This window comes from Pseudomonas sp. SJZ080 (assembly GCF_007828295.1).
Taxonomy (GTDB): Bacteria; Pseudomonadota; Gammaproteobacteria; order Pseudomonadales; family Pseudomonadaceae; genus Aquipseudomonas; species Aquipseudomonas migulae_A.
Genome location: NZ_VIUK01000001.1, coordinates 343648 through 458990 on the forward strand (window position 1 = coordinate 343648; position 115343 = coordinate 458990).

General features: G+C 60.2%; 101 protein-coding genes, 2 tRNA genes and 1 pseudogene (2 of these 104 only partly in view). 51 read left to right on the forward strand and 53 right to left on the reverse strand.

The genetic code is table 11. The features are described from left to right. Positions 1-30, forward strand: the 3' portion of a protein-coding gene (locus FBY04_RS01590) for a membrane integrity-associated transporter subunit PqiC (protein WP_084320922.1). Its footprint begins 684 nt before the window's first position; 30 of the gene's 714 nt are visible here — the last part of the coding sequence; the start codon falls outside the window, past its left edge; the stop codon is at positions 28-30. 250 nt (positions 31-280) lie between these two features. On the opposite strand, the gene FBY04_RS01595 is transcribed toward FBY04_RS01590, so the two are convergent. Then, positions 281-1810 (reverse strand): AhpA/YtjB family protein, encoded by a 1530-nt coding sequence (locus tag FBY04_RS01595; protein ID WP_145314334.1) that lies wholly within the window; start codon positions 1808-1810, stop codon positions 281-283. A gap of 135 nt (positions 1811-1945) precedes the next feature. Here FBY04_RS01595 and serB point away from each other — a divergent pair, with 135 nt between their 5' ends. Next, positions 1946-3160 carry a phosphoserine phosphatase SerB gene (serB, locus tag FBY04_RS01600; RefSeq protein ID WP_084320920.1) on the forward strand — a complete coding sequence of 405 codons (1215 nt, stop codon included), beginning with the start codon at positions 1946-1948 and terminating at the stop codon, positions 3158-3160. Positions 3161-3297: 137 nt separating this feature from the next. Here the strand turns inward: serB and FBY04_RS01605 are convergent, their stop codons facing one another. Beyond that, positions 3298-5079: a molecular chaperone gene (locus tag FBY04_RS01605; protein ID WP_145314335.1), complete on the reverse strand. Its 1782-nt coding sequence runs from the start codon at positions 5077-5079 to the stop codon at positions 3298-3300. Positions 5080-5315: 236 nt separating this feature from the next. On the opposite strand from FBY04_RS01605, the gene FBY04_RS01610 reads away from it, so the two are divergent. Then, complete coding sequence (locus tag FBY04_RS01610; protein ID WP_084320918.1) at positions 5316-5717, forward strand: lectin OAA; 402 nt, start codon at positions 5316-5318, stop codon at positions 5715-5717. A 57-nt stretch (positions 5718-5774) separates the two neighbouring features. Here FBY04_RS01610 and asd read toward each other — a convergent pair whose 3' ends face one another. Genes asd through FBY04_RS01625 form a run of 3 tightly spaced genes read right to left on the reverse strand, consistent with a single transcriptional unit; the run spans position 5775 to position 9047 of the window. Beyond that, positions 5775-6635 carry an archaetidylserine decarboxylase gene (gene asd / locus FBY04_RS01615; RefSeq protein WP_008040415.1) on the reverse strand — a complete coding sequence of 287 codons (861 nt, stop codon included), beginning with the start codon at positions 6633-6635 and terminating at the stop codon, positions 5775-5777. 18 nt (positions 6636-6653) lie between these two features. Beyond that, positions 6654-7469 carry a rhodanese-like domain-containing protein gene (locus FBY04_RS01620; protein WP_084320917.1) on the reverse strand — a complete coding sequence of 272 codons (816 nt, stop codon included), beginning with the start codon at positions 7467-7469 and terminating at the stop codon, positions 6654-6656. Between the two features lie 39 nt (positions 7470-7508). After that, the gene (locus FBY04_RS01625; RefSeq protein ID WP_084320916.1) at positions 7509-9047 is read right to left on the reverse strand and encodes an HDOD domain-containing protein; all 1539 of its coding nucleotides are present in this window, start codon (positions 9045-9047) and stop codon (positions 7509-7511) included. Positions 9048-9213: 166 nt separating this feature from the next. On the opposite strand from FBY04_RS01625, the gene motA reads away from it, so the two are divergent. Next, the gene (gene motA, locus FBY04_RS01630; protein WP_008027935.1) at positions 9214-10065 is read left to right on the forward strand and encodes a flagellar motor stator protein MotA; all 852 of its coding nucleotides are present in this window, start codon (positions 9214-9216) and stop codon (positions 10063-10065) included. A gap of 3 nt (positions 10066-10068) precedes the next feature. Next, the gene (motB, locus tag FBY04_RS01635; RefSeq protein ID WP_145314336.1) at positions 10069-11097 is read left to right on the forward strand and encodes a flagellar motor protein MotB; all 1029 of its coding nucleotides are present in this window, start codon (positions 10069-10071) and stop codon (positions 11095-11097) included. Positions 11098-11361: 264 nt separating this feature from the next. Here motB and rsgA read toward each other — a convergent pair whose 3' ends face one another. Next, the gene (rsgA, locus tag FBY04_RS01640; RefSeq protein WP_145314337.1) at positions 11362-12393 is read right to left on the reverse strand and encodes a small ribosomal subunit biogenesis GTPase RsgA; all 1032 of its coding nucleotides are present in this window, start codon (positions 12391-12393) and stop codon (positions 11362-11364) included. A gap of 107 nt (positions 12394-12500) precedes the next feature. On the opposite strand from rsgA, the gene orn reads away from it, so the two are divergent. Further along, positions 12501-13043: an oligoribonuclease gene (gene orn / locus FBY04_RS01645; RefSeq protein WP_145314338.1), complete on the forward strand. Its 543-nt coding sequence runs from the start codon at positions 12501-12503 to the stop codon at positions 13041-13043. Positions 13044-13256: 213 nt separating this feature from the next. Further along, entirely contained in the window at positions 13257-13868 is a 612-nt protein-coding gene (locus tag FBY04_RS01650) for a trimeric intracellular cation channel family protein (RefSeq protein ID WP_084319351.1), read from the forward strand. A gap of 8 nt (positions 13869-13876) precedes the next feature. Here the strand turns inward: FBY04_RS01650 and queG are convergent, their stop codons facing one another. Continuing rightward, positions 13877-14941, reverse strand: a complete 1065-nt coding sequence (gene queG / locus FBY04_RS01655) for a tRNA epoxyqueuosine(34) reductase QueG (protein WP_084319349.1) — start codon at positions 14939-14941, stop codon at positions 13877-13879. A 63-nt stretch (positions 14942-15004) separates the two neighbouring features. Between queG and FBY04_RS01660 the strand changes: the two genes are divergently transcribed. From FBY04_RS01660 to FBY04_RS01715, 12 genes are all read left to right on the forward strand, one after another. After that, a complete protein-coding gene (locus FBY04_RS01660; protein WP_145314339.1) occupies positions 15005-16504 on the forward strand; it encodes an NAD(P)H-hydrate dehydratase in 1500 nt (499 codons plus the stop codon). Next, positions 16492-16962: a tRNA (adenosine(37)-N6)-threonylcarbamoyltransferase complex ATPase subunit type 1 TsaE gene (gene tsaE / locus FBY04_RS01665; protein ID WP_084319345.1), complete on the forward strand. Its 471-nt coding sequence runs from the start codon at positions 16492-16494 to the stop codon at positions 16960-16962. Before FBY04_RS01660 ends, tsaE begins: the two co-directional genes overlap by 13 nt. A gap of 48 nt (positions 16963-17010) precedes the next feature. Further along, entirely contained in the window at positions 17011-18390 is a 1380-nt protein-coding gene (locus tag FBY04_RS01670) for an N-acetylmuramoyl-L-alanine amidase (RefSeq protein ID WP_371850914.1), read from the forward strand. Then, positions 18387-20297 carry a DNA mismatch repair endonuclease MutL gene (gene mutL, locus FBY04_RS01675; RefSeq protein WP_084319342.1) on the forward strand — a complete coding sequence of 637 codons (1911 nt, stop codon included), beginning with the start codon at positions 18387-18389 and terminating at the stop codon, positions 20295-20297. The genes FBY04_RS01670 and mutL overlap by 4 nt, the downstream gene beginning before the upstream one ends. Then, a complete protein-coding gene (miaA, locus tag FBY04_RS01680) occupies positions 20297-21268 on the forward strand; it encodes a tRNA (adenosine(37)-N6)-dimethylallyltransferase MiaA (protein WP_084319340.1) in 972 nt (323 codons plus the stop codon). The genes mutL and miaA overlap by 1 nt, the downstream gene beginning before the upstream one ends. A gap of 93 nt (positions 21269-21361) precedes the next feature. After that, a complete protein-coding gene (gene hfq / locus FBY04_RS01685; protein WP_007902656.1) occupies positions 21362-21622 on the forward strand; it encodes an RNA chaperone Hfq in 261 nt (86 codons plus the stop codon). A 12-nt stretch (positions 21623-21634) separates the two neighbouring features. Beyond that, entirely contained in the window at positions 21635-22936 is a 1302-nt protein-coding gene (gene hflX, locus FBY04_RS01690; RefSeq protein WP_084319338.1) for a ribosome rescue GTPase HflX, read from the forward strand. Positions 22937-23032: 96 nt separating this feature from the next. Then, positions 23033-24202, forward strand: a complete 1170-nt coding sequence (gene hflK, locus FBY04_RS01695) for an FtsH protease activity modulator HflK (protein WP_145314340.1) — start codon at positions 23033-23035, stop codon at positions 24200-24202. Further along, entirely contained in the window at positions 24202-25071 is an 870-nt protein-coding gene (hflC, locus tag FBY04_RS01700) for a protease modulator HflC (RefSeq protein ID WP_059405812.1), read from the forward strand. Before hflK ends, hflC begins: the two co-directional genes overlap by 1 nt. A 316-nt stretch (positions 25072-25387) precedes the next feature. Beyond that, entirely contained in the window at positions 25388-26575 is a 1188-nt protein-coding gene (locus tag FBY04_RS01705; protein ID WP_007939588.1) for an ATP phosphoribosyltransferase regulatory subunit, read from the forward strand. A gap of 55 nt (positions 26576-26630) precedes the next feature. Continuing rightward, a complete protein-coding gene (locus FBY04_RS01710; protein WP_145314341.1) occupies positions 26631-27920 on the forward strand; it encodes an adenylosuccinate synthase in 1290 nt (429 codons plus the stop codon). A 150-nt stretch (positions 27921-28070) separates the two neighbouring features. Beyond that, positions 28071-30005: a methyl-accepting chemotaxis protein gene (locus FBY04_RS01715; protein ID WP_084319330.1), complete on the forward strand. Its 1935-nt coding sequence runs from the start codon at positions 28071-28073 to the stop codon at positions 30003-30005. A gap of 125 nt (positions 30006-30130) precedes the next feature. On the opposite strand, the gene FBY04_RS01720 is transcribed toward FBY04_RS01715, so the two are convergent. From FBY04_RS01720 to FBY04_RS01735, 4 genes are all read right to left on the reverse strand, one after another. After that, positions 30131-31696: an iron ABC transporter permease gene (locus FBY04_RS01720; RefSeq protein ID WP_145314342.1), complete on the reverse strand. Its 1566-nt coding sequence runs from the start codon at positions 31694-31696 to the stop codon at positions 30131-30133. Further along, positions 31696-32706, reverse strand: a complete 1011-nt coding sequence (locus tag FBY04_RS01725; protein WP_084319326.1) for an iron ABC transporter substrate-binding protein — start codon at positions 32704-32706, stop codon at positions 31696-31698. Before FBY04_RS01725 ends, FBY04_RS01720 begins: the two co-directional genes overlap by 1 nt. A 259-nt stretch (positions 32707-32965) precedes the next feature. Continuing rightward, a tRNA-Leu gene (locus tag FBY04_RS01730) sits at positions 32966-33052 on the reverse strand. Between the two features lie 166 nt (positions 33053-33218). Next, positions 33219-33305, reverse strand: a tRNA-Leu gene (locus tag FBY04_RS01735). 226 nt (positions 33306-33531) lie between these two features. Between FBY04_RS01735 and rnr the strand changes: the two genes are divergently transcribed. From rnr to FBY04_RS01790, 11 genes are all read left to right on the forward strand, one after another. Beyond that, complete coding sequence (gene rnr / locus FBY04_RS01740) at positions 33532-36150, forward strand: ribonuclease R (RefSeq protein WP_084319324.1); 2619 nt, start codon at positions 33532-33534, stop codon at positions 36148-36150. Further along, complete coding sequence (gene rlmB / locus FBY04_RS01745; protein ID WP_084319322.1) at positions 36147-36911, forward strand: 23S rRNA (guanosine(2251)-2'-O)-methyltransferase RlmB; 765 nt, start codon at positions 36147-36149, stop codon at positions 36909-36911. The genes rnr and rlmB overlap by 4 nt, the downstream gene beginning before the upstream one ends. Before the next feature lie 285 nt (positions 36912-37196). Next, a complete protein-coding gene (gene rpsF / locus FBY04_RS01750) occupies positions 37197-37619 on the forward strand; it encodes a 30S ribosomal protein S6 (protein WP_003236224.1) in 423 nt (140 codons plus the stop codon). Between the two features lie 28 nt (positions 37620-37647). Beyond that, positions 37648-37878 (forward strand): 30S ribosomal protein S18, encoded by a 231-nt coding sequence (rpsR, locus tag FBY04_RS01755; RefSeq protein ID WP_002551829.1) that lies wholly within the window; start codon positions 37648-37650, stop codon positions 37876-37878. A gap of 36 nt (positions 37879-37914) precedes the next feature. Further along, positions 37915-38808 (forward strand): hypothetical protein, encoded by an 894-nt coding sequence (locus FBY04_RS01760; protein WP_017336264.1) that lies wholly within the window; start codon positions 37915-37917, stop codon positions 38806-38808. 19 nt (positions 38809-38827) lie between these two features. Next, positions 38828-39274: a 50S ribosomal protein L9 gene (rplI, locus tag FBY04_RS01765; protein WP_007939577.1), complete on the forward strand. Its 447-nt coding sequence runs from the start codon at positions 38828-38830 to the stop codon at positions 39272-39274. Between the two features lie 121 nt (positions 39275-39395). Then, complete coding sequence (gene dnaB / locus FBY04_RS01770; RefSeq protein ID WP_017336265.1) at positions 39396-40790, forward strand: replicative DNA helicase; 1395 nt, start codon at positions 39396-39398, stop codon at positions 40788-40790. Between the two features lie 176 nt (positions 40791-40966). Next, on the forward strand, positions 40967-43270 hold the full coding sequence (locus tag FBY04_RS01775; RefSeq protein WP_008035358.1) for a YgiQ family radical SAM protein: 2304 nt from the start codon (positions 40967-40969) through the stop codon (positions 43268-43270). A gap of 303 nt (positions 43271-43573) precedes the next feature. Next, positions 43574-46849: a DUF2126 domain-containing protein gene (locus FBY04_RS01780; protein WP_145314343.1), complete on the forward strand. Its 3276-nt coding sequence runs from the start codon at positions 43574-43576 to the stop codon at positions 46847-46849. Between the two features lie 88 nt (positions 46850-46937). After that, positions 46938-49424, forward strand: coding sequence for a circularly permuted type 2 ATP-grasp protein (locus FBY04_RS01785; RefSeq protein ID WP_084319318.1), 2487 nt, complete (start codon positions 46938-46940; stop codon positions 49422-49424). After that, positions 49424-50314, forward strand: coding sequence for a transglutaminase family protein (locus tag FBY04_RS01790; RefSeq protein WP_145314344.1), 891 nt, complete (start codon positions 49424-49426; stop codon positions 50312-50314). The genes FBY04_RS01785 and FBY04_RS01790 overlap by 1 nt, the downstream gene beginning before the upstream one ends. A 224-nt stretch (positions 50315-50538) precedes the next feature. Here the strand turns inward: FBY04_RS01790 and FBY04_RS01795 are convergent, their stop codons facing one another. Both FBY04_RS01795 and FBY04_RS01800 read right to left on the reverse strand, forming a co-directional pair. Beyond that, positions 50539-50730 (reverse strand): hypothetical protein, encoded by a 192-nt coding sequence (locus FBY04_RS01795; RefSeq protein WP_084319314.1) that lies wholly within the window; start codon positions 50728-50730, stop codon positions 50539-50541. A 68-nt stretch (positions 50731-50798) separates the two neighbouring features. Further along, complete coding sequence (locus FBY04_RS01800; protein ID WP_145314345.1) at positions 50799-51386, reverse strand: TIGR00730 family Rossman fold protein; 588 nt, start codon at positions 51384-51386, stop codon at positions 50799-50801. 343 nt (positions 51387-51729) lie between these two features. Between FBY04_RS01800 and azu the strand changes: the two genes are divergently transcribed. After that, on the forward strand, positions 51730-52176 hold the full coding sequence (azu, locus tag FBY04_RS01805) for an azurin (protein ID WP_017336273.1): 447 nt from the start codon (positions 51730-51732) through the stop codon (positions 52174-52176). 188 nt (positions 52177-52364) lie between these two features. Here azu and nadE read toward each other — a convergent pair whose 3' ends face one another. From nadE to FBY04_RS01820, 3 genes are all read right to left on the reverse strand, one after another. Next, on the reverse strand, positions 52365-53192 hold the full coding sequence (nadE, locus tag FBY04_RS01810; protein ID WP_084319310.1) for an ammonia-dependent NAD(+) synthetase: 828 nt from the start codon (positions 53190-53192) through the stop codon (positions 52365-52367). Positions 53193-53196: 4 nt separating this feature from the next. After that, a complete protein-coding gene (pncB, locus tag FBY04_RS01815) occupies positions 53197-54423 on the reverse strand; it encodes a nicotinate phosphoribosyltransferase (RefSeq protein ID WP_084319308.1) in 1227 nt (408 codons plus the stop codon). A gap of 191 nt (positions 54424-54614) precedes the next feature. Further along, a complete protein-coding gene (locus tag FBY04_RS01820; RefSeq protein WP_084319306.1) occupies positions 54615-55526 on the reverse strand; it encodes a LysR family transcriptional regulator in 912 nt (303 codons plus the stop codon). Positions 55527-55700: 174 nt separating this feature from the next. Between FBY04_RS01820 and FBY04_RS01825 the strand changes: the two genes are divergently transcribed. The 8 genes from FBY04_RS01825 to FBY04_RS01865 all read left to right on the forward strand — a co-directional run bounded on the left by FBY04_RS01825 (position 55701) and on the right by FBY04_RS01865 (position 65668). Further along, entirely contained in the window at positions 55701-57191 is a 1491-nt protein-coding gene (locus FBY04_RS01825) for an aldehyde dehydrogenase family protein (protein WP_084319304.1), read from the forward strand. Between the two features lie 136 nt (positions 57192-57327). Further along, entirely contained in the window at positions 57328-58611 is a 1284-nt protein-coding gene (locus FBY04_RS01830; RefSeq protein ID WP_084319302.1) for an FAD-binding oxidoreductase, read from the forward strand. 364 nt (positions 58612-58975) lie between these two features. Beyond that, the gene (locus tag FBY04_RS01835) at positions 58976-60109 is read left to right on the forward strand and encodes a branched-chain amino acid ABC transporter substrate-binding protein (RefSeq protein WP_084319300.1); all 1134 of its coding nucleotides are present in this window, start codon (positions 58976-58978) and stop codon (positions 60107-60109) included. A 171-nt stretch (positions 60110-60280) separates the two neighbouring features. Further along, positions 60281-61195, forward strand: a complete 915-nt coding sequence (locus tag FBY04_RS01840; RefSeq protein WP_008035385.1) for a branched-chain amino acid ABC transporter permease — start codon at positions 60281-60283, stop codon at positions 61193-61195. A 3-nt stretch (positions 61196-61198) separates the two neighbouring features. Then, complete coding sequence (gene livM, locus FBY04_RS01845; protein WP_084319298.1) at positions 61199-62482, forward strand: high-affinity branched-chain amino acid ABC transporter permease LivM; 1284 nt, start codon at positions 61199-61201, stop codon at positions 62480-62482. Next, the gene (locus tag FBY04_RS01850; protein WP_084319296.1) at positions 62479-63354 is read left to right on the forward strand and encodes an ABC transporter ATP-binding protein; all 876 of its coding nucleotides are present in this window, start codon (positions 62479-62481) and stop codon (positions 63352-63354) included. The genes livM and FBY04_RS01850 overlap by 4 nt, the downstream gene beginning before the upstream one ends. Beyond that, a complete protein-coding gene (locus FBY04_RS01855; RefSeq protein ID WP_084319294.1) occupies positions 63351-64067 on the forward strand; it encodes an ABC transporter ATP-binding protein in 717 nt (238 codons plus the stop codon). The genes FBY04_RS01850 and FBY04_RS01855 overlap by 4 nt, the downstream gene beginning before the upstream one ends. A gap of 830 nt (positions 64068-64897) precedes the next feature. Further along, the gene (locus tag FBY04_RS01865; RefSeq protein WP_145314346.1) at positions 64898-65668 is read left to right on the forward strand and encodes an SDR family oxidoreductase; all 771 of its coding nucleotides are present in this window, start codon (positions 64898-64900) and stop codon (positions 65666-65668) included. Between the two features lie 107 nt (positions 65669-65775). Here the strand turns inward: FBY04_RS01865 and FBY04_RS01870 are convergent, their stop codons facing one another. From FBY04_RS01870 to FBY04_RS01900, 7 genes are all read right to left on the reverse strand, one after another. Further along, positions 65776-66903, reverse strand: a complete 1128-nt coding sequence (locus FBY04_RS01870; RefSeq protein WP_145314347.1) for an AGE family epimerase/isomerase — start codon at positions 66901-66903, stop codon at positions 65776-65778. Positions 66904-67076: 173 nt separating this feature from the next. Next, positions 67077-67649: a HupE/UreJ family protein gene (locus FBY04_RS01875; RefSeq protein ID WP_084319288.1), complete on the reverse strand. Its 573-nt coding sequence runs from the start codon at positions 67647-67649 to the stop codon at positions 67077-67079. Between the two features lie 34 nt (positions 67650-67683). After that, entirely contained in the window at positions 67684-68298 is a 615-nt protein-coding gene (gene ureG, locus FBY04_RS01880) for an urease accessory protein UreG (protein WP_084319286.1), read from the reverse strand. 23 nt (positions 68299-68321) lie between these two features. Then, entirely contained in the window at positions 68322-68996 is a 675-nt protein-coding gene (locus FBY04_RS01885; protein ID WP_084319285.1) for an urease accessory protein UreF, read from the reverse strand. Further along, complete coding sequence (gene ureE / locus FBY04_RS01890; RefSeq protein WP_084319283.1) at positions 68993-69493, reverse strand: urease accessory protein UreE; 501 nt, start codon at positions 69491-69493, stop codon at positions 68993-68995. The genes FBY04_RS01885 and ureE overlap by 4 nt, the downstream gene beginning before the upstream one ends. 389 nt (positions 69494-69882) lie before the next feature. Further along, positions 69883-70515, reverse strand: coding sequence for a TetR family transcriptional regulator (locus FBY04_RS01895; protein WP_084319281.1), 633 nt, complete (start codon positions 70513-70515; stop codon positions 69883-69885). 170 nt (positions 70516-70685) lie between these two features. After that, entirely contained in the window at positions 70686-71198 is a 513-nt protein-coding gene (locus FBY04_RS01900; protein ID WP_084319279.1) for a hypothetical protein, read from the reverse strand. A gap of 387 nt (positions 71199-71585) precedes the next feature. Here FBY04_RS01900 and FBY04_RS01905 point away from each other — a divergent pair, with 387 nt between their 5' ends. Further along, a complete protein-coding gene (locus FBY04_RS01905; protein ID WP_145314348.1) occupies positions 71586-73661 on the forward strand; it encodes an AsmA family protein in 2076 nt (691 codons plus the stop codon). A 120-nt stretch (positions 73662-73781) separates the two neighbouring features. Here the strand turns inward: FBY04_RS01905 and FBY04_RS01910 are convergent, their stop codons facing one another. Further along, positions 73782-74312 carry a bacterioferritin gene (locus FBY04_RS01910; protein WP_084319275.1) on the reverse strand — a complete coding sequence of 177 codons (531 nt, stop codon included), beginning with the start codon at positions 74310-74312 and terminating at the stop codon, positions 73782-73784. 136 nt (positions 74313-74448) lie between these two features. Then, entirely contained in the window at positions 74449-75405 is a 957-nt protein-coding gene (locus tag FBY04_RS01915) for a LysR substrate-binding domain-containing protein (protein WP_167362913.1), read from the reverse strand. 108 nt (positions 75406-75513) lie between these two features. Between FBY04_RS01915 and FBY04_RS01920 the strand changes: the two genes are divergently transcribed. The 3 genes from FBY04_RS01920 (at position 75514) to FBY04_RS01930 (ending at position 77457) form a co-directional block, all read left to right on the forward strand. Further along, on the forward strand, positions 75514-76152 hold the full coding sequence (locus tag FBY04_RS01920; protein WP_145314349.1) for an FMN-dependent NADH-azoreductase: 639 nt from the start codon (positions 75514-75516) through the stop codon (positions 76150-76152). Then, positions 76153-76458: a multidrug efflux SMR transporter gene (locus FBY04_RS01925; protein WP_084319269.1), complete on the forward strand. Its 306-nt coding sequence runs from the start codon at positions 76153-76155 to the stop codon at positions 76456-76458. It abuts the gene before it with no gap. A gap of 108 nt (positions 76459-76566) precedes the next feature. After that, complete coding sequence (locus FBY04_RS01930; RefSeq protein WP_145314350.1) at positions 76567-77457, forward strand: triacylglycerol lipase; 891 nt, start codon at positions 76567-76569, stop codon at positions 77455-77457. A gap of 121 nt (positions 77458-77578) precedes the next feature. On the opposite strand, the gene FBY04_RS01935 is transcribed toward FBY04_RS01930, so the two are convergent. Further along, positions 77579-78466 (reverse strand): DMT family transporter, encoded by an 888-nt coding sequence (locus FBY04_RS01935; RefSeq protein WP_084319266.1) that lies wholly within the window; start codon positions 78464-78466, stop codon positions 77579-77581. Positions 78467-78563: 97 nt separating this feature from the next. Between FBY04_RS01935 and FBY04_RS01940 the strand changes: the two genes are divergently transcribed. The 3 genes from FBY04_RS01940 to FBY04_RS01950 all read left to right on the forward strand — a co-directional run bounded on the left by FBY04_RS01940 (position 78564) and on the right by FBY04_RS01950 (position 80976). Beyond that, the gene (locus tag FBY04_RS01940; RefSeq protein ID WP_178118245.1) at positions 78564-79358 is read left to right on the forward strand and encodes a helix-turn-helix transcriptional regulator; all 795 of its coding nucleotides are present in this window, start codon (positions 78564-78566) and stop codon (positions 79356-79358) included. A 64-nt stretch (positions 79359-79422) separates the two neighbouring features. Next, positions 79423-79728, forward strand: coding sequence for a PsiF family protein (locus FBY04_RS01945; protein WP_084319263.1), 306 nt, complete (start codon positions 79423-79425; stop codon positions 79726-79728). Positions 79729-79962: 234 nt separating this feature from the next. Beyond that, positions 79963-80976, forward strand: coding sequence for an AI-2E family transporter (locus FBY04_RS01950; protein WP_084319261.1), 1014 nt, complete (start codon positions 79963-79965; stop codon positions 80974-80976). 114 nt (positions 80977-81090) lie between these two features. On the opposite strand, the gene FBY04_RS01955 is transcribed toward FBY04_RS01950, so the two are convergent. Beyond that, positions 81091-82365 carry an Hsp70 family protein gene (locus FBY04_RS01955; protein WP_084319259.1) on the reverse strand — a complete coding sequence of 425 codons (1275 nt, stop codon included), beginning with the start codon at positions 82363-82365 and terminating at the stop codon, positions 81091-81093. A gap of 297 nt (positions 82366-82662) precedes the next feature. On the opposite strand from FBY04_RS01955, the gene FBY04_RS01960 reads away from it, so the two are divergent. Beyond that, positions 82663-83610 (forward strand): DnaJ C-terminal domain-containing protein, encoded by a 948-nt coding sequence (locus FBY04_RS01960; RefSeq protein ID WP_084319361.1) that lies wholly within the window; start codon positions 82663-82665, stop codon positions 83608-83610. Positions 83611-83633: 23 nt separating this feature from the next. Beyond that, complete coding sequence (locus tag FBY04_RS01965) at positions 83634-83939, forward strand: chaperone modulator CbpM (protein WP_145314351.1); 306 nt, start codon at positions 83634-83636, stop codon at positions 83937-83939. A gap of 129 nt (positions 83940-84068) precedes the next feature. Here the strand turns inward: FBY04_RS01965 and FBY04_RS01970 are convergent, their stop codons facing one another. Then, positions 84069-85190 carry a sensor histidine kinase KdpD gene (locus FBY04_RS01970; protein ID WP_145314352.1) on the reverse strand — a complete coding sequence of 374 codons (1122 nt, stop codon included), beginning with the start codon at positions 85188-85190 and terminating at the stop codon, positions 84069-84071. Positions 85191-85431: 241 nt separating this feature from the next. Here FBY04_RS01970 and FBY04_RS01975 point away from each other — a divergent pair, with 241 nt between their 5' ends. Next, positions 85432-90342 carry a dermonecrotic toxin domain-containing protein gene (locus FBY04_RS01975; protein WP_256666716.1) on the forward strand — a complete coding sequence of 1637 codons (4911 nt, stop codon included), beginning with the start codon at positions 85432-85434 and terminating at the stop codon, positions 90340-90342. 73 nt (positions 90343-90415) lie between these two features. Here the strand turns inward: FBY04_RS01975 and ureC are convergent, their stop codons facing one another. From ureC to FBY04_RS02045, 14 genes are all read right to left on the reverse strand, one after another. Then, positions 90416-92116 carry an urease subunit alpha gene (gene ureC, locus FBY04_RS01980; protein WP_145314353.1) on the reverse strand — a complete coding sequence of 567 codons (1701 nt, stop codon included), beginning with the start codon at positions 92114-92116 and terminating at the stop codon, positions 90416-90418. A gap of 166 nt (positions 92117-92282) precedes the next feature. Beyond that, on the reverse strand, positions 92283-92588 hold the full coding sequence (locus FBY04_RS01985) for an urease subunit beta (RefSeq protein ID WP_084319252.1): 306 nt from the start codon (positions 92586-92588) through the stop codon (positions 92283-92285). After that, complete coding sequence (locus FBY04_RS01990; protein ID WP_084319250.1) at positions 92588-93121, reverse strand: GNAT family N-acetyltransferase; 534 nt, start codon at positions 93119-93121, stop codon at positions 92588-92590. The genes FBY04_RS01985 and FBY04_RS01990 overlap by 1 nt, the downstream gene beginning before the upstream one ends. 6 nt (positions 93122-93127) lie before the next feature. Beyond that, entirely contained in the window at positions 93128-93661 is a 534-nt protein-coding gene (locus FBY04_RS01995; RefSeq protein ID WP_145314354.1) for a GNAT family N-acetyltransferase, read from the reverse strand. A 9-nt stretch (positions 93662-93670) separates the two neighbouring features. After that, complete coding sequence (gene ureA, locus FBY04_RS02000) at positions 93671-93973, reverse strand: urease subunit gamma (protein ID WP_007907366.1); 303 nt, start codon at positions 93971-93973, stop codon at positions 93671-93673. 153 nt (positions 93974-94126) lie between these two features. Beyond that, complete coding sequence (locus FBY04_RS02005; RefSeq protein ID WP_145314355.1) at positions 94127-94966, reverse strand: urease accessory protein UreD; 840 nt, start codon at positions 94964-94966, stop codon at positions 94127-94129. A gap of 30 nt (positions 94967-94996) precedes the next feature. Then, complete coding sequence (gene urtE / locus FBY04_RS02010; protein WP_007950600.1) at positions 94997-95695, reverse strand: urea ABC transporter ATP-binding subunit UrtE; 699 nt, start codon at positions 95693-95695, stop codon at positions 94997-94999. A gap of 132 nt (positions 95696-95827) precedes the next feature. Continuing rightward, on the reverse strand, positions 95828-96697 hold the full coding sequence (urtD, locus tag FBY04_RS02015; RefSeq protein ID WP_084319244.1) for an urea ABC transporter ATP-binding protein UrtD: 870 nt from the start codon (positions 96695-96697) through the stop codon (positions 95828-95830). After that, a complete protein-coding gene (gene urtC / locus FBY04_RS02020) occupies positions 96694-97773 on the reverse strand; it encodes an urea ABC transporter permease subunit UrtC (protein WP_084319242.1) in 1080 nt (359 codons plus the stop codon). The genes urtD and urtC overlap by 4 nt, the downstream gene beginning before the upstream one ends. Beyond that, positions 97773-99275 (reverse strand): urea ABC transporter permease subunit UrtB, encoded by a 1503-nt coding sequence (urtB, locus tag FBY04_RS02025; RefSeq protein WP_145314356.1) that lies wholly within the window; start codon positions 99273-99275, stop codon positions 97773-97775. Before urtB ends, urtC begins: the two co-directional genes overlap by 1 nt. Positions 99276-99401: 126 nt before the next feature. Further along, a complete protein-coding gene (urtA, locus tag FBY04_RS02030) occupies positions 99402-100667 on the reverse strand; it encodes an urea ABC transporter substrate-binding protein (protein ID WP_084319238.1) in 1266 nt (421 codons plus the stop codon). A gap of 325 nt (positions 100668-100992) precedes the next feature. Then, the gene (locus tag FBY04_RS02035; RefSeq protein ID WP_084319236.1) at positions 100993-102003 is read right to left on the reverse strand and encodes an iron ABC transporter permease; all 1011 of its coding nucleotides are present in this window, start codon (positions 102001-102003) and stop codon (positions 100993-100995) included. Continuing rightward, positions 102000-102947: an ABC transporter substrate-binding protein gene (locus FBY04_RS02040; protein ID WP_145314357.1), complete on the reverse strand. Its 948-nt coding sequence runs from the start codon at positions 102945-102947 to the stop codon at positions 102000-102002. Before FBY04_RS02040 ends, FBY04_RS02035 begins: the two co-directional genes overlap by 4 nt. Then, complete coding sequence (locus FBY04_RS02045) at positions 102944-103732, reverse strand: ABC transporter ATP-binding protein (protein ID WP_084319232.1); 789 nt, start codon at positions 103730-103732, stop codon at positions 102944-102946. Before FBY04_RS02045 ends, FBY04_RS02040 begins: the two co-directional genes overlap by 4 nt. A 484-nt stretch (positions 103733-104216) precedes the next feature. Here FBY04_RS02045 and FBY04_RS02050 point away from each other — a divergent pair, with 484 nt between their 5' ends. After that, on the forward strand, positions 104217-104534 hold the full coding sequence (locus FBY04_RS02050) for a hypothetical protein (RefSeq protein ID WP_145314358.1): 318 nt from the start codon (positions 104217-104219) through the stop codon (positions 104532-104534). 55 nt (positions 104535-104589) lie between these two features. Here the strand turns inward: FBY04_RS02050 and FBY04_RS02055 are convergent, their stop codons facing one another. From FBY04_RS02055 to FBY04_RS02105, 11 genes and pseudogenes are all read right to left on the reverse strand, one after another. After that, positions 104590-105966 (reverse strand): PepSY domain-containing protein, encoded by a 1377-nt coding sequence (locus FBY04_RS02055; RefSeq protein ID WP_145314359.1) that lies wholly within the window; start codon positions 105964-105966, stop codon positions 104590-104592. A gap of 128 nt (positions 105967-106094) precedes the next feature. After that, on the reverse strand, positions 106095-108212 hold the full coding sequence (locus FBY04_RS02060) for a TonB-dependent copper receptor (RefSeq protein ID WP_145314360.1): 2118 nt from the start codon (positions 108210-108212) through the stop codon (positions 106095-106097). A gap of 102 nt (positions 108213-108314) precedes the next feature. Continuing rightward, on the reverse strand, positions 108315-108761 hold the full coding sequence (locus FBY04_RS02065; RefSeq protein ID WP_145314361.1) for a DUF2946 domain-containing protein: 447 nt from the start codon (positions 108759-108761) through the stop codon (positions 108315-108317). Between the two features lie 21 nt (positions 108762-108782). Continuing rightward, on the reverse strand, positions 108783-109262 hold the full coding sequence (locus FBY04_RS02070) for a copper chaperone PCu(A)C (protein WP_145314362.1): 480 nt from the start codon (positions 109260-109262) through the stop codon (positions 108783-108785). A gap of 48 nt (positions 109263-109310) precedes the next feature. After that, complete coding sequence (locus tag FBY04_RS02075) at positions 109311-109709, reverse strand: DUF2946 domain-containing protein (RefSeq protein WP_145314363.1); 399 nt, start codon at positions 109707-109709, stop codon at positions 109311-109313. Between the two features lie 99 nt (positions 109710-109808). Next, positions 109809-110099, reverse strand: coding sequence for an addiction module antidote protein (locus FBY04_RS02080; RefSeq protein ID WP_145314364.1), 291 nt, complete (start codon positions 110097-110099; stop codon positions 109809-109811). Positions 110100-110102: 3 nt separating this feature from the next. Next, positions 110103-110405, reverse strand: a pseudogene (locus tag FBY04_RS02085) (type II toxin-antitoxin system RelE/ParE family toxin). 190 nt (positions 110406-110595) lie between these two features. Continuing rightward, positions 110596-111324, reverse strand: coding sequence for a cobalt-precorrin-6A reductase (locus FBY04_RS02090; protein ID WP_084319218.1), 729 nt, complete (start codon positions 111322-111324; stop codon positions 110596-110598). Next, positions 111321-112418, reverse strand: a complete 1098-nt coding sequence (locus tag FBY04_RS02095) for a cobalt-precorrin-5B (C(1))-methyltransferase (RefSeq protein ID WP_145314365.1) — start codon at positions 112416-112418, stop codon at positions 111321-111323. Before FBY04_RS02095 ends, FBY04_RS02090 begins: the two co-directional genes overlap by 4 nt. After that, on the reverse strand, positions 112411-113622 hold the full coding sequence (cbiE, locus tag FBY04_RS02100; RefSeq protein ID WP_084319214.1) for a precorrin-6y C5,15-methyltransferase (decarboxylating) subunit CbiE: 1212 nt from the start codon (positions 113620-113622) through the stop codon (positions 112411-112413). The genes FBY04_RS02095 and cbiE overlap by 8 nt, the downstream gene beginning before the upstream one ends. 173 nt (positions 113623-113795) lie before the next feature. Continuing rightward, complete coding sequence (locus FBY04_RS02105; RefSeq protein ID WP_145314366.1) at positions 113796-114446, reverse strand: hypothetical protein; 651 nt, start codon at positions 114444-114446, stop codon at positions 113796-113798. Positions 114447-114729: 283 nt separating this feature from the next. On the opposite strand from FBY04_RS02105, the gene cobG reads away from it, so the two are divergent. Then, positions 114730-115343, forward strand: partial view of a precorrin-3B synthase gene (gene cobG / locus FBY04_RS02110; protein WP_256666721.1) — the 5' end (the start) only. It continues 715 nt past the right edge of the window; the window shows 614 of its 1329 coding nt (coding positions 1-614); the start codon lies at positions 114730-114732; its stop codon lies beyond the right edge, outside the window.

Sequence of the window (115343 nt, forward strand, 5' to 3'; positions counted from 1 at the left end):
CGCACCGATATGGAAGTGTTTCGCTTCTAAGCCCGCACCGATACAACATAAAGCCCGCGATGATGCGGGCTTTGTTGTTTCTGCAGGTTAGAGAGATCCAGTGCTACTGATGGCCCCTTCGCGGGCAAGCCCGCTCCCACAGATCCCGCGTCGTTCGCGCGATAGGTGTATGACACTAAAACTGTGGGAGCGGGCTTGCCCGCGATGGGGCCGCGACAGGCAACAAAAAAGCCCGCAGACGATCACTCATCTGCGGGCTTCTTCACATCAGGCTTAAGGCTTACGCCCGACGCTCATGCATCCGCGCCAGTTGCCGTTCCAGCATCGAGGGATAAGGCTCCATCAACCGCTCTACACAGCACGCACCCTCAGGGCTGGCAATCGGACGGATCCGCGCACGCTGGCGAATCAGCGCGTCGTCACTGATCTTGCGCTCCACCAGCAGCAGATTGCGGCTGTGTTGCGACAGGGCCAGGGCGTCCTGGGCGGTTTCGGTCAGCAGCAGGTCGATCTGGCTCAGGCCGAACAACTCGTCGCCCAGGGTCAGGCCCAGTTGCAATTGCAGGGTGATGCCGCTGTCCGCGACTTCGATCTGCAACTGATGGCCCAGCGCACGCAGCAACTCGCCGCAGCAGATGGCGTTGGTCAGGTAGTCGTCGCCACTGTCTTCGGTGTGGAACACCATCAGCGTGCTGCCATCGTTCAGGCTGTGCAGCTCGCCCTCATAGAGCGACGCGGCCTGGTCGAGGCAGTCGCGATAGCGTTTGAGCAGTTCTTCCAGGCGCGCCCGCGGCAGACGGCGCAGCTGATCCTGAGCACCCAGTTGCACGGCCAGCACCGCGCTGTGTTGCGGCACGTTCGATACCTGCGGTTTGACCGCTGGCTTCGGTGCACTCGTTACCGAATCGTCACGCAGGTCGGCAAACGCATCATCGTCATCCTCATCTTCTACGGTGCTGACGATGTGCCGTGGCGCAGGCTTGAGGCCAGCAACAGGCTTGGTTTCATCAAAACTCGGGTCCCGCAGATTGCGCACTTCGAAGGACGGCTCGTCGGCGGCGTCTTCGTAATCGCTTTCGTCGTACTCGGGTTCCGGCTCAGGTTCTGGCTCGGCCGGCTCCGGCGCAAAGTTGGCGTGCAGCTGGCGAGCCAGGTCGCCGATTTCGTCCTGACGTCCGGTTGCCGGGGTGTATTCATCGATATTGCGCAGCCACACACGCAATTGCAGCAGCGGCGTGGAGATGTGCCGACCCAGGCGCAGGCTCAAGGCCAGCGACAAGGCCAACAGAATCGCACTCAAAATGCCCATGCTCTGCAGGCTGATGGTCATCGGCTGCTGGAACTGATCCATGTCCAGGCTGATGCGCAGTTGCCCGGCGGTCACGTCCTGGAAGGTGATCTTGCTCTGGTACATGCCCTCGGCTTCGCCCAACAGGCTGTGCTTGGGACGCTGACCGGCTTCGGCGAGGATGCGGTTATCCACGCTGTAGATGGCGGCGTGGGCCACCAGCTTGTTCTTGGTCAGGTTGTTGAGCAACACGTTGAGGCTGAGGATGTCGTTGGACACCAACAGCTCCGTGGCGGACGTGGCGGTCTGCGTGGTCAGGCTTTCGCCCAGGGCATCCGCCTGTTCGTGCATGGCCTGCTTGAACTGCAAACCCATCACGCAGGCGTAGATCACCAGGGCCAGAGCGACCAGGATCACGTTATGGCTGGCGATGCGCAATGCAATCGGTACACGGCGGTGGCGCAGTGCACGGAAGATCAGCAGAAAGAAGTTATCGGTTTTAACTGGCGTGGGCCGGTTCACTTGAGCTCGGCTCTTTTGTCCGTGAAGTTGACGCGCAGTATAGCGACAGGCCCTAGACCGTCAAAGCGCTCACGGTGCCCGATGGTCACTGAAAGTGGGTAGAATGCGGTTTTTTTCCACCTGCGGGGGTGCGCCTTGCGCGAAATCGTCCTGATAAACATCACTGGTGAGGACCGTCCAGGTCTGACCGCGGCCATTACCGGCGTTCTGGCCCAGGGTGGTGTGAACATTCTCGACATCGGTCAGGCGGTGATCCACGACACCCTGTCGTTCGGCATCCTGGTTGAAATTCCTGACACCGAGCAAGGCAAGTCCGTGCTCAAGGACATTCTGTTCACGGCTTACAAACTCGACCAGCAGGTGCGTTTCACGCCGGTGTCCGAAGATGATTACCAGCAGTGGGTCGGCAATCAGGGCAAAAAACGCCACATCGTGACGCTATTGACCCGCAAAGTGACTGCCGGGCAATTGCAGGCCGTGAGCTCGATCACCGCCAAATATGGCCTGAACATCGACCACATCGATCGTCTGTCCGGGCGCATGCCACTGGACACGCCGGCCGACAAAGGCAAGGGCTGCATCGAGTTTTCCGTGCGTGGCGAAGCGGCTGATCCGCAAGCGCTGCGGGCCGAATTCCTCAGCGTCGCCCAGGAACTGAACGTCGATATCGCCTTCCAGGAAGATTCGCTGTTCCGCCGCAACCGCCGTCTGGCGGTGTTCGACATGGACTCGACGCTGATTGAAGCCGAAGTCATCGACGAACTGGCCAAGGCCGCGGGTGTGGGTGACCAGGTTTCGGAAATCACCGAGCGGGCGATGGCCGGTGAGCTCGACTTCCGCGCCAGCTTCAAGGAGCGTCTGGCCTTGCTCAAAGGTCTGGACGTCAGCGTGCTGGATTCGATCGGCGCTTCCCTGCGCCTGACCGAAGGCGCCGAAACCCTGTTCGCCGAACTCAAGCGCCTGGGCTACAAGACCGCGATTCTGTCGGGTGGCTTCACTTACTTCGCCAAGCAATTGCAGGCGAAATTGGGTATCGACTACGTGTTCGCCAATGAGCTGGAAGTGGTTGATGGCAAAGTGACTGGCGTGGCGGTCGAGCCGATCGTCGATGCGCAGCGCAAGGCGGATCTGTTGAAGGAGCTGGCGCACAAGGAAGGCTTGCGTCTGGAGCAGACCATTGCGGTCGGCGACGGTGCCAACGATTTGCCGATGCTGGCGATTGCCGGGCTGGGGGTGGCGTTCCGCGCCAAGCCGCTGGTCAAGCAGTCGGCGAAGCAGGCGATTTCCACTCTGGGGCTGGATGGCGTGCTGTACCTGCTGGGCTTTCGGGATCGTGACGGGCAGCTCTGAAATCCCGGTTGTTTGAGCAGGCCTCTTCGCGAGCAAGCCCGCTCCCACATTCGAGCGAGTTCTTCCAGAAGGATTACAGTCGAATGTGGGAGCGGGCTTGCTCGCGATGGGCGCGACACGGTCTTAAGGGGCCACCCTCAAAGCGTCTTCCACAACGAATCAAATTCCTCCTCGTTTCCGACCACGCCGCTCCCCGCGGCGTTTTCGTTTCTGGCAGCCTCCAGCGAGCGATAGGCAAACTGATTGAAACTGTTGGTGCTCGCCACCCGTCGATCCAGCCCGGCCCGGCGTTCCTCGCCGTTGGTGTTGATCAGCACCTTGTTGCCTTCCTCAAAGGGCAGGCGCGGCGCGAGCAAGGTGGCAGGCAGGTCTATCGCACTGATCGCGGGTAGTAGCAGGCCACGCAAGTATTGGCTGTGGTCGTCACGGGTGCGCACCAGTTGCAGGCCGCAAGGCTCAGCGTAGGGCGCGACTTGCTCGATACCCATTTGCGTACCGCCGCCGCGAACCTGGCGGATCCAGCGCACCACGGCGATGCTCCAGCCCGACCCCGCCGTATCCTCGATGCCGACCATCTCGCCAGCCTGCAACTCCGCGGGCACTGCACCGGGCCAGGCCAGGCAGTAACCGCCCGGGCTGTGATTGATCACCGGCAAGGCGTAGGTCGGGAAGTGACGGTTACGGTCGGAGTCTTTTTGACTGTCGTCGTTCTGAAGTTGCGGGTATTCGATTTCTTCGTAAGGCAGCAACGCGTCAGCGGTGCCGAGTGGCGCCGCGTCGAAGGCATGGTGCCATTGGTCTTTTTCCCGAAGGGAGATCGCCGTGAACTGCGCGCGGCCGGCACCGGGATGTTTCAGGATCTCGCTGAACGGGCGTTGCCCGCCCAGATAGAAGTGCAGCGCGCTCATGCCTACGCACAAGGTCAAGGTGCCTTGACTGGCCGTGCGCTGGAAACTGCGTTCGACCGCCTGGCCCCAGGCGGCACTCAGGTGTTGCAGCGTATCCAGACTCAATCCTGCCGGCACGGGCAGTGGCACCGGGCTGTCGGTTTTTTGCAGATGGGCTTCGATGGCTGCGACCAGTGGCAGCGGATCGAGCGCCAGCAGGTTCTTCTGCTGCTCAGGTCGGAATTTCGAGCGGTAACGCGGCCCGATGTCGAGCTCCGGTGCGACGCCAAACAGTCCGTCGGCCGCAGATACCGGCTGCAGCTTGATCAATTTGCTCCACGGCTCCAGCACTTCGGCGAGCCGCGCGATCTGGTTCTGGCGCAGTTGGTTGCATCGCGCAGCGCCCAGCAACAATGCGACCACGTACGTCTGTTCGATGCTCAGGGTTTGCGTCTGGCTGGCCAGCTCATCGCGCAGGTTCAGGTGCTGGAGCCGATGGGAGCAGGCGATCCGATACAGCAGATGCAGTTCCAGCCACACGCCTTCCGGCACCGGGCAATAGAGCTCGGTGGCGCGGATCAGTGATCCGTTGAGGCAATGGATCGCCCGCTGTAATGCCTGGGCCAGCAGCGGTGCGCGGTCTTTGCTGAAGCGCGGCGAGATGCGCGCGACGATCTGTTTATAGCCAATCGCCAAATGACTTTGCAGCGCCTGGCAGAGGTTGGCGATCTTGCGCGAGCGCTCGTCGAGGACAATCGATTGGTGCAGGAAATGCCGCTCCAGGTGCTTGCAGACGTAATACACCTCGGGCCGCAGTAACTCGAGCAGTTGCAGGCGATTGTCGCTGGGCGTCAGCAGTTGGTTCAGCTCGCTCAAGCCTTGATAGAGCTGGCGAGCGGTTTCGCCGATATTGGCTTTGGGCAGATCGGCGATCCAGCGCTTGAGGTCGCGCGGGGTGGCTTCGCAGAACGACAGGCGCAACTGTGCAGGGATCGGCGCGCGTAGCAAAAGGTGAGGACTGGTCTCATTCATGCCGTGAACAAACTCCAACCGGGAAAATGGGCAGTGAATGACCTGACTGTAGCAGCAATAGCCTGTCGAGGAACCCCTGTCGCCGGCAGCTCCTACGGAAATCTACCGTTTGTCTGTCAGCCGAGTGAGGTTCGGGCGTGCTACTAATCTGACAGACGTGCGACTGGATACGCACGGTCGTACGGCCTGCTGCCTGTGCCGGGCAGGTCTCTCGTAACTTCAAGGAGATGAAGTTTATGTCTAGATACGTAGTGGCAAATCAATGGGGCGGTAGTTCTGCACCCTGGCATCCGGGCGGAGACTGGACGCTAGGCGCGCGGGACAACCAGAAGGTTGTCGCGATCGAGATAAAGTCGAGCGATGGCGGCAAGAGCTTCACCGGCACCATGACGTACTCAGGTGAAGGTCCCATTGGCTTCAAGGCTCAGCGCACGGGCCAAAACCAGTACAACGTTGAAAATCAGTGGGGCGGCAACGACGCTCCATGGCATCCGGGTGGCAAATGGGTCATCGGAGGCCGGGACAATCAGAACGTTGTCGCGTTGAGCGTGACATCCAGTGATGGAGGGAAAAACCTCAGTGGCACCAATACCTACGCCAACGAAGGACCGATCGGCTTTCGCGGGCAGATAGAGTAGCGGCACCACCGAAATGTCCGACCCCACGAAGACGTTCGTGGGGTTCGGATCAGGGGATCAGGCTTTTGGCAGGCCCATGCCCTGGCCCATCTGCACCGGCGAACCGGCCGCCAGTTCTTCGGCCCACTGCACTTGATCAGGGCCGAACAGCACAACAGCCGTCGAACCCAGCTTGAAACGACCCAGTTCCGCACCTTTTTCCAGATGGATCGGCGCACGGGCCGCTTCGTCGTAGCGGAAGGTTTTCAGCTCGCGCTTCGGTGGCGTCACCAGGCCAGCCCAAACGGTTTCGATCGATGCGACGATCATCGCGCCCACCAGCACCACGGCCATCGGGCCGCGCTCGGTGTCGAAAATGCATGCCACTCGCTCGTTGCGGGCAAACAATTCTGGAACGTTTTCCGCGGTGGTCTGGTTGACCGAGAAAATCCGCCCCGGAATGTAGACCATCTCGCGCAATGTGCCGGCCAGCGGCATGTGCACGCGGTGGTAGTCCTTCGGCGACAGGTAAATGGTCGCGAAATCACCGCCCATGAACGGCGCTGCGTTGGCCGCGTCACCGCCCAGCAACTCCAGCACGCTGAAGCTGTGGCCCTTGGCCTGGAACACGCGACCGTGTTCGATCGGGCCGAGCTGGCTGACCGCGCCGTCGGCCGGGCTGAGGATCGCGCCCGGGGTTTCGTCCAGCGGACGAGCGCCGTCTTTCAACGCGCGGGTGAAGAATGCGTTGAAGTGCTCGTAGGCGGTCAGGTCTTCGACCAGGGCCTGGGACATGTCCACCTGATAACGCTTGGCGAACCACGCGGTGAACGCATTCTTGAACCAGCGCACGCGGCATTCGGCGATGCAGCCGGCCAGTCGCGAGAGCAAGTGGTGGGGCAGCAGGTATTGGCTGAGGATAAACAAACGCTTATTCATTAACTGTCCTTAAAAACCTTAAATCTCTACAGGCGTATCGGGGTGGTTGCCCCATTCGCCCCAGGAGCCGGCGTAGCCTTTGACCCGCGGATAACCGAGGGACTTGGCCACCAGATAGGTGAAGCCAGAACGGTGGTGAGTCTGGCAGTGGGTAATCACTTCTTTGTCTTTGCTGATCCCGAGTTTTTCCAGGATCTGCGGCATGTCGGTGCGGATGCGCAGGTTGCGAGCCGGGTCCATGCCTGCAGTCCATTCGAAATTGACCGCGCCGGGAATGTGCCCGCCCTTGGCTGCGAGGACTTTCTCGCCGGAGTACTCCAGCGGCCCGCGCGCGTCCCAGATCGCCAGGTCGGCGGCGCCGAGACGGCTTTGCAGGTATTCGCGGGTGGCGGTGGGCTCGTCATGCAGAGTCAGCGAAACCGGACCGCCAACCGCGGGCGGGACCTGGATCGACATGGGCGAGCCTTCTGCCAGCCACGCCGTCAGACCACCGTCGACGTAGTGGTACTTGCTGTGGCCGATGACGTCCAGCAACCAGATAAAGCGCCCGGCCCAACCGCCGCCTTCATCGTCATACACGACGTAGACCGCATCGGGGTTGTGTCCCAGCTCACCGAACAACGCTTCGAGTGCCGCGTGCGGCGGCATCAAGCCTGGTGCAGGCGGCTGTCCGAGTTGCGTGCGTTTCGGATCGACAAAACGCGCGCCGGGAATATGCCCTTCGGCATAGCGGGCGCTGCTGGTCAGGTCCACCAGAATCAGATCGCGGGCGTCGAGACGAGAGAGCAAGTCGCTCGGTTCGATCACCAGCGGCAAGCCAGAGAAGTCAGACATGTGAGGTCTCCAGAGCACAAAGGGGAGGATTGTAGCGGGTCATTGGCCGCGATGGCTAAAGCTGTGCAGGGCTTTCTCGATGCACTGCGCGGTTTTGCCAAAGGCCTGCACGGTGATTTCAGAGAACGGCCCGCCGCCCTGATCGGCCACCACGATCATGATCACGCGGCCGTTGTTGACCAGCGAGCGCAACAGCAGGTGTTCGCCACCGAACTGCGAGCGCAGGCTGGCCGGGAGCAGCGCCGAAAATTGCGCGTTGTTGGCCGGGGTCAGGCGCACCTGCGCCTGTTGCGAAAGCAGGCGTTGCAGCACGGTGCTTTGGCTGACCACGAAATTCAGGCCGGCGGCTTCTTTCGGCAGCCCGGCGATCTGGTGCACGCGCAGATTGGCGTGCGTGCGGTCGGCCATCAGGATCATCACTCGACGCATGCCGCACGCGACCAACGCGTCACGGGCCGAGTTGGTCAGGTGCATGGCATTGGTGAAGCGACTCGGCTCTACCAGCAGCTCGGCGCATTGTTTGCGCCATTTGGCCAGGTCCTCGGCGGTCGGCGCCGGGGCGGGCAGCAGACCGGCGTGAACGCGGTTCATGCCCCAAGGCCAGAGCAGTGCAACCGCCGGGTGCCAGAGGTCTGGCATGGCATGCTGACGCGCACTGTTGGCGGCCTGCTGGTGCAATTGCTGTTGCACCTCCTCCATCGGCATTTGCAGGTAAAGGCTGGTCAGGTACTGCCAGCGTTCACTGTGCGGACTGTCCCAGGCCTGTTGCGCCGACAGCGCCAGACCGTTGGCCAGCAACACGGTATTGGCCGGTTGATTGAGCCAGCGGCGCAATGTCGGATCGTCATCAAGACGGTTCTGCTGGCGCAATGGATGATCGCTGTCGCGCGCGATGCGCAGGACTTTCACCAGTTCCCGTTGCTCGTTGAGCAGCAGCTTGTAACCTTGCTGCACCCAGATCGGCAGGTGCCAGATCTCCACCAGCGCCTGAGCGATTTCCAGCAGGCGAGCGCCAAACAATTGTTTCTCGACGTTGCGCGCCGACTCGCCTTTATGGATGACCCGCAGTTCCCATTCTTCAAGCAACTGCGGATGGGTCAACGCCATGGGCCACAGCGGCGAAAGAAACAGCAGGCTGCCCCAGTGGATGTCCTGCCACAGCCGCGCCAGGCGCGCGGCGAAAAAGCCGTTGGCCTGTTGCGTCGCGTGCAGGCTGATCATCTGCAACTGTCGAAGGGCCACGGGGATTTGCGATTCAGGTACCGCGGGCAGTCGCGCAAGCAGTTCTTCCGTGCGTTTCAACCCGAGGCGATTGATCGCCACCTCAAGGTTTTCCGCAGGCTCGGTCATGCTGCCGTGGGTGTGCCGGTTGGCTTCGCGGATCACGCTCAAGGCCAGGGCGGGGCTGTCCTGCATCAACTCGGCGATATCGCGCAGGGAGCTGCGGTCGTCGCGGATGGCCTTGCAGACACGGTCATGACTGGCTTGCGGAACCGGCAGGCGCACACCATCGAGAAGCTTGACCCAGCCTTCGAGTGTGGTCGGTTTTGGAGTTGGGACGTTCGTTTCGTTAGCCATGTCTGGACGCGATCATCGTCTGCATTACCTATGCCTGGAGCGGGCCAAATTGGCTTTTCGCCTGAACTGGCTATAGTCTGGCGCAGTTTTGCCGATAAGTAGAAGAAGAGATTTTTTAACTTCCGAATATGACCTTGAACCCGACTCAGTAAGTGCTCTCCTACCTATGGCTAAAATAATCGGCATCATCGTCGTATTCGCGAGCGTGCTCGGCGGATACGTGCTCTCCCACGGCAAGATTGCCGCCCTGATTCAACCCTTCGAGGTGATGATCATCGGTGGTGCGGCCCTTGGCGCATTCCTCCAGGCCAACCCCGGTTACATGACACTGCACGTGCTCAAGAAGTCCTTGAGCATGTTCGGGTCGCGCTTCAATCACGGCTACTATCTTGAAGTGTTGGGGCTGATCTACGAGATCCTCAACAAGAGTCGCCGCGAAGGCATGATGGCCATCGAAGGCGACATCGAAGATGCCGCCGCGAGTCCCATCTTCGCCAAGTACCCATCGGTGCTCAAAGATGAGCGCATGACCGCGTTTATCTGCGATTACCTGCGCATCATGTCCTCCGGCAACATGGCTCCCCATGAGCTGGAAGGCCTGTTCGACATGGAACTCTACAACCTCAAGGAAGACCTTGAGCACCCGTCCCACGCGGTGAACGGCATCGCCGACGCCATGCCCGGTTTCGGTATCGTCGCGGCGGTATTGGGTATCGTGGTGACCATGGCGTCCCTGGGTGAAGGCGACCAGAAATCCATCGGTCTGCACGTGGGTGCGGCACTGGTCGGTACCTTCTTCGGTATTCTCGCGGCGTACGGTTTCTTTGGTCCGTTGGCCCACTCCCTGGCCCACGATGCCAAGGAAGAACTGAACGTCTACGAAGCCATCAAGGCCTCGCTGGTGGCTTCGGCTTCCGGCATGCCGCCATCGCTGGCGGTAGAGTTCGGGCGCAAGGTTCTGTACCCGGCGCACCGTCCTAGCTTCGCTGAGCTGGAACAAGCGGTTCGTGGTCGTTAAGTCATGGAAAACAACCAGCCGATAATCATCAAGCGCGTCAAGCGCATCGCCGGCGGGCATCACGGGGGCGCCTGGAAAATCGCCTTCGCCGACTTTGCGACGGCGATGATGGCGTTCTTTCTGGTGTTGTGGCTGCTGTCCACCGCAACACCGGAACAGAAACTCGCCATCGCCGGTTACTTCAAGGACCCGGTCGGCTTTTCCGAAAGTGGCACACCTTTCATCATCGACTTGGGCGGCACGCCGACCCTGGCGCCGGAAAACACCCTCAACCCCGAAGTGAAATCCCAGCCGCAGCCGGACAAGGTGACCGTCGACGTCGAGCAGGTCGAAGGCATGGCCGAAATGGTCGAGAAGGAACGCCTTGAACTGTTGCTGCAAGAATTGCAGAACAAGGTTGAAGAGAACCCGCAACTGAAGAAATTCAAGGACCAGATTCTGTTCGAAATCACCCCGGACGGCTTGCGCATCCAGATCGTGGACGCTGAAAACCGCCCGATGTTCGATTCCGGCAGCGCTCGTCTGAAACCGTATTTCGAAGACATCCTGTTGGCCATGGCCGACACCATCAAAGCGGTGCCGAACAAGATCAGCATCAGCGGTCACACCGATGCCAAGCCGTATTCGGGCACTGGCGACTTCGGTAACTGGGAGCTCTCGGCCAACCGTGCCAACGCCGCACGCCGTGCACTGGTGGCCGGCAGCTATCCGGAGCAGCAGATTGCACGAGTGGTCGGTTATGCCTCGTCGGCGTTGTTCGATCGCGAGAACCCGCTCAACCCGGTGAACCGTCGAATCGACATTGTCGTGCTGACCAAGAAAGCCCAGCGTGCCATCGAAGGTTCGCAAGGCGCGGAACCGACTCCGGAGCCGACGCAAGGGCAGGGCGGCCCGGGTGAAGTGCCTGCCACGCCAGCTGATCCGAACGCATTGCCAGCCGATAAAGAACCATTGCCGGCCCATGAGCTTCGCGAGCGTTTGAATCTCTTCGATGACCCGGCACCGAAACCGGCTGAACCGCCGAAGCAGTGACCCACAAAAAAGCCGACAGTGATGTCGGCTTTTTTGCTTTGGTTTGCACGGCCCCTTGTAGGAGCCGGCTTGCTGGCGATGGTCGTCAACGATAACGCGTGCTGTCTGAATCAACGCGACGCACTTGCGTCCATCGCCAGCAAGCCGGCTCCTACAGGTTTTGCGTTGTGTTGATCCAGGACGACTGTGATGCCTTGGACGTCCTGGGCGCTGAAAATGAAAAAGCCGCGAGATGATCGCGGCTTTTTTGTGTCTGCGGGCGGCCTAGTAACTGTTTTCCGGCAAACTCGCGATGATCGAGCGGTAGCTGTTCATCCGTTGCTGCTGCACACGGCCTTCTTCCAGCGCCTTGAGCAATGCGCAACCCGGTTCGCGGTCGTGCTTGCAGTCGCGGAAACGGCACGTGCCGATCAGGTCGTTGAACTCGATGAAGCCGGCTTCGACGTCGGAACGACTGACGTGGCCCAGGCCGAATTCGCGGATACCCGGGGAGTCGATCAACTCACCGCCACCGGGGAAGTGGAACAGTCGCGCGGTGGTGGTGGTGTGGGTGCCCTGGCCGGACAGCTCGGACAACGGGCCGACGCGGGTGTCGACCTCAGGCAGCAGGCTGTTGACCAACGAAGATTTGCCGACGCCGGACTGGCCGACGAACACGCTGATGCGCCCGTCCAGCAGTTTCTGAAGTTGCTCCATGCCATTGCCGTGGTGCGCCGACACTTCCAGCACCGGATAACCCAGTGTGCGGTAAACCGCGAGCAAGGCATTCAGCGCCGGGGCGTTCTGCTCATCGATCAGGTCGAATTTGTTAAGCAGCAGCAGCGGCCGAATCCCGGCGTGTTCCGCCGCGACCAGATAGCGGTCGATCAGGTTGGCGTGAGGCTCGGGCAGCGGCGCGAAGACGATGACGATCATGTCGACGTTGGCAGCTACAGGCTTGAGCTGGCCACGGCTGTCCGGACGGCAGAGTTCGGTTTTGCGCGGCAGTTGCGCCACGATCACCCCGATGCCCTGATTGCCGGCACGCCAGACCACCTGATCGCCGGTCACCAGCGCCGGCAGGTTGGCGCGCAAGTGGCAGCGGAACACCTGGCCGGCCAAATCGCCATCGAGGGCTTCGACTTCGACCTGCACACCGAAGTGCGCAATCACAAGGCCCGTCTGTTCCGGACCCAGGTCGCCACCCTCAAGTGCCTCGACAGCCGAGGACTCGCGTTTGGCGGCGCGGGCAGCGCGTTCGCCTTGGATCTTTTCGATGCGCCAGTTTTGACGACGATTGAGTTGGCGTTTGGCCATGGGTGTTCCGTATCAAGAATGCAGCGATTAGGTAAAACGGCCGCGAGTTTAGCACGCCCGGGCGCCGCCCTAGGCTAAACTGCGCAGCATTGCCTAGGAGCCGACACATGCAAAACCCGCAGAACCTGATCTGGATCGACCTGGAAATGACCGGTCTGAACCCTGACACCGACGTCATCATCGAGATGGCCACGATCGTCACCGACAGTGACCTGAACACCCTGGCCGAAGGGCCGGTGATCGCCATCCATCACAGCGACGAGATCCTCGCCGGCATGGACGAGTGGAACACCCGCCAACACGGCGGCTCGGGCCTGACCCAGCGCGTGCGCGACAGCCGTATCAGCATGGCCGAAGCGGAAGTCGAGACCATCGCCTTCCTGGAGAAATGGGTGCCGAAGGGCAAGTCGCCGATCTGCGGCAACAGCATCTGCCAGGACCGTCGCTTCCTTTATACGCACATGAAATCCCTGGAAAGCTACTTCCACTACCGCAACCTCGACGTCTCGACGCTCAAAGAACTGGCCGCTCGCTGGGCGCCGGATGTGCGCGACAGCTTCAAAAAAGGCAGCACCCACCTGGCTCTGGACGACATCCGCGAATCCATCGCCGAGTTGCAGCATTACCGCAAGCATTTCATCAAGTTCTGATTGGCAATACGGTCGCTGTAGGAGCCGGCTTGCTGGCGATGGCGTCCTCGAAGGCCCAATCGCCAGCAAGCCGGCTCCTACGGGATCTGCGTTGTGCCCGTCGGCGCGAGGCTTGCCCGCGAAGAAGGCGACTCGGTCTATCTGCGTAAATGCCCTCTTTTGGTGCCGGGACTAAATGGCTAGACTGCGCGCCTTCCTGCAAGGACCGCCACCATGTTGCTGATGCTTTACCTGATCGCCATTACTGCCGAAGCCATGACCGGCGCACTGTCTGCCGGCCGTCGCGGCATGGACTGGTTTGGTGTGGTGCTGATCGCCTGCATCACGGCGTTGGGCGGCGGTTCGGTGCGCGACGTGCTGCTCGGTCACTACCCGCTGACGTGGGTCAAACACCCGGAATACCTGGTGCTGACCTCGGTTGCGGCTATGTTCACGGTCTTCGCTGCACGCTGGATGCGTCACTTGCGCTCACTGTTTCTGGTGCTCGACGCCGTGGGGCTGGTGGCGTTTACCCTGATCGGCTGCATGACCGCTCTGGAAATGGGCCACGGCATGCTGGTGGCCTCGGTCAGTGGTGTGATCACCGGGGTATTCGGCGGCATCCTGCGCGACATCTTCTGCAACGACATCCCGCTGATCTTCCGCCGCGAGCTCTACGCCAGCGTCTCGTTCGCGGCGGCGTGGTGCTACATGCTGTGCCTTTATCTGAACGTGCCGGGAGAACAGGCGATTCTGATCACCCTGTTCGGTGGTTTCCTGCTGCGGTTGCTGGCGATCCGTTTTCACTGGGAAATGCCGAAGTTCGTTTATAACGACGAAGCCTGACATAGCTCCTACGCCAGGCCGTGTCGTTTCAGGGCCCATTCGACGTGTTCGCGGACCAGTTCCGACGGATACTCGCGCCGCGCCTTCAACGCTTCCAGCACCGGAATGCTCGACGGCGCATTCCCCAGGCCCACCGCCAGATTGCGCAACCAGCGCTCGTAACCCGCGCGTCGTAACGGCGAACCTTCAGTGCTGCTGAGAAATTTGTCCTCGTCCCACATGAACAGCTCCGCCAATTCGGCGTTGTCCAGGTTGTGCCTTGGCTTGAAGTCGCTTTCGCCGGACGGGCGAGCAAAGCGGTTCCACGGGCAGACGATCTGGCAGTCGTCACAGCCGAATACCCGATTGCCGATCAATGGCCGCAAGTCTTCGGGAATCGCGCTTTTCAGTTCGATGGTCAGGTAAGAGATGCAGCGCCGGGCATCCAGCACATAAGGGCCGACAAAGGCGTTGGTCGGGCAGATGTCGAGGCACGCGGTGCAGCGGCCGCAATGTTCGGTGCTGTGGGGCGGGTCAACCGGCAGCGGCAGGTCGACAAACAGTTCGCTAAGAAAGAAGTAACTGCCGGCCTTGCGATTCAAGACCAGCGTATTTTTGCCGATCCATCCAAGGCCGGCCTGTTCAGCGATGGCTTTTTCCAGGACCGGCGCACTGTCGACGAACGCGCGAAAACCAAATGGACCGATCTCGGCCTGAATTTTATCGGCGAGTTGTTGCACACGTTTACGGATCAATTTGTGGTAATCGCGGCCCAAGGCATAACGCGAGACGTAGGCTTTTTCCGGTTGGGCCAGGCGTTTGGCCATTTCGGTGTCGCCCGGCAGGTAATCCATGCGCAGGGAGACCACCCGAAGTGTGCCGGGCACCAGTTCTTCCGGATGTGAGCGTTTGCTGCCGTGGGCGCCCATGTAGTCCATTTCGCCGTGGTAGCCAGCCGCAAGCCAGCGCTCCAGGTGCTGTTCATGCTCGGCGAGGTCCAGGCCGCTGATGCCGACTTGCTGAAAGCCCAGCTCGCGGCCCCAGTCCTTGATGGATTGGGCGAGGGCGGGCAGGTCTGTGGTAATAGCGGGCATGAGGCGAGAGAAACCGGAGCTGAGGTGCGTATAATTCTGCCAGACAACGGAGCCCGAAGACGCATGTCGCATACTAAAGATGATTTACCCGACGCGCTGTACAGCGCCGCGCAAGTGCGAGCCCTCGATGCGAGCGTGATTGCGGCGGGTACGCCGGGCTTCGAATTGATGCAGCGAGCGGCGCGGGCGACCTGGCGTGCGTTGGTCCGGCAGTGGCCGACGGCTCACGAATTGACGGTGGTCGCCGGTCACGGCAACAACGCCGGCGATGGCTATCTGGTGGCGGTCTTGGCCCGACGTGCCGGCTGGCATGTGCGCGTGTTGGCGGCCGGGGATCCTCAGCGTTTGCAGGGCGATGCCGGGTCGGCCCACGCCGAGGCGCTGTCCGAAGGCGTTGCCATTCAAGCCTGGAGCGCGCATTCCGAGTTGCGCGGCATCGTGTTGGACGCCTTGCTTGGTACCGGTCTGACAGGCGAGGTGCGAGAGCCTTACGCCAGTGTCATCGCCGCGATCAATGCCAATGACCTGCCAGTGGCTGCGGTGGATATTCCTTCGGGACTGTGTGCCGATACAGGGCGTGTGCTCGGCGTGGCCGTTCGGGCGGACCTGACCGTGACCTTCATTGGCTTGAAGTTGGGTCTGTTCACGGGCGAAGCGGCGGACGTGGTGGGTGAATTGGTTTTCAACGATCTGCAGGCCTCTCCCGAGTCGTTCAACGGGGTTGCCATCAGTGCGCGTCGCCTGAAGGCCAGCAATTTGCCGCGTTTGGCGGATCGCGCGCCGACGGCCCATAAAGGCAGATTCGGCTATGTCTTGCTGATCGGCGGTGATCGCGGTTTCGGCGGTGCCATTCTGTTGAGTGCACAAAGCGCCCTGCGCAGTGGCGCTGGCATGGTGTCGGTGGCCACCCGCATTGAGCATGTGCCCGCTGCACTGGCCCGAATCCCCGAAGCCATGGTGTTGGGCACTTCGTCAGCCAATCAGTTGATGGGATTGCTGCAAAAGGTTTCCGTGCTGGTAGTGGGGCCGGGCCTGGGGCAGGCTTCGTGGGGCCGCAGTCTGTTGTCGGCGGCAGCCAATGCGCCACTGCCACAGGTTTGGGACGCCGATGCACTGAATATGCTGGCCGAAGAACGTGTGACCTTGCCCAAGGATTGTGTGATCACCCCGCATCCTGGGGAAGCGGCGCGGTTGCTCGGGATCAGTGCCGCTGAGGTTCAGGCCGACCGTCCGTCTGCCGCTCACGCATTGAGCAAAAAATACACAGCTGTAGTGGTTTTGAAAGGTGCCGGCAGCCTGGTCGCCAGTCCGGACGGGCGCCTGGCGGTGTGTCATCAAGGCCATCCGGCCATGGCCGCCGCCGGTCTGGGCGATGTGCTGGCTGGACTGGTTGGCGCGTTGCTGGCGCAAGGCATGAATGCGTTCGACGCAGCTTGCCTCGCGGTCTGGCTGCACGCCAATGCCGGTGCGCAACAAGGTAAATCGGGCCGTGGGCTGGCGGCCAGTGATCTGATTCCAGCCATTCGTCAGTTGTTGGAGGAGCAAGCACCGTGTCTGAAGTAACCCTGTACCTGGCTGATGAAGAGGCGATGACCGCCTTTGGCGAGCGCATCGCAAAAACCACTCAAGGGCACGGTCTGATTTTTCTGGAAGGGGATCTGGGGGCGGGGAAAACCACGCTGTCGCGGGGCATCATCCGGGGGCTGGGGCATGTCGGTGCAGTGAAAAGTCCGACGTTCACGTTGGTCGAGCCCTACGAGATCGGTGACATCCGCGCCTTCCATTTCGATCTCTATCGTTTGGTCGACCCCGAAGAACTGGAGTACCTCGGCATCCGCGACTACTTCGAAGACGACGCGTTATGCCTCATCGAATGGCCCCGAAAGGGTGCAGGCTTTTTGCCAAAGCCCGACCTGACCATTACCATTAGCCCGCAAGACAGCGGGCGTTCGCTGAAAATTTTGTCCCAGGGCTCGCGTGGCGAGTCGTGGTGTGCCGCTTTGGCATTGGAATCCAATTAAATGATGGGGTCAGGTATGCGCTTTCGCGCGATGGTAGCTGCCGTAGGGATGTTGTTTTTGGCGGTGACCGTCGACGCTGTGGCTGAAACAAAGGTCAACAGCGTTCGCCTGTGGCGGGCGCCGGACAACACACGGTTGGTGTTCGACCTGACCGGGCCGGTGCAGCACAGCGTTTTTACCCTGACATCTCCGGATCGACTGGTTATCGACATCAATGGCGCGACCCTCGGCGCACCACTGAACGTCAATGCTTCGAACACGCCAATCACTGCCATGCGCTCGGCACAACGTACGCCGACCGACTTGCGTGTGGTCATCGACCTGAAAAAAGCTGTCACACCCAAAAGCTTCACCCTGGCGCCTAACGCCCAGTACGGCAACCGCCTGGTGGTCGATCTGTTCGATAACGCCGCCGACGCTGCGCCGATTCCTCCGCCGACCAACGTTGCGACCGTCGCGCCGGTCCCGGTCACCCCGGTAGATCCACCGGTCAAACTGCCGCCCGCTCCGGCCGGCAAGCGCGACATCATTGTGGTCATCGATGCCGGCCACGGCGGTGAAGACCCGGGCGCCTCTGGCTCTCGCGGTCAACGTGAAAAAGACGTGGTGCTGGCCATCGCTCGCGAATTGCAGCGTCAGGTCAACGGCATGAAAGGTTTCCGCGCCGAACTGACCCGTACCGGCGACTACTTCATCCCGTTGCGCGGCCGTACCGAAATCGCCCGCAAGAAGGGCGCCGATCTGTTCGTCTCGATCCACGCCGACGCCGCGCCTTCGGCAGCTGCGTTCGGTGCGTCGGTGTTCGCCTTGTCTGATCGTGGTGCCACGTCTGAAACCGCCCGCTGGCTGGCCGACAGCGAAAACCGTTCCGACTTGATCGGCGGTGCCGGCAACGTCAGCCTCGACGACAAGGACCGCATGCTCGCGGGCGTGCTGCTCGACTTGTCGATGACGGCTTCCCTGACGTCCAGCCTGAACGTCGGCCAGAAGGTTTTGAGCAACATCGGTCGTGTGACCCCCCTGCACAAACAGCGCGTGGAGCAGGCCGGGTTCATGGTGTTGAAGTCGCCGGACATTCCGTCGATCCTGGTGGAAACCGGGTTCATCTCCAACGCCAACGAAGCCTCGAAACTCGCGGCGTCCAGCCACCAGCAAGCGCTGGCTCGCTCGATCAGCAGCGGCGTGCGTCAGTTCTTCCAGCAGAATCCACCGCCGGGCACTTACATTGCCTGGCTGCGTGATTCCGGCAAGATCGCCCAGGGACCACGGGATCACCGGGTCAACCCGGGCGAAACCCTGGCGATGATTGCCGTGCGTTATCAGGTGTCTCCGGCCACCTTGCGCAGCGCCAACAACCTTAAGAGTGACGAGCTGAAAATCGGTCAGACCCTGACCATTCCCGGCACTGAACTGGCGTCCAAAGAATGAACCAGGCCGTGATCAACAGCGCTCGCATCGAGCTGCTCAGCCCACGACTGGCGAACCAGATTGCCGCCGGCGAGGTGGTCGAGCGCCCCGCTTCGGTGATCAAGGAGTTGCTGGAAAACAGCCTCGACTCCGGCGCCAAGCGCATCGATGTCGACGTGGAGCAGGGCGGCGTCAAGCTGCTGCGGGTGCGCGACGACGGTAGCGGCATTTCTGCCGATGACCTGCCGTTGGCCCTGGCGCGACACGCCACCAGCAAGATCCGCAACCTGGAAGATCTCGAACAGGTCATGAGCCTCGGGTTTCGCGGTGAAGCACTCGCTTCGATCAGTTCCGTGGCGCGCCTGACCCTGACGTCCCGCACCCGCGATGCCGACCAGGCCTGGCAGGTTGAAACAGAAGGCCGGGACATGGCGCCTCGCGTGCAACCGGCCGCTCACCCGGTGGGCACTTCGGTGGAAGTGCGCGACCTGTTCTTCAACACCCCGGCGCGGCGTAAATTCCTCAAGACTGAAAAAACCGAATTCGATCACCTGCAAGAAGTGATCAAGCGTCTGGCCCTGGCGCGCTTCGACGTGGCGTTCCATTTGCGCCATAACGGCAAAACCATCCTCAGCCTGCACGAGGCCCGCGATGATGCGGCCCGCGCCCGGCGTGTGGCGGCGATTTGCGGTTCGGGTTTTCTCGAGCAAGCGCTACCGATCGAAATCGAGCGCAATGGCCTGCATTTGTGGGGGTGGGTTGGCCTGCCGACGTTCAACCGCAGCCAGGCGGACTTGCAGTATTTCTTCGTCAACGGCCGTGCCGTGCGCGACAAACTGGTGGCTCACGCGGTGCGCCAGGCGTATCGCGACGTGCTGTTCAATGGCCGGCATCCGACGTTCGTGCTGTTTTTCGAAGTCGATCCCGCGGGCGTCGACGTCAACGTGCACCCGACCAAACACGAAGTACGCTTCCGTGACGGGCGAATGGTTCACGATTTCCTTTATGGCACCCTGCACCGAGCTTTGGGCGATGTGCGGCCGGAAGACCATCTGGCGGCACCGGTGGCGACAGCCATTGTTCGACCGACCGGCATCGATGCGGGTGAATTCGGTCCCCAAGGCGAAATGCGCCTGGCGGCCAATGCGCTGCTGGAACAGCCTCAGGCACAACCGTCGTTCAACACCGCTGCGGGTTCCGGCGCTGGCGCCGGTTATCAGTATCAGTACACGCCGCGCCCTCAGTCGGGTGTACCTGCAGCTGAAGCCCAGGCGGCCTACCGTGAATTTTTTGCGCCGTTGCCTGAAGCCAACGCCGTCGCGCTTCCGGCTGGTCAGGACGATATTCCGCCGCTGGGTTACGCATTGGCGCAGCTCAAAGGCATCTACATTCTTTCGGAAAACGCCCAGGGCCTGGTGCTGGTGGACATGCACGCCGCGCACGAGCGGATCATGTACGAACGCCTGAAGGTCGCCATGGCCAGCGAAGGCCTGAGCGGTCAGCCACTGTTGGTGCCGGAATCCTTGGCCGTGAGCGAGCGCGAAGGTGATTGCGCCGAAGAAAACGCCGCATGGTTCCAGCGTCTGGGCTTTGAATTGCAGCGCCTGGGCCCGGAAACGCTGGCCATCCGGCAGATTCCAGCCTTGCTCAAGCAGGCGGAAGCCAATCGACTGGTCAGCGACGTGTTGTCGGATTTGATGGAATATGGCACCAGCGACCGGATTCAGGCGCACCTGAACGAATTGCTCGGCACCATGGCCTGCCACGGCGCGATTCGAGCGAATCGGCGTCTGGCCCTGCCGGAAATGAATGGTCTGCTGCGTGATATGGAAAACACCGAGCGCAGTGGTCAATGCAACCATGGCCGACCGACCTGGACCCAGTTGGGCCTGGACGATCTGGACAAACTGTTTTTGCGCGGTCGTTGATGAGCCAGCTCCCTCCTGCGATTTTCCTGATGGGCCCGACTGCAGCGGGCAAGACCGACCTGGCCATCGAGCTCACCAAAGTCCTGCCTTGCGAGTTGATCAGCGTCGATTCGGCGCTGGTCTATCGCGGCATGGACATCGGCACCGCCAAGCCCTCGAAAGAGATACTGGCCGAATTTCCCCACCGTCTGATCGACATTCTCGACCCGGCAGAGAGTTATTCCGCTGCGGATTTCCGCCGTGACGCCCTCGAGGCCATGGCTGACATCACCGCGCGCGGCAAAATTCCGCTGCTGGTGGGCGGCACAATGCTCTATTACAAGGCTTTGGTTGAAGGTCTGGCGGATATGCCCGCCGCCGATCCTGAAGTCCGCGCGCAAATCGAAGAAGAAGCCGCTCGCCTTGGCTGGCAAGCCCTGCACGACCAATTGGCGATCATCGATCCGCAATCTGCCGCGCGTATTCACCCGAACGATCCCCAGCGCCTCAGTCGAGCACTGGAAGTTTATCGCGTCAGCGGTCAGAGCATGACCGAGCTGCGACAGCGACAAAGTGCGCAAAGTACTGAAGCAGCCGCTTCGGGACTGCAACAATTGCCCTATACTGTCGCGAACTTGGCCATTGCTCCGGCAAATCGCCAGGTACTGCACGAGCGAATTAAACAAAGATTCACTTTAATGTTGGAACAGGGATTCATTGACGAGGTCGTAGCCCTGCGTGAGCGAAGTGACCTGCATTCAGGGTTGCCGTCTATACGTGCGGTAGGCTACCGACAAGTCTGGGACTACCTGGATGGCAAGCTGACACAAGCCGAGATGCAGGAGCGTGGAATCATTGCCACGCGCCAATTGGCGAAACGTCAGTTCACCTGGCTGCGCAGTTGGGCTGATTTACACTGGCTGGACAGCCTGGATTGCGACAATCTGCCGCGCGCCTTGAAATACCTGGGGACCATCTCCATATTGAGCTGAGTCCTTGCAATTGCCGTCTATCCTTGGGGGTGTGACGGCCACAAGCCATCTGTTTACCTATTTTTATATTGAATCCTTAAAGGAGTGCGGCACATGTCAAAAGGGCATTCGCTACAAGACCCTTACTTGAATACTTTACGTAAAGAGAAAGTTGGGGTGTCCATCTACCTGGTCAACGGGATCAAACTGCAAGGCACGATCGAGTCTTTCGACCAGTTCGTTATCCTGCTGAAGAACACCGTCAGCCAGATGGTTTACAAACACGCTATCTCTACAGTGGTGCCGGTTCGTCCAATTCGTCTGCCTAGCGCAACCGAATCCGAGGCAGGCGACGCTGAGCCAGGTAACGCCTGATAGGAGTCTCCTTTGTTCTTTGAGCGCCACGGTGGTGGTGAGCGAGTAATCCTCGTTCACTTGGATGGACAGGACCCTGAGGCGCGCGAAGATCCGCAGGAGTTTCAGGAGTTGGCTAATTCGGCTGGCGCCGAGACCGTTGCGTTTTTTAACGTGCCGCGTCATCGGCCAACCGCCAAATTCCTGATTGGCAGCGGCAAGGTCGAGGAACTACGCGACCTGGTCCATGCCGAAAAGGCCGATCTGGTGATCTTCAATCACATCCTCACGCCCAGTCAGGAACGTAACCTCGAACGTGTTTTCGAGTGTCGCGTGATCGACCGCACCGGCCTGATTCTCGATATTTTCGCCCAACGTGCCCGTACCCATGAAGGCAAGCTCCAGGTCGAACTGGCCCAGCTTGACCACATGAGCACCCGGCTGGTTCGTGGCTGGACTCACCTTGAGCGTCAAGGTGGCGGTATCGGCATGCGTGGCCCGGGTGAAACCCAGCTCGAGACCGACCGCCGCTTGCTGCGGGTTCGCCTGCGACAGATCAAGGGCCGGCTGGAAAAAGTGCGCAGCCAGCGTGAACAGTCGCGACGTGGCCGTACGCGCGCGGATATCCCTACCGTGTCTTTGGTGGGGTATACCAACGCCGGCAAATCCACGCTCTTCAATAACGTGACGAAATCCGACGTGTACGCGGCTGACCAGTTGTTTGCCACGCTGGACCCGACCTTGCGCCGACTGGAATTGGCCGACCTGGGGCCGATTGTCCTGGCTGATACCGTGGGGTTCATTCGCCACCTGCCCCACAAGCTGGTCGAGGCATTTCGGTCTACGCTCGAAGAATCGAGCAACTCCGACCTGCTGTTGCACGTGATCGATGCGGCCGAACCGGATCGCATGTTGCAGATCGAGCAGGTGATGGTGGTGCTGGGCGAGATTGGTGCCCAGGACTTGCCGATCCTCGAGGTCTATAACAAACTCGATTTGCTTGAAGGCGTTGAGCCACAAATCCAGCGCGACGAAAACGGCAAGCCTCAACGGGTCTGGCTGTCGGCACGTGATGGCAGTGGTCTGGAATTGCTTGAGCAGGCCATTGCCGAGTTGCTGGGCAGTGAGATGTTTATCGGTACCTTGCGCTTGCCGCAACGATTCGCTCGACTGCGTGCGCAGTTCTTCGAACTCGGAGCGGTGCAGAAAGAAGAACACGACGAAGAAGGTGTCAGCTTGCTGGCCGTTCGATTGCCGCGCTCGGAGCTCAATCGGCTGGTCAGCCGTGAAGGCGTTGTGCCGACAGAGTTCATCGAACAACACACTTTGCAATAAAAGCCTGAGAAAGCGGTTGTGCCGCGGTGACAGGCATTCTGTAGCATTGGTCGGCGCGCCGTGGGTGCGTCTTTGCTTTATCAGATGGAGAGCGCTATGGCTTGGAATGAGCCGGGTGGCAACTCGAATAATCAGGATCCTTGGGGTGGCAAACGTCGCAATAACGGCGACCGCAAGGGACCACCGGATCTCGACGAGGCCTTCCGAAAGCTGCAGGAAAGCCTGAATGGGTTGTTCGGTGGTGGTAAAAAACGCGGTGATGACGGCGGTGGTTCGGGCAAGAGTGGCGGCTTCGGCGGCCTGCTCGGCATCGGCCTTGTCGTATTGGCGGCCGTGTGGCTGTACAGCGCGGTCTACGTGGTCGACGAGCAGGAGCAAGCCGTGGTGCTGCGTTTCGGCAAGTACTACGAAACCGTCGGCCCGGGCCTGAACATCTATTTCCCGCCGCTCGATCGCAAGTACCTGGAAAACGTCACGCGTGAGCGTGCCTATACCAAGCAGGGTCAAATGCTGACTGAAGACGAAAACATCGTCGAAGTGCCGCTGACCGTGCAGTACAAGATCAGCAACCTGCAGGACTTCGTGCTGAGCGTTGATCAGCCGGAAATCAGCCTGCAGCACGCGACCGAAAGTGCCTTGCGCCATGTGGTGGGTTCCACCGCGATGGATCAGGTGCTGACTGAAGGTCGTGAGTTGATGGCGAGCGAGATCAAGGAGCGTCTGCAACGCTTCATGGATACTTATCGCACCGGTATCACTGTCACTCAGGTGAACGTACAGAGCGCAGCGGCACCGCGTGAAGTGCAGGAAGCCTTCGATGACGTGATCCGCGCCCGTGAAGACGAGCAACGTTCGCGCAACCAGGCTGAAACCTATGCCAACGGCGTCGTGCCGGAAGCCCGTGGTCAGGCCCAGCGCATCATCGAAGATGCCAACGGTTACCGTGATGAAACCGTCTCGCGCGCCAAGGGTGAGGCCGATCGCTTCACCAAACTGGTCGCCGAGTACCGCAAGGCACCTGAAGTCACCCGCCAGCGTCTGTACCTGGACACCATGCAGGAAGTCTTCAGCAGCACCAGCAAGGTTCTCGTGACCGGCAACAAGAATGGCCAGAGCAATCTGCTGTACTTGCCGCTGGACAAGATGGTCGAAAGTGGTCGCAACACCAGCACAGCAGTGACTGGCGCAGCAGCCACCAGCAATGAAGCGAATGTGCGTGCAGCCGATCTGCAGCAACAGCAAGCACGTACCAGGGAGAGTCGCTGATGAGCAATAAATCGCTGATCGCCCTTATTGTCGGCGTCGTCGTGGCGATCGCAGCCTGGAACTGCTTCTACATCGTGGCTCAGACCGAGCGTGCGGTGTTGCTGCAGTTCGGTCGCGTGGTTCAGGCCGATGTTCAGCCGGGCCTGCATGTGAAAGTGCCTTACGTTAACCAGGTGCGCAAATTCGACGCACGCCTGATGACGCTGGATGCACCGACACAACGCTTCCTGACGCTGGAAAAGAAAGCCGTCATGGTCGATGCCTACGCCAAATGGCGGGTGAAAGATGCCGAGCGCTTCTACACCGCGACCTCCGGCCTCAAGCAGATTGCTGACGAACGTCTTTCCCGTCGTCTGGAATCGGGCCTGCGTGACCAGTTCGGCAAGCGCACGCTGCACGAAGTGGTGTCCGGTGAGCGCGATGCGCTGATGACCGATATCACGGCGTCTCTGAACAAGATGGCGGAAAAAGAACTGGGCATCGAAGTCGTCGATGTTCGGGTCAAGGCCATCGATCTGCCGAAAGAAGTGAACCGCAGCGTTTTCGAACGCATGAGTTCCGAGCGTGAGCGTGAAGCTCGCGAGCACCGCGCCAAGGGTAACGAGCTGGCAGAAGGCATTCGTGCCGACGCTGATCGTCAACGCCGCGTGTTGCTGGCTGAAGCCTATCGTGAATCCGAAGAGGTTCGCGGTGATGGTGATGCCCAGGCCGCTGCGATCTACTCCAAGGCCTACGGCCAGGATCAGGAGTTCTACGGTTTCTACCGTAGCCTGCGCGCCTACCGTGAAAGCTTCGCGAACAAATCCGACGTCATGGTCCTCGACCCAAGCAGCGACTTCTTCCGTTACCTGGAAAAAGCCAAGCCTTGATACGACGTTGACCTGAATCATCCCCCGCCTGGCGGCTAAAGCCTCGGGCGGGGTGATCCTTTGGGAAAACGTGTGTATGATGCGGCAGCCGGGAAATTCCCGGCTTTTTTGCGTCTGCACGTTTGATTGCTGTTGTTTATGCAGGCGCCCGAGTTGAATGACTCGACAGGTTTTTCGAGGAGAGTGATTGGCGAAGCTTATTTTCAGGCTTTTCGCCGCGTTGTTTATGCGTGGCTTGTAAACAAAGCCGATCATTTTCTGCTTCACTCAAGGCTCGCCCAAAGGCTGGCCGCCCGGACCATAGGGGAATGGCGTAATGGCAACGGTAGACCGCTGGCTGCTGCCAGATGGCATCGAAGAAGTACTGCCACCGGAAGCGGCGCGCATTGAAGTCGCGCGTCGTCAGGTGTTGGATCTGTTCCAGAGCTGGGGTTACGAGTTTGTCGTGACTCCCCATATCGAGTACCTGGAATCCCTGCTGACCGGCGCCGGCCAGGACCTCGATCTGCGTACCTTCAAGGTCATCGACCCGCAATCGGGCCGGCAGATGGGCTTCCGTGCCGACATCACGCCGCAAGTGGCGCGCATCGATGCGCACACCCTGCGTCGCGAAGGTCCGAGCCGCCTGTGCTATGCCGGCAGCGTGCTACACGCTCAGCCTCGCGCCTTGTCGTCCTCGCGCAGCCCGATTCAACTGGGTGCCGAGTTGTACGGCGATGCCAGCCCGAGCAGCGACGTGGAAGTGATCAGCCTGATGCTGGCCATGCTGCAACTGGCCGATGTGCCGGATGTGCACATGGACCTCGGTCATGTTGGTATCTATCGCGGCCTGGCCCGCGCGGCCGGTTTGTCCGGTGAAGTTGAACAACAGTTGTTCGATGCGTTGCAACGCAAGGCCATCGACGAGGTCATTACCCTGACCGAAGGTTTGCCTGCCGATCTGTCGGGCATGCTGCGTGCGTTGGTCGATCTGTGTGGCGGCCGTGAGGTGTTGAGCGCTGCTCGCGAGCGTCTGGCGAATGCGCCGGCGCCGGTTTTGGCGGCGCTGGACGATTTGCTGGCGATTGCCGAGCGTTTGTCCACGCGTTTCCCGGAACTGCCGTTGTACTTCGATCTGGGCGAGTTGCGCGGCTATCACTACCACACCGGTGTGGTGTTCGCGGTATTCGTGCCGGGTGTTGGCCAGTCCATTGCCCAGGGCGGTCGTTACGACGACATCGGCGCCGACTTCGGTCGCGCCCGTCCGGCTACCGGCTTCTCTACCGATTTGAAAACCCTGGTGACCCTGGGGCGTGCTGAAATCGAGCTACCGTCTGGCGGTATCTGGATGCCTGACAGTACGGATGCGGCACTCTGGCAGCAGGTTTGCCAGTTGCGCAGTGAGGGTCAGCGTGTCGTTCAGGCCTTGCCTGGACAACCTTTGGCCGCCGCCCGTGAAGCGGACTGCGACCGGCAATTGATTCAGCAGAACGGGCTTTGGCAAGTATCGCCACTGGCTTCTTGAGTTTTCCTGTCGGCCCGTGGCCGACACCAAGTTTGCGCGAATGAGGACAAGTGTTATGGGTAAGAATGTCGTAGTCCTGGGCACCCAATGGGGTGATGAGGGCAAAGGCAAGATCGTTGATCTGCTGACCGAACATGCTGCCGCCGTAGTGCGCTACCAGGGTGGCCACAACGCAGGCCACACCCTGGTGATCGACGGCGAGAAAACCGTCTTGCACCTGATCCCGTCGGGCGTACTGCGCGAAGGCGTGCAGTGCCTGATCGGCAACGGCGTGGTGGTTGCACCGGACGCCTTGCTGCGCGAGATCGTCAAGCTGGAAGAGAAAGGCGTACCGGTGCGTGAGCGCCTGCGTATCAGTCCGTCCTGCCCGCTGATCCTGTCTTTCCACGTTGCACTGGACCAGGCCCGTGAAAAGGCCCGTGGCGAGCTGAAGATCGGTACGACCGGTCGCGGCATCGGCCCGGCCTACGAAGACAAAGTCGCGCGTCGTGGCCTGCGTGTTGGCGACCTGCTCAACATGCCGCGCTTTGAAGACAAGCTGCGTGAACTGGTGGATTACCACAACTTCATGCTGGTGGGTTACTACAAAGAGCCAGCCATCGAATTCGACAAGACCCTGGCTGAGTGCAAAGAATACGCTGAGCTGCTCAAGCCGCTGATGCTGGACGTGACGGCCGAGCTGCACGACCTGCGTCGCGCAGGCAAAGACATCATGTTCGAAGGCGCCCAAGGTTCGTTGCTGGACATCGACCACGGTACCTATCCGTACGTGACCAGCTCTAACACCACCGCTGGCGGCGTAGCTACCGGTTCGGGTGTTGGCCCGATGTTCCTGGACTACATCCTGGGTATCACCAAGGCTTACACCACGCGTGTAGGTTCGGGTCCATTCCCGACTGAACTGTTCGACGAAGTCGGTGCGCACCTGGCCAAACAAGGTCACGAGTTCGGCGCGACTACCGGCCGTGCCCGTCGTTGTGGCTGGTTCGACGCTGTGATCTTGCGTCGCGCCATCGATGTGAACAGCATCTCGGGCATCTGCCTGACCAAGCTGGATGTGCTCGATGGTCTGAAAACCATCAACATCTGCGTCGGCTACAAAGATGCAGAAGGTAAAAATGTCGCCCCGACGGACGCTGACAGCTACGTGGGTCTGCAGCCTGTGTACGAAGAGGTGCCGGGCTGGACCGAGTCGACCGTGGGCGCCAAAACCCTGGAAGAACTGCCAGCCAACGCACGTGCCTACATCAAGCGTATTGAAGCGCTGATCGGTGCGCCGATCGACATTATTTCGACGGGCCCGGATCGCAACGAAACCATCGTTCTGCGTCACCCGTTCGCTTAATAAGTCATTGATGTAAAAAGCAAAGGGCCCTTAATTGGGCCCTTTGTCGTATCTGTCCGCAGGACGGCATGACCTTTGCTGTGAACTTCATTAAGAGCACGTCTTCTGGCGTGCCATCAATTTAATGGCGTCATGGCAGAGGGATATCAAGTGTCGGCGGTTCTCTCATTGTTACAAAGCCGTCTATTGCGGCCGGTGTTCGTTACCCTTGGTATCGCCCTTTTGGTGCAGGTGCTGGTGGCTGTCGCTCTGACTCGGAGCACAGTGACTGCCCTGGAAGCCGATTTGGGTGTGCGCCTTGGTGCGGACAGTCAAAAACTTTCGGGCGAACTGGAGCAGGCGGGGCGTGAAGTCACGTCGAGCCTCGACAACCTCTCCACCAGCACACGTCAGCGCCTCACGGCCGGTTTGTCCTCGCGACTGAAGGACGAACAGGCTCAGCTGCGTGCCACGCTGGAAAAGGACCTGAAGGATTCCGCCAATGATATGGCGCAGCTCCTGGCTTCGGTTGCACCCCGCGCCATGTGGGACAGCGACGTGCCAACCCTCTCCGAATTCGCCCGTCGCGCCCAGCGCAATCCCAACGTGCTGTTCGTGATCTATGACGACGCAACGGGGCAGCACCTGACGCGCTATCTCAACCGCGAAAACCCGATCAACAAGGCCCTTCTGGAGAAAGGCCAGGGCGAGCGGGCGCTGGATAAAGTGCTGGATGCGGCGAAGAGCGATCCATCGGTCTACTACGTTGAAGCCTCGATCAACCCTAACGGCGTGGAAATCGGCAAAGTCTTGATGGGCGTCTCCACCGCCTCGGTGGAAACCGATCTGACGGCGCTGGACAAGCGCTTCTCGGCGCTGATTGCCAGCAGTGATCAACTGGTCGGCGACAGCCTCAAAGGCGCGGCAGCTGACAGTGCCACTGCGATGCGGGCGCGTTTGACCTCCGCTCAGTCGACCGCCTCTGAAATGAAAGCCAACACCACCAGCACCGTGCAGGAAGCCGCGGCGACCCTGCGCTGGCGCATCGGCATGGGCCTGGCGTTGGTCGGTTGCGGCGTGTTGCTGCTGCTGGCCGTGGTCCTGGGGCGTCGCGTGGTCAACCGCCTGAAGATGCTGATTTCGGCGATGGACGACCTGGCGGCGGGCGAGGGTGACCTGACCAAACGCGTGCAGATCAACAGCAAGGACGAGATCGGTGACATGGCCTCGGCGGTCAATCGCTTTGTGGATAAGTTGCAGCCAATCGTGCGTGAAGCAGGCGATGTGGCCCAGCGCACGGGCGTTGAAATCGGCGCTATGACCCTGCGTAACGCCGGTGCCGATGCGGCAGCGGGCATGCAGCGTGACGAGGTTGCCGAGAGCCTGCGCGCATTGTCGCAAATGGCTGACGAAGCCCAATCTGAAAGCCAGGCCATGCAGGCGGCCTTGCAGCAAGTGGTGGATATTCGTTCGGCCACCGATGAAAACACCCGGACCTCGGCGAAAGTCGGCAGCCTGATCGAGGCGTTGGCCGGGCAGGTTGATACCGGCGCGAAAGTCATCGAGCGACTGGCGCAGCAGAGTGAACAGATTGAAGTGGTGTTGACCGTGATTCACGGGATCGCCGAGCAGACCAACCTGCTGGCACTGAATGCGGCCATTGAAGCGGCGCGTGCCGGCGAGACCGGCCGCGGCTTTGCCGTGGTGGCGGACGAGGTGCGAGCGCTGGCGAGCAAGACCCAGAGCTCCACGGGCGACATTCAGGCGCACATCGTGGCGTTGCAGCAAGGTGCGCGTGAGGCGGTGGCAGCGATCGGTCAGGCCGGGCGTCAGGCCAGCGAGGGTCTGCTGGTATTGCGCGACAGTGCTCGGTTGCAGCAATCGGTGCAGGTGTCGGTCGAGCAGGTTCATGCGGCCATTGGCCTGGCGACGCAGGCAGCAGCGCATCAGGCGCAAGGCGCGCAGGCGGTGCGGGGACGGGTTGAAACCATTCATGCACAGGCTGAGAAAGCGGCTCAGGCGGTGGTGGAGACTACGGCGAGCGGCAAGGTGCTGGATGGCTTGGCGGCTCAGTTGAAGGCGAGCCTGGGGCAGTTCAGGGCTTAAAATTCATATTGGCTGGTCTGACGCTTTCGCGAGCAAGCCCGCTCCCACATTGGATCTCTGGAGCTCACCCATTGTGAGTTCACAGCAGATCCAGTGTGGGAGCGGGCTTGCTCGCGAAGGCATTCTCAGCGACTCAGATACATCCGCGTCGTCAGTAGATATACCGGCAACCCCGATACGACTATCAACAGCGCCGCATAAGGCGCCGCCGCTGCAAACTCCACATTCGCCGTATGCGCCCAAACCTCCGTCGCCAGTGTGTTGAGCCCGGTCGGACTCAGCAGCAACGTCGCCGTCAGCTCCTTCATGGCATCCAGAAACACCAACGCAAACGCCGCACCCAATGCCGGGAAAATAATCGGCAGGGTCACCCGGCAGAACGCACTGAAGGATGACGCCCCCAGCGTACGAGCCGCCTCTTCCAGTTGCGGCGCAGCCTTGTTCAGCGCCGTGCGAATCGGCGCCTGAGCCAGCGGCAGAAACAGCAGCGCATAGGCTATCAGCAGCAACGCCGATGTCTGGTACAGCACCGGCACGTAGTGGAGCGCGAAATACACCAGCGTCAGTGCAATCACCAATCCTGGCAGGGCATGCAGCAGATACGGCAAACGCTCCGCCCAGATCGCCAGTTGGCCTTTGTAGCGCACCACCAACAACCCCACCGGCACGGCCAGCACCAGACACAGCGCAGCACCGCCCAGCGACAGTGCCAGGGACGACAGCAATGCCTCGCTGATCGTCGCCACCGGAAACGCCGCCGACGAGCCGACCGCCAGCCAGTACGCCAACATACCCAAGGGAATCCCGCTGCCGATGATCGCCAGCGCCAGGCAGTAGACCTGTCCGGCGACAGCCCAAGGCCCTAATCGAACCTGTTCCGCCTGTCGTGCGGCGCCTTGGCCGGTGCGCACGTGTCGACCTTTGCCGCGTACTCGCAGTTCAAGCCACAGCAGCATCAGACACAGTGCGAGCAAAACAGCGGAAAGCATCGCCGCATTGGCGTTGCTGAATTCCAGTTCGAACTGCTGATAGATCGCCGTGGTGAATGTCTGCAGGCCGATGATCGACAGTGCACCGAATTCCACGAGCATGTGCAGGGCAATCAGCAACGAGCCGGCGAGCAGCGACGGCCAGAGCAGTGGCAGGGTGATTTTGAAGAACACGCCCCAGCGATTCTGTCCAAGGGTCCGTGCGGACTCTTCGAGAGAGGGGTCAAGATTGCGCAGGGTCGCCGCAACCGGCAAAAAAATCAGCGGATACTTCGACAGGGTCATCACCAGGATCGCCCCGCCCAAACCTTCGAAGTGCGCGCTCAACGAAACCCAGGTGAAGCTGCTGACAAACGCCGGCACCGCGAATGGCAAACACAGAATCACGCCCCACAAGCGCCGTCCGGGCAAGTTGCTGCGCTCAAGCAGCCAGGCCAGCGAGAGGCCGATCACGCCACAGGCAACCGTCACGCCCACCATCAATGCCAGCGTATTGCGCAACAGGCCGAACACATAAGGCCGCCACAACAGATGCAGCGCTTCGGCCCAGCCCGCCTGCCAGGTCTTGAGCCCGACATAGGCCAGCGGCAAAAGACTGAGCATCACCAGCAGCAAAACCGGCAACAACAGCCAGATCGAAGGCCGCTTGCGCCGTGGCACATAAGCCCCGCGAGGAGCAGGGGCTGATAACGATGCGCTCATCAGTTCAAGCCAACGTCACGTTCCAGGTCCAGGGCTTCTTCGGCGTTGCCGAGGTCGGCCGGCGTGACTTTCGGCGCTTGCAGTTCGCTGAACGGTTTGAGGCCGCGATCCGATTCCATGCCTTTGTGCAGCGGGTATTCGGCGGTGGTCTGGGTGATCACGCGCTGACCTTCTTCGCTGGCCATGTAGGCGAGGAACTGCTGGGCTTCTTTTGGATGTTTGCTGGATTTCAGTACGGCAGCGCTGGAAACGGTGATCAGCCCGCCGACGTCGCCGCCGGTGAAGTAATGCAGTTTCGAGTCGAGCTGGCCTTTTTCACGCTGCAAGGCGAACCAGTAGTAGTTGTTCACCAGCACGGTGGCGACTTCGCCATTTTCCACGGCTTTCAGCGCCACCATGTTGTTGCTGTAAGTCTTGCCGAATGCGCGCAGGCCGGTCAGCCATTCTTCGGCTGCGTCCATGCCGTGCACCTTGATGATCGCCACGGCTTGTTCCTGGAACGCGCCACTGGTGGGCACAAAGCCGACCTTGCCTTGCCATTTCGGGTCGGAGAATTCCATCACCGATTTCGGCAGGTCTTTTTCATCGATCAGCTTGGGGTTGAACGCAACGACGCGGACTCGCGCGGTGATTCCGATCCAGGTGCCATTGCCGGCGACGTAGTCTTTGGGCAGGACGGCGAGGGTGGCGGCATCGGTTTGTGCCAGCAGGCCCTGTTCGCCGAGTTTGTTCAGCGGCGGGGATTCTTCGGTGTAGATCACGTCGGCGGGAGAGCGATCGCCTTCTTCGACGATCTGGCTGGCGAGCTGGTTGCTGCTGCCTTTGCGCACATTGACGTGAATGCCGGTCTTGGCTTCAAAGGCCTTGGCGACGGCGTCGCCGACTTCTTTGTGTTGGCCGTTATAGAGTGTCAGGGAAACTGTGTCAGCAGCCTGGGTGAGGGGGGTGGCGAGTGCCAGGCCGAGCAGGGTGAAGGTCAGGCCGCGGCGCAGGGTATTTCGAAACATCATTCGCAGGGTTCCTCACTGTCGCATTGCAAAAACTTGCAACAATGATAAACGATATTGTTTCTCAAGTGCGTCTTGCGGGACGCAGAGGGTTTTGCTAGAGGGTTTGGTGCAGGCTCTGTGGCGAAGGGATAAATCCCCTCGCCACAAAAAGCACTTTGATTCGGTAAGGGGTAATGGCTGTTTTTTAGAAAGCCAGAAACGCAAAAACCCGCTTTCGCGGGTTTCTGTGAAATTCAAGATCGTGACCTTGAATTTGAATTGGTGCCCAGAAGAAGACTCGAACTTCCACGACCTTGCGGTCACCAGCACCTGAAGCTGGCGTGTCTACCAATTTCACCATCTGGGCATAATCTTCAGCGTTGCCGCTGTTGATGTGGCGCACTATACGGAGAGCATTTTGATCTGTAAACCCCTGATTTAGTTTTAATAAATCAGATGCTTAGAATGCAAAAAACCCGCTTTCGCGGGTTTTTGTGTGAGCCTTGAAATTGATCTAATCTCAAGCTCGAAATTGGTGCCCAGAAGAAGACTCGAACTTCCACGACCTTGCGGTCACCAGCACCTGAAGCTGGCGTGTCTACCAATTTCACCATCTGGGCAGTATCGGCAGCGCTAGTGCGTCGTCGATGGCGCGCACTATACGGAGCGTCTTTTTAACTGTAAACCCCCGGCATCAAAAAAACCTGAAAAATGTTACCAGTGGCATTCAAGTAAGCTTTTCGGTGTCGATAAAGGGCTTTAGATGGGCTCTCATAGCCTGAAATTTCCCGTTTCATTACGCCTATGCCAAACTAACCCGCATATAGACAAGGTGAAAACTCTCTAATGGCCGATTGGCAGTCCCTCGATCCCGAGGCCGCTCGTGAAGCGGAAAAATATGAAAACCCTATTCCTAGCCGCGAACTGATCCTTCAGCACCTTGCTGATCGGGGTTCGCCTGCTAACCGCGAGCAACTGGTCGAAGAGTTTGGTCTGACCACAGAAGACCAGATCGAAGCCCTGCGCCGCCGCCTGCGCGCCATGGAGCGCGACGCTCAACTCATCTATACCCGTCGCGGCACTTATGCGCCGGTGGACAAGCTCGACCTGATCCTGGGCCGCATCAGCGGTCACCGTGACGGCTTCGGTTTCCTGGTCCCGGACGACGGCAGTGACGATCTGTTCATGAGCCCGGCGCAAATGCGTCTGGTGTTCGATGGCGACCGTGCCCTGGCGCGTGTTTCCGGTCTGGACCGTCGTGGTCGCCGCGAAGGTATGATCGTCGAAGTGGTAACCCGTGCTCACGAGACCATCGTCGGCCGTTACTTCGAAGAAGGCGGTATCGGCTTCGTGGTTGCCGATAACCCGAAGATCCAGCAAGAAGTGCTGGTCACCCCGGGCCGCAACGCCAACGCGCAGATCGGTCAATTCGTCGAAGTGAAGATCACTCACTGGCCAACGCCACGCTTCCAGCCGCAAGGCGACGTGGTCGAAGTCGTGGGCAACTACATGGCGCCGGGCATGGAAATCGATGTCGCCCTGCGCACTTACGATATTCCGCACGTCTGGCCTGAAGCGGTCTTGAAAGAAGCCGCCAAGCTCAAGCCGGAAGTCGAAGAGAAAGACAAAGAGAAGCGCATCGACCTGCGTCATCTGCCGTTCGTGACCATCGACGGTGAAGATGCGCGCGACTTCGATGACGCGGTCTACTGCGAAGCCAAACCGGGCAAGCTGCGTCTGTTCTCCGGCGGCTGGAAGTTGTACGTGGCGATTGCCGACGTTTCCAGTTACGTGAAGATCGGTTCGGCGCTGGATAACGAATCCCAGGTTCGCGGCAACTCCGTTTACTTCCCTGAACGCGTAGTGCCGATGCTGCCCGAGCAGCTGTCCAACGGCCTGTGCTCGCTGAACCCGCACGTCGATCGCCTGGCCATGGTCTGCGAAATGACCATCTCCAAATCCGGCGAGATGACCGACTACTGCTTCTACGAAGCGGTGATTCACTCCCATGCTCGTCTGACCTATAACAAGGTCAGCGCGATGCTGGAAACGCCGAAACTCACCGAGGCGCGTCAGCTTCGTGGCGAGTACAACGACGTTCTGCCGCATCTGAAGCAGCTTTACGCACTGTACAAAGTGCTGCTGGCCGCTCGTCACGAACGTGGCGCGATCGATTTCGAAACGCAGGAAACCCGGATCATCTTCGGGACCGAGCGCAAGATTGCCGAAATCCGTCCGACCGTTCGTAACGACGCGCACAAGCTGATCGAGGAATGCATGCTGGCGGCCAACGTGGCCACGGCGGAATTCCTGAAGAAGCACGAAATTCCTGCGCTGTACCGCGTCCACGATGGTCCTCCACCGGAGCGTCTGGAAAAACTGCGCGCCTTCCTCGGTGAGCTCGGCCTGTCCCTGCACAAAGGCAAGGATGGCCCGTCGCCGAAGGATTACCAGGCCTTGTTGGCGAGCATCAAGGACCGTCCGGACTTCCATCTGATCCAGACCGTCATGCTGCGTTCGTTGAGCCAGGCGGTGTACAGCGCTGATAACCAGGGTCATTTCGGCCTGAATTACGAGGCTTACACCCACTTCACCTCACCGATCCGCCGCTACCCGGATTTGCTCACGCACCGGGCGATCCGCAGCGTCATCCATTCGAAAATGGACACCCCGCACGTTCGCCGTGCCGGCGCGATGACCATTCCGAAAGCGCGCATCTATCCGTACGACGAAGCGACGCTGGAGCAGCTCGGCGAGCAATGCTCGATGAGCGAACGCCGTGCCGACGAAGCGACCCGCGACGTGGTGAACTGGCTCAAGTGCGAGTTCATGAAAGACCGCGTGGGCGAATCGTTCCCGGGTGTGATCACTGCCGTGACCGGTTTTGGCCTGTTCGTCGAACTGACCGATATCTACGTCGAAGGCCTGGTGCACGTCACCGCGCTGCCGGGCGATTACTACCACTTCGATCCTGTGCATCACCGCCTCGCCGGTGAGCGTACCGGTCGCAGCTTCCGCCTTGGCGACACCGTTGAAGTGCGCGTGATGCGCGTCGACCTCGATGAGCGCAAGATCGACTTCGAGATGGCTGAAAAAACCATCAGCGCACCGATCGGCCGCAAGAAGCGCGGGACCGAAACCGCTGCACCTGCGACCAAGACGGCTGCTGAGCCGGCGTCGGCGAAAACCGGTCGTCGTCCTGCCAAGGAAAAGGCGGTCGAAGCCTATCGCCCGAGCGACGCTGCAGCGAAAAACGCTGAGTTGCGCAAAAGCCGCGAACTGAAGCAGGCGTTGCTGTCTGAAGCGAAAAGCGGTGGTAAAGCGGCGTCTGGGGGAAAGACCGGACGGTCGGCGCCTGACAAGGCTCCCGGCAGCAAGCCAAGCAAACATCGTAAAGGCCCGCCGAAAGCGGGTTCGGCTCCAGCCAAAAGCGGCGGGGCGCGTAAACCTAAGGCCAAGTCATGAGTCAGTTGGAAAAAATCTACGGCGTGCATGCGGTAGAAGCATTGCTGCGTCACCACCCGAAACGCGTCAAGCAGATCTGGCTGGCTGAAGGCCGCAGTGATCCGCGGGTTCAGACGCTGATCCAGCTCGCTGCGGAAAATCGCGTAGCCGTCGGCAATGCCGAACGTCGTGAGCTGGATGCGTGGGTTGAAGGCGTGCACCAGGGCGTGGTGGCGGACGTGAGTCCGAGCCAGGTCTGGGGTGAGGCGATGCTCGACGAGCTGCTCGATCGCACTGACGGCGCACCGCTGCTGCTGGTGCTCGACGGCGTGACCGATCCGCACAACCTTGGCGCTTGCCTGCGTTCGGCCGATGCGGCCGGCGCGCTGGCGGTGATCGTTCCGAAAGACAAGTCAGCCACGCTGACCCCGACGGTACGGAAAGTCGCCTGTGGCGCGGCGGAAGTGATTCCGCTGGTCGCCGTGACCAATCTGGCGCGCACCCTGGAAAAACTCAAGCAGCGCGGCTTGTGGGTCGTCGGTACGGCGGGCGAGGCTGAGCAGAGCCTGTATCAGCAAGACATGACCGGCCCGACCATCCTGATCATGGGTGCGGAAGGCAGCGGCATGCGTCGCCTGACTCGTGATCTTTGCGACTATCTGGTGCACCTGCCGATGACTGGCAGCGTCAGCAGTCTCAACGTTTCCGTGGCGACTGGCGTTTGCCTGTTCGAGGCTCAGCGCCAGCGCAGCGTAAAAGCCGCCACTGGCAAGAAGCCCTGACACTCCCTTGTAGGAGCCGGCTTGCTGGCGATCCAGGCGACGCGGTCCATCTGACAGACCGCGTCGCACGGATCGCCAGCAAGCCGGCTCCTACAGAAGCGGGGTTGTTGGTGGTTGTTCAAATAATCACCAATTGCCTTGCACCTCTTCTGTCCCTTCTCTACAATTGCGCCCCTTGCTGTGACGGCAGGCACGCATGTGTCTATCGCAAGCAAGTCCATAAGTGTCATTCACTCCTTGTCTGACCGCTTTTGAGCGGCAGGCTACAACCCGTAAGGAGCATTCATGCGTCATTACGAAATCATCTTTTTGGTCCACCCGGATCAAAGCGAGCAAGTCGGCGGCATGGTTGAGCGTTACACCAAGCTGATCGAAGAAGACGGCGGCAAAATCCACCGTCTGGAAGATTGGGGCCGTCGTCAACTGGCCTACGCAATCAACAATGTTCACAAGGCTCACTACGTGATGCTGAACGTTGAGTGCACTGGCAAGGCCCTGGCCGAGCTGGAAGACAACTTCCGCTACAACGATGCAGTGATCCGTAACCTGGTCATCCGTCGCGAAGAAGCCGTTACCGGCCAATCCGAGATGCTCAAGGCTGAAGAAAACCGCAGTGAGCGCCGTGAGCGTCGCGACCGTCCTGAGCACGAAGGCGCCGATAGCGCTGATAGTGATGACAGCGACAACAGCGATAACGCTGACGAGTAATCCACGGACCTTTTAAGGAGCCTATCAAATGGCACGTTTCTTCCGTCGTCGTAAATTCTGCCGCTTCACCGCTGAAGACGTGAAAGAGATCGATTACAAAGATCTCAACACTCTGAAAGCTTACGTATCCGAGACCGGCAAAATCGTTCCAAGCCGCATCACCGGTACCAAAGCACGTTATCAGCGTCAGCTGGCCACCGCTATCAAGCGCGCCCGCTTCCTGGCCCTGCTGGCCTACACCGACAGCCACGGCCGCTGAGACCGGGCAGTCGACACGTAGCAAAGGATTGAAAGCATGCGTGCCTTAGCTGAGTTCATCATGCGCGGCCGTATGCAGGCCACTCTGGTAGTGGCTGGATGCGCAACATTGCCGTTGTTGTATTGGTTGGGTGCTGCCGCCGGATGCCTTGTGCTCCTGCGGCGCGGATTGAAGGACGCCCTTGGCGTACTTGCTCTGGGACTGCTGCCGGCGTTGATCTGGTGGCTTTACTCCGACGACCCACGGGCACTTCTGGTGCTGCTGGGGTCTTCGAGCCTTGCGTTGGTTTTGCGCGCAAGCGAGTCCTGGAACCGCGTGCTGCTGGTCAGCATAGCGATGGGAGTGGTGTTTGCAGTGGTGCTGGGGACAGCTTTTGCTCCCCAAATCGAGATGCTGGCGCAGGCCTTGATAAAGGTCATGCCGTCGCTACTCGGTGATGTCTACCAGAAGTTGTCGGTAGACGAGCAAGCGCATTTTGCGTCCCTGATTGCACCGGTCCTGACCGGCCTGATTGCGGCCTTGTTGCAAATCGTCAGTGTGCTGAGCCTGATTGTCGGGCGCTACTGGCAGGCGTTGTTGTACAACCCGGGTGGTTTTGGTCGCGAGTTTCGCGCCATCCGATTCCCGCTTTTACCAGCGATGTTGCTGCTGGCGTGCATGCTTCTGGGGCCGAATATCGGTCCACAGATGGCCATGCTGACGCCGTTGTGCAGCGTACCGCTGGTGTTCGCCGGGCTGGCCCTGATTCACGGGCTGGTGGCGCAAAAGCGACTGGCCAGGTTCTGGCTGGTGGGGTTGTACGTCACGCTGTTGCTGTTCATGCAGCTGATCTATCCGTTGCTGGTGGTCCTGGCCATCGTCGACAGCCTGATTGATTTTCGCGGTCGTCTGGTGTCGAAAGACCCCGATAACGCGAACGGTGAAGGTTAAAAGTTAAGAGGATTTTCACATGCAACTGATCCTTCTGGAAAAAGTCACCAACCTGGGCAACCTGGGTGACAAAGTGAACGTTAAGGCTGGTTACGGTCGTAACTACCTGCTGCCATACGGCAAAGCTACCGCTGCGACCCCAGCCAACCTGGCTGCGTTCGAAGAGCGTCGCGCTGAGCTGGAAAAAGCCGCAGCAGACCGTAAAGCATCGGCTGAAAGCCGTGCCGCCCAACTGGCTGAGCTGGAAGTGACTATCACTGCCACCGCTGGTGACGAAGGCAAGCTGTTCGGTTCGATCGGTACTCACGACATCGCTGATGCACTGACCGCCTCTGGCGTTGAAGTTGCTAAAAGCGAAGTTCGTCTGCCGAACGGCACCATCCGCAACGTAGGCGAATTCGACGTAGCCGTGCACCTGCACGCCGAAGTTGAAGCCACCGTACGCGTTGTCGTGGTAGCAGCTTAAGCAGCACTTGTCGGCTGGCACCCTCGGGTGCTTGTCGGTAACATCGGGCACGATCCTGTTTACAGGTCGTGCCCTTTGTCTTTCTGAACCCCCCTGCTTTTCTTGAATAAACCTAGTGGCCATGAACGATATCTCCGCTCCCGAGCAATACGATCTGCAAACCGCTGCCCTGAAGGTGCCGCCGCATTCCATCGAGGCCGAACAGGCCGTGCTCGGTGGTCTGATGCTGGACAACAACGCCTGGGAACGCGTGCTCGATCAAGTCTCCGACGGCGATTTCTATCGGCATGACCACCGCCTGATCTTCCGCGCGATCGCCAAGCTCGCCGACCAGAACTCCCCGATCGACGTCGTGACCCTTGCCGAGCAATTGGACAAGGAAGGTCAGACCTCGCAGGTCGGCGGCCTCGGTTACCTCGGCGAGTTGGCAAAAAACACACCGTCCGTCGCCAACATCAAGGCGTATGCGCAGATCGTTCGCGCGCGCGCGACGTTGCGTCAGTTGATCGGCATCGCCACCGAGATTGCCGACAGCGCCTTCAACCCGGAAGGCCGCACCGCTGAAGAGATTCTCGACGAAGCCGAACGACAGATCTTCCAGATCGCCGAGGCCCGACCTAAAACCGGCGGCCCGGTGAGCGTGAATGACCTGCTGACCAAGGCCATCGACCGCATCGACACCCTGTTCAACACCGACAACGCCATCACTGGCCTGTCGACCGGCTACACCGACCTCGACGAGAAAACCAGCGGCCTGCAGCCAGCCGACCTGATCATCGTCGCCGGCCGTCCGTCCATGGGTAAAACCACCTTTGCGATGAACCTGGTGGAAAACGCCGTGTTGCGCAGCGACAAGTGCGTGCTGGTGTACTCGCTCGAGATGCCAGGCGAATCGCTGATCATGCGTATGCTCTCGTCCCTCGGCCGTATCGACCAGACCAAGGTCCGTGCCGGTCGCCTGGATGACGACGATTGGCCGCGCCTGACGTCGGCAGTCAACCTGCTTAACGATCGCAAGTTGTTCATCGACGATACGGCGGGTATCAGCCCTTCGGAAATGCGCGCGCGCACCCGGCGTCTGGTGCGCGAACACGGCGATGTCGCCCTGATCATGATCGACTACCTGCAGTTGATGCAGATTCCGGGTTCCGGTGGTGACAACCGGACCAACGAGATTTCCGAGATCTCCCGTTCCTTGAAAGCCCTGGCCAAGGAATTCAATTGCCCGGTGGTGGCGCTGTCACAGCTCAACCGCTCCCTGGAGCAACGACCGAACAAACGCCCGATCAACTCCGACCTCCGGGAATCAGGAGCGATCGAGCAGGATGCCGACGTCATCATGTTCGTGTACCGGGACGAGGTGTATCACCCGGAAACCGAGCACAAAGGCATCGCCGAAATCATTATCGGCAAGCAGCGGAACGGCCCGATCGGCACGTCGCGACTGGCGTTCATCGGCAAGTACACCCGCTTCGAAAACCTGGCGCCGGGTAGCTACAACTTCGACGACGAATAATTTATTCGACGTTTGTTCGGGCCTCATCGCCAGCAAGCCGGCTCCTGCAGAGATCGTGTAGGCGCCGGCTTGCTGGCGATGGGGCCTGATAATTTCCGACCATAGCCGTCGGAATTGGTTATTTTTTGTGCTATATTCCGCGCCCGCGATTTTTCATCTCAACACCGGTCATCGTCATGCAAACAGCCAAGCCGTTATTTGACTATCCCAAGTACTGGGCCGAATGTTTCGGTCCAGCGCCATTCCTGCCGATGAGCAGGGAGGAGATGGATCAGCTTGGCTGGGATTCCTGCGACATCATCATCGTCACCGGTGATGCCTACGTTGACCATCCGTCGTTCGGCATGGCGATCATCGGCCGGCTGCTGGAGTCGCAAGGCTTCCGCGTCGGGATCATTGCCCAGCCGAACTGGCAGTCCAAAGACGACTTCATGAAGCTCGGCGAGCCGAACCTGTTCTTCGGCGTCGCGGCCGGCAACATGGACTCGATGATCAACCGCTACACCGCCGACAAGAAAATCCGTTCCGACGATGCCTATACCCCCGGTGGCCTGGCGGGCAAACGTCCGGATCGCGCGAGCCTGGTTTACAGCCAGCGCTGCAAGGAAGCCTACAAGAACGTGCCAATCGTTCTTGGCGGCATCGAAGCTTCCCTGCGCCGTATCGCCCACTACGATTACTGGCAGGACCGGGTGCGCAACTCGATCCTGATCGACGCCTGCGCCGACATCCTGCTTTATGGTAACGCCGAGCGTGCGATCGTCGAAGTTGCCCAGCGTCTGTCCTACGGTCACAAGATCGAAGACATCACCGACGTGCGCGGCACCGCGTTCATCCGTCGCGATACGCCGAAAGACTGGTACGAAGTCGATTCCACGCGTATCGACCGTCCGGGCAAGATCGACAAGATCATCAACCCGTACGTCAACACGCAAGACACCCAGGCCTGTGCCATCGAACAGGAAAAAGGTCCGGTTGAAGACCCGAGCGAAGCCAAGGTCGTGCAGATCCTGGCCAGCCCGAAAATGACCCGTGACAAAACCGTGATTCGTCTGCCGTCGGTGGAAAAAGTCCGTGGCGACGCGGTGCTTTATGCCCACGCCAACCGCGTGCTTCACCTGGAAACCAACCCGGGCAACGCCCGTGCGCTGGTGCAGAAACACGGCGAAGTCGATGTCTGGTTCAACCCGCCGCCGATTCCGATGACCACTGAAGAAATGGACTACGTGTTCGGCATGCCTTACGCACGTATTCCGCACCCGGCGTACGGCAAGGAAAAGATCCCGGCCTACGACATGATTCGCTTCTCGGTGAACATCATGCGTGGCTGCTTCGGTGGCTGCACGTTCTGCTCGATCACCGAGCACGAAGGCCGGATCATCCAGAACCGTTCCGAAGAGTCGATCATTCGCGAAATCGAAGAGATCCGCGACAAGGTCCCAGGCTTCACCGGCGTCATTTCCGACCTTGGCGGCCCGACCGCGAACATGTACCGCATCGCCTGCAAGAGCCCGGAAATCGAATCCGCGTGCCGCAAGCCGTCGTGCGTGTTCCCTGGCATTTGCCCGAATCTGAATACCGACCACTCGTCGCTGATCCAGCTGTACCGCAGCGCCCGTGCGTTGCCGGGTGTGAAGAAGATTTTGATCGCTTCCGGCCTGCGCTACGACCTCGCGGTCGAGTCGCCGGAATACGTCAAGGAGCTGGTGACCCACCACGTCGGTGGTTACCTGAAGATCGCCCCGGAGCACACCGAGGAAGGTCCGCTCAACCAGATGATGAAACCGGGCATCGGCAGCTATGACAAGTTCAAGCGCATGTTCGAGAAGTACTCCAAGGAAGCCGGGAAAGAGCAGTACCTGATTCCGTACTTCATCGCCGCTCACCCGGGCACCACCGACGAAGACATGATGAACCTGGCCTTGTGGCTCAAGGGCAATGGCTTCCGCGCTGACCAGGTGCAGGCGTTCTACCCGTCGCCGATGGCCACCGCCACCGCGATGTACCACTCGGGCAAGAACCCGCTGCGTAAGGTCACTTACAAGAGCGACGCCGTGACCATCGTCAAGAGCGAAGAGCAGCGTCGTCTGCACAAGGCGTTCTTGCGTTATCACGACCCGAAAGGCTGGCCGATGCTGCGTGAAGCGTTGACCCGCATGGGTCGCGCCGACCTGATCGGGCCGGGCAAGAACCAGTTGATTCCGCTGCATCAGCCGGCAACCGACAGCTATCAGAGCGCCCGTCGCAAGAACTCGACGCCGGCCGGCAGCCATAAAGTGGCTGGGGAAAAGACCACCAAGATCCTGACCCAGCACACCGGTCTGCCACCGCGCGCCAGCGATGGCGGCAACCCGTGGGACAAGCGCGAACAGGCCAAGGCTGCGGCGTTTGCCCGTAACCAGCAGGCGGCCAAGGAGCGCAAGGATGCGGCCAAAGGCAAGGGGCCCAAGCCTGCACGCAAGCCGGTTGTACCGCGCTAACGCTCGCTTGAGCTGAACAGAACGCCAACCTTCGGGTTGGCGTTTTGCGTTTCTGCGTCAATCAAAACCTGTGGCGAGGGGGATAAATCCCCTCGCCACAGGTTTTGTGCTCGCAGTCCCTCCATTTATTGACCGTTTTTACTGCTTCGCCACATTTGCGTGCAACGCCCCCAAACCAATTTCCCGCATCGCCCGATTTTGGTGCTGTACTGCCCTAAGCAAATCCATGAAAGCGCCAGCACCACTGGATGGCATAAGTCTTGCGCGCTTTCGAATACGCTAAAGGCTCGCAGGAGGCACGCCGTGTCGATTCATGTCGCATTGCACCACGTCACGCATTACCGCTACGACCGCGCCGTCGAGCTCGGGCCGCAGATTGTTCGCCTGCGCCCGGCCGCCCACAGTCGCACGCGGATACTGTCGTACGCGTTGAAAGTCTCGCCCGAGCAGCATTTCATCAACTGGCAGCAAGACCCCCAGGGCAATTACCTGGCGCGTTTGGTGTTCCCCGAGAAAACCGAGGAACTGCGGATAGAAGTCGATCTGCTGGCCGAAATGGCGGTGTTCAATCCGTTCGACTTCTTCCTCGAGCCTTACGCCGAAAAGATCCCTTTCGCCTACGCCGCGGATGAGCGCAAGGAGCTGGCGCCGTACCTGGAAACCTTGCCCCTGACGCCGAAGTTCAAGGCGTATCTGGACGGCATCGACCGCTCGCCGCTGCCGAGCGTGGATTTCCTGGTGGCACTCAACCAGCGCCTGAGCGAAGACATTGGCTACCTGATCCGCATGGAACCGGGCGTGCAAACGCCCGAACACACCCTCGAACATGCCTCCGGTTCCTGCCGCGACTCGGCGTGGTTGCTGGTGCAATTGCTGCGTAACCTTGGGCTGGCGGCGCGTTTCGTCTCTGGCTACCTGATTCAGCTCACCGCCGATGTCAAAAGTCTCGATGGTCCTTCGGGCACTGAGGTTGATTTCACTGACCTGCACGCCTGGTGTGAAGTCTATTTGCCGGGTGCCGGCTGGATCGGCCTGGACGCGACGTCAGGGCTGTTCGCCGGTGAAGGACACATTCCGTTGGCGTGTAGTCCGGATCCGGGCTCTGCGGCACCCATCAGTGGCCTGGTGGAACCGTGCGAGTGCGAATTCACCCACGAAATGTCCGTGGAGCGGATTTGGGAGGCGCCGCGGGTCACCAAGCCCTACACCGAAGATCAATGGCTGGCGATCCAGGCACTGGGCCGGCAGATCGATGCCGACCTGCTGGAAGGTGACGTCCGCCTGACCATGGGCGGTGAGCCGACCTTCGTCTCCATTGACGATCCGGACGGCGCCGAATGGAACACTGCCGCGCTCGGGCCGGACAAGCGTCGCCTCTCCGCCGAACTGTTTCAGCGTATGCGCAAACGTTACGCGCCCAAGGGCCTGGTGCATTTCGGTCAAGGCAAGTGGTACCCCGGCGAACAACTGCCGCGCTGGTCGCTCAACTGCTACTGGCGCCGTGACGGCGTGCCGATCTGGCACAACGATGCGCTGATTGCCGATGAGCAGGAAGACTACGGCGCTGATGGCGAGTTGGCGGGGCGCTTTCTGGCGAGTGTCGCCGAGCGTCTGAAAATTCCGACACGATTTGTGTTTCCGGCCTACGAAGACAATTTCTATTACCTCTGGCGCGAAGGCATGTTGCCGCAGAACGTCAGCGCCGAAGACTCACGTTTGGAAGAACCGCTGGAGCGTGCGCGTCTGCGCAAAGTTTTCAGTCAGGGGCTGGATAAAGTGATCGGCCAGGTCCTGCCGCTGGCCCGCACTGCCAAGGGCGATCAGTGGCAAAGCGGTCGCTGGTACCTGCGCGACGAGCACTGTCGACTGGTCCCGGGGGATTCGCCGCTGGGCTATCGCTTGCCGCTGGGTTCGCAGCCGTGGGTAAAGGCCGCCGAGTATCCGTTCATCTATCCCAACGACCCCAACCAGGAATTCCCGGCGCTTCCAGACACTCAGCAGTTGAACGGCCACGGAGCACCGGCCGAAGCGGTCGAGCGGGATCTGGAGGTCGACGAATCCGCCGACTGGCTGACGCGCACCGCATTCTGCGCCGAGGCTCGCGAAGGGCGGTTGTACCTGTTCATGCCGCCGCTGGAGCGGGTCGAGGATTATCTGGAACTGGTCACGGCGATTGAGGCCACGGCGCAGGAGTTGCACTGCCCAGTGTTGCTGGAAGGCTATGAGCCACCGAGCGATCCGCGCCTGAGCAACTTCCGCATCACCCCGGACCCGGGCGTGATCGAGGTCAACGTGCAGCCGTCCGCGACCTGGGCCGAACTGGTCGAGCGCACCGAGTTTCTCTACGAAGAAGCGCGCCAGACGCGGCTGACCACCGAGAAATTCATGATCGACGGCCGACACACCGGCACGGGCGGCGGTAACCATTTCGTACTGGGCGGCGCGACACCGGCTGACTCACCGTTTCTGCGCCGTCCGGATTTGCTGCGCAGCCTGATCAGCTACTGGCATAACCACCCGTCGTTGTCCTACCTGTTTTCCGGATTGTTCATCGGTCCGACGTCCCAGGCACCGCGTGTTGATGAGGCGCGCAATGATGCGTTGTACGAACTGGAAATCGCTTTCGCCCAAATGCCCAAGCCTGGTGAGGAATGCGCGCCATGGCTGGTGGATCGGTTGTTGCGCAACCTGCTGATCGACGTGACGGGTAACACCCACCGCGCCGAGTTCTGCATCGACAAGCTTTATTCACCGGATGGCGCCACGGGACGCCTGGGCTTGCTGGAGTTGCGTGCCTTTGAAATGCCACCGCATGCGCGCATGAGCCTGGCGCAACAGTTGTTGCTGCGAGCGCTGGTTGCGCGATTCTGGCGCGAGCCTTATGCGCCGCCGAAACTGGCGCGCTGGGGTACTGAGTTGCATGACCGGTTTTTGTTGCCGCACTTTATCGAGCAGGATTTCGCCGATGTCATCGTGGACCTCAACGCCTCGGGTTATCCGGTGCGGGCCGAGTGGTTTGCTGCACATCTGGAGTTTCGCTTTCCCAAGGTCGGCGATTACGCGGTCAGCGGCATCGAACTGGAGGTCCGTCAGGCGCTCGAGCCGTGGCATGTGCTGGGCGAGGAGGGCGCCGTCGGTGGCACGGTGCGGTATGTGGATTCGTCCCTTGAGCGCTTGCAGGTCAAGCTCACCGGTCTTCCACCGCAACGTTATTTGCTGACGTGCAACGGCGTTCCGGTGCCCTTGCAGCCCACCGGACGGGTTGGCGAGTTCGTGGCCGGCGTACGTTTCCGGGCCTGGCAGCCGGCCAATTGCCTGCAACCGACCATTCCCGTCCACGCGCCGCTGGTGTTCGACCTGCTCGACACCTGGATGCAGCGTTCACTGGGGGGCTGTCAGTACCACGTCGCCCATCCGGGCGGGCGCAATTACGACAGTTTGCCGGTTAACGCCAATGAAGCCGAAAGTCGGAGAATGGCGCGTTTCTTCCGCATCGGACACAGCCCAGGGAAACTTCCTATACCGATTCTGGAAATTAACGACGAGCTGCCGATGACTCTCGATTTGCGACGTTTCTAAACCGTACGCGACGCTCGGATTTTTCGTATATCCGGGCGTCATGAGCCTGCGTTAGTCTGACCGTCCCTTGCTGTCTGCCGAGCTTTCCATGCCTGACCTGCTAGACCGCTACCCGCTGACGGCGGGCACTTATCACGAACTGCTCGACGACAGCGGTGCGGTGCGTGCGCACTGGCGTCGGCTGTTCGACCAGTTGCAACGCAGCACGCCCGCGCAGCTGGTGCAGCGTCAGGCGCTGTTGACCCGGCAGATTCAGGAAAACGGCGTGACCTACAACGTCTACGCCGACCCCAAGGGCGCCGATCGGCCGTGGGAGCTGGACCTGCTGCCACATGTGATCGCCGCTGATGAGTGGGCGTTGTTGTCAGCCGGGATTGCGCAGCGGGCGCGTCTGTTGAATGCCGTGCTGGCGGATTTGTACGGACCGCAGCGGCTGATCGCTGAAGGCCTGCTGCCGGCTGAACTGGTGTTCGGCCACAACAATTTCCTCTGGCCCTGTCAGGGCATTGCGCCGCCCGACGGGGCTTTCCTGCATCTGTATGCCGTGGATCTGGCGCGCACGCCCGACGGGCGCTGGTGGGTCACGGCGGATCGGACTCAGGCACCGTCCGGCGCCGGTTACGCCCTGGAAAACCGCACCATCGTGTCCCGGGCCTTTCCCGAGCTGTACCGTGATTTGAAAGTGCAGCACCTGGCGGGGTTCTTCCGCACGCTGCAGGAAACCCTGGCCCGTCAGGCGCCCAGCAATGATGAAGTGCCGTTGGTGGTACTGCTGACACCGGGGCGTTTCAACGAAAGCTACTTCGAACATCTGTATCTGGCGCGGCAACTCGGTTATCCGTTGGTGGAGGGCGGCGACCTCACGGTGCGCGATGCCACGGTCTATCTGAAAACCTTGAGCGGCCTGCGTCGCGTTCACGCGATCATGCGTCGGCTCGACGACGACTTCTGCGATCCGCTGGAATTGCGCACCGACTCTGCGCTGGGCGTGCCGGGCCTGCTCGAAGCCGTGCGGCAGGGGCGAGTGCTGGTGGCCAACGCGCTGGGCAGCGGTGTTCTCGAGTCGCCGGGGCTGCTGGGCTTTCTGCCGAAGATCAATCAATTCCTGTTCGGCGAAGAGCTGATCCTGCCCTCCATCGCCACATGGTGGTGCGGCGAAGCGCCGGTGCTGGCCCAGGCCTTGGAAAAACTGCCGGAGCTGCTGATCAAACCGGCGTTTCCTTCGCAGAGCTTCGCGCCGGTATTTGGCCGTGATTTGAGCGAAAAACAGCGTCAGGCGCTTGCCGAGCGCATGCAGGCACGACCTTACGCCTATGTCGCGCAAGAACTGGCTCAATTGTCCCAGGCGCCGATCTGGCAGGCTGAGGACGGTCAGTTGCAGCCTCGAGCCATCGGCATGCGCATGTATGCCGTGGCCAGTCGCGATGGCTATCGGGTGCTGCCCGGTGGTTTGACCCGGGTGGCCGCCGAGGCCGATGCCGAAGTGGTGTCGATGCAACGCGGCGGCGCGAGCAAGGACACTTGGGTGCTGGGCGATCGGCCGCCGAGCGGCGAGCAGTGGAAAGCCCAACGCAGCATCGGCGTGCACGACCTGGTGCGGCGCGATCCGTATCTGCCGTCGCGGGTGGTGGAAAACCTGTTCTGGTTCGGCCGTTACTGTGAACGCTGCGATGACAGCGCGCGGTTGTTGCGGATCATGCTGGCGCGCTACGTTGACGGCGACGACCCGCAAGCTCTGGAGGCGGCTGTCGAGCTGGGCGAACGGTTGATGTTGTTGCCTGATGAAGGTGAGTTGCCTGAACGGCTGCTGGCGGCGCTGCTCGGCGACGACTGGCCGTTCAGCCTGCGTTCCAACCTGCAGCGCTTGCAGTGGGCGGCTTCGCAGGTGCGCGGCAAGCTCTCGCGGGAAAACTGGCAGGCGCTGGTGGAGTTGCAACGCGAGGCTATCGAGCTGGAAACCGAAGAACCGGATTTCGGCGAGTTGCTGGATTTCCTCAACCGTCTGGTGATGTCGCTGGCGGCGCTGTCGGGTTTTGCCCTCGATGACATGACCCGTGACGAAGGCTGGCGCTTCCTGATGATCGGCCGGCGGATCGAACGCCTGCAGTTTCTCAGCGGCAGCCTGGCGGCGTTCCTGCGCGGCAGCGGTGCCTTCGATCAGGCCGGACTGGAATGGCTGCTGGAGCTGGGTAACAGCAGCATCACCTACCGCTCGCGGTATCTGGCGGTGGCGCAATTGATCCCGGTGCTGGACCTGTTGCTGCTCGACGAGCAGAACCCGCACGCGGTGTTGTTCCAACTGAAACTGGTGACCCGCACCCTTAAACGTTTGAACGATGACTTTGGTGCGCCGCGCGAAGCGGGGCTGCCGCAATTGGTGGAGCGGCTGGCGCGCTTCGATCTGGGGTGTCTGGAGAATTCGCTGTTCGGCGAAGCCAGCGTTCGTGCCGCCATTGATGGGCTGGCGGATCTGCTGCAAGAAATCGCCGACGCCAGCGGACAAGTGTCGGATCGTCTGGCATTGCGCCACTTCGCCCATGTCGATGATGTCAGCCAGCGTACGGTGTCCGTCTGATGAGTGCCCGTTACCAGATTTTCCACGACACCCATTATCACTACGACAGTCCGGTATCCCTCGCTCAGCAATTGGCGCACCTGTGGCCCCGATCGTGTGCCTGGCAGCGTTGCACCGAACAGCAATTGCAGATCAGCCCCGACCCGACATCGCGCCGGGACGAGCTGGATGTGTTTGGCAACCCGCTGACCCGGCTGGCATTCGAGCGGCCGCACGATGAGCTATTGGTCAACGCCCGGCTCACCGTCGAAGTGCTGTCCCGGCCAACGCTCGATTTCAATCAATCTCCGGCCTGGGAAGAAACCCGTAACGCACTGACCTACAGCAGTCAGCCGCTTTCTCCTGAATTGCTGGAAGCTTGTCGTTACCGGTTCGAATCGCCCTATGTGCATCTGAAGCGCAACTTCGTCGAGTTCTCGGAAAGTTGTTTCCCGGCGGGCCGTCCGCTGTTGCTCGGCGTTCAGGGGCTGATGGAGAAAATCTTCAGCGAGTTCACCTTCGACGCCGAAGCGACCCAGGTGGCAACGCCGCTGGTGGAGGTGCTGAAGCGCCGGCGTGGGGTCTGCCAGGACTTCGCTCACCTGATGCTCGCGTGCGTGCGTTCCCGTGGGTTGGCGGCTCGTTACATCAGCGGCTACCTGTTGACTCAGCCACCGCCAGGCCAGCCGCGGCTGATCGGTGCCGATGCCTCGCATGCCTGGGTTTCGGTTTTTTGCCCGGTGCTGGGCTGGGTGGATTTCGATCCGACCAACAATGTGCAACCGGCACTGGAACACATCACCCTGGCCTGGGGCCGGGATTTCTCCGATGTCTCGCCGTTGCGGGGGGTGATTCTGGGGGGCGGCAATCATGACCCGGAAGTCCGGGTCACCGTGATGCCACTGGACTGATGCAGACCACATGTGGGGGCGGGCTTGCTCGCGAATGCGGTGTGTCAGTCGACGTTAATGTTGGACGATAAACCGCTTTCGCGAGCAAGCCCGCTCCCACAGTGGGAATGTGCAGGAATTTGGGAATGGGGTATTTCGGAGGGGATTGTGAGGGTCAGCAACATCGCTGCTGACCCTGGACACAGATCCGGTGGGCCTGATCAGATCATCGGGCCCTGAGGGTCTCAGGCGTCGGGCGCCTGATCTTTCGGTGCTTCAACATCACTTTCTGCGGCCGCTTCACCGTCTGTTTCCGGGTTCAGTGCGGCGGCTTCTTCTTCAGCTGTAGCTTTCTTGCGCTGAAGCTTTTCCTCTTTCTTCTGCTCCTTGGCCAAGTCTCTCTGACGTTTGGCGAAGGAATAATTAGGTTTAGCCATGGGCGATCCTCTGGGGTCGAAGGTGAGGTTGAGCGGCGCATATTCTGCCCTGTATCGGTACCGAGCCGTTAGCTGGGTTTTTGCTCTGTCCACTTTGGCATCACGGTCGGCTGCCAGGCATCCAGGGCATCGAGCAGGGTTTGCGGCGATTCGCTCACTTGCAGCATGTCACGGTGTGCTTCGCGAACGAAGCCTTCGCCGACGATATGATCAAGAAAACCGGTCAATTTGCTGTAGAAACCGTTCACTTCCAGCAGCCCCAGCGGTTTGCCGTGGTAGCCGAGCTGGCCCCAGGTCCAGACTTCGAACAGTTCTTCCAGAGTGCCCAGGCCGCCGGGCAGGGCGATAAACGCGTCGCTGAGCTCGGCCATCCGCGCCTTTCGCGCATGCATGCCGTCGACCACTTCCAGGCGAGTCAGGCCGCTGTGGCCTATTTCCTTGTCCTTGAGGCTTTGCGGGATGATCCCGATCACCTCGCCGCCGGCCGCCAGCGCGGCATCGGCCACAATCCCCATCAACCCGACGGCGCCGCCGCCATAGACCAGGGTCAACTTGCGCTCGGCCAATGCCCGCCCGAGGGCGACCGCCGCTTCACGATAAGCCGGATTGGTGCCAGTGCTGGCACCGCAAAATACACAAACGGATGCTAAAGACATGCCTTACTCCATGGTCAGGATGGCCACAGAGTAAAGGCAGAGGCGCGGCGCTCCAAGGTCTAGACTTCGCGTTGGGTCGTTTCACAGGTGCCACTGGCGCCACAGGCGTAAGCGGCGAGCAAGCTGCACAAAAAACTATTGATGGACATGACAGGCGCTCCGGATAAGTGATGACGACCTGATGATAGGGCCGCCCTAGACGTCTGGCTGGTAGATTGTTTCGATAGGTGTCATAGCTCTAAAGTTGTATACAATTTTTGATTCAGGTCATAGGAACTTGCGAAGTTTTCAGGCAGTCTTCTGTCCATTCGCATTTTTGTTAACCCTGCCTTGGAGATTCACCATGTTTGCCAAACTTGTTGCGGTATCCCTGCTGACACTGGCCAGCAGTCAATTGATGGCTGCCGAGTGCAAGACGACCATCGACTCCACAGACCAAATGTCCTTCAACACCAAGGCCATTGAAATCGACAAAAGCTGCAAGACCTTCACCGTTGAACTGACCCACTCCGGCAGCCTGCCGAAAAACGTGATGGGCCATAACTGGGTGCTGAGCAAAGAAGCTGACATGCAGCCGATCGCCACCGACGGCCTGGCGGCCGGTATCGACAAGAACTATTTGAAAGAGGGTGATGCGCGCGTTATCGCCCACACCAAAATCATCGGCGCCAAGGAAACCGACTCGGTGACTTTCGATGTGTCGAAGCTTGATGCTGCCGAGAAATACGGCTTCTTCTGCTCCTTCCCGGGCCACATCTCGATGATGAAAGGCACGGTTACGCTGAAGTAAGCGAATCGCACGCGCAAAAAAAGCGTCCACTCGGGACGCTTTTTTTGTGCCTGACGTTTGACCGCGTCATCGTTCATCGCCAGCAAGCCGGCTCCTGCAAGGGTTGTGTCTTTCCGGAATGACGGGAACGACCTCACCTTGCAGGAGCCAGCTTGCTGGCGATGGCGTCGGTTCAGACGCCGACGCCATTACGGTGCAAACGGCATCACCCGTTTGTGATGGGTCTTTTTGTACGTATCGCAAATGATCTTGAACGCTTCCTCGCGCACCGGCTGCCCATGCAGGAACGCGTCGATCTCGGCGTAGGTCACGCCGTGGGACGCTTCGTCCGGTTTGCCCGGCGACAAATCTTCCAGGTCGGCGGTCGGGACTTTTTCTACCAGCGATTCCGGCGCGCCGAAGCTGCGGGCGATGGCCCGGACCTGGTTTTTCACCAGGCCGCTCAACGGTGCCAGGTCGCAGGCGCCGTCACCGAACTTGGTGAAGAAACCCATCACCGCTTCCGCCGCGTGGTCGGTGCCGATCACCAGGCCATGGGCAGCGCCGGCGATGGTGTACTGGGCGACCATGCGCATCCGGGCCTTGGTGTTGCCGAGGACGAAATCCACCGACACCGCGTGCTTGCCCTCGAAGGCTGCCACTTCATTGGCCAGGGATTTGACTGCCGGGCCGATGTTTACGGTGTGACGCTCGTCCGGCTTGATGAAATCCACCGAAGCCTGTGCGTCGTGTTCATCGAACTGGGTTTCGTACGGCAGGCGCACGGCGATGAACTTGTAGTTGTCATCACCGGTGCGAGTGCGCAGTTCACACATGGCACGTTGGGCCAGCAGGCCGGCGGTCAGGGAATCGACGCCGCCGCTGATGCCGAGCACCAGGGTCTTGAGCCCGGAATTGAGCAGGCAATCCTGGATGAACGTGATGCGCCGGGCGATTTCCGCCTCGAGGGCGGCCTTGTCGGCGAATGGTGGTTGAACCTTGAGCTGCTCAGCAATCTCACGCTGTACGGCTTGCATGAATTCACTCCTTGCTTGGTGTGCTGGAAAGGGCGGCAGGAACTTTGAAAACGTGTCGCAAGTAGGCGACGAAATTCGGGTCTTTGCAGTGAGTCTTGCCAGGCTCGTCGGAGATCTTTGCCACCGGTTGGCCGTTGCAGGCCGCCATTTTAAGCACGATGCTCATCGGTTCAACACCTGGAATATCGCACGTCAGGTTGGTGCCGATGCCGAAGCTGACATTGATCCGACCGCGTAATGCGCGAAATATTTCCAGCGCCTTGGGCAGCGTCAGACTGTCGGAGAACGTCAGGGTCTTGCTCATCGGGTCGATGCCCAGCTTTTGATAGTGGGCGATCGCCTTTTCTGCCCAGATCACCGGATCCCCGGAGTCATGACGCAGGCCGTCGAAGAGCTTGGCAAAATACAGGTCGAAGTCGTTGAGGAAGGCGTCCATGGTGATGCAGTCGGTCAGGGCGATCCCCAGCAGGCCGCGGTATTCGCGGACCCAGCAATCAAGGGCTGCAATCTGGCTGTCGATCAGTCGCGGTCCGAGTTGCTGGTGGGCCATGATCCATTCGTGGGCCATGGTGCCCAGCGGTTTCATGTCCAGTTCCCGGGACAAATGCACGTTGCTGGTGCCGACGAAACGTCCGGGGAAATCGTGCTTGAGCACGTTCACCACTTCTTCCTGCACGCGGTAGGAAAAGCGACGGCGGGTGCCGAAATCGGCTACCTGCAATTCGGACAATTCGTCGCTGCTGGCGTTGGCAGTCAACCAGTCGAACTTGCGATAAAGCTGCTCGCGCGCCTGCTCGAGAACGATGTCCCGGTAGCGATAGCGGTTGCGTACTTCGCTGACGATGGACAGCAGCGGCACTTCAAACAGGATTACATGCAGCCACGGCCCGCGCAGGCGGATAAACAGCTCGCCGTTTTCGATGCCGGTGTGGACGTAGCGCAGATTGAAGCGGAACAACCCGAGAAAACGCAGGAAATCCGGCTTCATAAAGCTGATGCGCTCCATGAAACTCAACTGGTCGGCGGTCAGGCTCAACTCGGCGAGGCGCTCGATCTGAAAGCGGATTTCCGCCAGGTACGGGCGCAGGTCTTCACTGTTGCGGCAACGAAACTCCCATTCGACTTCCACGTTCGGGTAGTTGTGCAGCACCGCCTGCATCATCGTCAGTTTGTAGAAGTCGGTGTCGAGCAGGTTCTGCACGATGCGATCGGCAAACACACTCTCGCTCATAAGGGAGGTCTCCACATTGAATACGGATAGTGGCGCATATCGGTGCCGGTTATTACCAGCGATTTTTAGATCACCGCAGATCATTGTGGGAGCGGGCTTGCTCGCGAAGGCGGTGGGTCAGTCAATATTCATATTGGGTGTGCCGACACCTTTGCGAGCAAGCCCGCTCCCACAGGGGATTGAGTGGAATCTTAGAGTTGCGGCATGTCCGGGCTATCAATCTGCTCCAGCATCCACTTCACAAAATCCCGCACCTTGGGCACTTCCGCCGAATGCTCCGGGTACGCCAGGTAATAGGCATCGGAACTGGGCATCGCATGCTGCCAGGGAATGACCAGTTTGCCGTCGGCCAATTCCTCTTCCACCAGAAACCGCGGCAACAGCGCCACGCCGCAGCCGACCTGCGCTGCGCGGATGCACATGTAGAAGGTCTCGAAGCGCGGCCCGTGGTAGCTGTGTTCGGTGTGGTAACCCTGACTGTCGAACCAGTCGTGCCAGGCCTGCGGTCGGGAGGCGTTTTGCAGCAGGACCAGGTCGGTGAGTTGTGTCGGATCGGTGAACGGCGTGGCCGGCAGGCTACTCGGAGCACACACCGGAACAAGCTCTTCGCCGAACAGCTTCAGGCATTCGGTGCGGGGCCGTGAGCCTGGGCCGAAATAGAACGCCAGATCGCTGCGACCTTGCAGCAGGTCATCGGCTTCCTGCTCGCTGCACAGGTCCAGATGGATCGACGGGTGACGCAGGCGCCAACCCTTCAAGCGGGGCACCAGCCAGCGGGCACCGAAGGTCGGAGGGGTAGAGACGCGCAGGACTTCGGTTTCCCCGCCGTAGGAACGCAGGTAGTGGGTCGACATCTCGACTTGCGTGAGGATTTTTCGTACCTCGACCAGGTACAGATCACCGGCAGGGGTCATTTGCAGGCGTCGACGCACCCGGCGGAACAACAGGTGTTGCAACAACTCTTCCAGTTGCGCGACCTGTTTGCTGACGGCGCTCTGGGTCAGGTTCAGCTCTTCGGCGGCCCGTGTGAAGCTCAAATGCCGGGTCACGGCCTCGAAACACTGCAGCGCGGTGATCGACGGCAGGTAACGTTTATTCAGCATGGGTTGTCCTTTTTCTTGTTTCTTTCTGACCAGCAATTCGCAGCATGAATAAACGGAATGATATCTCTCTTAAAGGTCGTTTGTTGGGTAACCTCCGGCGAGCTAAAACTACAGGCCTGATCAGTCGTGATTTTCCGGCTGTACGTTTTGTGTTTTTTGCTCGAGGAGTGACCCATGGTTGCCGCATTGCTTGATCGTCTTGGTGTGAACCCGGCCCTGTACCAGAACGGCAAAGTGCCGGTGCATTCGCCGATCGATGGCAGCAGGATCGCCTCTGTGAACTGGGAAGGCGCTGCTGAAGTCGAGCAGCACATCAGTCGCGCAGATCATGCGTTCGAATTGTGGCGCAAGGTTCCGGCCCCGCGCCGTGGCGAGCTGGTGCGTCAACTGGGCGACATCCTGCGTGAATACAAGGCCGACCTCGGCGAGCTGGTGTCCTGGGAAGCCGGCAAGATCACTCAGGAAGGCCTGGGTGAAGTTCAGGAAATGATCGATATCTGCGACTTCGCCGTTGGTCTGTCGCGCCAGTTGTACGGTTTGACCATCGCTTCCGAGCGTCCTGGCCACCACATGCGCGAAACCTGGCACCCGCTGGGCATCGTTGGCGTGATCAGTGCGTTCAACTTCCCGGTGGCGGTCTGGGCCTGGAACACCACGCTGGCGCTGGTCTGCGGCAACCCGGTGATCTGGAAGCCGTCGGAGAAAACCCCGCTGACCGCACTGGCCTGCCAGGCGCTGTTCGACCGTGTACTGAAAAACTTCAGCGATGCACCTGCGCACCTGAGCCAGGTAATCATTGGTGGCCGCGATGCTGGCGAAGCGCTGGTCGATGACCCGCGTGTCGCGCTGATCAGCGCCACCGGCAGCACCCGCATGGGCCGCGAAGTGGCGCCGAAAATCGCCGCACGATTCGCCCGCAGCATTCTGGAACTGGGTGGCAACAACGCGATGATCCTAGGCCCAAGCGCCGATCTGGACATGGCTGTTCGCGCCATCCTGTTCAGCGCCGTCGGCACCGCCGGTCAGCGTTGCACCACGTTGCGTCGCCTGATCGCACACGAATCGGTGAAAGAAGAAATCGTTACCCGCCTGAAAGCCGCTTACTCCAAAGTGCGCATCGGCAATCCGCTGGAAGGCAACCTGATCGGCCCGCTGATCGACAAACACAGCTTCGACAACATGCAGGACGCGCTGGAGCAGGCCTTGAGCGAAGGCGGTCGGGTCTTCGGCGGCAAGCGCCAGCTGGAAGACAAATACCCGAACGCTTACTACGTCTCGCCGGCCATTGTTGAAATGCCGGAACAAAGTGACGTGGTCTGCCACGAAACCTTCGCGCCGATCCTGTACGTGGTCGGTTACAAGGACTTCGACGAAGCCCTGCGCCTGAACAACGCCGTGCCACAAGGCCTGTCCTCCTGCATCTTCACCACCGACGTGCGTGAAGCCGAGCAGTTCATGTCGGCGGTCGGCAGCGACTGCGGCATCGCCAACGTCAACATCGGCCCGAGCGGTGCGGAAATCGGCGGTGCGTTTGGTGGCGAGAAAGAAACGGGCGGTGGTCGTGAGTCGGGCTCCGATGCATGGCGCGGGTACATGCGCCGTCAGACCAACACGGTGAACTACTCGCTGGAGTTGCCGTTGGCGCAGGGCATTACGTTCGACTGATGAAATAGTGGTGTGCTTGAAAAGATCGCAGCCTTCGGCAGCTCCTACGGGATTGTGCCTGGCTGCGGTTTTGTAGGAGCTGCCGAAGGCTGCGATCTTTTTGGCGGCTTGGTTAGGTTTCTGTTGGAGTCTGGCAATGCCGTTACGCGAAGAGTGTCTGTGGGAAAAACTGACGCCGCAAAGACCTGATAACGCGGCGCTCAAGGGCGAGGTGAAGGTCGATGTCTGCGTCATCGGCGCCGGGTTCACCGGCCTGTCGGCGGCGGTGCATCTGCTGGAACAAGGCAAGACGGTGTGCGTGCTGGAAGCCCATCGCGCGGGTCATGGCGGTTCGGGGCGCAATGTCGGGCTGGTCAATGCCGGCATGTGGATTCCACCGGACGACATCGAAGCCGGGTTCGGTGAAGCGGTCGGCAGTCAGCTCAATCGCATGCTGGGGGCGGCACCTTCGTTGGTGTTCAGCCTGGTCGACAAGTACAACATCGATTGCCAGTTACGCCGCGAAGGCACGCTGCACATGGCGCACAACGCCCGTGGCGAAGCGGACCTGCGCAGTCGTGAAGAACAATGGAAGCGTCGCGGTGCACCGGTCGAACTGCTGACCGGTCAAGCCTGCGAACAGGCAACCGGCACCAAGAAGATCGCCGCCGCGCTGCTTGATCGGCGTGCTGGCACGATCAACCCGATGGCATACACCACGGGGCTGGCCAAAGCGGCCATCGGCCTCGGCGGTCAGCTGTTCGATCATTCTCCCGTGACCCGGCTCGAACGTCAGGGGCAGAAGTGGTCAGTGCAGACCGCACAGGGTTCGGTGCTCGCCGAGCAGGTGGTCATTGCTTCCAACGCTTACACCGAAGGCGACTGGACGGAGCTTCGGCGCAATTTCTTCCCCGGTTACTACTATCAGGTGGCTTCGGTGCCGCTGACTGAAGACGCCGCACAGCAAATCCTGCCCGGTGGCCAGGGTTCCTGGGACACGCGACAGGTACTCAGCAGCATTCGTCGCGATAAAGACGGTCGCCTGTTGCTCGGCAGTCTGGGTAATGGCAATCAGAAACCGACCTGGTTCCTCAAGGCCTGGGCCGATCGGGTTCAGCAGCACTATTTCCCTTACCTAAAACCGGTGGAGTGGGAATGCACCTGGACGGGTTGCATCGCTTTCACTCCCGATCATTTGATGCGCCTGTTCGAGCCGGCGCCCGGTTTAGTGGCAGTCACAGGCTACAACGGTCGAGGCGTGACCACTGGCACTGTAGTGGGCAAAGCCTTTGCCGATTATTTGTGTAACGGAAATCCTCAGGCACTGCCGATTCCCTTCGCGCCCATGCAGCCATTGGCTGGGGTGGGGCTGCGTAGCTGTCTGTATGAAGCGGGATTTTCGCTGTATCACGCGGGCCAGTGCTTGCGGATCGTGATTTGATTGTTGAAATTTGTTGCCGGGAGCGGCGCTTTTCGGAGCAGCGACTAGCCTGTAAAAGGTGCGGGTTGTAGCAGTACCGCACCAGCAGTGTGCACTTCGGTGACGTACGTTGTTACAGGCTGGTTGCACGTCGTTTGGCGTCGCGGTTGCAATGATGGCGCGCGCGGGTTGCGCCTTTAAAAATAAATGGTTTCACCTTCAGCGGTTTAGACGGTTGCACGCCCAATGAAAATGGGCTCGAAACAGTCGAAAAAACAATAAAGCAGCGACTTTTTTCAGAATAAAAAACCGATGGCACGGCCCTTGCTCTGAGCATTCAGAGAAGTCGCAGTGCCAACTAAAAAAAACCTTGGAGCACCACCTCATGTCCCAGACGTTTTACAAGAAAGGCTTTCTGGCCCTCGCAGTGGCAACTGCGCTGGGTGTTTCTGCGTTTGCACAGGCTGACGTAAAAATCGGTGTGGCGGGTCCAATGACGGGCGCCAACGCGGCATTTGGCGAGCAGTACATGAAGGGTGCGCAGGCAGCGGCCGATGCCATCAACGCATCGGGCGGCGTTAACGGGGAAAAAATCGTACTGGTCAAGGGCGATGACGCCTGCGAACCGAAACAGGCTGTGACGGTCGCCAAGGACCTGACCAACCAGAAAGTAGCAGGCGTGGTCGGTCACTTCTGCTCCTCGTCGACCATTCCGGCCTCCGAGATCTACGACGAAGCAGGCATCATCGCAATCACTCCGGGCTCCACCAACCCACAAGTGACCGAGCGCGGCCTGAGCGCCATGTTCCGTATGTGCGGCCGTGACGACCAGCAGGGTATCGTGGCCGGCGACTACATCGTCGACGTGCTCAAGGGCAAGAAAGTCGTGGTTCTGCACGACAAAGACACCTACGGTCAAGGTCTGGCGGATGCCACCAAGGCTCAACTGGCCAAGCGCGGCGTGACGCCGGTGCTGTACGAAGGTCTGACCCGTGGCGAAAAAGACTTCAGCGCCGTGGTGACCAAGATCCGTGCAGCCGGTGCCGATGTCGTCTACTTCGGCGGCCTGCACCCGGAAGCCGGTCCACTGGTTCGCCAACTGCGTGAGCAAGGCCTCAAGGACGTCAAGTTCATGTCCGATGATGGCATCGTGACTGACGAACTCGTGACCACCGCCGGTGGCCCGCAGAACGTTGACGGCGTTTACATGACCTTCGGCGCTGACCCACGCCTGCTGCCAGACAGCAAGACCGTGGTAGACACCTTCCGCAAGGCCGGCACCGAGCCAGAAGGCTACACCCTGTACGCCTACGCTTCGGTTCAGACACTGGCGGCTGCTTTCAACGGCGCCAAGTCCAACAGCGGCGAAAAAGCGGCTGAGTGGCTGAAGAAAAACCCGGTTAAAACCGTGATGGGCGAGAAGACCTGGGACGCCAAGGGCGACCTGAAAGTCTCCGACTACGTGGTTTATCAGTGGGACAAGGATGGCAAATACCACCAACTGGAAAAACAGAAGTGATATGAGCTGCTGATCTACCCGGTGCCTTGTGCACCGGGTAGTCAACCAACATGTCCGTGCAGTACCTGTCTTTTCTCGTAGAGCTGCACACAACCGTGTTGCGCGGGTGGCTGAACCCCGGTCCGTCGCACCCGGCTTCTGTGCAGTCTCTCAAATGCGTGAGATTGCGTTATGGATGGTATTTTCCTGCAGCAACTGGTCAACGGTCTGACCCTCGGGTCGGTCTATGGCCTGATCGCCATCGGCTACACAATGGTCTATGGCATCATCGGCATGATCAACTTCGCCCATGGTGAGGTTTACATGATCTCCGCTTACCTCGCGGCGATCAGTCTGGCTCTGCTGGCATACTTCGGTATTGAATCCTTCCCTCTGCTGATGCTTGGCACACTGGTCTTCACCATCATCGTCACGGCGGTGTATGGCTGGGTCATCGAGCGTGTCGCCTACAAACCCCTGCGAAACTCCACCCGACTGGCACCGCTGATCAGCGCCATCGGTATTTCGCTGATCCTGCAAAACTATGCACAGATCGCACAGGGCGCCCGCCAACAAGGCGTACCGACCCTGCTGACCGGTGCATGGCGAGTGGAAGTCGGAAGCGGCTTCGTCCAGCTCACCTACACCAAGATCTTCATTCTGGTTGCCGCATTCGCCGGCATGGCCCTGCTGACCTACGTCATCAAATACACCAAGCTCGGCCGCATGTGCCGCGCCACCCAGCAAGACCGCAAGATGGCCTCGATCCTGGGCATCAACACCGACCGCGTGATTTCCTACGTGTTCATCATCGGTGCGGCAATGGCGGCCCTGGCCGGCGTGCTGATTACCATGAACTACGGCACGTTCGACTTCTACGCAGGCTTCGTCATCGGCATCAAGGCGTTCACCGCAGCGGTACTCGGCGGGATCGGCTCGCTGCCTGGCGCGATGCTCGGCGGGATCATCCTCGGGATTTCCGAGTCGCTGTTCTCGGGTCTGGTCAACTCGGACTACAAAGACGTTTTCAGCTTCTCGCTGCTCGTTCTCGTTCTGGTCTTTCGGCCCCAAGGCCTGCTCGGCCGTCCTCTTGTGTCGAAGGTGTAAGCGATGTCTTCAACCACTAAAAAAACCATTGATCTCAAAAGAAGCCTGGTTGACGCGATTCTTGCCGGTCTGGTCGCCCTCATTGTGTTCGGCCCGATTGTTGGCGTAGTCCTCGACGGCTACGGCTTCAATCTGGAAACGACCCGAGTGGCGTGGATTGTCGCCATCGTCATGGCCGGCCGCTTTGCCTTGAGCCTGTTCCTGCAAACGCCGAAAGGCCTGAGAATTCTCGAAGGCTTTGAAACTACCGGTTCGGGGGTTCATGTACTGGCGCCCGATTACAAATCCCGGCTGCGCTGGATCATCCCGCTGATGATCGTCATCGCCGTGGTGTTCCCGTTTTTCTCCAACTCCTACCTTCTGGGCGTGGTCATCCTCGGGTTGATCTACGTGCTGCTCGGGCTTGGTCTGAATATCGTGGTCGGCCTGGCCGGCCTGCTCGACCTCGGTTACGTGGCGTTTTACGCCATCGGCGCCTATGGGTTGGCACTCGGTTATCAATACCTGGGGCTGGGTTTCTGGACAGTGCTGCCACTGGCGGCGATTACGGCGGGGCTGGCCGGTTGCATCCTCGGTTTTCCGGTGTTGCGCCTGCACGGTGACTACCTGGCGATCGTGACCCTGGGCTTCGGTGAAATCATCCGCTTGATCCTCAACAACTGGCTGACCCTGACCGGTGGCCCGAACGGCATGCCGGCGCCGCTTCCAACCTTCTTCGGCCTCGAGTTCGGCAAAAGGGCGAAGGACGGTGGCGTTCCGTTCCATGAGTTTTTCGGTATCGCCTACAACCCGGACGTGAAGTACTACTTCATCTACGCGGTGTTGTTCCTCGTGGTGCTGGCCGTGCTGTATATCAAGCATCGTCTGACCCGCATGCCGGTCGGTCGCGCATGGGAAGCCTTGCGTGAAGATGAAATCGCCTGTCGCTCCATGGGTCTGAATCACGTGCTGGTCAAGCTTTCAGCGTTCACCATCGGTGCGTCGACGGCCGGTCTCGCCGGCGTGTTCTTCGCCACCTACCAGGGTTTCGTCAACCCGACCTCGTTCACCTTCTTTGAATCGGCCCTGATCCTCGCCATCGTGGTGCTTGGCGGCATGGGCTCGACCATCGGCGTGGTCATCGCAGCCTTTGTGCTGACCGTGGCCCCGGAACTGCTGCGTGGCTTCGCGGAATACCGCGTGTTGCTGTTCGGCATCCTGATGGTGTTGATGATGATCTGGCGACCGCGCGGCCTGATTCGGATCAGCCGTACCGGTGTGACCCCGCGTAAAGGAGTAGCGCCATGAGCGAAGTCGTACTCTCGGTCGAGAAGCTGATGATGCACTTCGGCGGCATCAAGGCGTTGAACGATGTCAGCCTGAAGGTCAAGCGCAACTCGATCTTCGCCCTGATCGGCCCCAACGGCGCCGGCAAGACCACCGTGTTCAACTGCCTGACCGGTTTCTACAAGGCCTCGGGCGGCAAGATCGAGCTCAACGTGCGTGGCGAACGGACCGATGTCATCAAAATGCTCGGTGAACCGTTCAAGGCGACTGATTTCGTATCGCCGAAAAGCTTCATCAGCCGGCTCCACTACAAGATGTTCGGCGGTACCCACCTAGTGAACCGGGCCGGCCTGGCGCGGACCTTCCAGAACATTCGCCTGTTCAAGGAAATGTCGGTGCTGGAAAACCTGCTGGTGGCCCAGCACATGTGGGTCAACCGCAGCATGCTTGCCGGCATCCTCAACACCAAGGGCTATCGCAAGGCTGAAAGCGATGCACTGGACCACGCCTTCTACTGGCTGGAAGTGGTGGACCTGGTGGACTGCGCCAACCGCCTGGCCGGTGAGCTGTCCTACGGTCAGCAACGCCGCCTGGAAATCGCCCGGGCCATGTGCACCCGTCCGCAGATCATCTGCCTCGACGAACCGGCCGCCGGCCTCAACCCTCAGGAAACCGAAGCGCTGAGCGCGATGATCCGGCTGCTGCGCGACGAGCACGATCTGACCGTGGTGCTGATCGAACACGACATGGGCATGGTTATGAGCATTTCCGACCACATCGTGGTGCTGGACCACGGCGTCGTCATCGCCGAAGGTGGCCCTGAGGCGATTCGCAACGATCCGAAAGTGATTGCAGCCTATCTGGGTGCCGATGAAGAGGAGGTGGCGCTATGAGCAAACCTATCCTCGAACTCAAAGACCTGGACGTATTTTACGGTCCGATCCAGGCCCTGAAAAAAGTCTCGATGCACATCAACGAAGGGGAAACCGTCAGCCTCATCGGCTCCAACGGCGCGGGCAAGTCGACCCTGCTGATGTCGATCTTCGGCCAGCCGCGCGCGGCAGACGGGCAGATCCTCTATCAGGGCGTGGACATCACCCATAAGTCGTCGCACTACATTGCGTCCAACGGCATTGCGCAATCACCGGAAGGCCGGCGCGTGTTCCCCGACATGACCGTCGAGGAAAACCTGCAGATGGGCACCATCCCGATTGGTGACAAGTACGCCAAGGAAGACATGCAACGCATGTTCGAGCTGTTTCCGCGTCTCGAAGAGCGGCGGACCCAGCGGGCCATGACCATGTCCGGCGGCGAACAGCAAATGCTCGCCATCGCCCGTGCGCTGATGAGCCGACCCAAGCTGCTATTGCTCGACGAGCCGAGCCTGGGTCTGGCGCCGATCGTGGTGAAACAGATCTTTGCCACCCTGCGGGAACTGGCCAAGACCGGTATGACCATCTTCCTGGTCGAGCAGAACGCCAACCACGCGCTCAAGCTGTCGGACCGGGCGTATGTCATGGTCAACGGCGAGATCCGTCTGACGGGCACCGGCAAGGAGTTGCTGGTGAACGAAGAGGTGCGTAACGCTTATCTCGGCGGGCATTGAATCCTGTTGAAATACCCAAAGCCCCGACGAGCAATCGTCGGGGCTTTTTTACGCCTCCAATACGCCGCAAATCCCTTGTGGGAGCGGGCGTGCTCGTGAAGGCGATGTTTCAGTCACGTTGATGCCAGATGTGCCACCGCTTTCGCGAGCACGCCCGCTCCCGCAAGGTTGTCGGGGAATTGTGGAGAACAAATTTGCCAAGCTCTCAAAGCGCGACATAAAGCCGCTGCAAATAGTTGTTTTGTCACGGTTTTGACTTGTCCCCGTTTGCTGTGGAGCTGGCTGTGAATAACATGGGAGTAGCTGGCTGAAGGCCTTTAGAAACGTGGCTTGCAGAGATGTGGTTGTTTTTTGATCAGGCCCTTTTGCCGAACCTGCGGTCTACTTTGTCAACCTTTTTATCAGTGCCGAAAATGGTCTGAAAGGGTTGAGGGCAGCCTGTGGATAAGTCTGTGGTTAAACTCTGGAAAGACTCGGCTGAGGGCCGTAGTTACTGGCTCGGCGCCATCGCCGGTTGACCGGGTCAATCGTGCAAAATGCCATGGGCTACACAGTGAGCGCTCCAGGGTCAAGCAAAAAACTTTGTGATCTGCCCGCAAAGCCTTGTGCACAGCGGCTTTCAGCTTTTTTACTTGCCCCCGGAAACTGTGGACCGGCCTGTGGATAACGTGCGCGTATATGGCTGCAGGCCGCGGGGGATATGGCGTCGCCGGCATTGATCGTTTTTCGTACAGCTTTTGTGGTGGTTGCCGCTGTCGGCAAGGCCGGGCATGCTGCCAGCTGATTTTCTATTCCAATGGCTGCCCGTCGGCCGAAGCAAGGAGAACACGATGTCCAACACCCTGTTTATTACCGGCGCGACGTCCGGTTTTGGTGAAGCCTGTGCCCGTCGTTTTGCCGAGGCTGGCTGGAAACTGGTGCTGACAGGTCGTCGTGAAGAACGCCTCAATGCCCTATGCGCCGAGTTGTCGAAGCAGACCGAGGTCCATGGCCTGGTGCTCGACGTGCGTGATCGCAAAGCCATGGAGGAGGCGATTGCCAATCTGCCGCCGTCCTTCGTCAAGCTGCGCGGGCTGATCAACAACGCCGGCCTCGCGCTCGGCGTGGACCCGGCGCCGAAGTGCAACCTTGATGATTGGGACACCATGGTCGACACCAACATCAAGGGCCTGATGTACAGCACTCGTCTGCTGCTGCCGCGCCTGATCGCCCATGGTCGTGGCGCCAGCATCGTCAACCTCGGTTCCATCGCCGGCAACTACCCGTATCCGGGCAGTCACGTGTATGGCGCGAGCAAGGCGTTCGTCAAACAGTTCTCCCTGAACCTGCGCTGTGACCTGCAGGGCACAGGCGTGCGTGTCAGCAACATTGAGCCGGGCCTGTGCGAGAGCGAATTCTCGCTGGTGCGCTTTGCCGGTGATCAGGAGCGGTACAACGCGACCTACGCCGGTGCCGAGCCGATCCAGCCGCAAGACATCGCCGACACCATTTTCTGGGTGCTCAATGCGCCGGCCCACATCAACATCAACAGCCTCGAGCTGATGCCGGTGAGCCAGACGTGGAGCGGGTTTGCGATTGAGCGTAATGGTGGCAAGGCGTAAGACCGCGTTATCGTTCTTCGCGAGCAAGCACGCTCCCACATTTGAATTGTGTCGGTCACAAGATATCGAATGTGGGAGCGGGCTTGCTCGCGAAAGCGGTGGGACAGTCAGCCGAGATAATCAGCCAGTCCGCGATAGCAGGTCGCCAAGTGATAAGGCGTGGTCGAAGGCATGTCCTGACGGCTCACTTCACCGTTCTCATCGCGGCATTCATACCAGCCCTCTGCATGCAGCGAACGCTGTTGCAGCGCCTGCAATTGGCGCAATACCGATGCCCCGCTGTCCGGGCGCAAGGTCAGCGCACGCAAGTATTCAGCCTGAGCCCAGATGCGTTGGGTGCCATCCTTCGATTGCCCGTCCAGCGTGAGCATTGCCCGTACCGCCCCACTCGATTGATCGACACCCAGCTGCTCGGTGTACGCAAAGGCGCGTTCCAGGGATGCGTGCAGTCTGGAGCCACGCAACAAAGGTGAAGATTCCAGCAGGAAATACCACTCGAACTGATGCCCCGGTTCAAACCAGTTATCCACAGCGCCGAGCGGTTTTTCCATCAGCACACCGTGGTGCAGATCGATAAAGCGCTTCTGCATGGCTGTGCATAACTCGACGAGCGCGCGCTGTACGGCGAGGTCTTCGCGCACCGACAGCGTGGCGAGGAATGCTTCGGCCAGGTGCATCAGCGGGTTTTGCAGCGGCCCGGTATTCAGCGACGACCAGTCACGTTCAAGGCACGCTTCGTACAGGCCGTCGCCCGTGACAAAACGCTGCGAAACCACTTCCAGCACGGCGTTGAGCACCGATTCCACCAGCGGCTCCCGAACCTTGTCCCAGTAATGGGCGCAGGCGAAGAGAATGAAGGCGTGGGTGTAGAGATCCTTGCGCTGATCCAGCGGCGCGCCCTGCGGGTCAATGCTGTAGAACCAGCCACCGTGTTCGGCGTCATGGAAATGTTGCTGCAACGAGCGGAACAACGCCGCGGCACGCTCTTCGGCGCCTGGTACCTGGCCGATCAGGCTGGAGAACAGATACAGCTGTCGCGCGCAGGCCATGGCCCGGTAGCGTTGAGGTGGCAAAGGTTGATGCCCGGCGTCCAGCGCCTCGTAGGGCAGTGCCAGCTCGGCATTCCAGCCGGGGCCTTGCCAGAGGGGCACGATCACGTCCTGGAAATGCGCTTGCACAGTGGCAAACAGAGCGGTCAATTCAGGCTGGAGAGCGGAGCGGGAAACAGGCGGCATTGGCTGGCGTCGTCACGGCAGGGTTGATTGCGCGACATGTTATCAGGCCTGAGAGATGTGGTGTCTGTCAGTCCGCCTTCGCGAGCAAGCCCGCTCCCACACTGGAACGGAGTACACCGAACCAATCTGGGAGCGAGCTTGCTCGCGAAGAGGCCATCACCGGCACTGCAAAATCAACCCGCCAACAACCAAACCCCTGCCGCCGCCGAAGCCGCGCCCGCCAGACGAACCAGCGGCGCCGCCACCTGCGGCAACGCTCTAACCACCGCATAACCGGCCGCGTGCAAGGCCGCCGTCGCCGCCACAAATCCTGCGGCATACGCCCATGGACTCGACATGTCCGGCAATTCCAGCCCATGCGCCACACCATGGAACAGTGCAAACAATGCCGTCGCACCCACCGCCAAACCCAATGGCGGACGCACTGCCAATGCCACCGCCAGACCCAGCGCCAGCACCGATGCGGCAATCCCGCTTTCCAGTGCCGGCAGGTTCAGCCCCTCAAACCCAAGCAGTCCGCCGATCAGCATGGTGCCGACAAACGTGAACGGCAGCGCCCAACGCGCAGCGCCTTTCTGCTGTGCCGCCCACAATCCGACCGCAACCATCGCCAGCAAGTGGTCGAGGCCGCCGATCGGGTGGCTGATGCCGGCGATCAATCCATTGTCGCCGTGACCGGGGTGGGCAAAGGCGATGGCCGGGGTCAGCAGCAAGGCCATGGCGCCGAGAATGCGTTTAAGTGACATGGATAAGCTTCCTTGTTGATAAGTGGGGTCGTGATCAGGCTGCGGTCAGCAGGCCCTGGCGTTCGATGAACGCGATGATGTCTTCCAAGCCCAGTCCGGTTTTCTGGTTGCTGAAGACAAACGGTTTGCCGTTGCGCATGCGTTTGGTATCGCTGTCCATCATCTCCAGCGAAGCACCCACCAAGGGGGCGAGGTCGATCTTGTTGATCACCAGCAGATCGGATTTGCAGATCCCCGGCCCGCCCTTGCGCGGCAGCTTGTCGCCGGCCGAGACGTCGATCACATAGATGGTCAGGTCAGACAGTTCCGGGCTGAACGTGGCCGACAGATTGTCGCCACCGGACTCCACCAGGATCAGGTCCAGCCCCGGAAAGCGGCGGTTCAGTTGATCCACGGCTTCGAGGTTGATCGAGGCGTCTTCGCGGATCGCCGTATGTGGGCAGCCGCCGGTTTCCACGCCGATGATCCGCTCCGGCGCCAAGGCTTCGTTGCGCACCAGAAAATCAGCGTCTTCGCGGGTGTAGATGTCATTGGTCACGACGGCCAGGTTGTAGCGATCGCGCAACGCCAGACACAGGGCCAGCGTCAATGCGGTTTTTCCGGAACCGACCGGGCCGCCGATGCCGACGCGCAGGGGTTGTGTGTTCATGTGGTTCTCCAAAATAAAAGGCCCTAGGAACGGAACAGACGGCTGTACTGGCGCTCATGGGCCATGCACGCCAGGGACAGGCCGAAAGCGGCGCTGCCATAGTGTTCGGGGTTGATGCGGGTGGCGTTCTGTTGGGCTTCCTGCAATAGCGGCAGCAATTCGCTGGTCAGGCGTTGCGCGGCTTGCTGGCCCAGCGGCAAGGTTTTCATCAGCACCGCCAGCTGGTTTTCCAGCCAGCTCCACAGCCAGGCCGCCAATGCGTCCTGCGGGCTGATACGCCAGGCGCGCGCAGCCAGCGCCCAGCCGAGGGCCAGGTGCGGTTCGGGACGCTGATCGAGAAAGGCACGGGCCGGCGCATCGAGTTCCGGCAAACCGTTGAGCAGTTGCTGCAAGGAATAACCCATCTGCCGGCTTTCCTGATGCAACTCGCGGGTTTCCCGGCTGGCGCGGTGTTCTTCGCAGCGTTGCAGCAATTCGCCCCAGTTTTCTTCGGCGGCTGCTGTGCAATGGGCGAGCAACAGAGGCGCCTCGAAGCGCGCCAGGTTCAGCAACAACTGATCGCTGATCCAGCGCCGGGCACTGTCGGCGTCGTTCACCCGACCGTTATCCACCGCCATTTCCAGGCCTTGGGAATAGCTGTAGCCGCCAATCGGCAGTTGCGGACTGGCCAGGCGCAGCAGCGCCCAGGCCGGGTTCATGGACGTACGCCGAACTGGTGCAGTTTCGGCGGGTAGTTGAAGTCCTCGTCGCCATGCCGCGAATGGTGATGCCCACCGCCATAGGCGCCGTGCTCCGGCTGGAACGGCGCCTCGATGTTTTCGACCTTGGCATCAAGTTGTTCGAGCATCGCCTTGAGCACGTAATCATCGAGCAGGCGCAACCAGCCGTCGCCGACTTGCAGGGCGACGTGGCGATTGCCCAGGTGATAAGCAGCGCGGGTCAGCTCGAAAGCGTTGGCGCAGGTGACATGCAGCAATTGTTCGGGGCGGGCACAGACGCGGACGATGCGACCGTCTTCAGCCTTTAGGCATTCGCCGTCATACAGCGGCGGCTGACCGCGCTCCAAAAACAACCCGACGTCTTCACCTTCGGCACTGAAACAGCGCAAGCGGCTTTTGCTCCGGGCTTCGAAGGTCAGGTGCAGTTCAGCGGCCCAGACGGGTTGAGGGTCGATTCTGCGATGAATCACCAGCATCGGAAAGCTTCCAGCAATGAACGATAGTCAGGCTAGAGCAAGGGGCTTGCCAATCGGGGGATGTGTAGGAAATGCCTGTCGGAGCGACGGTCGCGTTTCAAATTGTTGCGGTAATTTGGTGCGCGGCATTGTGGGTCGCACCAAATGATGGCGCGAGGTGTGCTCCAGATTAGTCGCGAGTTGCACAACTTTGCAGGACCCGGCTTGCTGGCGATAGCGCCCTCTCAGTCGACCCAAATGTTGCCTGGCCCGCCGCTATCACCAGCAAGCCGGCTCCTACAGGAGATAGGTGTATTTGCCGCGCACAAAAAAGATCGCAGCCTGCGGCAGCTCCTACAGAGAATTGCGATCCGTGTAAGAGCTGCCGCAGGCTGCGATCTTTTCAGGCGTTATTCGGTGCTACCGAGGCCTTGCCAGTGTTTCAGACCGATAAAGATAAACCGCAACTGTTGGGTAATCTTCGCCTGTGGCGTCAAATGCTCGGGCAATGCTTCTGCCGGCGGATCAATAATGTCCGGCAAGGTCGCGAACACACTTTTAACAATCAGGTCTGCCATGACGCTCAGGCCGGCGATGTCGAGATGTTGCAGCTTGGGCATCAGCGACAAGTCGGCCGCCAAGTCCGAGCTGATGTCTTCGCGCAACCGTCCAATGGCCAGACGCACCGGCAGCGAACCGCCGTACTGCTCGCGGGCGAGAAACAGGAATTGCGAACGATTGGCCGCCACCACGTCGAGAAAGATCCGCACGGAGGCATCGATGATGCCGCCCATCACGAATTCGTTGTGGCGCACCAGGCGAATGGTTTCGCGGAAGGTCTGACCGACTTCGCTCACCAGCACCAGGCCCAGTTCATCCATATCGGCAAAATGCCGGTAAAAACCGGTGGGGACGATGCCGGCGGTTTTCGCCACTTCGCGCAGGCTCAGGCTGCCGAATCCTCGGCCGCATTCCATCAAATGGCGGGCAGCGTCCATCAGGGCGTTGCGGGTTTGTTGTTTCTGTTCGGCGCGGGGCAGCATCGCAAGGGTGTTTTTCTGGACAGGACAGCGGCGCACTCTAGCAAATCGGCTTTGCTGGCGTCGAACGACTATCGGGGGGCAACTAATAGCGGGCAGGCGGGGGAAGGGGGGGTCTATAAAATCAAAAGCCCAATCCGGGGATTGGGCTTTTTTTCAGGGCCGCCATGGGCTTAGCTCAAAGCGCTGTTGCGTTCGATCACGCGGTCACCACCACCTTCAGCGAGGGTTTGACCTTGTGGAGTGCGATCGGAGCCGTCAGCAGCCAGGGTTTGACCTTGTGGAGTGCGATCGGAGCCGTCAGCAGCGAGGGTTTGACCTTGTGGAGTGCGATCGGAGCCGTCAGCAGCGAGGGTTTGACCTTGTGGAGTGCGATCGGAACCGTCAGCAGCGAGGGTTTGACCTTGTGGAGTGCGATCGGAACCGTCAGCAGCCAGGGTTTGGCCTTGTGGAGTGCGATCGGAACCGTCAGCTGCCAGGGTTTGACCTTGTGGGGTGCGGTCCGAGCCATCTTGAGTGATCAGGCCTTTTTCTTTCAGGCGATCGTTACCACCTTCGGCAACAGTCTGGCTGAACACCGAGTGGCTCGATTTGACTTGTGGGGTTGCCTGATCTGCAGCTGGCAGAGCGAAAGCGGTGCTGGCCAGCAGTGAGAGGGAAAGGCTAAGCAGTAATTGGCGTTTCATGATCGGGTGCTCCGTAGGAAGGCAATAAAGTGGGTACGAGGGCAATGCTACTCTCGATAAGTCGATATAAAAGTTCATAAACGCAATGGTAATAATCAACGGAATTGATTGTTCCGTGCGAAGGCTCTAGAACGGGCCTTTCCGGCGGTTGTTTTTGCACAGAAGTGGGTATTTTCGACTCACTTGCGCCACGCAAAAGTGCGGGGCGGTAACGCCGGATTGCGAGAGCAGGGTGTCCCCGACCGATTATTTGAGCGTTAAGCGCATTTTTCGGTTAAACCTGCGCGCCGTTTCCCAGTCCTAGCTTCATGGCAGGCCGGTTCGGGCCTAACGTTTCACACGTGCGTCGCAGTCAGGGCGCTCAGTCGTATTCAGGAGCCCTGTGCAATGACGCGCACCCCCAAGATTTTTGCCTGGACCTTTGCCAGCCTCGTTGTTCTGCTGGCGATACTGGTTCTGATCATCGCGTTCTTCGATTGGAACCGGATCAAACCGACCATCAACAACAAAGTTTCCGAAGAACTGCATCGACCGTTCGCCATCAATGGCAACCTCACGGTGGTCTGGCGGCGCGAGCTCGACGAGGGCGGCTGGCGGGCGTGGGTGCCGTGGCCGCATGTGGTGGCGCAGGACCTGAGCTTGGGCAACCCGGACTGGTCGAAGCAGCCGCAGATGGTCACGCTCAAACGCGTCGAGCTGCGCCTGTCGCCGCTGGCCTTGCTGGCTCAACGGGTAACGATCCCGCGCATTGACTTGACCGAACCGAACGCAGACCTCCAGCGTCTGGCCGATGGCCGTGCAAACTGGACGTTCAAGTTCGACCCCAAAGACCCGAACGCCGAGCCTTCCAGCTGGGTGCTCGACATCGGCGCCATTGGCTTCGACAAGGGCCACGTCACCCTTGACGACCAGAGCCTGAAAACGCAGCTCGACCTGATCATCGACCCGTTGGGCAAACCGATTCCGTTCAGCGAAATCGTCGGCGAAAAAGTGGCGAAAACCGCACAAGAGAAAGGCGCTGCACCCCAGGACTACGCGTTTGCGTTGAAGGTCAAAGGCCAATACCACGGGCAGAAACTCGCGGGTGACGGCAAGGTCGGCGGTTTGCTGGCCCTGCAGGATTCGGCCCGACCGTTCCCGCTCCAGGCTCAGGTAAAAATCGCCGATACCAGTGTCGAACTCGCGGGCACGCTGACCGACCCACTCAACCTTGGCGCGTTGGACCTGCGCCTGAAACTGGCCGGCAGCAGCCTGGGTAACCTCTATCCGCTGACCGGCGTGACCCTGCCGGATACACCGCCCTACGCCACCGACGGCCACTTGATCGCCAAACTGCACGAGGCGGGCGGGGCGGTGTTCCGTTATGAAGAGTTCAACGGCAAGATCGGCGAGAGCGACATTCATGGCAGCCTGGCCTACGTCGCCAGCGAGCCACGGCCGAAACTCAGCGGTTCACTGCTCTCCAATCAGCTGTTGTTTGCCGACCTTGCGCCCTTGATCGGCGCTGACTCCAACGCCAAACAAAAGGCCCGTGGCGGCGAAAGCAAGCAACCGGCGGACAAGGCGCTGCCGGTCGAAGAGTTCAAGACCGAGCGCTGGCGTGACATGGACGCCGATGTCGAATTCACCGGTAAACGCATCGTCCACAGTGCAAAACTGCCGTTCAACGACCTTTATACTCACTTGGTATTGACCGACGGCGTGCTCAGCCTCGAGCCCCTGCGATTCGGTGTGGCCGGCGGTAAGCTGGATGCGCAGATTCGCTTGAACGGTCGCACCGAACCGTTGGACGGCAGTGCGAAACTCACCGCGCGCGGGTTCAAGCTCAAGGAGTTGTTCCCGACCTTTGAACCGATGAAAACCAGTTTCGGCGAACTCAATGGCGACGCCGACATCAGCGGTCGTGGCAACTCGGTAGCGAAACTGCTGGGCACTGCCAATGGCAACCTGAAGATGCTGATCAACGATGGCGCAATCAGCCGTGAGTTGATGGAGCTGGCCGGACTCAATGTCGGCAACTATGTGGTCGGCAAGATCTTTGGTGACAAGGAAGTGAAGATCAATTGCGCGGCAGCCGACTTCGACATCAAGACCGGCCTGGCCACCACGCGGCTGTTCGTCTTCGATACGGAGAACGCGATCATCTATATCGATGGCACGGCGAACATGGCGACTGAGCAACTGGACCTTACGATTACCCCGGAATCCAAGGGCTGGCGTTTGATTTCGCTGCGTTCGCCACTGTATGTGCGGGGCAAGTTCATCAAGCCGGATGCCGGCGTCAAGGCGGTGCCGTTGATATTGCGCGGTGCGGGGATGGTGGCGTTGGGTGTAATCGCGGCGCCGGCGGCGGGATTGCTGGCGCTGGTGGCGCCGAGTGGTGGCGAGCCGAATCAGTGTGCATCGTTGTTGCAGCAGATGAAGGCGGGCAAGGCGCCGGTGACCGTTAAGCCCACCAAATAATCGGGTGTCTGTGAGGGCCCCTTCGCGAGCAAGCCCGCTCCCACATTCGGCCGTATTCCCTCTGGAGGAACTCGGTCGAATGTGGGAGCGGGCTTGCTCGCGATGACGATGTGTCAGGCGTTACAGATCCTTCAGAATGTCCGCCATATCATCCGCATGCTCTTCTTCCTGAGCCAGGATGTCTTCGAAGATGCGCCGGGTGGTCGGGTCTTTCTCGCCGATGTACTGAATGATCTCGCGATAGCTGTCGATGGCGATGCGCTCGGCGACCAGGTCTTCGTAGACCATCTCTTTAAGTGAGTTGCCGGCCACGTACTGCGCGTGGGAGTTTTTTGACAAAAGGTCTGGATTGAATTCAGGCTCGCCGCCCAGTTGCACGATGCGCTCGGCCAATCGGTCGGCGTGCGCGGCTTCCTGGTTCGCGTGCTCAAGGAACTCCTCGGCGGCGACGTGGGCTTTCAGGCCGTTGGCCATGAAATAGTGACGCTTGTAGCGCAACACGCAGACCAGTTCGGTGGCCAGCGATTCGTTGAGCAGACGCAGCACTTCGTCGAGGTCGGCGCTGTAGCTTTCGGTCACTGCGCCGTTCTCGACGTTCTGGCGGGCACGTGCGCGAAGGGTCGTTACATCAGACAAATGCATGTCACTCATCTCGTTCTCCTTGGAGGCTAATCCGGGGATTGCGTCACTTTCTGGGGAAGTGATCACTCCTTAGGTGTGAGTGATGAATTTCGCGAAAAGTTTGATGTAATTTTCCATCGAAAAAGATCGCAGGCTACGCCAGCTCCTACAGGGGGAGGCGTTCTCCTGTAGGAGCTGGCGCAGCCTGCGATCTTGGCAATAGGCCAGACAATCGTGCTTCTTCTTGCAACCACGAAAAAAAGGCTCGGACCGGCGGATGGCGCTCGCGCCCCGGAACGCAAAGCGCGCTATAGCCGGCGCCTTCCACCTGAATGTCACTCCGGTAAGCCACCAGCAAACCGCTGGCCACACTTTCCGACACCAGAATGTTGCTCGCCAGCACCAGGCCTTGCCCGGCGATGGCGGCTTGCAGGGCGTAATGTTCTTCATCGTATTCCCGGACGGCCGGTTGCCCCGCCAGCCAGGTTTCGCCGGACTGCGCGCACCACGCTTCCCAGCCATGGGCGTACAGCTTCGAGTTATGCCAGCGCACGCTGATCAGCGTCGGCGTGCGCTTGGCCGCGAGCGCAACCTGTTCGGGTGAGCCATAAACGCCGAACGATTCATCGAACAGGCACTGGCCATAAAGGTTTGGGTAGTCATCGAGGCTGTAGCGCACCACCAGATCGACGCTGGCGTCCTGATGCAAATCGATCACTTCGCAATGGGTGTCCAGGCGCAGGCTGATGTTCGGATGCCGGGCGTAAAAGCGCCCGAGTCGTGGCACCAGCCACAGCGCGGCAAACGCGGCGGTGGTGGAGATCGTCAGGCTCGTGCCGCTGCGTTGCGGGCGCAAGGTGTCGACGCTCTGGGCCACTTCCAGAAAAGCACCGTGCAGGCTGTGGAACAGACGCTCACCGCACTCGGTCAGGCGAACCTGCCGTGGCAGGCGCTGAAACAGCGGCACACCGAGCCAGCTCTCCAGCGAACGAATCTGATGGGAAACCGCCGTTGGCGTGACGGACAGTTCTTCGGCGGCGGCCTTGAAGCTCAACAGGCGCGAGGCCGATTCAAAGGCGCGCAGGGCGGTCAGCGGCAGCGAGGCGAACATTGATGACTCCATGGATGAAATTAACTCATCCAGACTGATTTTTACTCATTTGAGGCGAGACGGTGGCGAGCTCAACCTGCACGCCACACACCGTTTGAGTTTAGTCCTCAGGAGATTCAGATGAACAGAGTTCTTGCCATTCACGCCAGCCCACGGGGCGAACGTTCCCACTCCCGTCGCTTGGCCGAAGTGTTTCTCAGCGCTTGGCAGGCGCGCCATCCGCAATCGCAACTGACCCGACGCGAAGTCGGTCGGGCGCTGATTCCACCGGTCAACGAGGCGTTTGTGGCTGCCGCGTTCTACCCCGAACCCGATGCACGGCCGCTGTCGATGCAGGCCGATCTCGCGTTCAGCGATCAACTGGTGGGTGAATTGCTGGGCCACGATTTGCTGGTGATCTCCACGCCCATGCACAACTTCAGCGTGCCCAGCGGCCTCAAGGCGTGGATCGATCAGATCGTGCGGCTCGGCCTGACTTTCAATCACATGCTGGACAATGGCGTCGCCCAATACGAGCCGCTGGTACGGGGCAAGAAAGCGCTGATCGTCACCAGCCGTGGCGGATTCGGCTTCGGTCCCGGAGGGGAACTCGAAGCCCTGAACCATGCCGATACGTTGCTGCGCACGGCACTGGGTTTCATCGGCATTACCGACGTCACCGTGGTCGCCGCCGAAGGCGAAGAGTCCGCCGAGCGCACCTTTGAAATCTCCGTCGCCGAGGCCGAACAGCGTTTGCTGACGCTGGCCAGGGAGTTCTAGATGGCCTGGGTGTTTTTGCTGATCGCCGCCGGGTTCGAAGTCACGTTCGCCATGGGCATGAAGTATGCCGCAGGTTTCACCCGGCTCTGGCCGTCGCTGATCACGGTTGTTGCGGCGGTGGGCGGGATCTACTTCCTGACCCTGGCCATGCGCGAATTGCCGGTGAGCATCGCCTACCCGATCTGGACCGCCATCGGTTCGCTGGGCACAGTGTTTCTCGGGTTTGCGTTGCTCGGCGAAAGCCTGACGGCGGTCAAACTGGTGTCGGTCGGGCTGATCGTGGCCGGTGTGGCGGGGCTGAAGTAGAGCGGATGTCATAGACTGGTCGTCGAGTTGTCATTTTTGATGACGATGCTTGGCTGATGTCTTGCATTCAGCCTTGCGTCACCTCACCGATCACAAGGATGTCCGCCCATGTCGCAAGGTTCTGCCACGCGTTATCCGTTGGTGCTGGTCCCGGGAATGCTCGGGTTTATCCGTCTGGTGCTGTATCCGTACTGGTACGGGATTGTCGCGGCGTTGCGCCAAGGGGGGGCGACGGTGATTGCGGTGCAGGTTTCGCCGCTGCACTCGACCGAGGTGCGCGGCGAACAATTGCTGGCGCGAATCGACGAGATCCTGCGGGAAACCGGCGCCGAGAAGGTCAACCTGATCGGCCATAGCCAGGGCTCGCTGACCGCCCGTTACGCCGCCGCGAAACGCCCGGATCTCGTGGCGTCCGTCACGTCGGTGGCGGGGCCCAATCACGGCTCGGAACTGGCGGATTACCTGCACAAGCATTACCCGGCGGACAGCGTTAAGGGACGGCTGCTCGCCTTTTTTCTCTGGGTCATCGGCGCGTTGATGAGCCTGCTGGAAACCGGCTATCGCGGGCCGAAGCTGCCGGTGGATATTCACGCCTCCCATGAATCGCTGACGACGGCCGGGGTGACGCTGTTCAATCAGCGTTATCCACAGGGCTTGCCGCAAACCTGGGGTGGGCACGGGCCGGAAGAGGTCAACGGCGTGCGCTATTACTCGTGGTCCGGCACCTTGCAGCCGGGCAAGACCGATCGCGGGCGCAATCTGTTCGACGGGACCAACCGCAGTTGTCGGTTGTTTGCCAAAACCTTCGTGCGCGAAGTCGGGCATTGCGACGGGATGGTCGGGCGTTACAGCTCGCATCTGGGGACGGTGATTGGCGATGAGTATCCGCTGGACCACTTCGACATCGTCAATCAGTCGCTGGGGTTGGTGGGGAAGGGGGCCGAGCCGATTCGGTTGTTTGTCGAGCATGCGGCGCGGTTGAAAGCGGCAGGGGTTTAGGCGTCAGTCCGCGTTATCGTTCTTCGCCAGCAAGCCGTCTCCTACAGGTCTGGGCGTCGTGACCATTACCTGCGCCCGACACCAGACTTGTAGGAGCCGGCTTGCTGGCGATGGCGTCTATTCAGGCGGCGCCAACCTTGCGGCCCAACACCGTGGTCCAGCGCTCCGAAAGAATCACCCCACCCAACGTCAACACCCCGCCCACCAGGTGATACATCGCCAACTGCTCATGCAGCACCAACGCTGCGATCAGCGCCGTCAGCAACGGCAGCAGATTGAAAAACTGCGTGGTCCGACTCGGCCCCAGGCGCACCACGGCCTGCATCCACGCCAGCGGCGCAACCATGGAAGCGAGCAGGCAGGCGTACAGCACCAGCGGAATGTTCTGCAGCGTCGGGCCTATTTTCGGCGACACGGCGAACAGCGGAAACAGCACCACCACCGCCACCCACACCTGCAGGTACAACAACACCAGCGGCGGCAAACGCAGCTGCCACTTTTTCAGCAGCGTGCTGTAGATCGCGTAGGCCAGCGTGGCGATCAGCATCATCGCATCGCCCAGATTCACCCCGTGTTCCAGCAAAGCCCCGAGGCTGCCGGACGACACCACCACCAACACCCCTGCAAACGACAGCACGGCACCGGCCAGGGCTCCCGCCGTCAGGCGCTGGCCGAGGCTGACGATCGCCATGGCCAGCGACATCAACGGCATCAGCGACAGAATGATCCCCATGTTGGTGGCGGATGTCAGCGACGCCGCGAAATACGCCAGGCTCTGATAAACCGCCATTCCGAGCACACCGAGGGTGAAAATCTTCCCCAGGTTCGGGCGGATCTTCGACCAATGGGCGATGACGGGTTTGAGCATGAAGGGCGTGAATAACAAGCCGGCCAGCAGCCAGCGGTAAAAACCGATCTCGGCGGGGAAGATCGCTCCGGCCGACATTTTGGTGATCACGGTGTTGCCGGCCCAAATGAAAATGGCCAGCAGGGGAAAAGCGTATTGCATCGGAAAAAACCAGAAACGTTAATGAGGGGTGATTATCGCCTGTCTGGATGAAAGCCTATACTTCGATCCAGACAACCCGCCCCGGATGACGGACAGCATGACCAGTAAACACATCGACCTGCTGGACTTCAGCGAATTGCCTTCGCCGGTCTACTTCCGTTATGCCGACTTCGATACCCACGAATATGCCTCGGCCCACCGTCACCCCTGGGGCACGCTGGAGTATTCGGCCAACGGTGTCCTGCACATGGAAATCGGCAGCAGCCGGTTCATGTCGCCACCGCAATATGCCGTGTGGGTGCCGCCGCAGATCGAGCACAGTTTTTACAGCAATCAGCCGATCAACTACCGCGCGGTCTGCCTCGCGCCGTCGCTTTGCCAGGAACTGCCACCGCAGGCCTGCACGTTGGCAATCAGCGACATTCTCAAAGCGATCCTCAAGGACTTCGCCGCTCGTGATGTGAAAATTCCCGAACAGGCTGCGGACAAGCGCCTGGCCCAGGTGCTGGTGGATCAGCTGCAACAGGCGCCCGTTCACCAGTGCTACTTGCCCTACGCCAGCAGCCCCGGGCTGCTCGGCATACTGGAAGCCTTGCAGGCCGAGCCCGGGGATAACCGGCCGCTGTCGGCGTGGGCTACGCAGATCCACGTCAGCGAGCGCACGCTGGCGCGGCAGTTTGTGCGCGAATTGGGTATGAGTTTCGGCGAGTGGCGGCAGCGCTTGCGCTTTCTGGCTGCGATCGAGGCACTCGACAGTCACCGCAGCATTCAGGAGATCGCTTTCGACATGGGTTACAGCACCGGTTCGGCGTTCATCGCGATGTTTCAACGTCAGGCCGGGTGCACGCCGGAACAGTATCGACGCAGCCATCTCGAGAACAGGAAGGTGTAACAGGCTTTGTCTACACTCCAGAGCGAGGCCGTGCCCCTCGGTGCGGCAACAAGGAGAAAACTCCATGAAGATGTTGCGTGTCCCTTTGTTGATGATCGGTTTGCTGCTGTGTTCCCAAGGCTTCGCCGCCACTGCCCAACAGAACAAGATGACCACCTGCAATGCCGACGCTACCGCGAAGAGCCTCAAGGGCGATGAGCGCAAAGCCTTCATGAGCACCTGCCTTAAAGCCGCGCCAGCCGCCAATGACGCGAAAGCCTTGACCCCTCAACAAGAGAAGATGAAAACCTGTAATGCCGATGCGGCGACCAAAGCCCTCAAGGGTGATGAGCGCAAGGCGTTCATGAGTGATTGCCTGAAGAAGAAATAAACATTGGGGATAGGTGGCGGCTGTCAGGGCCTCTTCGCGAGTAAGCCCGCTCCCACATTTGTCCAGCGTGCACAGTTCCACTGTGGGAGCGGGCTTGCTCGCGATGAGGTCGGCAAGGGCACTGCAAAAAAAACGCCCGAGCCCCCGACCAAGGTCGCCCCACACAATCCCTAGTGCTGACACCCGAACGCTGGCAGACTGCCAATCCTTTTACGCCGCTCGTTTTGAGGCTGTATGCCAACGTTTTCTCAACGCCAAGTTTTGCTGCTGATCAGTTGGGTCATCATCTTTGGTGGTTTGCTGCTGGTGATTCCGCTGCGCTTGCTGCCGAGCCTGCTCGCCGGTTTGCTGGTGTTCGAACTGGTCAACATGCTTACCCCGCAATTGCAGCGGCTGATCGAAGGTCGGCGTGCGCGCTGGCTGGCGGTGGCGTTGCTGGGGACGCTGGTGGTGAGTGTGCTGGCGCTGGTCTTTGCCGGGGCCATCAGCTTCCTGCTGCATGAAGCGGAAAACCCCGGGGCTTCCCTCGATAAATTCATGGGCGTGGTCGACCGTGCGCGCGGGCAACTGCCGCCGTTCATCGACGCCTACCTGCCCGCCAGCGCCGCCGAGTTCCGCGTGGCCATCGGCGAGTGGGTGAGCAAACACCTCAGCGACTTGCAGCTGGTCGGCAAAGACGCGGCGCACATGTTCGTGACGCTGCTGATCGGTATGGTGCTGGGGGCGATCATTGCCCTGCAACGTGTGCCGGACGTGACCAAGCGCAAGCCGCTGGCCGCCGCACTGTTCGATCGTTTGCACCTGCTGGTGCAGGCCTTCCGCAACATCGTGTTCGCCCAGATCAAGATTTCCCTGCTCAACACCTTCTTCACCGGGATTTTCCTGGCGGTGGTCCTGCCGATGTTCGGCATCAAGCTGCCGCTGACCAAGACCCTGATCGTGCTGACCTTCCTGCTCGGCCTGCTGCCGGTGATCGGCAACCTGATGTCGAATACGCTGATCACCATCGTCGGTTTGTCGCTGTCGATCTGGGTCGCGGTGGCGGCCCTGGGTTATCTGATCGTTATCCACAAGCTCGAATACTTCCTCAACGCGCGCATTGTCGGCGGGCAGATCAGTGCCAAGTCGTGGGAGTTGCTGCTGGCAATGCTGGTGTTCGAGGCCGCGTTCGGCCTGCCGGGAGTGGTGGCGGGGCCGATTTATTACGCGTATCTGAAGAGTGAGTTGAAGCAGGTGGGGATGGTTTGATCCAGGGAATGTGTCGCCTGTTCTGACGCCATCGCTGGCAAGCCAGCTCCGACAAGAGCAACGCATACCCTGTAGGAGCTGGCTTGCCAGCGATGGACGCGACCCGGTTCTGGATCAGTCCATCGGGCCGTAACGCTTGGCCGCTTCGATCGCCAGGCCGCTGCCGATGCTGCCGAAGATGTTCCCTTCCACATGCCGCGCATTCGGCAACATCGCCGACACGCTGTTGCGCAACGCCGGAATCCCGCTCGAGCCGCCAGTGAAGAACACCGTATCCACCTGATCGACCCGCACGTTGGCGTCGTTCAGCAGTTGGGTCACGCTGTTGCGCACGCGCTCCAGCAGGTTGTCGATGGCCGATTCGAACAGCGCCCGGCTCAGCTCCACGCTCAGGCCCGGCTCGATGCGGTCCAGCGGCACATGACGGCTGTCGGCGTGGGTCAGCTGGATCTTGGTTTCTTCCACTTCCATCGCCAGCCAGTGCCCGGCGCGTTGCTCGATCAGCTTGAACAGACGGTCGATACCGCCGGTGTCTTCGATGTCGTAGCGCATGCTGCCCAGGGCCAGGGTCGACTTCTGCGAGTACACCGAGTTGATCGTGTGCCAGGTCGCCAGGTTCATGTGGTGGCTGGTCGGCATGTAGGCGCCACTCTTCATGCGGCTGCCGTAGCCGAACAGCGGCATCAGGCCTTGCAGGCTCAGCTGCTTGTCGAAATCGGTCCCGCCGATGTGCACGCCGCCGGTGGCGAGGATGTCATCGTGACGGTTGTCGTGGTTGCGGCGCTCGGGCGACAGGCGCACCAGCGAGAAGTCCGACGTACCACCGCCGATGTCGACGATCAGTACCAGCTCTTCCTTTTCGATGGTCGACTCATAGTCGAACGCCGCCGCAATCGGCTCGTACTGGAACGACACATCCTTGAAGCCGATGGCGCGGGCCACGTCCACCAAAGTGTTTTCCGCTTCCTGGTCAGCCATTTCGTCGTCATCGACGAAAAACACAGGACGACCCAGCACCACTTCGTCGAATTCGCGACCGGCGGCTGTTTCGGCGCGTTTCTTCAATTGGCCGATGAACAGCCCGAGCAGGTCCTTGAACGGCATCGCCGTGCCGAGCACGCTGGTGTCGTGCTTGATCAGCTTGGAACCCAGCAGGCTCTTGAGCGAGCGCATCAACCGGCCTTCGTAGCCTTCCAGGTACTCGTGCAGCGCCAGCCGGCCGTACACCGGGCGGCGTTCTTCCATGTTGAAGAAAACCACCGAGGGCAGGGTGATCTTGTCGTCCTCCAGCGCAATCAGCGTTTCCATGCCGGGGCGCAGCCAGCCGACGGTGGAGTTGGACGTGCCGAAGTCGATACCACAGGCACGGGCTGGAGATGCGTTTTTCATGTCTTTCAGGTTCCGGTTAAAAAACGGCCGCGCAGTGTATGTCAGTGCGGCGCAGATTCGAAGGCCGACTATCCGCTAAATCTCAGCCAATAGCGCCTTGATAAGCTGGAAAGATGCCCCAAACTTGTCTGCATTGAGCCTGGCAGCCATCGGACGGTCGCAAGAACTGTCTTCTGCTGCCGATAAACTTCTGGTGCGCTGCCCGGTCAACACTTGAGATCGGTCAACCCTCGTGCGGCAAAAAAGAGCATGCTGAGGCAGGTGGCGCGATTTTGATAATGGATGGTGATTCCCACGATGGACTTCAAAGACTATTACAAGATTCTCGGTGTGGAACCGACCGCGGACGATAAGACGATTAAAGCGGCTTATCGCAAGCTGGCGCGCAAATACCACCCGGACGTCAGCAAGGAAAAGGACGCCGAGTCCAAGTTCAAGGACGCCTCGGAAGCCTATGAAGCGCTGAAAAGCGCCGACAAGCGCGCCGAATACGACGACTTGCGCAAATACGGTCAGCACGGCCAACCGTTCCAGGGCCCGCCGGGTTGGCAGGGCCGTGGTGCCGGTGGATTTGGCGGTGGTCAGGACTCGGGCGATTTTTCGGACTTTTTCAGTTCGATCTTCGGTAACCGTGGCCCCGGTTTTGGTGCGGGAGAGTCGCGTCGCAGTGCCGGACGTCGAGGGCAAGACGTGGAAATGGAATTAGGGATTTTTCTGGAAGAAACCCTCTCGAACGAATCGAAGAAGGTCACCTTTCAGGTGCCGCAGTACAACGCGGCGGGCCAGCACGTCAGCAACACCAGCAAAAGCCTGAATGTGAAGATCCCGGCCGGCGTCACCGACGGCGAACGCATCCGCCTCAAGGGGCAGGGCGCGCCGGGCGTCGGCGGCGGGGCCAATGGCGATCTGTACCTGACCATCCGGTTTGCGCCGCACCCGAAATTCGATGTCGAAGGCGAGAACCTGATCATCACTCTGCCGCTGGCGCCATGGGAATTGGCGCTGGGCGCCGAAGTGGCTGTGCCTACACTGACAGGCAAGATCAACCTCAAGGTCCCGGCCGGCAGCCAGAACGGCCAGCGCATGCGCGCCAAGGGCCACGGTTTGCTGAACAAGGCCGGCCATCGGGGTTATCTGTTCGTACAACTCAAGGCTGTCATGCCTAAAGCCTCGGACGATGAAGTGAAGGCGTTGTGGCAGGAGCTGGCCAAAAAAGCGGCTTTCAACCCAAGAGAAAACTTCTGATCCAAGAGAAGGAGTAGCCCATCATGAGCAACCCCCTGATCGTTCAACTGGACATGGCAGAATTCTGTGAGGCGACCGAATTGTCGGACGTCTACGTGATCGAAATCGTCGAGCACGGCATCCTCGAACCTCAGGGCAAGCAGCCCAAGGATTGGCGCTTCACCGATTACGAGCTGGTATTGGCCAAGCGTGCCGCCAAGTTGCGGCACGATCTGGAGCTGGAGTGGGAAGGCGTCGCCCTGGCGCTGGACCTGCTTGAGGAAGTCCGGCAACTGCGGGCCGAGAACCGAATGCTCAGGCAGCGGTTGGGGCGGTTGGTGGTCGAATAGCTGAAGCCAATTCGAATCCTGTAGGAGCCGGCTTGCTGGCGATGAACGATGATGCGGTGAGTCAGACAGACCGCGTTGCCCCCATCGCCAGCAAGCCGGCTCCTACAGTTCATCACCGTGCACGGCGGTCTATCTGGGCAACACCACCGTAAACAACGTCCCGTCAGCTTCATTCGAGCTGACTTCAATCGTTCCACCGTGTGCATTCACCACTTCCTTGACAATAAACAATCCCAGGCCAAGGCTGGTGGAGGGGGCGCCGAGTTCTTCGTCGGCGCTGCGCACCAGGGGATCGAAAATCGTGCCAATCGCGTCCTCTGGAATCGGTATGCCGTAGTTATGCACCGAGAGGCGAACGGCATCGGGTTCGCCGCTCAGGGTGACCGTGACATCCTGTTTGTTCGAGCCATGCTGCAACGCGTTGCCGATCAGGTTTTGCAGCAACTGACTCAGGCGTCCGCCATCCCAGACACCTCGCGTATCACCCTCTATTTTCAGGGTTGGATCGCACTCCGGGTTGCCGGCACAGGCTTCGGCTATCGCCCTGTGCACCGCATCGGCCAGGTCCATCGGTGCCGGTTCGATCGGCAGGTTCTTGCCCAGGCGACTGCGCACCAGCTCCAGCAAATCACTGACCATCACCGCCATGTGCCGCGCGCCACGCTTGATGTTGTTCGCGCAGGCCAGCGCATCGCCTTCAAGCGTTGTTTTGCGCAGCAGCAGTTCGGTGGACATGGTCACGGCCTGCAAAGGCGCGCGCAGGTCATGCCCGAGGATCGCCAGAAACAGATCCCTTGAGTGGTTGACCTGTTCGGCATAAGCCGCGGTGGACTCGGCGAGGGCTTCGTCAATCGCCTCGTTGAAACGAATCATGTCCTGAAAATAAGCCAGGTCCGGCGACTTCAGGCTATCGACCCACAACCGAATCACACAGGCGCGCAAATGGCGAAATTCGCTGGTCATCTGCACCAGGTCAAAGCCCACGGTGTGCCTCAATTCGCCATGGCTGGCACCGGCCTCGTCCAGGCTCGGGGTTTTCTCCGGGCCTTCGCCCTTGGCCTTGGCCTGTTGTTCGCTGGCGGTTTGCGCGGTGGTCATGTCCCGCGCTGCCGCCAACAGAATCTCCGTGGCATGGTCGCGTAACGCCACTCGGTCCATGTGCTCGGCGGCCGGGGTGATCGTTCTGGCGAACTGTTCCCATTCATCGACGATACGGTCCACGTGTTGCCTGATGAATTCGGATAAGCGCATGGCTGTTACCTGGCTGGAAAGTCTTGGCATCTTAGCTCCTTTGCAGACGGGTAAAAACCACCCCTGACAAGCCGGATCAGGCTTGCGAATGTTGCGGGCGGTATTTAATTGTTTTTTAGATTCGCAAGTTTGGAGGGGTTGATTGTTTTATCGCTGTTTTCCAACAGTTATTTAACCTTTTGTTTTTTCAGGTAGTGAATAAGCTAGACGTTCTTCTCAAACGCATAGGGATACATGCGCAATGAATGAATTGTCAGGAGGACCTGTTTCCGATGTTGCTCAAGAGGTAACTGAAAGTACCAATGTTTATTTGAATTACTTTGCAACCAAAGTTCCTGCATCCATAAAAAATCCGTCCATATCAAAGCGTGTGTCAACGCCGGGTCTGAAGCCCGAATTCCCCGAGTGGTACATCAAGGCGAGCGCTATCGATCGTCAATACCTCAACGAACTCATGAGTGAGCGCTGGCGATTGCAAGACCACCTGGATCGAACTCTGGGCGATTTACAAAAGGACATCTCCCGGTTCGCTGAACCCTTGCTGGTTCAGGCGCTGAAAGAAAAGCTGAATCTGGAACTGGATGTTCATGCGACGTCGGTACGGCTTTATATTCCAGCCCTCCTGGGGTTTGGCATCGATAACAATGCCAGCCGGCTCAGGGAGTCATCTCTGCTGGAAGCCGCGCTCCATAACTTCGAGGACTCTGAAACCCGCGCCGGCGCCTTTCGGGATGGCTCCGGCATTTTCATCACTGACACCGAAGGAGCCCCGAAGCGCCATCCGCTGACCATCGAGCGTTTTGCGAGCCTTTGCCGGGATCTGGATCTCGGTGCGCAATATCAGCGACACCTCACAGGGTTGCTGGCCCCTGCGGCGGCAGGTGCAAAGGCCTCACTCGAGCAACACTTCATCGGGACCGAAAAAGCTGCGTTCAATGAGTCGGCGCTGATTGCCTATTTGAAGGGCGATATCACTTCTTATGCGTACGGCAAGTTGCAGCAACTGCGAGACAACCAGACAAACATCACGATGGGCAAACGCCCGTTACAGTCTCATCGACTGTCCCTTATGGGCGTGAAACTGTCGGGTATCGTGTTGTTCAGTGCCGTGGCAGATCCGACGAAAATCAAAAAGATTTACGACGCCCTGGAGCCGGCACATCAACGAGTAATGATGGATTGGGCACGCAAACTGGTCATTTTGCCCGGGCAGGAATTTGACCAGTTCAAGTTTCTCAAAGCCTTTTTTGCCAACGGTCCCAGCGGTGCCGTCGATGAGATGCTGCGCCGCGAAGATATCGATAATCAAAGTCGGCTCGACGGTGCCCTGATCGCTTATGTGCCCGACGATCCCGAACACCCTCTCAAGGAATATAAATCCTTCACCGATTTCATGAAGGAGCTGACGAGCCAGCTGCGCTCTTCGGACTATCAACAGTTTTTCAGCCGCTTCGTGCCGCAAAAAGACAAGGGCAGGTTTTTCGCTCGCGTCAGGGAGCGCTTCACCACGTTTACCTGGCACCAGCGTGAACCGTTGAGCATGAGCCCGTGGTGGCGGGAAACCGCAGTGGAAAACCCTGATGCGGAACCGATCACCAACGTGATTGACGGCGAACTCTGGCCTCTGCTCAGTCGATGGCGCTGTGACAAGGCTATCGCCGATGCGCGGCACATTGCCGTTCCCACGGGTGATGAAGATGCTGACGCTCGCTGGAAGCGACTGACGAGCTACCTGAATACCGGCTGGAACGTGTTTAACTTCGGCGCGATGCTGGTGCCGGGGCTGGGGGAGGCCGTGTTGAGCATCATGGTCGGGCAAATGCTGCTTGAAACCATGGAGGGCATCGAGGACTGGAGCAAGGGCGACAAGGAGGAAGCGGCCGCACACCTCACCGGCGTCTTAATCAATGCAGCACAGCTGGCGATCATGTTTGCAGGCCATGTTTTACCGACGGGAGTGGCAGCTGCGGTCAAGCCCTCGCCTTTTGTCGATCAGTTGAAACCGGTCGTACTCGCTGACGGCAAGACCCGCCTCTGGAACCCGGACTTGAGCCCGTACGAGCATCAAGTCAGTTTGAGTGCCGACTCGACGCCCAACGAGCGAGGCCTTCACGTGCACGGCGATAAGGCGTTGCTGCCGCGCGACGGCAAATATTTCGCGGTGCAGGACGATCCACTGACCGGCGAGCCAAGGATGCAGCATCCGGACCGGCCAACAGCTTACCAGCCAAAGCTTGACCACGATGGCGCCGGAACCTGGCACACCGAACTCGACCGCCCTGTCGAGTGGACCTCGGCCGAGCTCATGCGTGGGCTGGGGACGAAGTCAGAAGCGTTCGATGATGCAATGCTTGAACGCATCCGTATCGCCAGTGGTATCGAAGAAGATGTGTTGCGTCGGCTGCATGTCGAAAACGAAGCGCCGCCCGCGTTGCTGGTCGACACTATCAACCGGTTCAAGGTGTGGGCGGAAATGGGGAAACTGCCTGAGAACGCCCAGTCGAACATTGCCGACGCCAGGACGCTTCAGGACGCCTTTGCACAATTGCCCGCCAACATGGCAGAGGAGTTACTGAGCGCCGCTGATCCGGCTGACTTGCGAGTGCTGGCCGAGCAAAAGCGTATTGGCTTGCACCTCAGGCAACAGGCGCGCGCCGCCTCGCTGGAGGTGCGTCTGTCGCGTGCCTATGAAGGGTTGTTCCTTGATTCTCTGCAGGCGCTGGATACGGAAAGGCTGGCATTGCATAGCCTGGAAAGCTTGCCGAACTGGCCGCAGGAGGTGCGCATCGAGATTCGCGAGCATTCTTTCACTGGCCGTGTGCGCGACAGCATTGGCCCAGAAGAAGCGGATGTGCGCAAAGTCCTGGTCAGCACGGAAAACGGTTATGAAGCGCGGGATGCCGAGGACAACCATCTGCACGGCTCCGATGACCTGTTTTCTTCGGTATTGCATGCCCTGCCTGACGCTGAACGCAAAGCACTGGGTTTTGAAATCAATCAAGGCGCGACACTCAAGCACACCGTTCAAAATGCACCCTTGGCGCGTGACCAGCTTCGCCCGATGCTGGCGGACAGCCCCCTGCGCAAGCCTGCCTATGATCCCGAGACGATGAAGCTGTTCGGTGGAATGCCTCTTCCTCAAGGCATTCGACGGCTCACCGGTCGCCTGACGTTGCAGGAACGCGTCAGGAGCGTGCGGCCGGGCTGGACGGAAGAGCAAGCCCAGGCTTATCTGGACGGTGGCGGCAACGAGGATGACCCGGAGCTGCGGGCCAGTGCGCTGGAAGCGGAATTCAACCGCCTCAATACCAACTTCCAGCGCTGGCTGAATTCGCCGACCGAAGCGTACAGGTTCAGCCCTGCCGGCGTTGCCGAATGGCAGTCCAGAAACTCACTTTACAAGGCCATTCGTCAGTGCTGGCAGCAAACCGGGCCCAGGCATGTGGACTCTTTCGAGACTCTGCAGGGAACAGTGCTTGACCTCAGTAATATGCCCATGGGACGACACTTGGGAACCATGCCCCCTCTGGAAGCCGATTTTCAGCACGTGACCAGCCTGAACTTGCTGGGCACTGAGATGACCGACGCACACATCACCTTTCTTGATCATTTTCCGCGCCTGCGTTCGCTGAATCTCACCCGCAACCGGCTCACGCAATTTCCTCCTTCGGTGGGACGAATGGTAGGGCTGACGGAGTTGTTCCTCGGCGATAACCGGATTGTGCTGGATGCGCAGGGCGCTACGTATTTGAGATGGCTTACCCGGCTTCAAAGTCTGGATCTTCAGGGAAACCCGCTGGGTCGAGTGCCGGATATCGGCGGCATGCGCCTGCTGCATACGGTATTGCTGGGTGAGACGGGTATTGATACCTGGCCGGACGGATTGTTTTCTCAACCCCGATTCCGGCATTTTTACTTGAATCTTCAACGCAATGAACTGACGGTCATCCCTCGGGCTACGCCCGGCTCTGTCGGGGCGGAGATGTTGGCTCGGACGGTAGTGAGCCGGGAACGGCAGTGGATGTCGGCCGATACTCTGAACACGCTCAGAAACTACATCAGGTCCGTGGGCCTGGACCCCGATCGTCCGTATCCGCCTCGTGGTGTGCGCGACAGCCTTGATTGGGAGGAAGGCCTGACGCGATCGGATTGGGTCGCCAAACAGGCGATATGGAACAGTGTCGAGGACGAATTCGGTTCGGTGTCTTTTTTCAATAAGATCAGGAAGCTCACTGAGTCCAGCCATTTCCAAAACGACAACGCATTCAGAGTGGACATGACGAGCAAGGTCTGGCGAATGCTGGAAGCGATGTCCAAGGACAGTGAGTTGCGGCGCAACCTTTTTGTCATGGGCAGGGACGAGGCTACCAACTGTGTGGATGCCGGGGCCCAGTTGTTCAATTCAATGGGTGTGGAAGTGCTGATCCACGAAGCCTATGCGCTGGGGAGTCCAGGCCTGGTGGAGGCTGAACTGGTGCAGCTTGCCAGAGGCAAATCCCGTCTGGATGAGTTGAGCCGGATTGCCCACCAAGTGATCGCCGGTCGACTGGCGGACGGTGAGGATTACATGGTGGTCGATGCCAATGGCCATGTTACGGGGACCATCGATGAGGTCCAGGTACATCTGGGCTACATGACGGACCTGGCCGAGCGACTGGATCTGCCCTGGCAATCCCGTGATCTGCAGTTCCGCACGTACACGGGCGTCACGTCTGAGATGATCGAAGATGCCTATCGGCGGGTACTGGATCTGGAGGCCGGCGATTTGCTGCGTGATTCCATCGTTGAACAGCCATTCTGGGAGTCTTACGTCCAGGGCTCGAATCGTCGCGCGTTCAAGGTGTTCAGGCGTCGAATCGATGCGACGACGGAGTTTTTCATGGCGCTTGACAAGCGCGCGACCGAACAGGATCTTTCGCTTGAGGCAAAGGCCGGCCTGAAAGAGGAGCTGAGGGTACTCGCCGCAGAGCTGGGTAAACCGGAAAGCGAGATTGCCCCAGGACAGATCATGACTCACGAGGCCTATTCCGCCGAGCTGGACTTGATCTATAACGAGATGAAGACACTGCTTAAAACCCTGACCCAACAGGCGATGGATCGGGCGAAGCTGCAAAGGCTGGAGATTCCCTCTACGGTCGAACCTGGCAACTGAGTACATAGACAAACAGCAATCCCGGCACGAAGAATGATGCCCTTCGTGCCGGTTTTTTATGCCTTGGCGAATCTCAAAACAGAAAATACCGCTGGGCCATCGGCAGCACGTCCGCCGGCTCGCACCACAGCAATACGCCGTCGGCCTTGACCTGATAGGTCTGCGGATCGACATCAATGTCCGGCAGGTAGTCGTTGTGGATCAGATCGGTTTTCTGCACCTCGCGGCACCCTTTGACCACCGCGATTTTCTTCTTCAAACCCAGGGCTTCAGGCAGACCGGCCTCCTGCGCAGCCTGGCTGATAAACGTCAGACTGGTGGCATGCAGCGAGCCGCCGTAGCTGGCGAACATCGGACGGTAATGCACCGGCTGCGGTGTCGGAATCGAGGCATTGGCATCGCCCATCAGGCTGGCGGCAATGGCGCCGCCCTTGAGGATCAGCGTTGGTTTGACCCCGAAGAACGCCGGGCGCCAGAGCACCAGATCCGCCCACTTTCCAACTTCGATCGAACCCACCTCATGACTGATGCCGTGGGTGATCGCAGGGTTGATCGTGTACTTGGCGATGTAGCGTTTGGCGCGGAAATTGTCGTTGTTTTCGCCATCTCCCGGCAGTGGGCCGCGTTGCTTTTTCATCTTGTCGGCGGTCTGCCAGGTGCGCGTGATGACTTCACCGACGCGGCCCATGGCCTGGCTGTCGGAGCTGATCATCGAGAACGCGCCGAGGTCGTGGAGGATGTCTTCGGCGGCGATGGTTTCACGACGAATGCGGCTTTCGGCGAAGGCCACGTCTTCGGCAATGCTCGGGTCCAGGTGGTGGCAGACCATCAGCATGTCGAGGTGTTCGTCGATCGTGTTGCGGGTGAACGGCCGGGTCGGATTGGTCGAGCTCGGCAGCACGTTGGCAAACCCGCAGGCCTTGATGATGTCCGGGGCGTGGCCGCCGCCCGCGCCTTCGGTGTGATAGGTGTGGATGGTGCGACCCTTGAAAGCGGCGAGGGTGGTTTCGACGAAACCCGACTCGTTGAGGGTGTCGGTGTGGATCGCCACCTGCACGTCGTACTGATCGGCAACGCTGAGGCAATTGTCGATACTCGCGGGTGTGGTGCCCCAGTCTTCGTGCAACTTGAGACCGATGGCACCGGCCTTGACCTGTTCGATCAACGGCTCCGGCAGGCTGGCGTTGCCCTTGCCCGTCAGGCCGATGTTCATCGGGAAGGCGTCTGCCGCTTGAAGCATCCGCGCCAGGTGCCATGGGCCGGAGGTGCACGTGGTGGCGTTGGTCCCGGTGGCCGGGCCGGTGCCGCCGCCGATCATCGTGGTGACACCGCTCATCAGGGCTTCTTCGATCTGCTGCGGGCAGATGAAGTGGATGTGCGTGTCGATGCCGCCGGCGGTGAGGATCATGCCTTCGCCGGCGATGACTTCAGTGCTGGCGCCGATGGCGATGGTGACGTTGGGCTGCACATCCGGATTGCCCGCCTTGCCGATGCCGGCGATGCGCCCGTCCTTGAGGCCGACGTCGGCTTTGACGATGCCCCAGTGATCGATGATCAGCGCGTTGGTGATCACGGTATCGACGACTTCGGCGGCCAATAGCTGGCTCTGGCCCTGGCCGTCGCGGATGACTTTGCCGCCGCCGAATTTCACTTCTTCGCCATAGGTGGTGAAGTCTTTTTCGACCTCGATCCACAGTTCGGTGTCGGCCAGGCGGACCTTGTCACCGACGGTGGGGCCGAACATGTCGGCGTAGGCTTGTCTTGAGATTTTCATGGGCATGCCTTGGGATTCAATTGATTTTGAGACCGCTCGCGTTGCTCGCTAATCGCCAGCAAGCCGGCTCCTGCAGGGGACGCATTTCACCGGTTTTTCCGCGTTGGAGTTCGATCCTGCAGGAGCCGGCTTGCTGGCGATGGGGCCGGTACTGGCGCTGAATGACTTAAAGGTCACCCATGATCCGCCCGGCAAACCCGAACACCCGGCGATGCCCGGCCAGGTCAACCAACTCGACCTCTCGGCTCTGCCCCGGTTCGAAACGCACGGCGGTGCCGGCGGGGATGTTCAGGCGCATGCCGCGGCTGGCGGCGCGGTCGAAAGTGAGGGCGTCGTTGGTTTCGAAAAAGTGGTAGTGCGAGCCGACCTGGATCGGCCGGTCGCCGCTGTTGGCCACTTTCAGGCTGACGGTGCGACGGCCGACGTTTAGCTCAATGTCGCCGGGCTGGATCTGGAATTCACCTGGAATCATCAATGGGCTCTCTGGAGAATCTTGTAATAGAGGGCGGTCGGCTTGTAGCGGCCGCTCGGGTCGCAGGCGTAGTCGGGAATTTCGCCGGCGCGGGTGTAACCCAGTGCCTTGTAGAAATCCTCGGCGGGGGAGCCGGCTTCGGTGTCGAGGTAGAGCATGCCGCGCTTGTGCTGGAGCGCGGCCTGTTCCAAAGCGCTCATCAACTGTTGGCCCAATCCGCGACGGCGCGCGTGTTCACGCACCAGCAGTTTCTGCACTTCGGCACGGTTCAGCCCGTTGGCTTTCTGACACAGGGTCAGTTGCACGCTGGCCTGCACCTGTTCGTCCTTGACCACCACCCACAGCAGTACGTTGCCCTTGTTCAGGTTGTCCTGGACTTCATCGAAATAGGCGCGGGCTTGAGTGGCATCCAGATCGGCCATGAAGCCGACACTGGCGCCATAGCCCACGGCGTCGAGCAGCAGATCAATCAAACCCTGGCGATAGTGCGCGAAGCTTTCAACATTGACGCGTCGCAGTTGAGCGGCGTTCATCGGGCGTTACTCCTTGCTGACGGGCGGCGGTTCGGCGCCAGGGTTGAGGGTCAGTTGCATGAAGGTCAGGTCCAGCCAGCGGCCGAACTTGGTGCCCACCTGAGGCATTTGCCCGGTGGTCACGAAACCGACGCGTTCATGCAGGCGGATGGAAGCGGCATTGCCGCTTTCGATGGCAGCGACCATCACATGCTTGTCGCAGCCTTTGGCACGTTCGATCAGCACGTCCATCAATTGCGGGCCGAGGCCATTGCCGCGCTGATCGCTGCGCACATAGACCGAGTGCTCGACGGTGTGGCGAAAACCATCGAACGGTCGCCAGTCACCAAATGAAGCGTAGCCGAGTACGCTGTTATCGCCGTCGACGATCACCAGGATCGGATAGTTCTGGGCTTGTCGGGCGCTGAACCAGGCTTGACGGTTACCGAGGTCGACGGCCTGTTCGTTCCAGATCGCCGTGGTGTTGAGCACGGCGTCGTTGTAGATGTCGCGTATCGCCGGCAGGTCGGCGTGCACCGCATCGCGGATGTGATAAGTCATGGCGCGGCCTCAGGCGATGGGTTGGTGGACGGTGACCAGTTTGGTGCCATCGGGGAAGGTGGCCTCGACCTGGATCTCCGGGATCATCTCCGGGATGCCTTCCATCACTTGTTCGCGGCTGAGCAGGGTGGTGCCGAAATGCATCAGCTCGGCCACGGTCTGGCCGTCACGGGCGCCCTCGAGCAGCGCCGCGGAGATGTAGGCCATCGCTTCCGGGTAATTGAGTTTCACGCCGCGCGCCAAACGCCGTTCGGCGACGAGGCCGGCGGTGAAAATCAGCAGCTTGTCTTTTTCGCGTGGGGTCAGGTCCATCGTTTGCAATCCATCCGGGCAGTAAAAAAAATCGGAACTGTAAACACGTACTTGTAGGAGCCGGCTTGCTGGCGATAGCGGTCTGTCAGGCGCCTGATCTGTCGAATGTGCCGACGCTATCGCCAGCAAGCCGGCTCCTACAGGTTGTGGTGTTCAGGTGCTCCATATTCTGGGGGGGGCTGCTTCTCGGCCAAGCAACGCAGGCCGGAGCAATCTCCACAAGTCGATCATCCAGGCGCGCGCCAACAGCGCTTCACTGGCCAGACATCGGGCAATGATCAACCCCGGCAACTGCGTCAAATCCCCGCGCACATCGTGGGGCAGCGAGCGGCATTTCTCCAGCAACTCACTATCAATCTCCCCCGTTACCAGCAACGTCGCAAACACCGGCTGCCCATCCAGGCCAATCGGCGAATCGAGCAAACCGTCATCCCCGACAATGCGCTGGCGTTCGTGCCAGAGCAACTGGCCGTTGCGACGGATATCCAGCTGCGCCTGAAAATGCCCGAGGTCAAAACGCTCGCCACTGGCCGGGCGGCCCAGTGCGACGACGTCCCAGTAGAACAACCGCGCATCGCCTTCAAGATCAATGGACGTACTGAGCTCGGCCTGGGCGGCGCTGAAGATAATCGTCTCTTGCGGCAGCCACTCCAGTGTCGCGCCGCTGGCTACTTTCAGATCAAGTTTCTGATAAGCCGGCCCGGCCGCGCGGTACCACTTGGCCGCGCCGGGGCTGGTAATTTGCGCCCACGCCCCGCGGCCGACGCTGGCGCTGATATCGAGCCGGTCGCCGCCGGCAATCCCGCCGGGCGGATGCACGATGATGTGCTGGCACACTTCGGGCCCTTCGGCATACAGATGCTTCTGCACCCGCAACGGACCTTTGTGCCGGCGCTGAACCGGGCGCGTGCTGTCGCCGAATCGGGCATAGCCCAGCTCCAGCTCTGCATGCCAGCTAGGCGTGAACAGCGTGGTGTGGGCAGGTAAATTCATGGTTTTCAGTTTTCGTCAGGACGCTGCAGATTAGATCGTAACCAGACCGCGTACACCCTCGGCTTCCATATTTTCTCCGCGACCCTGCTGCACGATCTCTCCGCGTGACATCACCAGGTATTGATCGGCCAGTTCGGCGGCGAAATCGTAGAACTGCTCCACCAGCAGAATCGCCATGTCGCCCCGTGCCGCGAGCTTCTTGATCACCGCGCCGATTTCCTTGATCACCGACGGCTGGATGCCTTCGGTGGGTTCGTCGAGGATCAGCAGCCGTGGTCGGCTGGCCAATGCCCGGCCAATCGCCAACTGCTGCTGTTGGCCACCGGACAAGTCACCGCCACGCCGTTGCTTCATTTGCAACAGCACCGGGAACAGCTCGTAGATGAAGGCCGGAACTTCCTTCGCTTCACTGCCAGGAAACCGCGACAGGCCCATCAGCAGGTTTTCTTCCACGGTCAACCGGCCGAAGATCTCCCGGCCCTGAGGCACGTAAGCGATTCCGGCGTGTACCCGCTGGTGTGGCTTGAACGTGGTGATCGGTTTGCCTTCCCAGTTCACCGCGCCTTCTTTGGCCGGCAGTAAACCCATCAGGCATTTGAGCAGGGTGGTCTTGCCCACGCCGTTGCGCCCGAGCAGGCAGGTGACTTCACCGACCTTCACGTCAAACGACAGGCCCCGCAGGATGTGGCTACCGCCGTAGTACTGGTGCAGCTTGTCGACTTGCAACATTCTCAAATTCCTCTCAATCCCCTGTAGGAACCGGCTTGCTGGCGATGGCGGCCTATCAGCCAGCATAAATATCGCTGACCCACCGCTATCGCCAGCAAGCCGGCTCCTACAGGGGAGGCTGTGTTCGCAATCCTACCGACCGAGATACACCTCGATCACCCGCTCGTTTTCCTGCACCTGCTCCAGCGATCCTTCGGCCAGCACGCTGCCCTGATGCAGCACCGTGACATGGTCGGCGATGGAGCCCACAAACCCCATGTCGTGCTCTACCACCATCAACGAATGCTTGCCCGCCAGGCTTTTGAACAGCTCGGCGGTGAACTCGGTTTCGGCGTCGGTCATGCCCGCCACCGGCTCGTCGAGCAGCAGCAATTGCGGGTCTTGCACCAGCAACATGCCGATCTCCAGAAACTGCTTCTGACCGTGGGACAACAAGCCGGCCGGGCGATTGACCGAGGTGGTCAGACGGATGGTCTCCAGCACTTCGCTGATGCGATCCTTCTGTTCGCCACTCAAGCGAGCCCGCAGGCTGGCCCACACCGACTTGTCGGTTTTCTGCGCCAGCTCCAGGTTCTCGAACACGCTCAGCGCTTCGAACACCGTCGGCTTCTGGAACTTGCGGCCGATGCCGGCCTGGGCAATCTGCACTTCGCTCATCTGCGTCAGATCGAGGGTTTCGCCGAACCAGGCCTTGCCGTGACTGGGCCGGGTCTTGCCGGTGATCACGTCCATCAACGTGGTCTTGCCCGCGCCGTTGGGGCCAATGATGCAGCGCAATTCGCCGACGCCGATGTACAGGTTCAGCGCGTTCAGCGCCTTGAAGCCATCGAAGCTGACGCTGATGTCTTCCAGGGTCAGGATGGTGCCGTGGCGGGTATCCAGGCCGGGGCCGACGCGTTGGCCGAGGCCGATGGCGTCGCGGCTGCTGCCGGCGTCCTTGTTCGGATTCGGTGGATAAAACGCCGGTTCGAGCATGAATTCAGCCGTCGCAGTCACTCTCATGATTCACCCCTTTTTTTCAGCAGGCCGATCACACCTTTGGGCAGGTACAAGGTCACGACGATGAACAGCGCGCCAAGGAAGAACAGCCAGTATTCCGGGAACGCCACGGTGAACCAGCTCTTCATGCCGTTGACCACGCCGGCGCCCAGCAGCGGCCCGATCAGCGTTCCGCGTCCGCCGAGCGCAACCCACACCGCGGCCTCGATGGAGTTGGTCGGCGACATTTCACTCGGGTTGATGATGCCGACCTGCGGCACATAGAGCGCGCCGGCCAGACCGCACAACACCGCGCTCAACACCCAGACAAACAGCTTGAAACCGCGAGGGTCGTAACCGCAGAACATCAGGCGGTTTTCCGCATCGCGCAGGGCGGTCAGCACCCGACCGAATTTGCTTTGCGCCAGTCGCCAGCCGATGAACAGGCTCGCCACCAGCAACACCACCGTGGCGAAAAACAGCACCGCGCGGGTGCCCGGTTCGGTGATGCCAAAGCCGAGAATGGTGCGGAAATTGGTGAAGCCGTTGTTGCCACCGAACCCGGTTTCGTTGCGGAAGAACAACAGCATTCCAGCGAACGTCAGGGCCTGGGTCATGATCGAGAAATACACGCCTTTGATCCGCGAGCGGAAGGCAAAGAACCCGAACACCAGCGCCAGCAAACCTGGCGCCAATACCACCAGACACATCGACCAGAGGAAACTGCTGGTGCCGGTCCAGTACCACGGCAATTCGGTCCACGACAGGAACGTCATGAATGCTGGCAAACCATCTCCCGAGGCCTGGCGCATCAGGTACATGCCCATGGCGTAGCCGCCCAGGGCGAAGAATAATCCGTGACCAAGCGACAGCAGGCCGGCGTAACCCCAGACCAGATCCAGCGCCAGGGCGACGATGGCGTAACAAAGAATCTTGCCCACCAGCGTCAACGTGTAGGCCGACACGTGCAACGCACTGTCTGGCGACAACAGTGACAGCAACGGCAACGCCAGCAACAGAACAAGGATCACCGCACCGACGGCGATCGTGACTTTGGGGCCGGCCTTTTGCGTGGCCGTGAGCATCAGGGGCTGGTTCATCAGTCGATCACCCGTCCTTTCAGTGCGAAGAGGCCTTGCGGACGTTTCTGGATGAACAGAATGATCAGCGCGAGGATCAGGATCTTGCCGAGTACGGCGCCGATCTGCGGTTCGAGAATCTTGTTGGCGATGCCCAGCCCGAACGCGGCGAGCACGCTGCCGGCCAACTGGCCGACACCGCCGAGCACCACCACCAGGAACGAGTCGATGATGTAGCTCTGGCCGAGGTCGGGGCCGACGTTGCCGATCTGGCTGAGGGCCACGCCACCAAGGCCGGCAATGCCCGAGCCGAGACCGAAGGCAAGCATGTCGACACGCCCGGTCGGCACGCCGCAGCAGGCGGCCATGTTGCGATTCTGAGTGACGGCGCGCACGTTCAGGCCCAGGCGTGTCTTGTTCAGCAGCAGCCAGGTCAGCACCACCACAAACAGAGCGAAGGCGATGATCACGATGCGGTTGTACGGCAGCACCAGGTTTGGCAACACTTGGATCCCGCCGGACAACCACGCCGGGTTGGCCACTTCAACGTTCTGCGCGCCGAACACCAATCGGACAAGCTGAATCAGCATCAGGCTGATGCCCCACGTCGCGAGCAGGGTTTCCAGCGGACGGCCGTAGAGGTGGCGAATCACCGTGCGTTCCAGGGCCATGCCGATCGCGGCAGTGACGAAAAACGCCACCGGCAATGCGATCAGCGGATAGAACTCGATGGCCTGCGGGGCGAAGCGCTGGAACATCAGTTGCACCACGTACGTCGAGTAGGCGCCGAGCATCAGCATCTCGCCGTGGGCCATGTTGATCACGCCGAGCAGGCCGAACGTGATCGCCAGGCCGAGCGCCGCGAGCAGCAGGATCGAACCGAGGGACATGCCGCTGAAGGCCTGGCCGAGCATTTCGCCGATCAACAGTTTGCGTTTGACTTGCGCCAGGCTGGTTTCGGCGGCAGTGCGCACGGTGGCGTCCGCTTCGACACCTGATTGCAACAGGCTTTCGAGGCGGGTGCGGGCCAGTGGGTCGCCGGTTTCACCGAGCAGACGCACCGCGGCGAGGCGCACGGCCGGGTCGGTGTCCACCAGTTGCAGATTGGCCAGGGCCAGGCTCAGCGCTGCATGAGCGCTTTCGTCCTGTTCGCCCGCCAGTTGCCGGTCGAGGAATTTCAGCTGCGCCGGTTTGGCGCTTTTCTGCAATTGCTGCGCGGCAGCCAGACGGGTTTTGGCGTCGGCGGCGAGCAACTGGTGGCTGGCCAGTGCGGTGTCGATCAGACCCCGCAGGCGATTATTCAGGCGCAGGGTTTTGGGTTGGCCGTCGACGATCAACTCGCCTTGTTGCAGGGCGTTGATCAGTTCGATACGGGCCGGATCGGGCTGCGCGGCCCAGGCTTCCAGAAGTTTGGCTTGCTGCACGGGATTGGCGGCGACGAAGTCTTCGGCGTCGCCAGAATGCGCGGCCATCGGCAATAAAAATGCGATGGCGAGGATGACTCGGTAAAGGGCAGTGGGCATGTTAAATGTCCTGGTCATGCGCGGACCCTGTAGGAGCCGGCTTGCTGGCGATGGCGGTCCATCAGGCAGACCGCGTGATGACAATCGCCAGCAAGCCGGCTCCTACAAAGGAGTTGTGCCAGTGGCTTAGTTGCTCTTCACCGCATACTCCGGCTTCTTGTCGTTACCCGGAATGAACGGGCTCCACGGCTGGGCACGGATCGGCCCTTCGGTCTGCCATACCACGTTGAACTGACCGTCCGCCTGGATCTCGCCGATCATCACCGGTTTGTGCAAGTGGTGGTTGGTCTTGTCCATGGTCAAGGTGTAACCGGACGGCGCGGCAAAGGTCTGGCCGGCGAGGGCCTCGCGGACTTTGTCGACGTCGGTGGATTTGGCTTTTTCGGCCGCTTGCGCCCACATGTGAATGCCGACGTAGGTGGCCTCCATCGGGTCGTTGGTCACCGCTTTGTCGGCGCCCGGCAGGTTGTGTTTCTTCGCGTAGGCTTTCCAGTCGGCGACGAATTTCTTGTTCGTCGGGTTCTCCACCGACTCGAAGTAGTTCCACGCCGCGAGGTTGCCCACCAGCGGTTTGGTGTCGATACCGCGCAATTCTTCTTCGCCGACCGAGAACGCCACGACCGGCACATCGGTGGCTTTCAGGCCCTGGTTGGCCAGCTCTTTATAAAACGGCACGTTGGAGTCGCCGTTGACGGTGGAGATGACCGCTGTCTTGCCACCGGCCGAGAATTTTTTGATGTTGGCCACGATGGTTTGATAGTCGCTGTGGCCGAACGGGGTGTAGACCTCTTCGATGTCCTTGTCTGCCACGCCTTTGGAGTGCAGGAACGAACGCAGGATCTTGTTGGTGGTGCGCGGGTAGACGTAGTCGGTGCCGAGCAGGAAGTAGCGCTTGGCGCTGCCGCCTTCTTCGCTCATGAGGTATTCCACGGCCGGGATCGCCTGCTGGTTCGGCGCGGCGCCGGTGTAGAACACGTTTGGCGACATCTCTTCGCCTTCATATTGCACCGGGTAGAACAGCAGGCCGTTGAGTTCTTCGAACACCGGCAATACCGATTTACGCGACACGGAAGTCCAGCAGCCGAATACCACGGCGACCTTGTCCTGGGTCAGCAACTGCCGGCCTTTTTCTGCGAACAGCGGCCAGTTCGACGCCGGGTCGACCACCACCGGTTCCAGCAGCTTGCCGTTCACACCGCCCTTGGCGTTGATCTCGTCGATGGTCATCAACGCCATGTCCTTGAGCGACGTTTCAGAGATCGCCATGGTGCCGGACAACGAATGCAGAATACCGACCTTGATGGTCTCGGCGGCCTGGACGGTCCAGGTCAAGCCCATCGCGGCAATGCTTGCCGAAAGTGTGAAAGCCTTGATCAAGCTGCGACGCTTCATTGTGCGATCTCCATGAACTTATGAGTTTTCTTGGTTGGCAGATGCGGACTACTGAAGGCTGTTTTGCAAGGGCTGTGCCCAGTCGGAAAAAGGCAGGGAAATGTCGTATTAGAGCGGCTGCGAAGTTCGGGTGGCGCACCATGAAGGATCGCGTCTGGCGAATTGGTGCGAAGGGGTGCGCCACATTGGGGCGCAGGTCTTGCGGGCAACACAGATCAACGGTGGGAGCGGGCTTGCTCGCGAAGAGCGCGTGTCAGTCGCCATTTATGCTGTCTGACACACCCTCTTCGCGAGCAAGCCCGCTCCCACCGTTTTGATCTGTGTGTCAGCGGCGGCGCATGAGGCCGATGAAGAACAAGCCGCCGATGGCAGCGGTGGCGACGCCGATGGGCAGGTCTTCGGGAGCAATGAGCGTGCGAGCGGCGACATCGACCCAGACCAGGAAGATGCTGCCGAGCAACACGCACACCGGCAGCAATCGCCGGTGCTCCGCCCCGACCAATCGGCGTGCAATGTGCGGCACCATCAACCCGACAAACCCGATCGACCCACTGATCGACACCAGCACTCCCGTCATCAACGACGCAATCAAAAACACCCGCAAGCGCACGGTGCGGGCGTTGAGCCCGAGGGTCACGGCTGTCTGTTCACCCGCCATCAACGCATTCAACGGTCGCGCCATGCCCAGCAACAAAACCAACCCAAGCAACACGCTCGCTGCCGGCACCGCGAGCAATTCCCAGCGTGCCAGTCCGAGCCCGCCAAGCATCCAGAACATCACCGCCGAACTGGCACGGTGATCGCCGAGAAACAGCAACAGGTTAGCGATCGCCATCATCACGAATGACACCGCCACGCCGCACAACAGCAGTCGATCACTGTCCAGCCGACCGTTGCGGTTGGCGATCACCAGCACGATCAGCATGCTCAGCAGCGCGCCGATAAACGCAGCGATCGGCAAGGTCAGCAGGCCGACGATTTCACCGATATGCAGCACCACGATTACAGCGCCAAGTGTCGCGCCGGACGTCACCCCGAGCAGATGCGGATCGGCCAGCGGATTGCGCGTTACCGCTTGCAGCACCGCGCCGATCAACGCCAGGCCAGCGCCCACCAACGCGCCGAGCAACATGCGCGGCACGCGGATCAACCACACGATATGTTCCTGCCCGGCCGTCCAGCTCACGTCACCGAAACCGAACGCCTTGTGCAGCACAATCTTCCACACCACCTCCACCGGCACTCGCGCCGGACCAAAGCCCAGCGACACCACGCACGACACCAGCAACAGTGCGCCGAGGGCAATCAGCAACAAAGCGTAGCGACGACTGATCATTCGCCGTGGAAACCCTTGGCCAGGGTTTCGACCGCCAGCACGTTATCGATGCCCGGTGTGGCCTGCACATACGGGATCACAATGAAGCGCTGGTTCTTGATCGCGTCCACTGATTGCAGCGCCTTGTTGCTGAGCAGGAATTGCTCCTTCTGTTCGGCGGTGACCTCGCCGTAGTCGACGATCACGATCACCTGCGGATTGCGCTCGACCACGTTTTCCCAATTCACGCGGGTCCAGCTCGCTTCGGTGTCATCCAGAATATTGCGCCCGCCCGCCGCGTCGATCAGTGCTTGCGGCATGCCGAGGCGGCCGGAGGTCATGGCGCGGTCTTCGCCACTGTCATAGAGGAATACCCGCGGTTTGTTGGCCGGCAGATCCTTGCGCACGTCTGCAACTTGCGCCTGCATCCGGGCGATCAAGGCATTGGCACGATCCTGCACGTCGAAGATTTTGCCGAGGTTGCGCAGGTCGTTGTAAGTGTCCTCCAGCGTGGCGGCCGGGCGCTTCATCACGAAGGCGCAAGACTCGGTCAGCTCGTAGACGTTGATGCCCAGCGGCTGCAGCGTCTGCGGCGTGAGATCACCGCCCACGCGCATGCCGTAGTCCCAACCGGCAAAGAAGAAATCGACGTTGGCGTTGAGCAGGGTTTCCACCGACGGGTACTTCGCTGCCAGCTCCGGCAGGCCGTCGAGGATGGTCTGCATCTGGGGCGTGACCGATTTCCAGCCGGTGACGCCGCTGTAGCCGGCCATGCTCGGCTTGAGGCCGAGGGCGAGCATCATCTGGGTCATGTTGATGTCGTGACTGACCGCGTGTTTTGGTGCTTGCGCGAAGGTTACATCGCGGTTGCAGCTCTGGATCGTCAGCGGATATTTCGTCGCCTCGGCAAACGCTTGGGCACTGCCCAGCATCAGAGCAACGCACAGCAGGGAACGCAAAGTCATGGTTGGGTTATCCAGGTGATTCGTGGGTAGCCGTGCAGAGGGTGTTCATCGATCAGCGCTTCGACGCCGAACACATCACGCAGCAGCGGGGCGGTCAGGACTTCTTTCGGTGTGCCGCTGGCAACGATGCGGCCGTGATTGATCACGTACAGCCGGTCGCAGAAAGCGGCGGCGAGATTGAGGTCGTGGATGCTGGCCAGTGTGCCGATCTTCAGGCGCTTGACCAGCTGCAACAGCTCCAGTTGATAGCGTGGGTCGAGGTGGTTGGTCGGCTCGTCGAGGATCAGCACTTGCGGTTGCTGGGCCAGGGCGCGAGCGAGGATAACCCGCTGTTTTTCACCGCCGGAGAGGGTGGCGAACGCGTGGTCTTCGAAGCCTTTCAATCCAACCGATTCCAATGCTCGAGTCGCAAGGGTCCGGTCCTCCTGCGTGTCGCCGTCGAACAGGCCTTTGTGCGGTGTGCGACCCATGGCGACCACTTCATCGACGGTCAGGCCGAAGGCGTCAGGGAATTCCTGCAACACCACGGCAATGCGTTGCGCGCACCAACGGGAGGACTGCTTCCAGACGTTTTGGTGATCGAGTTTTACCTCACCGCTCTCCGGTTTGCTGAAGCGGTAAGCACACCGCAGCAGGCTGGTCTTGCCGCTGCCGTTGGGGCCGATCAACCCGACGAATTCACCGACGGCCACGTGCAACGAGGCATCACGCAGCTGGAACTGGTGATGACAGTGGCCGTGGCCCAGGGGTGTCCAGGCGAGGTTTGTGAGGTTCAGCGAGGTCATGCGTTAACTCTGAATTGTGCGGTGATGCCTTGAATAAAAAGGTGTAATCAGCTGTGACGAAAAACGACCGCAGCTCCCCCAGAATCCACTGCTGCCCCTCATTGTATTGGCTATGCGCATGTAAACCGCCAGCTCGTTCCGCTAGGCCATGTCGCTCGCCAGTCAGGCTTTCGACACTGGCGGGCGTTTCCAGGGCGGTGAAGTTCGGCGTGAGCCCGCCGTGGTCGGGACTGCGGGTTGGGCGGCGCGCTTGCGTTATACAGTAACACTAAAGATGAGCGTGCGATAAGCGCCCGAAGTCTACAGACCCTTCTAAATCGCGCATCTCGCCTGCTTCATGATGAAGATGAGGGGGATTCAGCTTGGTCTAGTCGACGGGTTTTTAATCGCTAGACGATCTAGTGGACTATCACTTCTGACAGTAGACCGAAAACCCCGGCAGCTTTAGTTTCAAACCCTGTCGACAGTAAAAGGGGGACTGATCATGCGGGTGTCAGGTGTCACCAGAGCGATCGGTTTTTTGCTTTTTTTGAACGGTGCAGCGCTATTGGCAGAGCAAGACTGCCTCAGCATGTGGCAGCAGAATCCGGTCAGCAAAAGCTGCAAGGCCTATGTCCGTGCAGCCGCGCCGGATCAGATTACACCGATGCTGGTCGACCTTGAGAACGGCCAGTGTCGAATCACGCTTACCTGCGAAAACTGGTACGGCGGAGGCATCCCTAATCTTTCCCGGGATATCGAAAAAGCCGAGTTGGCAAACGTCCACAACTGCAATGGCGAGTTGCAGGTTGGGCCCTGTTAAATCGATCAAACTGAACAGGGCCAGCGGGAACGCTGACCCTGAGACAGGTCCTCATTCAAGCCGCTGAATCAGGCTCGGCTTGCCGGTTCAGGCGTGTCAGCAGCACGCGGTCCAGCAACCAGACCACCACCAACGAAGCCCCCACCAACGGAAACGCCACTGCCAGCACCAGCATGATCGCAACTCCGGTTTTCCATTTCGGCAGGTCATGGCGCAACGGCGGAACACCGAACTTGCCTTGTGGCCGACGTTTCCACCAGATCACCACGCCGCTGACGGCGCTGAGCAGAATCATCAGGCAGATCAGTAGCACGATGATCTGGTTGAACACGCCGAACATCTTGCCTTCGTGGAGCATCACGCCGATTTCCGTGGCGCGGGCGACGGTGCCGTAGTGCTCGAAGCGCACATCGGCGAGGACGTTGCCGGTGTATTGATCGACGTGCAGGGTGGCGTCGTTGCGCGGGTCGTCGGCGAATACTGCGATGGTGAATACGCCGGTGGCGGTGGTCGGGAACGTGATGCTGTAACCCGGCTCGACCTTGCGCTGTTCGGCGATGTTCTGCACGTCCTGCAGGCTGATGGTCGGCGCCGCAGGGCCGGCTTGCGCACCACTGTGGGCCATGTGTTCGGCGTGGTCGCCGGACATCGGCATCGGTGTGTTTTCCATCGCCCAAGGCACGGTCTGGCGGGTGGCGGTGTTGAGGCTGCGGGCCTCGACGTCGGACTTGGGCATGTCATTCCACATGGCGTCCGGGAACACGTTCCAGACGCCGGCGTATTGCTTGCCCCAGAACCCGGTCCAGGTCATGCCGCTCAGCAGCATCACCAACAGAAACGCGGCGCCCCAGAAACCGGTGACGGCGTGCAGGTCGCGCCACAGCACGCGACCGCGACTGCTCAAACGCGGCCACAAGATGCCGGCGGCCTGACCTCGCGGCCACCACAGGAACACCCCGGAAACCACGAGCACAATGCCCCAGCCAGCGGCGAGTTCGACCAGCCGATCACCGACCGTGCCGATCATCAATTCACCGTGGATCGCGCGGGCAACGGCTTGCAGATTCTTCTTCGCGTCTTGCTCGCCGAGGATATCGCCGTGATACGGATCGACAAAAACGTTCAACTCACTACCCGCATTGAGCAGGACAAACTGCGCGCTGCGTTCGGCGTTGATCGGCGGCAGATACTGTTTGATCGTCGCGTGTGGATAAGCCTCTTTTACCCGTGTGAGCAGGTCGTCGGCCGGGACGCTGTGGTGGCCGGCCGGGACGTTCATCAGGCTGCCGTACATCAGCGGATCGAGTTGCGGTTTGAACAGGTAAATGACGCCGGTCAGGGCCAGCATCACCATGAAAGGCGCGACGAACAGACCGGCATAGAAATGCCAGCGCCAGGCCAGGTTGTAGAAATTCGGTTTGGGCTGTTTCATCAGTTGTGCTCCGCTTGGCGAATCAATTGTCTTGGAAAAGATCGCAGCCTCGTTTTACTCGACAGCTCCTACGGGTCTACGCGTGCCAATGTAGGAGCTGGCGAAGCCTGCGATCTTTTGACTTTTTGTTAGAAACTCATGTCCACCTTGGTCCAGAGCGTGCGCCCCGGTTCTTTGATGGCCTGCGGGTCATTGGCCGGGTAGCCGAAACCGGCGTTGCCGGCCAGGTTCAAATGCTCGGCGTACGCCTTGCCGAACAGGTTGTCGACGCCGCTGCTGACCTTCCAGTTCTTGTTGATCCGGTACGCACCGTTGAGCGAAAACACGCCGAAACCCGAAGTCTTGTCGAAGTCCTTGCCGACCACGTTGCCCTTGTTCTGATCGATACGATTTTGCGCGGCGACCACTCTCCACAGTGCACCGGCGCTCCAGTTGTCTTCGCTGTAGGTCAGGCCGAAACGCGCATCCAGCGGCGGCATTTGCGGCAACGCGTTGCCGTCGCTGCTGTTTTTGCCCCAGGCGTAGGCGAGGGTCGCATCGGCCTTCCAGTTCGACGTCAGCTTGTAGGCCGCACCGAGTTCACCGCCCATGATCCGCGCGTCGATGTTCTCGGCTTGCGAGGTCATGCCCATCATTCCCGGCGTGTAGTTGAACAGGATGTAATCGCGCACCTGCCCGACATAACCCGAGGCCCAGGCTTCGAGGTCTTCGGTCTTGTACTGCAGGCCGAAGTCGAGCTGAGTGGTTTTCTCGGGCTTGATCGAATCGAAGGCATTCACCGAACCGGCGGGCCCGGAGTTGGGCGAAAACAACTCCCAGTAATCCGGAAAACGCTGGGTGTGACCGAGACCGGCGTACAGCGTGGTCGGGCTGTCGGCCAGATCATGCTCGTAACGGATGAAGCCGCTTGGCAGGGTGTCGGCGCGAGTGTCGTCGGCAGTCGGGTTGCGCCGGGTCATCATTGCGGACCCCGTGGTCTGGCGGAAGTCTTTAGCCGAAGCGCGGTCCAGTCGCGCACCGGTAATCAGTCGGTCGCGGTCGGCGGCGTACCAGGTCAGTTCGCTGAAAACGCCGTAGTTGTGGAAGTCGGCGTCCTTGTTGCGTGGCAGATCCTTGTAGGTATCGATGCCCATGGCGCTGCGCTTGCGGTGTTCGCTGGTCTGCGCGTCGATGCCGCTGATCAATTGCACATCGGCCCAGCGCCAGGTGCCTTTGATCCGCGCACCGAGGGTTCGACGATCGACACTGGACGCCATCGGTCCAGCCATCATCCCGGTGCCGGACGGGGTACGCAGGGTGTAGTTGTCCATCACGTGGTCGGCGTAGTTGTAGTAGATCTGTGCTTCGACCTTGTCGAGCACGTCGCCGATATCGGATTTCTCGAAACGCAAGCCGAGGCTTTCGCGCTTGAATTGCGCGCCATCCATACCGCGTCCGGCGTAACGGGCTTCGCCGTCGCCCTTGCCCGCGGTGAGTTCCAGAAGCGTGTCGGCGTCCGGGGTCCAGCCAACGGCGACGTCACCGTTCCACTTGTCGTAGCGCGATGCCACGGTGTCGTTGTTGCCGTCGCGGTAGTCGTCGGAATGCGCGGTGTTGCCGATCACTCGCACGTAACCCAGCGGGCCGCCGGCGGCAGCATCCACCACTTTGTCGAAGCGGCCGTTGGAACCGGCCAATACGCTGGCATTCACTCGGGTACCGAGTTCGCCGAAGCTTTCCGGCTCCCGGTCGAACAGGATGGTGCCGGCCGACGCGCCCGGCCCCCACAGTACGGTTTGCGGGCCTTTGATGACGGTGAGTTTGTCGTAGGTTTCCGGTGAGATGTAGGAGGTTGGCGCGTCCATCCGGCCGGGGCAGGCGCCGAGCATCTGGCCGCCATTGGTGAGGATGTTCAGGCGCGAGCCGAACATGCCGCGCAGCACCGGGTCACCGTTGGTGCCGCCATTGCGCACCAGGGCGAAGCCGGGGATGGTCTTCAAGTAGTCACCACCGTCGCTGGCCGGAACCGGTTGGCGTGGGTCTTTGGGGTTGGTGACGATGGTCAGCGGTGAACTCGGTGCGATGGCGGTGATCACCGTCGGGCTCAGTTCTTCATTGTGGCCGGCGTGATCATCGGCCAGCACCATCGGTGTCAGCAGTGCGCCGCAAAGAACGGCGGTGGCGTGCCTGAAACGAACGCGTGTTTCGTTCAGGGCAAAAGAAGCTTGGGCGGCGCTCAAGCGTGTGTCAGCAGAAAACCTGGACATGACAATTTCCATCGAACAGTCGTAAACGACACGGCCGGCAGCCTTCGCAATTCCCTGTGGGAGCGAACCTGTCTTGCGGACCGTGTGAAATTGGGGAGGTGTTTACGCGACGATGGGCGGTGCGCGGGTACGGGCGCCGGGGAAGAAGGTTTGCCGGGCGTGGCCCAGGCGAGTGGCAGGGGTGGTGAAGGTAGTGGCTGTGGGTGTATCGAATGCAATGAAGGACTGGCCACCCGTCAGTGCCGGGCAATTGAACAGCAGGCTGCAATAGCCGCACTTTTCCCAGACAGCGTGATGAGACGTCTTGGGCAGGCAATGCTCGGCGGCGGCTTGCGCGCCGTGGTCGCCGTGTTCCATTGCCGGCATGTCCATCGACATGTTCATGGATGCTTCCATCAGAGCGGAGGCGCGCTGATTCATCGGCATCGACTGAGAAATCAGCGGGCCGATGAAGATCATCAACATGGCGAACAGGCTGATCCAGCTGCCGTGGGTCAGGCTCAGGGGCTGACGGCGGGAAGCGGATGACCTGGCGCTAAGCGCGCGCATGGGCGTATTCAGCTCTGGCGATTACGGGTTGTGCGCGTGCACTTGCATGCCGTCCGGCGCTTTTTTCTGCACCGTGACCTCGACGGTCACATCACCGGATTTCTCGAAATGCATCGTCAGCGGGAAACGCTTGCCGTCGCTCAGCAGGCTGCGGTCTTTCAGTTCCAGCAGCATGACGTGATACGCCATCGGTGCAAACGTGACGTCGCCACCGCCTGGAATCTCGACGCTCGGCACCTGCTGCATTTTCATCAGATCGTTCTGCATCACGTGCTCGTGCAACTGGGCGATCCCTGCAATCGGCGAGTCGACGCTGAGCAATTTGTCCGCGGTTTTACCGTGGTTCTGAATCACGAAATAAGCCGCAACGGTCGGCGCATTCGGTGGCAATTCCTGAGACCACGGATGAGCGATCTCCAGTTCTCCAGTCTTGTATTCATGGGCATTGGCAAAGCAGGCAGGCAGCAGCAACGCAGCCAGAACGATGAGTTTGTTCAACATGGCAGTTCTCCAGAGCGATTCAAGACGCAGGTCAATTGCGAGAAGGAATCACACCAGAGGGGAGGCGCGGGGGTTGAGACTCGGCCAATGCTGGCGTGGTGTAGGTGTATCGAGAGAGTCGGCGGGCAGGCTTCGATTGGCATCGAAACGCGCGAAGTACAACGGCGGTACATGCCCGGGCAACGCCACCAGCGGCGCTGAGCCGGAGCAGCACCAGCAATGCTGCATGTTGGAATGATCGTCGTTCTGCGGCGCTTTCTGCTCAAGCGTCCCCAGGGAAATCGCCACCATCTTCGTGCCAGTGGACGAACAGAAACTACCCCACAACACCTGCTCGGCGGGCGATTTCGCCGTCTGCGTCATCGCTCCGGTCATCGGCATGGCGAGCATGTTGAACAGCACTGCGAAGCAGGCTATCCAGGCAAATGCGAGCCGTTGTCGGGACATGGGGACAGATCCGGTTGGGTGGGCGATCAGGCGCGGCTATTTAGCCTGATCAGTGCCGATAAGTAAAAAAGCGGCGTGCGGTTTGGTGTCGCAGCGCAGTCAGATCACAGTGGCATGCAGACGCAGACCCAAAGCTTTCATAACCTTCATGATAGTCGCGAACTCCGGATTGCCAGTGCTGCTCAATGCTTTGTACAAGCTTTCACGACCAAGGCCTGCATCACGTGCAACCTGTGTCATGCCCTGTGCTCTGGCTATATCGTTGAGTGCCGCGCGTATCAGTACTCCATCGCCGGTATCTTCTTCAAAGCATGCATCCAGATAAGCCGCCATTTCTTCTGGCGATTTGAGAAATTCGGCGGCATCGAAGCGGGTGAATTGCTCGGCCATGATCTACTCCTCATTACCGATGTTTTGCGCCATTTGAATGGCGCGATTGATATCGCGTTTTTGAGTCGACTTGTCGCCCCCCACCAAAAGCAGGTAAACCACTTCGCCTCGACGAGTGAAGTACATCCTGTAGCCCGGACCATGATGAATACGCATTTCATAGACAGATTCGCCTACAGGTTCGCAATCGCCAAAATTTCAATGTTCGGCAGCTCGGAGCCTGGCGATGATCCGGGCTTATCCAATGGTGTCTCTGAGTGAGTCGAGCCAATCGGCAAATGCGCTGGATCGTTTGAAGTCGATCATGCTGGATCGTATTCCTTGGGATACATATTGGCAAGCAGCCCTTTCTCGAGTCGTGGTGGGTCGTTCCTCAAGAATCGAGTCGTTGTGCTTGGTAGAATCAAAAGAATGGGAATATAGGATTGAAGCTATTGGAGATACAGTCGGCTCTTTCCTGAAGTGTTGCGGGCAAAGTCACAAGGAGCTACAGGTCTCAGGAAACGTCCGACACAGATAAGGCAATTAGCAGGTCATCCACGCTTCCAAACTCCCGATCCACCCCCGGCAACACCGGCCGCTTCAACACCAACACCGGCACCCCCCGTTCCCGCGCCACTTCCAGTTTCGGCTCGGTGGCGGTGCTGCCGCTGTTCTTGCTGATCAGCACATCAATCTGCCGACGTTCAAACAGCTCACGTTCATCGTCGATCAGGAACGGTCCGCGTGCGCCTATCACTTCGCAGCGCTCGTTGCCCGGATAAACATCCAGTGCGCGCAACGTCCAGAATTGCTCTGGCGGGATTTCCTGCAGATGCTGCAAGGGTTCACGGCCGAGGGTGAACAGCGGTCGCCGGAACGGTTTGAGCGCGTCGATCAACCCGGCCCAGTCGCTGACTTCGCGCCAGTCGTCCCCGGCTTGCGGCTGCCAGGCCGGACGCCTGAATGCCCAGCAGGGAATGCCGGTCAGCTGTGCGGCGGTCGCAGCGTTCTGGCTGATTTGTGCTGCGTACGGATGCGTCGCGTCCAGCAGCAGATCAATCCCTTCGTCGCGGATGAACTGCGCCAGTCCCTCTGCACCGCCATAGCCGCCGACGCGCACCTGGCAATTCAGATCGGTCGGCACTCGACCGACGCCGGCCAGGCTGTAGAGGTGCTCCGGTCCAAGCGTACGGGCGATCGCCAGCGCTTCCGTCACGCCACCGAGCAGCAAAATGCGCTTCATTGAAAAACTCCCGCATGGCCAACAATCCCGCCCTGGCGATCGATGGCAAATACTTCAACCTGAACCTGCGCCGGCACCACGCTGCGCGCAAACGCCAGCGCGTGCCGGCACACCGCATCGCCGAGTGCGATGCCGGCCGCGTTGGCCATCGCCAGCGCTTGCTGACTGGTATTGGCCTCGCGGATCGCTTGCTGCAACGCTTGATCTGCCCCGACCGTTGCCGCCCATTCAGCCAGTTGCGGCAGGTCGATGCTCGAATGCCGACTGTGCAGGTCCATGTGCCCGGCTGCCAGTTTGCTGATCTTGCCGAAGCCGCCGCACAGGCTGAGTTTATCCACAGGCACTTTGCGCAGATGCTTGAGTACGGCGCCGACGAAATCGCCCATTTCGATCAAGGCGATTTCCGGCAAGTCGTAGACGCGGCGCATGGTGTCTTCGCTGGCGTTGCCGGTGCACGCGGCGATGTGCAGGTAACCATTGGTTTTCGCCACATCGATGCCCTGATGGATCGAGGCAATGTAAGCCGCGCAGGAAAACGGCCGGACGATGCCGCTGGTGCCCAGGATCGACAAGCCGCCGAGAATGCCCAGCCGTGGATTCATGGTTTTCAACGCCAGCGCCTCGCCGCCCTCGACGTTCACCGTAACCTCGAAACCGCCGCGATAACCGAGTTCCTCAGCGAGCAAGGTCAGGTGGTCGGTGATCATCTTGCGCGGGACCGGGTTGATCGCCGGTTCGCCGACCGCCAACACCAGGCCTGGCCGGGTGACCGTGCCCACACCAAGGCCGGCACTGAAACGAATGCCCGGTTCGGCGTTCAATCGCACTTGGGAGAACAGCAGTGCGCCGTGGGTCACGTCCGGATCGTCGCCGGCATCCTTGATCGTGCCGGCCTCGGCGCCGTCATCCAGGAGTCGACAGAACTCCAGACGCATTTGCACCTGCTTGCCTTTGGGTAAGATGATGTTCACGGCGTCCGCGCACTCGCCGCCGAGTAGCAGGCGAGCAGCCGCGAGGCTGGTCGCGGTGGCGCAACTGCCCGTCGTGAGGCCGCTGCGCAGCGGTGCGGGTTGTTCGGCGGTTTCGTCACGCATCGAAAGGTTTGACCACGTCCAGCAAGGTAATCGGCAGCGCCTGGCGCCAGGTGTCGAAGTCGCCCAACGGTTGCGCCTGGGCGATGTGGATGCGCGTCAGCTCGCCGCCGTGCTGCTCGCGCCAGGCCATCAGGGCCATTTCACTTTGCAGCGTGACGGCGTTGGCGATCAGTCGACCACCGGGTTTCAGCTGAGCCCAGCAAGTGTCCAGCACACCCTCGCGAGTGACTCCGCCACCGATGAAGATCGCATCCGGGCGCTCGAGTCCGGCGAGGGCTTGTGGCGCCTTGCCGCGTATCAGTTGCAGGCCGGGTACGCCCAGCGCGTCGCGGTTTTGCTCGATCAGCAGTTGCCGTCCTTCATCGGCCTCGATGGCCAGAGCCCGGCAACTCGGGTGGGCACGCATCCATTCGATGCCGATCGAGCCGCTGCCGGCACCGACGTCCCACAGCAGTTCACCGGGCACCGGGGCCAGGCGCGCTAGGGTGATTGCGCGCACGTCGCGTTTGGTCAATTGGCCGTCGTGCTTGAACGCCGAGTCCGGCAAGCCAGCCAATCGTGACAGGCGCGGCGCACCGGGTTCAGCGATGCATTCGATGGCGACCAGATTCAGATCGGCGATCACCGGATCGGCCCAATCGCGGGCGACGCCGTCGACGCGCCGTTCGGCTTCACCGCCCATATGTTCCAGCACACTGAGGCGGCTCGGCCCGAAGCCACGCTCGCGCAACAACGCGGCAATCGCGGCGGGGCTTTGGCCGTCGTTGCACAGCACCAGCAAGCGGATGCCGCTGAACAACTGCGCGTTGAGCGCCGCGATCGGGCGGGCAACCATGGACAACGTCACCACGTCCTGCAACGGCCAGCCCATGCGCGCGGCAGCCAGAGAGCAGGAAGAGGGCGCCGGCAGAATCTGCATTTCATCGCTGGGCAATAGCCGGGCAAGGCTGGCGCCGACGCCGAAGAACATCGGGTCACCGCTGGCCAGCACGCAAACCGGTTCGCCACGTCGGGCCAGCACCGCATCGAGGGAAAACGGACTGGGCCAGAGTTCGCGTTCGCCGCGAATGCAGGGCGACAGCAGATCCAGCTGGCGTTGGGCGCCGACGATCCTGGAGGCGCGGAGCAAGGCGTGACGGGCGTTTTTACCCAGGCCCTTGAAGCCGTCTTCTCCGATACCTACCACTGTCAGCCACGGGGTCATGCTGTTCCTCTTCGATCAACCGATGCCAAATCATCGCAGCGTTCAGGTCTGTCTTGACCTGCGCCGCTGCGCATCATAGCGCGGTGTCGATTGCATTCGCCTGCTGGCAGTCGGTGAAATTGCTGTTGAATGCACTCGAGCTTTTTTAAGCGAAGGGAATTCAACCTGTTTACCTATCGTTTGTTCTTCCACAGGTCGAACCGCTTTGCTTTGATCTCGCTGCGCTTTTTCTCAATGAGCGCTCTTTTAGTCTCGAGTATGTTTTTATCCAGTTTGAGGTACGCACCTTGCTGGATGATTTTGGCGGCGTGGCCCTCCCGCCCCAAGAACAGGAAGTTACTTTTCTTAGTGTCAGCCACCAGTTCAAGATTAAAGACAGCGATCTGAAGAACGCCCTTTGAGTCGTACCGTGCCGGAATGACCTGAAAGTGATTCCCCAGCAGGCTTTCTTCATCCAGAGACACGACTGCCGGCTTGTCGGGTTTCAGTGCGTCGAGCGTGTCGATCATCGCGTTCCCTTGCCTGTGGTCCGGCATGGCTTGGGCACGCTGGATCAGGAAATCAGCGACGCTTTTCGAGACGTCGTGACGGGTACGGGTAAAAATGGTGTCCTGGAACACCGACCAGCCTAAGAAATTCAGAGTGGTTACATACTCATCCAGCCACTTTGTGGAGTCGACAAAGCGGCTACAGGCCATGTCGGCGGAGTGCGTGGCGATCTGTGTGCAGTGAGTCAAGTCGTCGTGATCCTGCAATGAAAGTTCGTCAATACAGGAGAGCAAGTTTGGTCCGGTCAATATGCCGGAGGGCTTTTCATTGTTCATGGGGGGCTCCTTATATAAGCGCGGCGTTGATGAACGTGGTTAATGGTTTGTTTATGCAAGGTACGAGGGTGGGTGCATAGTTGAAAATAGCGATGGCATGCAGAATTGATTCTTACTGTTTAGTCATGTTTGAAAGTTGATTTAAAACGACCTTTTGGACTTCATGCGAAACAACGGGTGCCCCCCCTGTGGAGCACGTTTCGTCGTCAATCCCTTTGAGCTTTTTCATCCGGCCGGGCAAAGCAGGCATAATGCTGCCCTTCGTCCTGTAACCGGCCATTCCGTGAATCCACGTCAGACATTCAGTCCTCTGCGACCTTCGGCTTGTCCCGGATTGTTACGTGTCGTCCAGGCGCTGGATGGCGGCATTTGCCGGATCAAGCTTGGCGGCGGTTCTATCCGCGCGGATCAGGCCGTCGCCGTGGCTGATGCGGCAGCGCGATATGCCGGTGGCGTGATAGAGGCGACCAACCGGGCAAATCTGCAGATTCGCGGTATTGGTGAGCAGGCAGCAGCATTGATCGAGAGTCTGTTGGCCGCCGGCCTGGGACCCACCACCGCCGCAGGCGACGATGTGCGCAATCTGATGTTGAGCCCCAGTGCCGGCATTGATCGACACATGCTGATCGACAGTCGGCCCTTGGCCGGGCAGATTCTCGACAGCTTGCAAACCCGTGCGCGCTTCCACGACTTGTCGGCCAAGTTCGCCGTGCAGCTGGATGGCGGCGAAGCACTGGCGATGCTCGAGCATCCTCACGATGTGTGGTTATCGGCTGTCGAACAGAACGGCGAATCGTTACTGGCTTTCGGTCTGGCGGGATGTCCGGTCGATGAGCCTTTGGGCGCGGTGCCAGAGGCATTGGGGCACGAGTTGGTGATCAAGGTGCTGGAGCTGTT

Excerpts from the sequence above, each read along its gene's own strand:
- FBY04_RS01605 (WP_145314335.1), bottom strand. The coding sequence starts at position 5,079 with ATGAATGAGACCAGTCCTCACCTTTTGCTACGCGCGCCGATCCCTGCA.
- FBY04_RS01610 (WP_084320918.1), top strand. The coding sequence starts at position 5,316 with ATGTCTAGATACGTAGTGGCAAATCAATGGGGCGGTAGTTCTGCACCC.
- asd (WP_008040415.1), bottom strand. The coding sequence starts at position 6,635 with ATGAATAAGCGTTTGTTTATCCTCAGCCAATACCTGCTGCCCCACCAC.
- FBY04_RS01620 (WP_084320917.1), bottom strand. The coding sequence starts at position 7,469 with ATGTCTGACTTCTCTGGCTTGCCGCTGGTGATCGAACCGAGCGACTTG.
- FBY04_RS01625 (WP_084320916.1), bottom strand. The coding sequence starts at position 9,047 with ATGGCTAACGAAACGAACGTCCCAACTCCAAAACCGACCACACTCGAA.
- motA (WP_008027935.1), top strand. The coding sequence starts at position 9,214 with ATGGCTAAAATAATCGGCATCATCGTCGTATTCGCGAGCGTGCTCGGC.
- motB (WP_145314336.1), top strand. The coding sequence starts at position 10,069 with ATGGAAAACAACCAGCCGATAATCATCAAGCGCGTCAAGCGCATCGCC.
- rsgA (WP_145314337.1), bottom strand. The coding sequence starts at position 12,393 with ATGGCCAAACGCCAACTCAATCGTCGTCAAAACTGGCGCATCGAAAAG.
- orn (WP_145314338.1), top strand. The coding sequence starts at position 12,501 with ATGCAAAACCCGCAGAACCTGATCTGGATCGACCTGGAAATGACCGGT.
- FBY04_RS01650 (WP_084319351.1), top strand. The coding sequence starts at position 13,257 with ATGTTGCTGATGCTTTACCTGATCGCCATTACTGCCGAAGCCATGACC.
- queG (WP_084319349.1), bottom strand. The coding sequence starts at position 14,941 with ATGCCCGCTATTACCACAGACCTGCCCGCCCTCGCCCAATCCATCAAG.
- FBY04_RS01660 (WP_145314339.1), top strand. The coding sequence starts at position 15,005 with ATGTCGCATACTAAAGATGATTTACCCGACGCGCTGTACAGCGCCGCG.
- FBY04_RS01670 (WP_371850914.1), top strand. The coding sequence starts at position 17,011 with ATGTTGTTTTTGGCGGTGACCGTCGACGCTGTGGCTGAAACAAAGGTC.
- mutL (WP_084319342.1), top strand. The coding sequence starts at position 18,387 with ATGAACCAGGCCGTGATCAACAGCGCTCGCATCGAGCTGCTCAGCCCA.
- miaA (WP_084319340.1), top strand. The coding sequence starts at position 20,297 with ATGAGCCAGCTCCCTCCTGCGATTTTCCTGATGGGCCCGACTGCAGCG.
- hfq (WP_007902656.1), top strand. The coding sequence starts at position 21,362 with ATGTCAAAAGGGCATTCGCTACAAGACCCTTACTTGAATACTTTACGT.
- hflK (WP_145314340.1), top strand. The coding sequence starts at position 23,033 with ATGGCTTGGAATGAGCCGGGTGGCAACTCGAATAATCAGGATCCTTGG.
- hflC (WP_059405812.1), top strand. The coding sequence starts at position 24,202 with ATGAGCAATAAATCGCTGATCGCCCTTATTGTCGGCGTCGTCGTGGCG.
- FBY04_RS01705 (WP_007939588.1), top strand. The coding sequence starts at position 25,388 with ATGGCAACGGTAGACCGCTGGCTGCTGCCAGATGGCATCGAAGAAGTA.
- FBY04_RS01710 (WP_145314341.1), top strand. The coding sequence starts at position 26,631 with ATGGGTAAGAATGTCGTAGTCCTGGGCACCCAATGGGGTGATGAGGGC.
- FBY04_RS01720 (WP_145314342.1), bottom strand. The coding sequence starts at position 31,696 with ATGAGCGCATCGTTATCAGCCCCTGCTCCTCGCGGGGCTTATGTGCCA.
- FBY04_RS01725 (WP_084319326.1), bottom strand. The coding sequence starts at position 32,706 with ATGATGTTTCGAAATACCCTGCGCCGCGGCCTGACCTTCACCCTGCTC.
- rnr (WP_084319324.1), top strand. The coding sequence starts at position 33,532 with ATGGCCGATTGGCAGTCCCTCGATCCCGAGGCCGCTCGTGAAGCGGAA.
- rlmB (WP_084319322.1), top strand. The coding sequence starts at position 36,147 with ATGAGTCAGTTGGAAAAAATCTACGGCGTGCATGCGGTAGAAGCATTG.
- rpsF (WP_003236224.1), top strand. The coding sequence starts at position 37,197 with ATGCGTCATTACGAAATCATCTTTTTGGTCCACCCGGATCAAAGCGAG.
- rpsR (WP_002551829.1), top strand. The coding sequence starts at position 37,648 with ATGGCACGTTTCTTCCGTCGTCGTAAATTCTGCCGCTTCACCGCTGAA.
- FBY04_RS01760 (WP_017336264.1), top strand. The coding sequence starts at position 37,915 with ATGCGTGCCTTAGCTGAGTTCATCATGCGCGGCCGTATGCAGGCCACT.
- rplI (WP_007939577.1), top strand. The coding sequence starts at position 38,828 with ATGCAACTGATCCTTCTGGAAAAAGTCACCAACCTGGGCAACCTGGGT.
- dnaB (WP_017336265.1), top strand. The coding sequence starts at position 39,396 with ATGAACGATATCTCCGCTCCCGAGCAATACGATCTGCAAACCGCTGCC.
- FBY04_RS01775 (WP_008035358.1), top strand. The coding sequence starts at position 40,967 with ATGCAAACAGCCAAGCCGTTATTTGACTATCCCAAGTACTGGGCCGAA.
- FBY04_RS01785 (WP_084319318.1), top strand. The coding sequence starts at position 46,938 with ATGCCTGACCTGCTAGACCGCTACCCGCTGACGGCGGGCACTTATCAC.
- FBY04_RS01790 (WP_145314344.1), top strand. The coding sequence starts at position 49,424 with ATGAGTGCCCGTTACCAGATTTTCCACGACACCCATTATCACTACGAC.
- FBY04_RS01795 (WP_084319314.1), bottom strand. The coding sequence starts at position 50,730 with ATGGCTAAACCTAATTATTCCTTCGCCAAACGTCAGAGAGACTTGGCC.
- FBY04_RS01800 (WP_145314345.1), bottom strand. The coding sequence starts at position 51,386 with ATGTCTTTAGCATCCGTTTGTGTATTTTGCGGTGCCAGCACTGGCACC.
- azu (WP_017336273.1), top strand. The coding sequence starts at position 51,730 with ATGTTTGCCAAACTTGTTGCGGTATCCCTGCTGACACTGGCCAGCAGT.
- nadE (WP_084319310.1), bottom strand. The coding sequence starts at position 53,192 with ATGCAAGCCGTACAGCGTGAGATTGCTGAGCAGCTCAAGGTTCAACCA.
- pncB (WP_084319308.1), bottom strand. The coding sequence starts at position 54,423 with ATGAGCGAGAGTGTGTTTGCCGATCGCATCGTGCAGAACCTGCTCGAC.
- FBY04_RS01820 (WP_084319306.1), bottom strand. The coding sequence starts at position 55,526 with ATGCTGAATAAACGTTACCTGCCGTCGATCACCGCGCTGCAGTGTTTC.
- FBY04_RS01825 (WP_084319304.1), top strand. The coding sequence starts at position 55,701 with ATGGTTGCCGCATTGCTTGATCGTCTTGGTGTGAACCCGGCCCTGTAC.
- FBY04_RS01830 (WP_084319302.1), top strand. The coding sequence starts at position 57,328 with ATGCCGTTACGCGAAGAGTGTCTGTGGGAAAAACTGACGCCGCAAAGA.
- FBY04_RS01835 (WP_084319300.1), top strand. The coding sequence starts at position 58,976 with ATGTCCCAGACGTTTTACAAGAAAGGCTTTCTGGCCCTCGCAGTGGCA.
- FBY04_RS01840 (WP_008035385.1), top strand. The coding sequence starts at position 60,281 with ATGGATGGTATTTTCCTGCAGCAACTGGTCAACGGTCTGACCCTCGGG.
- livM (WP_084319298.1), top strand. The coding sequence starts at position 61,199 with ATGTCTTCAACCACTAAAAAAACCATTGATCTCAAAAGAAGCCTGGTT.
- FBY04_RS01850 (WP_084319296.1), top strand. The coding sequence starts at position 62,479 with ATGAGCGAAGTCGTACTCTCGGTCGAGAAGCTGATGATGCACTTCGGC.
- FBY04_RS01855 (WP_084319294.1), top strand. The coding sequence starts at position 63,351 with ATGAGCAAACCTATCCTCGAACTCAAAGACCTGGACGTATTTTACGGT.
- FBY04_RS01865 (WP_145314346.1), top strand. The coding sequence starts at position 64,898 with ATGTCCAACACCCTGTTTATTACCGGCGCGACGTCCGGTTTTGGTGAA.
- FBY04_RS01870 (WP_145314347.1), bottom strand. The coding sequence starts at position 66,903 with ATGCCGCCTGTTTCCCGCTCCGCTCTCCAGCCTGAATTGACCGCTCTG.
- FBY04_RS01875 (WP_084319288.1), bottom strand. The coding sequence starts at position 67,649 with ATGTCACTTAAACGCATTCTCGGCGCCATGGCCTTGCTGCTGACCCCG.
- ureG (WP_084319286.1), bottom strand. The coding sequence starts at position 68,298 with ATGAACACACAACCCCTGCGCGTCGGCATCGGCGGCCCGGTCGGTTCC.
- FBY04_RS01885 (WP_084319285.1), bottom strand. The coding sequence starts at position 68,996 with ATGAACCCGGCCTGGGCGCTGCTGCGCCTGGCCAGTCCGCAACTGCCG.
- ureE (WP_084319283.1), bottom strand. The coding sequence starts at position 69,493 with ATGCTGGTGATTCATCGCAGAATCGACCCTCAACCCGTCTGGGCCGCT.
- FBY04_RS01895 (WP_084319281.1), bottom strand. The coding sequence starts at position 70,515 with ATGCTGCCCCGCGCCGAACAGAAACAACAAACCCGCAACGCCCTGATG.
- FBY04_RS01900 (WP_084319279.1), bottom strand. The coding sequence starts at position 71,198 with ATGAAACGCCAATTACTGCTTAGCCTTTCCCTCTCACTGCTGGCCAGC.
- FBY04_RS01905 (WP_145314348.1), top strand. The coding sequence starts at position 71,586 with ATGACGCGCACCCCCAAGATTTTTGCCTGGACCTTTGCCAGCCTCGTT.
- FBY04_RS01910 (WP_084319275.1), bottom strand. The coding sequence starts at position 74,312 with ATGAGTGACATGCATTTGTCTGATGTAACGACCCTTCGCGCACGTGCC.
- FBY04_RS01915 (WP_167362913.1), bottom strand. The coding sequence starts at position 75,405 with ATGGAGTCATCAATGTTCGCCTCGCTGCCGCTGACCGCCCTGCGCGCC.
- FBY04_RS01920 (WP_145314349.1), top strand. The coding sequence starts at position 75,514 with ATGAACAGAGTTCTTGCCATTCACGCCAGCCCACGGGGCGAACGTTCC.
- FBY04_RS01925 (WP_084319269.1), top strand. The coding sequence starts at position 76,153 with ATGGCCTGGGTGTTTTTGCTGATCGCCGCCGGGTTCGAAGTCACGTTC.
- FBY04_RS01930 (WP_145314350.1), top strand. The coding sequence starts at position 76,567 with ATGTCGCAAGGTTCTGCCACGCGTTATCCGTTGGTGCTGGTCCCGGGA.
- FBY04_RS01935 (WP_084319266.1), bottom strand. The coding sequence starts at position 78,466 with ATGCAATACGCTTTTCCCCTGCTGGCCATTTTCATTTGGGCCGGCAAC.
- FBY04_RS01940 (WP_178118245.1), top strand. The coding sequence starts at position 78,564 with ATGACCAGTAAACACATCGACCTGCTGGACTTCAGCGAATTGCCTTCG.
- FBY04_RS01945 (WP_084319263.1), top strand. The coding sequence starts at position 79,423 with ATGAAGATGTTGCGTGTCCCTTTGTTGATGATCGGTTTGCTGCTGTGT.
- FBY04_RS01950 (WP_084319261.1), top strand. The coding sequence starts at position 79,963 with ATGCCAACGTTTTCTCAACGCCAAGTTTTGCTGCTGATCAGTTGGGTC.
- FBY04_RS01955 (WP_084319259.1), bottom strand. The coding sequence starts at position 82,365 with ATGAAAAACGCATCTCCAGCCCGTGCCTGTGGTATCGACTTCGGCACG.
- FBY04_RS01960 (WP_084319361.1), top strand. The coding sequence starts at position 82,663 with ATGGACTTCAAAGACTATTACAAGATTCTCGGTGTGGAACCGACCGCG.
- FBY04_RS01965 (WP_145314351.1), top strand. The coding sequence starts at position 83,634 with ATGAGCAACCCCCTGATCGTTCAACTGGACATGGCAGAATTCTGTGAG.
- FBY04_RS01970 (WP_145314352.1), bottom strand. The coding sequence starts at position 85,190 with ATGCGCTTATCCGAATTCATCAGGCAACACGTGGACCGTATCGTCGAT.
- FBY04_RS01975 (WP_256666716.1), top strand. The coding sequence starts at position 85,432 with ATGAATGAATTGTCAGGAGGACCTGTTTCCGATGTTGCTCAAGAGGTA.
- ureC (WP_145314353.1), bottom strand. The coding sequence starts at position 92,116 with ATGAAAATCTCAAGACAAGCCTACGCCGACATGTTCGGCCCCACCGTC.
- FBY04_RS01985 (WP_084319252.1), bottom strand. The coding sequence starts at position 92,588 with ATGATTCCAGGTGAATTCCAGATCCAGCCCGGCGACATTGAGCTAAAC.
- FBY04_RS01990 (WP_084319250.1), bottom strand. The coding sequence starts at position 93,121 with ATGAACGCCGCTCAACTGCGACGCGTCAATGTTGAAAGCTTCGCGCAC.
- FBY04_RS01995 (WP_145314354.1), bottom strand. The coding sequence starts at position 93,661 with ATGACTTATCACATCCGCGATGCGGTGCACGCCGACCTGCCGGCGATA.
- ureA (WP_007907366.1), bottom strand. The coding sequence starts at position 93,973 with ATGGACCTGACCCCACGCGAAAAAGACAAGCTGCTGATTTTCACCGCC.
- FBY04_RS02005 (WP_145314355.1), bottom strand. The coding sequence starts at position 94,966 with ATGAATTTACCTGCCCACACCACGCTGTTCACGCCTAGCTGGCATGCA.
- urtE (WP_007950600.1), bottom strand. The coding sequence starts at position 95,695 with ATGTTGCAAGTCGACAAGCTGCACCAGTACTACGGCGGTAGCCACATC.
- urtD (WP_084319244.1), bottom strand. The coding sequence starts at position 96,697 with ATGAGAGTGACTGCGACGGCTGAATTCATGCTCGAACCGGCGTTTTAT.
- urtC (WP_084319242.1), bottom strand. The coding sequence starts at position 97,773 with ATGAACCAGCCCCTGATGCTCACGGCCACGCAAAAGGCCGGCCCCAAA.
- urtB (WP_145314356.1), bottom strand. The coding sequence starts at position 99,275 with ATGCCCACTGCCCTTTACCGAGTCATCCTCGCCATCGCATTTTTATTG.
- urtA (WP_084319238.1), bottom strand. The coding sequence starts at position 100,667 with ATGAAGCGTCGCAGCTTGATCAAGGCTTTCACACTTTCGGCAAGCATT.
- FBY04_RS02035 (WP_084319236.1), bottom strand. The coding sequence starts at position 102,003 with ATGATCAGTCGTCGCTACGCTTTGTTGCTGATTGCCCTCGGCGCACTG.
- FBY04_RS02040 (WP_145314357.1), bottom strand. The coding sequence starts at position 102,947 with ATGACTTTGCGTTCCCTGCTGTGCGTTGCTCTGATGCTGGGCAGTGCC.
- FBY04_RS02045 (WP_084319232.1), bottom strand. The coding sequence starts at position 103,732 with ATGACCTCGCTGAACCTCACAAACCTCGCCTGGACACCCCTGGGCCAC.
- FBY04_RS02050 (WP_145314358.1), top strand. The coding sequence starts at position 104,217 with ATGCGGGTGTCAGGTGTCACCAGAGCGATCGGTTTTTTGCTTTTTTTG.
- FBY04_RS02055 (WP_145314359.1), bottom strand. The coding sequence starts at position 105,966 with ATGAAACAGCCCAAACCGAATTTCTACAACCTGGCCTGGCGCTGGCAT.
- FBY04_RS02060 (WP_145314360.1), bottom strand. The coding sequence starts at position 108,212 with ATGTCCAGGTTTTCTGCTGACACACGCTTGAGCGCCGCCCAAGCTTCT.
- FBY04_RS02065 (WP_145314361.1), bottom strand. The coding sequence starts at position 108,761 with ATGCGCGCGCTTAGCGCCAGGTCATCCGCTTCCCGCCGTCAGCCCCTG.
- FBY04_RS02070 (WP_145314362.1), bottom strand. The coding sequence starts at position 109,262 with ATGTTGAACAAACTCATCGTTCTGGCTGCGTTGCTGCTGCCTGCCTGC.
- FBY04_RS02075 (WP_145314363.1), bottom strand. The coding sequence starts at position 109,709 with ATGTCCCGACAACGGCTCGCATTTGCCTGGATAGCCTGCTTCGCAGTG.
- FBY04_RS02080 (WP_145314364.1), bottom strand. The coding sequence starts at position 110,099 with ATGGCCGAGCAATTCACCCGCTTCGATGCCGCCGAATTTCTCAAATCG.
- FBY04_RS02090 (WP_084319218.1), bottom strand. The coding sequence starts at position 111,324 with ATGAAGCGCATTTTGCTGCTCGGTGGCGTGACGGAAGCGCTGGCGATC.
- FBY04_RS02095 (WP_145314365.1), bottom strand. The coding sequence starts at position 112,418 with ATGCGTGACGAAACCGCCGAACAACCCGCACCGCTGCGCAGCGGCCTC.
- cbiE (WP_084319214.1), bottom strand. The coding sequence starts at position 113,622 with ATGACCCCGTGGCTGACAGTGGTAGGTATCGGAGAAGACGGCTTCAAG.
- FBY04_RS02105 (WP_145314366.1), bottom strand. The coding sequence starts at position 114,446 with ATGAACAATGAAAAGCCCTCCGGCATATTGACCGGACCAAACTTGCTC.